The sequence below is a fragment of the Emticicia fontis genome, from assembly GCF_054779675.1.
The window spans coordinates 1-115343 of the sequence record NZ_BAAGXU010000018.1 but is presented as its reverse complement, the minus strand read 5'-3'; the positions used below and the strand labels follow the sequence as shown (position 1 = coordinate 115343).

98 protein-coding genes (1 of these 98 running past the window's edge) are annotated in these 115343 nt (G+C 37.9%); 58 read left to right on the top strand and 40 right to left on the bottom strand.

Annotation, left to right across the window (positions count from 1 at the left end; translation table 11 throughout):
- From ACYVFA_RS10910 to ACYVFA_RS10890, 5 genes are all read left to right on the top strand, one after another.
- On the top strand, nt 1–139 hold the 3' end of the coding sequence (locus ACYVFA_RS10910; protein WP_460471848.1) for an alpha/beta hydrolase family protein. Its footprint begins 1052 nt before the window's first position; only the last 139 of its 1191 coding nucleotides appear in the window; the start codon falls outside the window, past its left edge; its stop codon occupies nt 137–139.
- Between the two features lie 35 nt (nt 140–174).
- A complete protein-coding gene (locus tag ACYVFA_RS10905; protein ID WP_460471847.1) occupies nt 175–492 on the top strand; it encodes a Dabb family protein in 318 nt (105 codons plus the stop codon).
- Nucleotides 493–553: 61 nt separating this feature from the next.
- The gene (locus tag ACYVFA_RS10900) at nt 554–1822 is read left to right on the top strand and encodes a YncE family protein (RefSeq protein WP_460471846.1); all 1269 of its coding nucleotides are present in this window, start codon (nt 554–556) and stop codon (nt 1820–1822) included.
- A gap of 143 nt (nt 1823–1965) precedes the next feature.
- The gene (locus ACYVFA_RS10895; protein WP_460471845.1) at nt 1966–2895 is read left to right on the top strand and encodes a hydroxypyruvate isomerase family protein; all 930 of its coding nucleotides are present in this window, start codon (nt 1966–1968) and stop codon (nt 2893–2895) included.
- A gap of 413 nt (nt 2896–3308) precedes the next feature.
- Nucleotides 3309–3662 carry a phytanoyl-CoA dioxygenase family protein gene (locus ACYVFA_RS10890; RefSeq protein ID WP_460471844.1) on the top strand — a complete coding sequence of 118 codons (354 nt, stop codon included), beginning with the start codon at nt 3309–3311 and terminating at the stop codon, nt 3660–3662.
- Between the two features lie 6 nt (nt 3663–3668).
- Here ACYVFA_RS10890 and ACYVFA_RS10885 read toward each other — a convergent pair whose 3' ends face one another.
- Nucleotides 3669–4457 carry an HAD family hydrolase gene (locus tag ACYVFA_RS10885; protein WP_460471843.1) on the bottom strand — a complete coding sequence of 263 codons (789 nt, stop codon included), beginning with the start codon at nt 4455–4457 and terminating at the stop codon, nt 3669–3671.
- Between the two features lie 232 nt (nt 4458–4689).
- Here ACYVFA_RS10885 and ACYVFA_RS10880 point away from each other — a divergent pair, with 232 nt between their 5' ends.
- Genes ACYVFA_RS10880 through ACYVFA_RS10870 form a run of 3 tightly spaced genes read left to right on the top strand, consistent with a single transcriptional unit; the run spans nt 4690 to nt 6040 of the window.
- Nucleotides 4690–5115 (top strand): DUF1801 domain-containing protein, encoded by a 426-nt coding sequence (locus ACYVFA_RS10880; RefSeq protein WP_460471842.1) that lies wholly within the window; start codon nt 4690–4692, stop codon nt 5113–5115.
- 5 nt (nt 5116–5120) lie between these two features.
- A complete protein-coding gene (locus ACYVFA_RS10875; protein WP_460471841.1) occupies nt 5121–5585 on the top strand; it encodes a GNAT family N-acetyltransferase in 465 nt (154 codons plus the stop codon).
- A complete protein-coding gene (locus ACYVFA_RS10870; RefSeq protein WP_460471840.1) occupies nt 5582–6040 on the top strand; it encodes a GNAT family protein in 459 nt (152 codons plus the stop codon). Before ACYVFA_RS10875 ends, ACYVFA_RS10870 begins: the two co-directional genes overlap by 4 nt.
- Before the next feature lie 116 nt (nt 6041–6156).
- On the opposite strand, the gene ACYVFA_RS10865 is transcribed toward ACYVFA_RS10870, so the two are convergent.
- On the bottom strand, nt 6157–8712 hold the full coding sequence (locus ACYVFA_RS10865) for a zinc-dependent metalloprotease (protein WP_460471839.1): 2556 nt from the start codon (nt 8710–8712) through the stop codon (nt 6157–6159).
- A gap of 1086 nt (nt 8713–9798) precedes the next feature.
- Here ACYVFA_RS10865 and ACYVFA_RS10860 point away from each other — a divergent pair.
- The 5 genes from ACYVFA_RS10860 to ACYVFA_RS10840 all read left to right on the top strand — a co-directional run bounded on the left by ACYVFA_RS10860 (nt 9799) and on the right by ACYVFA_RS10840 (nt 15728).
- On the top strand, nt 9799–10314 hold the full coding sequence (locus ACYVFA_RS10860) for an RNA polymerase sigma factor (RefSeq protein ID WP_460471838.1): 516 nt from the start codon (nt 9799–9801) through the stop codon (nt 10312–10314).
- Nucleotides 10315–10412: 98 nt separating this feature from the next.
- On the top strand, nt 10413–11198 hold the full coding sequence (locus ACYVFA_RS10855; RefSeq protein ID WP_460471837.1) for a HEAT repeat domain-containing protein: 786 nt from the start codon (nt 10413–10415) through the stop codon (nt 11196–11198).
- 218 nt (nt 11199–11416) lie between these two features.
- Nucleotides 11417–13813 carry a TonB-dependent receptor gene (locus ACYVFA_RS10850; RefSeq protein WP_460471836.1) on the top strand — a complete coding sequence of 799 codons (2397 nt, stop codon included), beginning with the start codon at nt 11417–11419 and terminating at the stop codon, nt 13811–13813.
- A 134-nt stretch (nt 13814–13947) separates the two neighbouring features.
- Nucleotides 13948–14883: a DUF4097 family beta strand repeat-containing protein gene (locus tag ACYVFA_RS10845; RefSeq protein ID WP_460471835.1), complete on the top strand. Its 936-nt coding sequence runs from the start codon at nt 13948–13950 to the stop codon at nt 14881–14883.
- 92 nt (nt 14884–14975) lie between these two features.
- Nucleotides 14976–15728: a DUF4097 family beta strand repeat-containing protein gene (locus tag ACYVFA_RS10840; RefSeq protein WP_460471834.1), complete on the top strand. Its 753-nt coding sequence runs from the start codon at nt 14976–14978 to the stop codon at nt 15726–15728.
- Between the two features lie 101 nt (nt 15729–15829).
- On the opposite strand, the gene ACYVFA_RS10835 is transcribed toward ACYVFA_RS10840, so the two are convergent.
- The 6 genes from ACYVFA_RS10835 to ACYVFA_RS10810 form a co-directional block, all read right to left on the bottom strand.
- Nucleotides 15830–16399: a MarC family protein gene (locus ACYVFA_RS10835; RefSeq protein WP_460471833.1), complete on the bottom strand. Its 570-nt coding sequence runs from the start codon at nt 16397–16399 to the stop codon at nt 15830–15832.
- Between the two features lie 109 nt (nt 16400–16508).
- Nucleotides 16509–17543 carry an aminotransferase class V-fold PLP-dependent enzyme gene (locus ACYVFA_RS10830; RefSeq protein WP_460471832.1) on the bottom strand — a complete coding sequence of 345 codons (1035 nt, stop codon included), beginning with the start codon at nt 17541–17543 and terminating at the stop codon, nt 16509–16511.
- A 118-nt stretch (nt 17544–17661) separates the two neighbouring features.
- Nucleotides 17662–18450: a diadenylate cyclase gene (cdaA, locus tag ACYVFA_RS10825; RefSeq protein WP_460471831.1), complete on the bottom strand. Its 789-nt coding sequence runs from the start codon at nt 18448–18450 to the stop codon at nt 17662–17664.
- Between the two features lie 141 nt (nt 18451–18591).
- The gene (locus ACYVFA_RS10820) at nt 18592–19779 is read right to left on the bottom strand and encodes a sialidase family protein (protein ID WP_460471830.1); all 1188 of its coding nucleotides are present in this window, start codon (nt 19777–19779) and stop codon (nt 18592–18594) included.
- 136 nt (nt 19780–19915) lie between these two features.
- Nucleotides 19916–22558 (bottom strand): TonB-dependent receptor, encoded by a 2643-nt coding sequence (locus tag ACYVFA_RS10815; RefSeq protein WP_460471829.1) that lies wholly within the window; start codon nt 22556–22558, stop codon nt 19916–19918.
- Between the two features lie 229 nt (nt 22559–22787).
- Nucleotides 22788–22961: a hypothetical protein gene (locus ACYVFA_RS10810; protein WP_460471828.1), complete on the bottom strand. Its 174-nt coding sequence runs from the start codon at nt 22959–22961 to the stop codon at nt 22788–22790.
- A 175-nt stretch (nt 22962–23136) separates the two neighbouring features.
- Here ACYVFA_RS10810 and ACYVFA_RS10805 point away from each other — a divergent pair, with 175 nt between their 5' ends.
- Nucleotides 23137–23847, top strand: a complete 711-nt coding sequence (locus ACYVFA_RS10805; protein WP_460471827.1) for a cytochrome b/b6 domain-containing protein — start codon at nt 23137–23139, stop codon at nt 23845–23847.
- An 11-nt stretch (nt 23848–23858) separates the two neighbouring features.
- Nucleotides 23859–24629 carry a molybdopterin-dependent oxidoreductase gene (locus ACYVFA_RS10800; RefSeq protein ID WP_460471826.1) on the top strand — a complete coding sequence of 257 codons (771 nt, stop codon included), beginning with the start codon at nt 23859–23861 and terminating at the stop codon, nt 24627–24629.
- Here ACYVFA_RS10800 and ACYVFA_RS10795 read toward each other — a convergent pair.
- A complete protein-coding gene (locus tag ACYVFA_RS10795) occupies nt 24626–25228 on the bottom strand; it encodes a 2OG-Fe(II) oxygenase (protein WP_460471825.1) in 603 nt (200 codons plus the stop codon). The genes ACYVFA_RS10800 and ACYVFA_RS10795 overlap by 4 nt on opposite strands.
- 160 nt (nt 25229–25388) lie before the next feature.
- Here ACYVFA_RS10795 and ACYVFA_RS10790 point away from each other — a divergent pair, with 160 nt between their 5' ends.
- The gene (locus ACYVFA_RS10790; protein WP_460471824.1) at nt 25389–26984 is read left to right on the top strand and encodes a peptide chain release factor 3; all 1596 of its coding nucleotides are present in this window, start codon (nt 25389–25391) and stop codon (nt 26982–26984) included.
- A gap of 47 nt (nt 26985–27031) precedes the next feature.
- Here ACYVFA_RS10790 and ACYVFA_RS10785 read toward each other — a convergent pair whose 3' ends face one another.
- On the bottom strand, nt 27032–27535 hold the full coding sequence (locus ACYVFA_RS10785) for an NADH-quinone oxidoreductase subunit C (RefSeq protein ID WP_460471823.1): 504 nt from the start codon (nt 27533–27535) through the stop codon (nt 27032–27034).
- A 256-nt stretch (nt 27536–27791) separates the two neighbouring features.
- Here ACYVFA_RS10785 and ACYVFA_RS10780 point away from each other — a divergent pair, with 256 nt between their 5' ends.
- The gene (locus tag ACYVFA_RS10780; protein ID WP_460471822.1) at nt 27792–28193 is read left to right on the top strand and encodes a hypothetical protein; all 402 of its coding nucleotides are present in this window, start codon (nt 27792–27794) and stop codon (nt 28191–28193) included.
- Nucleotides 28194–28251: 58 nt separating this feature from the next.
- On the opposite strand, the gene ACYVFA_RS10775 is transcribed toward ACYVFA_RS10780, so the two are convergent.
- The 3 genes from ACYVFA_RS10775 to ACYVFA_RS10765 all read right to left on the bottom strand — a co-directional run bounded on the left by ACYVFA_RS10775 (nt 28252) and on the right by ACYVFA_RS10765 (nt 34189).
- Nucleotides 28252–31695: an ELWxxDGT repeat protein gene (locus tag ACYVFA_RS10775; protein ID WP_460471821.1), complete on the bottom strand. Its 3444-nt coding sequence runs from the start codon at nt 31693–31695 to the stop codon at nt 28252–28254.
- A 253-nt stretch (nt 31696–31948) separates the two neighbouring features.
- Entirely contained in the window at nt 31949–32872 is a 924-nt protein-coding gene (locus ACYVFA_RS10770; RefSeq protein WP_460471820.1) for an aspartate carbamoyltransferase catalytic subunit, read from the bottom strand.
- Nucleotides 32873–32944: 72 nt separating this feature from the next.
- Nucleotides 32945–34189: a 3-phosphoshikimate 1-carboxyvinyltransferase gene (locus ACYVFA_RS10765; protein ID WP_460471819.1), complete on the bottom strand. Its 1245-nt coding sequence runs from the start codon at nt 34187–34189 to the stop codon at nt 32945–32947.
- Nucleotides 34190–34446: 257 nt separating this feature from the next.
- Between ACYVFA_RS10765 and ACYVFA_RS10760 the strand changes: the two genes are divergently transcribed.
- Entirely contained in the window at nt 34447–35415 is a 969-nt protein-coding gene (locus tag ACYVFA_RS10760; RefSeq protein WP_460471818.1) for an alpha/beta hydrolase fold domain-containing protein, read from the top strand.
- A 131-nt stretch (nt 35416–35546) separates the two neighbouring features.
- Here ACYVFA_RS10760 and thrA read toward each other — a convergent pair whose 3' ends face one another.
- Entirely contained in the window at nt 35547–38006 is a 2460-nt protein-coding gene (gene thrA, locus ACYVFA_RS10755) for a bifunctional aspartate kinase/homoserine dehydrogenase I (RefSeq protein ID WP_460471817.1), read from the bottom strand.
- 465 nt (nt 38007–38471) lie between these two features.
- Here thrA and ACYVFA_RS10750 point away from each other — a divergent pair, with 465 nt between their 5' ends.
- On the top strand, nt 38472–38783 hold the full coding sequence (locus ACYVFA_RS10750; RefSeq protein WP_460471816.1) for an autorepressor SdpR family transcription factor: 312 nt from the start codon (nt 38472–38474) through the stop codon (nt 38781–38783).
- Nucleotides 38784–38824: 41 nt separating this feature from the next.
- On the top strand, nt 38825–39442 hold the full coding sequence (locus ACYVFA_RS10745; RefSeq protein ID WP_460471815.1) for a hypothetical protein: 618 nt from the start codon (nt 38825–38827) through the stop codon (nt 39440–39442).
- On the opposite strand, the gene folP is transcribed toward ACYVFA_RS10745, so the two are convergent.
- Nucleotides 39417–40289, bottom strand: a complete 873-nt coding sequence (gene folP, locus ACYVFA_RS10740; RefSeq protein ID WP_460471814.1) for a dihydropteroate synthase — start codon at nt 40287–40289, stop codon at nt 39417–39419. The genes ACYVFA_RS10745 and folP overlap by 26 nt on opposite strands.
- Nucleotides 40290–40378: 89 nt before the next feature.
- Between folP and ACYVFA_RS10735 the strand changes: the two genes are divergently transcribed.
- The 3 genes from ACYVFA_RS10735 to ACYVFA_RS10725 all read left to right on the top strand — a co-directional run bounded on the left by ACYVFA_RS10735 (nt 40379) and on the right by ACYVFA_RS10725 (nt 42700).
- On the top strand, nt 40379–40930 hold the full coding sequence (locus ACYVFA_RS10735) for a DUF1599 domain-containing protein (RefSeq protein ID WP_460471813.1): 552 nt from the start codon (nt 40379–40381) through the stop codon (nt 40928–40930).
- 98 nt (nt 40931–41028) lie between these two features.
- Nucleotides 41029–42138, top strand: a complete 1110-nt coding sequence (locus ACYVFA_RS10730) for a DoxX family protein (RefSeq protein ID WP_460471812.1) — start codon at nt 41029–41031, stop codon at nt 42136–42138.
- Nucleotides 42139–42175: 37 nt separating this feature from the next.
- Nucleotides 42176–42700 (top strand): shikimate kinase, encoded by a 525-nt coding sequence (locus tag ACYVFA_RS10725; RefSeq protein WP_460471811.1) that lies wholly within the window; start codon nt 42176–42178, stop codon nt 42698–42700.
- Between the two features lie 89 nt (nt 42701–42789).
- On the opposite strand, the gene ACYVFA_RS10720 is transcribed toward ACYVFA_RS10725, so the two are convergent.
- Both ACYVFA_RS10720 and ACYVFA_RS10715 read right to left on the bottom strand, forming a co-directional pair.
- Entirely contained in the window at nt 42790–44322 is a 1533-nt protein-coding gene (locus tag ACYVFA_RS10720) for an OmpP1/FadL family transporter (RefSeq protein ID WP_460471810.1), read from the bottom strand.
- A gap of 231 nt (nt 44323–44553) precedes the next feature.
- A complete protein-coding gene (locus ACYVFA_RS10715) occupies nt 44554–45843 on the bottom strand; it encodes a hypothetical protein (RefSeq protein ID WP_460471809.1) in 1290 nt (429 codons plus the stop codon).
- 337 nt (nt 45844–46180) lie between these two features.
- On the opposite strand from ACYVFA_RS10715, the gene proS reads away from it, so the two are divergent.
- A complete protein-coding gene (proS, locus tag ACYVFA_RS10710; protein WP_460471808.1) occupies nt 46181–47656 on the top strand; it encodes a proline--tRNA ligase in 1476 nt (491 codons plus the stop codon).
- A gap of 115 nt (nt 47657–47771) precedes the next feature.
- On the opposite strand, the gene ACYVFA_RS10705 is transcribed toward proS, so the two are convergent.
- The 4 genes from ACYVFA_RS10705 to ACYVFA_RS10690 all read right to left on the bottom strand — a co-directional run bounded on the left by ACYVFA_RS10705 (nt 47772) and on the right by ACYVFA_RS10690 (nt 54061).
- Complete coding sequence (locus ACYVFA_RS10705; protein ID WP_460471807.1) at nt 47772–48176, bottom strand: DUF1003 domain-containing protein; 405 nt, start codon at nt 48174–48176, stop codon at nt 47772–47774.
- 127 nt (nt 48177–48303) lie between these two features.
- The gene (locus tag ACYVFA_RS10700) at nt 48304–51411 is read right to left on the bottom strand and encodes an efflux RND transporter permease subunit (RefSeq protein WP_460471806.1); all 3108 of its coding nucleotides are present in this window, start codon (nt 51409–51411) and stop codon (nt 48304–48306) included.
- A gap of 117 nt (nt 51412–51528) precedes the next feature.
- Complete coding sequence (locus tag ACYVFA_RS10695) at nt 51529–52647, bottom strand: efflux RND transporter periplasmic adaptor subunit (RefSeq protein ID WP_460471805.1); 1119 nt, start codon at nt 52645–52647, stop codon at nt 51529–51531.
- A gap of 160 nt (nt 52648–52807) precedes the next feature.
- The gene (locus tag ACYVFA_RS10690; protein ID WP_460471804.1) at nt 52808–54061 is read right to left on the bottom strand and encodes a TolC family protein; all 1254 of its coding nucleotides are present in this window, start codon (nt 54059–54061) and stop codon (nt 52808–52810) included.
- Between the two features lie 263 nt (nt 54062–54324).
- Between ACYVFA_RS10690 and ACYVFA_RS10685 the strand changes: the two genes are divergently transcribed.
- The 9 genes from ACYVFA_RS10685 to ACYVFA_RS10645 all read left to right on the top strand — a co-directional run bounded on the left by ACYVFA_RS10685 (nt 54325) and on the right by ACYVFA_RS10645 (nt 62454).
- A complete protein-coding gene (locus ACYVFA_RS10685; RefSeq protein WP_460471803.1) occupies nt 54325–54744 on the top strand; it encodes an FKBP-type peptidyl-prolyl cis-trans isomerase in 420 nt (139 codons plus the stop codon).
- Nucleotides 54745–54817: 73 nt separating this feature from the next.
- Nucleotides 54818–55444, top strand: coding sequence for an HD domain-containing protein (locus ACYVFA_RS10680; RefSeq protein WP_460471802.1), 627 nt, complete (start codon nt 54818–54820; stop codon nt 55442–55444).
- A 341-nt stretch (nt 55445–55785) separates the two neighbouring features.
- On the top strand, nt 55786–56334 hold the full coding sequence (locus tag ACYVFA_RS10675; protein WP_460471801.1) for a hypothetical protein: 549 nt from the start codon (nt 55786–55788) through the stop codon (nt 56332–56334).
- A gap of 13 nt (nt 56335–56347) precedes the next feature.
- Nucleotides 56348–57295, top strand: coding sequence for a hypothetical protein (locus ACYVFA_RS10670; RefSeq protein WP_460471800.1), 948 nt, complete (start codon nt 56348–56350; stop codon nt 57293–57295).
- A gap of 526 nt (nt 57296–57821) precedes the next feature.
- On the top strand, nt 57822–59903 hold the full coding sequence (locus tag ACYVFA_RS10665) for a CehA/McbA family metallohydrolase domain-containing protein (protein WP_460471799.1): 2082 nt from the start codon (nt 57822–57824) through the stop codon (nt 59901–59903).
- Between the two features lie 209 nt (nt 59904–60112).
- On the top strand, nt 60113–60886 hold the full coding sequence (locus ACYVFA_RS10660; protein ID WP_460471798.1) for a MerR family transcriptional regulator: 774 nt from the start codon (nt 60113–60115) through the stop codon (nt 60884–60886).
- A 276-nt stretch (nt 60887–61162) separates the two neighbouring features.
- Nucleotides 61163–61582, top strand: a complete 420-nt coding sequence (locus ACYVFA_RS10655) for a VOC family protein (RefSeq protein WP_460471797.1) — start codon at nt 61163–61165, stop codon at nt 61580–61582.
- A gap of 88 nt (nt 61583–61670) precedes the next feature.
- Nucleotides 61671–62063, top strand: a complete 393-nt coding sequence (locus ACYVFA_RS10650; protein ID WP_460471796.1) for a DoxX family protein — start codon at nt 61671–61673, stop codon at nt 62061–62063.
- Nucleotides 62041–62454: a transcriptional regulator gene (locus tag ACYVFA_RS10645; protein ID WP_460471795.1), complete on the top strand. Its 414-nt coding sequence runs from the start codon at nt 62041–62043 to the stop codon at nt 62452–62454. Before ACYVFA_RS10650 ends, ACYVFA_RS10645 begins: the two co-directional genes overlap by 23 nt.
- Nucleotides 62455–62539: 85 nt before the next feature.
- On the opposite strand, the gene alaS is transcribed toward ACYVFA_RS10645, so the two are convergent.
- From alaS to ACYVFA_RS10630, 3 genes are all read right to left on the bottom strand, one after another.
- Complete coding sequence (gene alaS, locus ACYVFA_RS10640) at nt 62540–65185, bottom strand: alanine--tRNA ligase (RefSeq protein ID WP_460471794.1); 2646 nt, start codon at nt 65183–65185, stop codon at nt 62540–62542.
- 247 nt (nt 65186–65432) lie between these two features.
- Complete coding sequence (locus tag ACYVFA_RS10635) at nt 65433–66356, bottom strand: alpha/beta fold hydrolase (RefSeq protein ID WP_460471793.1); 924 nt, start codon at nt 66354–66356, stop codon at nt 65433–65435.
- A gap of 64 nt (nt 66357–66420) precedes the next feature.
- Nucleotides 66421–67179 carry an enoyl-CoA hydratase/isomerase family protein gene (locus ACYVFA_RS10630; RefSeq protein ID WP_460471792.1) on the bottom strand — a complete coding sequence of 253 codons (759 nt, stop codon included), beginning with the start codon at nt 67177–67179 and terminating at the stop codon, nt 66421–66423.
- A gap of 158 nt (nt 67180–67337) precedes the next feature.
- On the opposite strand from ACYVFA_RS10630, the gene ACYVFA_RS10625 reads away from it, so the two are divergent.
- Both ACYVFA_RS10625 and ACYVFA_RS10620 read left to right on the top strand, forming a co-directional pair.
- Nucleotides 67338–68792, top strand: coding sequence for a leucine-rich repeat domain-containing protein (locus tag ACYVFA_RS10625; protein WP_460471791.1), 1455 nt, complete (start codon nt 67338–67340; stop codon nt 68790–68792).
- Nucleotides 68792–69097: a helix-turn-helix domain-containing protein gene (locus tag ACYVFA_RS10620; RefSeq protein ID WP_460471790.1), complete on the top strand. Its 306-nt coding sequence runs from the start codon at nt 68792–68794 to the stop codon at nt 69095–69097. Before ACYVFA_RS10625 ends, ACYVFA_RS10620 begins: the two co-directional genes overlap by 1 nt.
- A 3-nt stretch (nt 69098–69100) precedes the next feature.
- Here the strand turns inward: ACYVFA_RS10620 and ACYVFA_RS10615 are convergent, their stop codons facing one another.
- From ACYVFA_RS10615 to ACYVFA_RS10600, 4 genes are all read right to left on the bottom strand, one after another.
- Nucleotides 69101–70894, bottom strand: a complete 1794-nt coding sequence (locus ACYVFA_RS10615; RefSeq protein ID WP_460471789.1) for a 3-coathanger stack domain-containing protein — start codon at nt 70892–70894, stop codon at nt 69101–69103.
- 130 nt (nt 70895–71024) lie between these two features.
- Complete coding sequence (gene rlmB, locus ACYVFA_RS10610; RefSeq protein ID WP_460471788.1) at nt 71025–71879, bottom strand: TrmH family RNA methyltransferase; 855 nt, start codon at nt 71877–71879, stop codon at nt 71025–71027.
- Nucleotides 71852–73129 carry a GWxTD domain-containing protein gene (locus tag ACYVFA_RS10605; protein WP_460471787.1) on the bottom strand — a complete coding sequence of 426 codons (1278 nt, stop codon included), beginning with the start codon at nt 73127–73129 and terminating at the stop codon, nt 71852–71854. Before ACYVFA_RS10605 ends, rlmB begins: the two co-directional genes overlap by 28 nt.
- 126 nt (nt 73130–73255) lie before the next feature.
- On the bottom strand, nt 73256–73885 hold the full coding sequence (locus tag ACYVFA_RS10600; protein WP_460471786.1) for a response regulator transcription factor: 630 nt from the start codon (nt 73883–73885) through the stop codon (nt 73256–73258).
- A 383-nt stretch (nt 73886–74268) separates the two neighbouring features.
- Between ACYVFA_RS10600 and ACYVFA_RS10595 the strand changes: the two genes are divergently transcribed.
- Complete coding sequence (locus tag ACYVFA_RS10595; RefSeq protein ID WP_460471785.1) at nt 74269–75801, top strand: ELWxxDGT repeat protein; 1533 nt, start codon at nt 74269–74271, stop codon at nt 75799–75801.
- 103 nt (nt 75802–75904) lie between these two features.
- On the top strand, nt 75905–76198 hold the full coding sequence (locus ACYVFA_RS10590) for a LytR/AlgR family response regulator transcription factor (RefSeq protein WP_460471784.1): 294 nt from the start codon (nt 75905–75907) through the stop codon (nt 76196–76198).
- 15 nt (nt 76199–76213) lie between these two features.
- On the opposite strand, the gene ACYVFA_RS10585 is transcribed toward ACYVFA_RS10590, so the two are convergent.
- Nucleotides 76214–77791: an ATP-binding protein gene (locus ACYVFA_RS10585; protein ID WP_460471783.1), complete on the bottom strand. Its 1578-nt coding sequence runs from the start codon at nt 77789–77791 to the stop codon at nt 76214–76216.
- Nucleotides 77792–78491: 700 nt separating this feature from the next.
- Between ACYVFA_RS10585 and ACYVFA_RS10580 the strand changes: the two genes are divergently transcribed.
- Both ACYVFA_RS10580 and ACYVFA_RS10575 read left to right on the top strand, forming a co-directional pair.
- A complete protein-coding gene (locus ACYVFA_RS10580; RefSeq protein ID WP_460471782.1) occupies nt 78492–78908 on the top strand; it encodes a GNAT family N-acetyltransferase in 417 nt (138 codons plus the stop codon).
- Nucleotides 78909–79037: 129 nt separating this feature from the next.
- Nucleotides 79038–80324, top strand: a complete 1287-nt coding sequence (locus tag ACYVFA_RS10575; RefSeq protein WP_460471781.1) for a Gfo/Idh/MocA family protein — start codon at nt 79038–79040, stop codon at nt 80322–80324.
- A 45-nt stretch (nt 80325–80369) separates the two neighbouring features.
- On the opposite strand, the gene ACYVFA_RS10570 is transcribed toward ACYVFA_RS10575, so the two are convergent.
- Nucleotides 80370–81929, bottom strand: a complete 1560-nt coding sequence (locus ACYVFA_RS10570) for a DUF5723 family protein (RefSeq protein WP_460471780.1) — start codon at nt 81927–81929, stop codon at nt 80370–80372.
- A gap of 188 nt (nt 81930–82117) precedes the next feature.
- On the opposite strand from ACYVFA_RS10570, the gene ACYVFA_RS10565 reads away from it, so the two are divergent.
- Nucleotides 82118–83548 (top strand): circularly permuted type 2 ATP-grasp protein, encoded by a 1431-nt coding sequence (locus ACYVFA_RS10565; RefSeq protein ID WP_460471779.1) that lies wholly within the window; start codon nt 82118–82120, stop codon nt 83546–83548.
- A 136-nt stretch (nt 83549–83684) separates the two neighbouring features.
- Complete coding sequence (locus ACYVFA_RS10560; protein WP_460471778.1) at nt 83685–84239, top strand: DUF6580 family putative transport protein; 555 nt, start codon at nt 83685–83687, stop codon at nt 84237–84239.
- A gap of 52 nt (nt 84240–84291) precedes the next feature.
- On the opposite strand, the gene ACYVFA_RS10555 is transcribed toward ACYVFA_RS10560, so the two are convergent.
- Both ACYVFA_RS10555 and metH read right to left on the bottom strand, forming a co-directional pair.
- Nucleotides 84292–85140: an SEC-C metal-binding domain-containing protein gene (locus ACYVFA_RS10555; RefSeq protein WP_460471777.1), complete on the bottom strand. Its 849-nt coding sequence runs from the start codon at nt 85138–85140 to the stop codon at nt 84292–84294.
- A gap of 99 nt (nt 85141–85239) precedes the next feature.
- Complete coding sequence (gene metH / locus ACYVFA_RS10550) at nt 85240–89028, bottom strand: methionine synthase (RefSeq protein ID WP_460471865.1); 3789 nt, start codon at nt 89026–89028, stop codon at nt 85240–85242.
- A 257-nt stretch (nt 89029–89285) separates the two neighbouring features.
- Between metH and ACYVFA_RS10545 the strand changes: the two genes are divergently transcribed.
- Nucleotides 89286–89747, top strand: coding sequence for an Lrp/AsnC family transcriptional regulator (locus ACYVFA_RS10545; RefSeq protein WP_460471776.1), 462 nt, complete (start codon nt 89286–89288; stop codon nt 89745–89747).
- 159 nt (nt 89748–89906) lie between these two features.
- Here ACYVFA_RS10545 and ACYVFA_RS10540 read toward each other — a convergent pair whose 3' ends face one another.
- The 6 genes from ACYVFA_RS10540 to ACYVFA_RS10515 all read right to left on the bottom strand — a co-directional run bounded on the left by ACYVFA_RS10540 (nt 89907) and on the right by ACYVFA_RS10515 (nt 96278).
- Entirely contained in the window at nt 89907–91337 is a 1431-nt protein-coding gene (locus tag ACYVFA_RS10540; RefSeq protein WP_460471775.1) for an amidohydrolase, read from the bottom strand.
- A gap of 129 nt (nt 91338–91466) precedes the next feature.
- On the bottom strand, nt 91467–92375 hold the full coding sequence (locus tag ACYVFA_RS10535) for an alpha/beta fold hydrolase (RefSeq protein ID WP_460471774.1): 909 nt from the start codon (nt 92373–92375) through the stop codon (nt 91467–91469).
- Between the two features lie 94 nt (nt 92376–92469).
- Nucleotides 92470–93579, bottom strand: a complete 1110-nt coding sequence (gene dprA / locus ACYVFA_RS10530; protein ID WP_460471773.1) for a DNA-processing protein DprA — start codon at nt 93577–93579, stop codon at nt 92470–92472.
- 238 nt (nt 93580–93817) lie between these two features.
- Nucleotides 93818–94870, bottom strand: a complete 1053-nt coding sequence (locus ACYVFA_RS10525) for an endonuclease/exonuclease/phosphatase family protein (protein WP_460471772.1) — start codon at nt 94868–94870, stop codon at nt 93818–93820.
- Nucleotides 94871–95542: 672 nt separating this feature from the next.
- Nucleotides 95543–95743, bottom strand: coding sequence for a helix-turn-helix transcriptional regulator (locus tag ACYVFA_RS10520; RefSeq protein WP_460471771.1), 201 nt, complete (start codon nt 95741–95743; stop codon nt 95543–95545).
- Between the two features lie 22 nt (nt 95744–95765).
- The gene (locus ACYVFA_RS10515; RefSeq protein ID WP_460471770.1) at nt 95766–96278 is read right to left on the bottom strand and encodes a hypothetical protein; all 513 of its coding nucleotides are present in this window, start codon (nt 96276–96278) and stop codon (nt 95766–95768) included.
- A 154-nt stretch (nt 96279–96432) separates the two neighbouring features.
- Here ACYVFA_RS10515 and ACYVFA_RS10510 point away from each other — a divergent pair, with 154 nt between their 5' ends.
- Nucleotides 96433–96825, top strand: coding sequence for a group III truncated hemoglobin (locus ACYVFA_RS10510; protein WP_460471769.1), 393 nt, complete (start codon nt 96433–96435; stop codon nt 96823–96825).
- A gap of 291 nt (nt 96826–97116) precedes the next feature.
- Here the strand turns inward: ACYVFA_RS10510 and dacB are convergent, their stop codons facing one another.
- Nucleotides 97117–98556 (bottom strand): D-alanyl-D-alanine carboxypeptidase/D-alanyl-D-alanine-endopeptidase, encoded by a 1440-nt coding sequence (gene dacB, locus ACYVFA_RS10505; protein WP_460471768.1) that lies wholly within the window; start codon nt 98554–98556, stop codon nt 97117–97119.
- 153 nt (nt 98557–98709) lie between these two features.
- Here dacB and ACYVFA_RS10500 point away from each other — a divergent pair, with 153 nt between their 5' ends.
- The 12 genes from ACYVFA_RS10500 to rny all read left to right on the top strand — a co-directional run bounded on the left by ACYVFA_RS10500 (nt 98710) and on the right by rny (nt 110621).
- Nucleotides 98710–100131 carry an MBL fold metallo-hydrolase RNA specificity domain-containing protein gene (locus ACYVFA_RS10500; RefSeq protein ID WP_460471767.1) on the top strand — a complete coding sequence of 474 codons (1422 nt, stop codon included), beginning with the start codon at nt 98710–98712 and terminating at the stop codon, nt 100129–100131.
- A gap of 26 nt (nt 100132–100157) precedes the next feature.
- On the top strand, nt 100158–101114 hold the full coding sequence (locus ACYVFA_RS10495) for an acetyl-CoA carboxylase carboxyltransferase subunit alpha (protein WP_460471766.1): 957 nt from the start codon (nt 100158–100160) through the stop codon (nt 101112–101114).
- 149 nt (nt 101115–101263) lie between these two features.
- Entirely contained in the window at nt 101264–101851 is a 588-nt protein-coding gene (locus tag ACYVFA_RS10490; protein ID WP_460471765.1) for a hypothetical protein, read from the top strand.
- Between the two features lie 165 nt (nt 101852–102016).
- A complete protein-coding gene (locus ACYVFA_RS10485) occupies nt 102017–103891 on the top strand; it encodes a TlpA family protein disulfide reductase (RefSeq protein WP_460471764.1) in 1875 nt (624 codons plus the stop codon).
- An 89-nt stretch (nt 103892–103980) separates the two neighbouring features.
- Nucleotides 103981–104448: a hypothetical protein gene (locus ACYVFA_RS10480; RefSeq protein WP_460471763.1), complete on the top strand. Its 468-nt coding sequence runs from the start codon at nt 103981–103983 to the stop codon at nt 104446–104448.
- A 184-nt stretch (nt 104449–104632) separates the two neighbouring features.
- Nucleotides 104633–105253: an HAD family hydrolase gene (locus ACYVFA_RS10475; protein ID WP_460471762.1), complete on the top strand. Its 621-nt coding sequence runs from the start codon at nt 104633–104635 to the stop codon at nt 105251–105253.
- A gap of 33 nt (nt 105254–105286) precedes the next feature.
- The gene (locus ACYVFA_RS10470) at nt 105287–106423 is read left to right on the top strand and encodes a site-2 protease family protein (protein ID WP_460471761.1); all 1137 of its coding nucleotides are present in this window, start codon (nt 105287–105289) and stop codon (nt 106421–106423) included.
- Entirely contained in the window at nt 106416–106982 is a 567-nt protein-coding gene (locus ACYVFA_RS10465; protein WP_460471760.1) for a lysophospholipid acyltransferase family protein, read from the top strand. The genes ACYVFA_RS10470 and ACYVFA_RS10465 overlap by 8 nt, the downstream gene beginning before the upstream one ends.
- Before the next feature lie 37 nt (nt 106983–107019).
- Entirely contained in the window at nt 107020–108189 is a 1170-nt protein-coding gene (locus ACYVFA_RS10460) for a trans-sulfuration enzyme family protein (RefSeq protein WP_460471759.1), read from the top strand.
- Between the two features lie 9 nt (nt 108190–108198).
- On the top strand, nt 108199–108570 hold the full coding sequence (locus ACYVFA_RS10455) for a hypothetical protein (RefSeq protein WP_460471758.1): 372 nt from the start codon (nt 108199–108201) through the stop codon (nt 108568–108570).
- A gap of 35 nt (nt 108571–108605) precedes the next feature.
- Nucleotides 108606–108902, top strand: a complete 297-nt coding sequence (gene zapA, locus ACYVFA_RS10450; RefSeq protein WP_460471757.1) for a cell division protein ZapA — start codon at nt 108606–108608, stop codon at nt 108900–108902.
- 153 nt (nt 108903–109055) lie between these two features.
- Nucleotides 109056–110621, top strand: a complete 1566-nt coding sequence (rny, locus tag ACYVFA_RS10445; RefSeq protein WP_460471756.1) for a ribonuclease Y — start codon at nt 109056–109058, stop codon at nt 110619–110621.
- A gap of 80 nt (nt 110622–110701) precedes the next feature.
- Here rny and ACYVFA_RS10440 read toward each other — a convergent pair whose 3' ends face one another.
- Complete coding sequence (locus tag ACYVFA_RS10440) at nt 110702–112573, bottom strand: hypothetical protein (protein ID WP_460471755.1); 1872 nt, start codon at nt 112571–112573, stop codon at nt 110702–110704.
- A 268-nt stretch (nt 112574–112841) separates the two neighbouring features.
- Between ACYVFA_RS10440 and map the strand changes: the two genes are divergently transcribed.
- The 3 genes from map to ACYVFA_RS10425 all read left to right on the top strand — a co-directional run bounded on the left by map (nt 112842) and on the right by ACYVFA_RS10425 (nt 115269).
- Nucleotides 112842–113606 carry a type I methionyl aminopeptidase gene (map, locus tag ACYVFA_RS10435; protein WP_460471754.1) on the top strand — a complete coding sequence of 255 codons (765 nt, stop codon included), beginning with the start codon at nt 112842–112844 and terminating at the stop codon, nt 113604–113606.
- Nucleotides 113607–113758: 152 nt separating this feature from the next.
- Entirely contained in the window at nt 113759–114796 is a 1038-nt protein-coding gene (locus ACYVFA_RS10430) for an aldo/keto reductase (protein WP_460471753.1), read from the top strand.
- Nucleotides 114797–114876: 80 nt separating this feature from the next.
- Nucleotides 114877–115269, top strand: a complete 393-nt coding sequence (locus ACYVFA_RS10425; RefSeq protein WP_460471752.1) for a DUF1398 domain-containing protein — start codon at nt 114877–114879, stop codon at nt 115267–115269.
- Nucleotides 115270–115343 lie beyond the last annotated feature (74 nt).

Below are 115343 nucleotides of genomic sequence, written 5' to 3'. Positions count from 1 at the left end.
TACACAGACTGCTTACGATGCCATGACCAAAAGAGGAGCCACTAATGTCAAGCTGAATCTGGTAGCTAATGGGACGCATGGTTCATCAATAAACCGATATTTATTAGATACACTCACATTTTTTGCAACTAATCAATAATTATATTTCGAACATTAATTAAACCGTATTCTGACATGGCTAACTTAAAAAAAGGACTTGTTCACACTGTATTCTTCTGGTTGAAAGATCAAAACAATCAAGCCGACCACCAGGCATTGCACGAAGGCTTATTAGAATTATCTAAAATCGATTTAATCCAGACAGCTTATGTGGGCACACCAGCCAATACCAATCGTGCTGTAATTGATTTTACCTACCAGTTTTCAATTACATGGATATTTGATACTCCAGAGCAACAAGCTGCCTACCAGACTCATCCGGATCACTTAGCTTTTGTAGCCAAATGTTCTCATCTTTGGGAAAAAGTGCAGGTTTATGATGCAGAAAGCTAAGAGCAGATTTTAACAAACTGCTTTTAAGACATTCGCATTATAAACCAAAGTCATACTATACATGAGAAATTTCTTCGTCCCACTATTTTTATCCGTTAGTATTACTTCTTTTTCACAGAATCTATCCTTTGATGCCAAGGGTATCATCGCTATTTCTGATGCAGATATGGCAGCCTCTGCCTTTGCTGATGGAAAATTGTATAAAGAAAAAGGAGCGAAAGATGCTTTTTCAACCATCAAATTTCCTTTAGAAAAATCCTACGATGAGGTAAAGAGTGTTATCGTATCCAATTCTGCAGCCAATCATACCAAGTCAATGGTGATTTCAAATACACATCACTTGGCTTATGTAGTTGACACCAGAGGCATGGTGGCAGATAATGTCTCTGAATTAAGAAACATCAATCAGGATTTACCCGCTGGCGGATTTATTACCGTAGTTGATATAGCCGATGTGGCTAATCCTAAAGTATTGTACAAATTCCCGACTGGTAAGAATCCTATTGGAATAGATATAAGCCCGAAAGGAGAATACTTAGTGCTGTGTACTGAAGAAGAAGGAAAAGAGTTACAGGTACTGGAATTAGACCCTGCCGGCAAGCCCATTCGTATTATCCATAGACCTCAGAATTTACCTGCCGGAAAAATATCTGCTGTCAGCTGGCATCCGAATGATAATTACATAGCTTTTACATTTGAAGAAACAAAAGAAGTAGGTTTGCTAAAAACCAGTCGTGATGGGCCTACTAATAAAATCATCCGTCTGGAATTACAAGGTAAACCTGTAAAAATCGGAACATCTCCCGGAGCAGGTCAGTTTACACCAGATGGCAAATTCTATATTGTGTCAGATTTGAAACGCAACGAAAATGGAGCAGATGGCGAAATCTTTGTTATCAAGTTCAATCTGGATGGTTCTTCCGAGCATTTTCCATTGAGCAAAATCAAAGTTGGTCAAAATCCCGAAGGTTTTGCGATTAGTCCTGATGGTAGCCTGATTGCCGTAGCTAATATTAAAAAAACCTACCTACCCTGGGAAAGCGCTGATTTAGGGCGTAAGGCTTCTTTAAGCTTACTTAAACTGACACCTGATGGCAGTTTGGTTAACCAGGGCGAATATGAATTTGAAGGTATCCTTCCTAAAAGTTTAACATTCGACCAAAGCGGTAAAAACCTTGCAGTAACCGTCTACGACTATTTTAATTATGGCAAACACTTTGGCGGTGTAGAATTCTGGAAAGTAAACAATGGCGATAAGCCTAGTTTACAGAAACAGGATTTCAAGCTATTTCTACCACGAGGCTGTCATTCTATCAGAATCGTTAAATAAAATTGCTAATGATCTTATACAAAGATTGATTGTAACCCAATCAATCTTTGCTTTTTTAAAGCAGTCTGTATTTTCAACAAGAATTTATTAATTTTATCCAGATTATTCAACCTATCTAACTATCACAATTCAACACAAGTACTATGAAACGTAGGAATTTTATTAAAAACTCTTTTTCTATGGCCGGAATGGCTGGCGTCGCTGCTGTTCCTTTTACCAAACAACTAAATGATTTTGCGGGTCAGAACAATTTCAAAATCAAATATGCCCCACACTTTGGTATGTTCAAAAATTCGGCTGGGGAAGATTTGATCGACCAGTTGAAATTCATGGCAGATGTAGGCTTTACTGCCCTTGAAGACAATGGCATGATGGGTAGGACACCTGAAATGCAAACCAAAATCGGCGAAACGATGGCCAAATTGGGCATGGCTATGGGTGTATTTGTAGTGGATAAAGGTGGTAATGGTGCCAATACCTTAGCTGCTGGCAAAAAAGACTATATTGATATATTTCTAAATGGCTGTCGCAAAGCTGTAGATGTTGCCAAACGTTGCAATGCGAAATTTGTCACAGTAGTACCGGGTGATTTCGAACGTAATTTACCAATTGGGGTGCAAACCGGAAATGTAATTGATGCATTAAGACGTGGAGCGGAAATATTAGAACCTCATGGAATTGTAATGGTATTAGAGCCATTAAGTGATTCGCCAAATCTTTTCTTAAGAACATCTGACCAGACTTATGAAATATGCCGTGGTGTAAATAGCCCGTCATGTAAAATCTTGTTTGATATTTACCATATGCAGAAAAATGAAGGTCATATTATTCCTCACATTGACTGGACATGGAGTGAAATCGGGTATTTCCAGATTGGAGACAATCCAGGCAGAAAAGAACCAACGACCGGTGAGATTAACTATAAGAACATTTTCAAGCATGTGTATAACAAGAGTAAGGCTGAAAACAAAACCTTTATTTTTGGTATGGAACACGGCAACTCAAAACCTGGTAAAGAAGGGGAACAGGCTTTGATTAAAGCTTATCTTGAGTCTGATAGTTTTGAGATATAGTCCACAAATATCTTGAACTATGATTTAACTGATTTACTGATTAATCTGACTTTAAATTGTTCAAAATTATATGAATAAATTAGTTGAAAAGTCAGTAAAATCTGATTAATCAGTTAAATCGCAGTTCAAGATACACACTCACACGTATGAATCCCTCCGATTGCTTCTACCATAAACCTCCGTTTTCTTTTCTGAATTATGCCCTGACGGACATATATTTAGACTAGTATGAAACCATGCCTTAGGTGGATTTGGAATAATCTAGTAAATATTGAACTGCTGATGCAATGATTAAGTTTGTAAAAAGATGAACCAAGAAATTAAGAATAAAGTAGAAACCAATGGTTTTGCTGTAGTAAATGAAGTATTTAACAGTAATGAGGTGGCTGTTTTATTACAAACTATTAGAAATATTGAGACTTCAATTTGCTGTCCAACCACCTTTAGCAATTCTGAAAGATAATTTCACAATCCGGATACATTTGGATGATACTGACGAAGGGAATGGTGCTTTAAGAGTAATCCCCCAATCTCATCTGAAAGGTATCTATCGACCTGAGACCATTGACAGGAATGTTGAATCTGAGACTAGCTGTTCCGTACAAAAAGGTGGAATCATGTTTATAAAACCCCTATTGCTACACGCCTCTAACCGTACCATTAATCAACGCAAGAGGCGTGTTATACATATCGAATTCAGCAGGAGTCAGTTACCTGCCAATCTGCATTGGTCAGAATCATTATTGACTGAAACTACGCAAAACTGACGATTGCTAAACTAAATTAAACTCCTTAATAGTCTCCAACACACCATTCTCATTATTAGAGAGTTTAGTAATATAATTGGCTGCTTCTATGATTTTGGGGTGAGCGTTTTTCATCGCATAACTATATTTACCTGCACTCATCATTTCCATATCATTCAGGTAATCACCAAAAACCATCGTTTCTTCATACGAGATACCAAATTGCTCTTGTATTTTCTTGATAGCCGTTCCTTTGTTTGCACCCCAATCGCTGATATCTAACCAGATTTTTCCGGCTACTGCTACTTTATATTCTTTTTCAAACTCTTTGTAATGCAGATAACTATTGGTTTCTGAATTATTAAAATCGCAGATAGTCACTTTCAGAACTGTATCTTCTACTTTGGTTAAATCCGCTACAATCTCCATTCGCTTGAAATATTTCTGGGCTTCTTTTAGAAATCTTTCGTCCGTACTCTCTACATAAGCCGAATTCTTAGCACTTACAATTACATAAGCGTCTTCTATTTTGCGACCGATTTCAATAAATTTGTTAGCCGATTCTTTATCTAATGAATCAATATGTACTTGCTCATTCTGATAAACCACGTAAGAACCATTATCGGCCAGAAAAATAAGTTTATCCTTCACACGGTCAAACTCATCGACTAGATTATAGTATTGCCTTCCACTGGCAATGGCAAATTTTATTCCCTTTGCTGCCAGTTTCGGCTCTAAATCCCAGAACTCCTGATTCAATTGCTTCTGATCGTCCAGAAGCGTACCATCCATATCACATACAATCAATTTTACCATTATGCTTGGTTGTGTTTTTTGAAAGAGCAAAGATAAGAGAATTGAGTGAATGAGTGATTGGTGATTTAGTGATTAAATTGTTACCTTCACAAACTTTGCAGGCAAGGCATTTCTTTAATCTTATCTCATGACGATTACCAAATCATTAAAAAAATAATCCTCATTCACTCAATCACCAAATCACTCAATTTTTAATTATCTTTGTCTGAATCACTATTATCTTCAAACTCTTATGGCAAAGACCAAAACGCATGAAACTACTGTAAAAGTCAGCGATTTTCTAGATTTGATAGCTGACGAGAAAAAAAGACAAGACGGCTACGCGCTACTCGAAATTATGCAAAGCCAAACCGGAATGGAACCCAAAATGTGGGGACCAAGTATCATTGGCTTCGGGATTTATCATTATAAATATGAAAGCGGACATTCGGGCGATGCGCCTCTGGTCGCCTTTTCACCACGTAAGGAAGCCCTGGTTCTATATGCCGGAATGGACCCTGATAAAAGAGATGATATACTCGAAAGATTGGGTAAATATAAGTCTAACCAAGGCTGTATTTATATTAAAAAGTTAACCGATGTAAATCTTAATGTAGTAAGAGAAATGATTGACGAGTCGGTAAGGACGAGTCGTTTAAAAGATATTTCTGCCAGTTAAATATAATGGATAATCTGATTGTTACACCTTTATCGGAAAATGAGCCGATACCTTATGAATTATTAGTATCGGCCGACCCTTCTTTAGAGGCTATTAATATTTACCTACCCTATTCTACCATTTATGTCTCACATTTACATGATGAGATTATAGCTGTATACGTGCTCTTCCCGCTGAATGCAGAAGAAATTGAAATCAAAAATATCGCTGTTCATGAAACTTACCAGGGGCTTGGTATTGGCAAAGCACTTTTGGCAGATGCAACTCAAAGAGCAACTAATGAAGGCTATAAAAACCTCTCGATTGGCACATCCAATGCCAGTATAGCCCAACTAGCGCTTTATCAGCGACAAGGCTTTGAACTTTCAGGACTCAAAATGAATTTCTTTATTGATAATTATACAGAACCTTTGTTTGAAAACGGGATTCAATGTAAACATATGCTTATGTTGACCAAGACACTACAATGAACTCTACTAAAACTCACTACACGATCGCTGAAGTAAAACCAGAAGAACACGACGTACTCTTAGATATATGGGAATCATCCGTAAGGGCTACACACCATTTCCTGAAAGAAGAAAACATCTTATTCTTTAAACAAACCATCCATGAACATAAGTACTTTGAAATGGTAGAACTGGCTTGCATAAGAGACGACACTGGCCAAATCCTAGGTTTCCTGGGTACCAACGAAGATAACCTTGAAATGCTTTTTGTACATGCCGATGCCATCGGTAAAGGTATTGGCAAAGCCTTATTAAATCACGCCATAGACGAAGTAAAGGTAACCAAAGTAGACGTAAACGAACAAAACTTACAGGCTGTCGGGTTCTATTTATATCATGGATTCAAGACAGTCAACCGCTCTGAATTAGATGGAACTGGCAAGCCTTTTCCTATTTTGCATATGGTTCATGTTTAAGTAAGTATGCATTGAAAAGTTGAAACAACAAATGTTAAACAGAAATAACCAAACCAATAATTAAGAAAGCGGAGAATCAATCTCCGCTTTTCTCTTTATACAATACTCCCAAATTATCACTTAGGATCTAACGCCTTATCAATACGGTTTAATACGTCTTGCAAGTGGTATTTGCTCATTTTATCAGTAGTTAAAGGCAAAGCTGCTTTAATTTCTGATTTCAATGATTCCAGATTCGCTCTCACGATAGATGGTAAGTCTGTTTTCTTCAAATCAACTACCCGTGTAGTATAACCATAAGTTACCCCCGGAGGGATTGATAATACGGTTGTAGGTGTTGGTGTCAACAAAGTAATTAATTTCTCTGTATATACCTTCTGAAGGTTACGACGATACACATCAATTGCTTTATGTGTTTTCAACTCACCCCAGATACCACTGCGTACATCAGTCATCAAATCGTCAAGATTGTAGTTAGCAGGGTTGTTTGCACTGGTTTCCATTAATCTTACGGCACGGTCACCGGCTAATAAGTTATTCAAAGTAGCTTCCTGAATAGATTTAACAGCCTCAACACCCGTTTCGATATTGATTTTATTCAATACGTTCTGGTCAAGAATCCAGCTTGGCGTAGCAAATACCTGACGGTTCAGGAATGCAATAGCTTCTTTTTGCGTGGCTTTCGGAACTGCTGAAAATACGCTACCTTCCATATCATAAGTTTTAGGATCGTCATAAACACCACCTACGTTTTTGGTTACGTGGTTCACATAACGACGATACTGGAAAACTACGTTATTATAAAGCTCAGCTAATTCTTTATAGAATTCACCATCTTCTTTCGTCCACTCTGTCAGATTCGGTAAAATTTTCTGCAAATTCTTGATACCATAATCAGAAGCTTTCATAGCATTATCGCTTAGGTCTTCTGTCTGATAACGAGGATCATAAGGGCTGATTTCAGTACCGAAACGTTTACGAGGGTCTTTATACGCTTCTTTCGTCCAGGTATTCAAAGCTTTCTTTTCTTCTTTGGCATCTTTTGCATCAGGGAAGTATGAATACCCCCATTTAATTGCCCACATGTCATAATCACCAATACGAGGGAAGAAATCAGTGATACCGTCTTCCGGTTGAGCTACATAGTTGAAACGAGCATAGTCCATAATAGATGAAGTATGTCCATTCTGAGCTACCCAGTTTTTATCACGTAGTTTCTCTACCGGAGTAGCTGAACTTGCACCCATGTTATGGCGAAGACCCAAGGTATGACCCACTTCGTGTGATGATACGAAACGAATCAGCTCACCCATTAAATCATCACTGAAGTTTTTCGTTCTGGCACGTGGGTCAGCAGCAGCAGTCTGAATCAGATACCAGTTGCGTAGCAAGCTCATCACATTGTGATACCAGCCAATATGGCTTTCCAAAATCTCACCACTACGAGGGTCAGATACGTTCGGGCCATAGGCATTCTGAATATCAGCCGCAAAGTAACGGATTGCTGAGAAACGAGCGTCTTCCAGGCTAAGGCTGTCAGCTTCGTTCATATACTCGCCACGGATGGCATTTTTCCAGCCAGCTTTTTCGAAAGCCGCCTGCCAATCGTCAATACCTAATTTCAGGTATTTCTGCCATTTTTTAGGCGTTGCAGGGTCAATATAGTAAACAATCGGTTTTTTAGGTTCAATGGCTTCACCACGTTTCTGGCGTTCAGCATCTTCTTTACTTTTTGGCTCTAGTCTCCATCTTACAGCAAATACTTCCTCGTCAGATTTCTGAGATTCTTCACCAAACACAGCATACTGGTTAGCAAAGTATCCTACGCGTTGGTCGAAGAAACGTTTACGCATCGGCACTTTTGGCAATAAAATCATAGATGTGTTAAACTCCATCGTTACAACACCTGCATCGCGCGAAGCGGGTAAGTATTGTCCAATCTGTGGAATTGGAATTAACGAAATGGTTGGAGGAATCACCCCATAAGTCTTAACTGTACGAATTTCAGTATTGATCGGATAGGTGCGCATATGTTGAATATACGAACGGTCTGCCTGAAGTGCAGTTATCTTAAACAATTGTTTAGAGATAGGATCCAGTGAGAATACCTGATTATCACCTTTGAAGAAGTCAGTTACATCAATTACTGAAAGAGTATCTTTTTTCAAGGCTTTAATATCAAACGCTCCAATGATGGGGTCAGCACTTGAATTTCTGACAGCCTGGAAAATCGGCTTTGTACTATCGGCCGAAGTCATCACGATAGAGATTGAACGTAAGAAGATTTTGTTATCTGGTCCCTTCTCCCATCTAACCATCTGGCGATTCACTTCTTCACCACCAAAAATGCCACCACCGGCAGCAGTTTTAGAGAAACGTGTCACAGTCATGATGTCACGCCCTAATAAACTATCAGCGATTTCGAAGAAATACTTTTCATCAATTTTATGAACGGTGATTAATCCTTTGCTGGTTTTTGCTTTGTCGGTAATTACTTCTTTGTAAGGTTTCGGCCCTGTTTTAGGCGCTTCTGCAGGTTTTGCCGGAGTTGTCGGAGGAGTAGTTTTTGCAGGTTCTTCAGGTTTTTTCTTGTCGTCTTTCTTTTGAGCAACCCCCGTAAGAGTCATTCCCAAAAGAACACAGGGAACAAGTGCTAGGCGTAATAATTTCATAATTAAAATTTAATAGTTTGATGAAAAAAACTTCGTAAAAGTAAGGTAAACAGTAGAATAATTGTTAGTTAATTGATGAATATATTTGTAATTGAGACCAATCTACAAATTTCTTCTTTTTATCAATCAGGCGCATCCCCTAATTTGGGTGATTATGTATCAATAGAGAACCGAAAAGAGAGCTTTGTCAAAAAGGTAGTCACCGTAGCGTCTACCTTTTCTGATGTTGTTTTTGTAGCTGGTAGGCTGACACTCTCCGCAACTACGGCTACCTTTAATTGTCTGTCTTATCTGCATTGCGCTTGCGACTTTTTTTCTTTTTAATAATGGCAATAATTGTTATCCAAAACCAGGCTTCTCTTAAATTTCCGGCTTTAAATTATGTTTTCAAAGTGTTTTGAGAGTTTTCTGGTAAAATCATACTGGGAAATGTAAAATGCTTTTTTGATTTGGGTAGATTTGGGTAGTTCTCTAAAAAGTTTGGCTAAAGCCAATATGGATTATCTTTTCTTATTACTTTTGAATCAATCGCCGCCAGCTTTAGCTGCCGACGCTGCCTGGAATAATTATTATGTAAGCCGGACTTAAGTCCGGCGATGTAATAAAAGACATTTGTTATTTTAGACACCGACCGCCACGGCGGACCGTTTCAGTCGGTGAACCCAATAGAAGACGGAACTTCTTGAATTAATTTATCTAAATGCACTAAGGGTTTTAATAGTTTATTATATTTTATATTTATATATACCAACAGTGCTCTGCCTAGTGCTCTAACAGTGCCCTGCATGGTGCTTTCACAGTGCCTCATATAGTGCCCTCACTAGTGCCCTATTGAATTTCGATAGGGCACTTGGTATAAAAAAATGTTTTGTAGCCTAATATTTTTCATCAATTCATCAACTATCGGACCCAATCTTAATCTCCCTATGCAACATTTCTTATACATAATCGTCTATGCTATAAGACAAAAAAAACGGGTACAAAATGGCTTATCAAAAATTTAAATAATTTTTTTTTAAATATTTTGTAACCTTTTATTGGTCTTCAAGTAATCATTATCAGAAACCTAAAACGAAAAAGCTCTCTATGACTGACGAAGCAGCTATGCAACTGGTAGCCAGTGGCGACTTAGATAAGGCTGCGATTTTGTACGAACGCTACAAACGCCCATTATACAATTTTTATTTAAGATTCGGAGTAGAGCGTGATTCAAGTCAGGACTTGACGCAGCAGGTTTTCTATCGTATCATTCATTACAGGAGCAGTTTCAGAGATGGATACGAATTCAGAACCTGGATTTACCGGATAGCCCGGAATATCTATCACGATTTTCTGAAAGAACATTCGCACAACCATAAAGATTTACATGAAAACATTGACATAGCAGAAGAAGAAAATTATGACGATGAGCAATACCTTTTAATTCAGAAAGCCCTAAAAAAACTACCTCAGGAGTACCAGGAAGTATTGACTATGAGTAGATACGATGAACTTAAATACGACGAAATAGCCGATATACTGAACATTTCAGTGGCATTAGTGAAAGTGAGGGTGCATCGTGGTCTGAAACAATTAAAAGAAGAATATTTAAAACTCAATTAAGTAAAACGGAGTGATAAGGGAACGCCCAGTCGCCGTTACTTTTCGGAGTAAAAATTAAATAAATAAAACTCAATTAATAAAACAGGGAGATAGAGGTTATGGAACAATTATTTGCAGATTATTTAGAGGATAAACTAAACACCAGACAAAGACAAGAGTTGGAAACTTTGCTGGCTAACGACGAAGCTTTAAGAGATGAGTTTGAAGATCTGAAAGCATTTTATGCTGATATGCACAAGCCGACAGAACTTGACCCAACGGCAACTTTAGACTTAGGCTTCTATATGATGCTCGAAAAAGAAAAAGGTGCTGAACAAAAAAAGAAAGAAAAAGCGCAAAAGGGGGCCATGAGGGTTAGCTGGATTAACTCTCCGATTCTGAAATATGCGGCTGGTATTGTCTTGTTATTAGGCATTTTCTGGGTTGGTAGAAGAACAGCTGATAAGGACTTAAACGATATCGGTGATATTGCCTCACTAAAACAGGATGTGCAGGAAACCAAGCGAATGCTGGAAATGCTCAAAAACGAATCGGCCTCAGAAAGAATCCAGGCTGTGAATTATAGCTATGATTTGAGCAAGCCTGATAGTGAAGTCTTAAAGGCATTAATCAAAACATTGAATACCGATACGAACGTCAATGTAAGAACGGCGGCCGCAGAAGCGCTCTCGCATTTCGGAAATGAAAAAATAGCAAGAGATGCCCTGATTCAGACACTTCTGACGCAAAAAGAGCCAACCTTACAGATAACAGTTATTGATATTCTGGCAGGCTTGGGCGATAAACGAGCCGTAAAACCAATGCAGAAGCTATTACAAAATACAGATACAGAAGAGTTTGTTAAACGCAAAGCGATGGAGAGTGTAAAGGTCTTGAGTTTATAATCCGTAGCCGGAACGAGCCTTAAATTATCATCATTTGGAAACATTTTTCCATCGACTCATCACAAATGAGTTCTCCACCAACGAGAATAAACATAGTTTTGATTAAGAGTTTCTGACGGTCATGTTTTAGTGAATAATAATTTTTTTACTGAAACCTGCAACGTTTAAGAACCGACCGGAGACTCTTAAAATAGGCTATAACACTTTAAACAAATATTATGAAAAAGCTATTACTACTAACATTGCTCCTTGGAGTAAACGGAATCTTATTGGCTCAAAAAAGCAAAATCACCGGATTCGTACTCGATTCAACAGCCAACAAGCCTGTAGAATTTGCAACGGTCTCACTCTTGAAAGACAGCAAACCAGTGGAGGGAACTACCGCTGACGAAAGAGGAAAATTCACTTTAACAAAAGCAGGTCAGGGTATTTATCAAATCAAAATTACGTTTGTCGGCTTCAGAGATAAGCTCATCGATAATGTGAAGGTAACTGAGGGAGACCTGGATTTAGGAGTTATCAAAATTTCTCAATCAGTTCAGCAATTGCAAGAGGTAACGGTAGTAGAACAAAAAGCTTTGTTTGAAGAAAAACCTGACCGATTGGTGTATAATGCCGAAAAAGACATTACCATCAAAGGCGGAAATGCAGGTGATGTATTGAGAAAAATCCCATCCATCGCCGTTGACCTTGACGGCAATGTTGAATTGAGAGGAAGTGCAAACATCAAAGTGTTGATTAACAATAAGCCTTCGAACCTTATGGCACGTAGCATTGCCGATGTATTGAAGCAGATTCCTGCCGATGATATTAAACAGATTGAGGTAATCACATCACCATCAGCCAAATATGATGCAGAAGGCACCGCTGGCATCATCAATATCATTACCAAAAAGAATAGCATACAAGGTATAAATGGTAATGCAGACTTATCGCTAGGCAGATGGAATGACCGCCTGAATGGGTCTTTAAACTATCGCAAAAAAGCAATTGGTATATCGGCCAGAGGGGGTTTTAACCGCTGGCGCAACCAGGGAGGCAACGAAACCAATCGTATTACTAATGTAGAGGGAGTTTCAAGTGCTTTATTACAAACAACCTCATTCAGAGGAAACGGGGAAAACGGATACGGCACTATCTCAGCCGATTGGGATATTGACTCTTTAAACCGCATGAGCGCCAGCCTGAACCTGTATGATGGCAAAAACGGAATGTATTTCGATTACCTGAATGATTATTCAACACAAGGCATTACGAATCAGTTTTTTACCAGAAACCTATACCGCATTTATGATTGGAGCGGAAATACTTTAAACCTTGACTATACCAAAACATTCAAGAAACCCAGAAGAGAATTTAACGTGCTGACGATGTTCTCGAAAGAAGGTGAAGACAGTTTCTATACACTCGATCAGGCGAATGAAAACAAGGCAATTAATTATAGAGAAAAAAGCACCAATTACAGCGCAAATTACGAAGGAACCGTACAGGTAGATTTCACGAATCCACTAGATAGTATAAGTACGATGGAAGTAGGTGTAAAGTCTATCTTCCGCAATGTACAAAGTGATTATAAGGTGTCTAATGCAGTCGACGGCTCTACCAATTTCGAAGATGTTCCTGCACTAGCCAATGTATTTGATTATGCCCAGCAAGTGGCCAGCACTTACCTGACTTATTCACGCACCTCGAAAAATAAATGGGGTATCAACGCCGGACTCAGATATGAGCATACATTTATTCAGGCCGAGTTTCTTGCAGGTAAAGTTCCTTTCTCAAGCAACTATGGTAATCTGATTCCAAATATTAGTATATCAAGAAGCTTGCCTAAAAACCAGAAATTAAAACTGAGCTATACCCAACGTATTCAACGCCCGATGTTATGGTACCTGAATCCATATGTAAACGCCAGCGAGCCTTTGATGACTTATACAGGTAACCCATATCTGAAACCGGAATTAACGCATAGTGCTGAGATTAATTACAATGTGTATATCAAGGAATCGTCGATTAATACCTCACTTTTCATGCGTCAGACAAACAATGCCATTGAACGCATCAGAACATTTGATTCGGAAGGAGTAGCCACCATTAATTTTCAGAATATCGCGCAGAATATCTCTTATGGTTTAACCCTGAGTGGCAATACAAAAATCAAGAAGTTTACGGCCAATGGAGCAGTCAATGTATACTATAATATCCTGAATAGTCCTGCCCTACAGGCTACTAACGAAAACCTGATGTATCGCCTGAATCTGAATTCGAGCTATGATTTTGGCAAAGGTTTTAAAGCACAATTCTTTGGATTCTTTAACTCACCACGTGTGATGCTGCAAGGAAAAATAAGTGGATTTGCCTATTACAATATAGCTTTCCAGAAAGAAGTAATGAAGAAAAAAGCGACAATCGGCTTAGGATTCGACAACTTCCTGGCACCATATTTCACACAAAAAATTGATTTCTCAGGGCCAACTTTTACACAGACGGGTAAATCAAGATATTATAACCAAGGGTGGAGAGTGAGTTTCTCTTACCAGTTCGGAAAAATGACAAGCCAACCTCAACGTTCGAAGAAAAGCATCAGCAACGACGACAAAAAAGGTGGAGATAACTAAGGGATAACATTTCCCGGAAAGGATTTCCCAGAAAGGATTTCCCTGATAGTTTCTGCGACCAGGCTTCATTTTCCCTGAACAACAACATAAACCAGTAAAACACTTAATTTAAAAATATAAACCAATAAAAAAACATGAAAAAAGTATTTGTTGTCGTTTTAGCATGCATGGTCTATGCAACGTCATTCGGGCAAACTAAACCATATAAAGTAGCGTTCAGCGGACAAGGTAAAAAAGTACAAATAGCTGTTCAGCAAGCCTCTGTAACAATTCAGGGAGTAGATGGAAACGAAGTTTCGATTGAGCAAACCGGAGAAAACCGCAAAGAATTGCCTAAAGAAGCAGAAGGCTTACGACTGGTAACTGGTGGTATCGTAGATAATACAGGCGTAGGGGCAAGTGCAGAGATTGAAGGTAATGTACTAAAAATCATTATTCCTAAAAATCGTTACACAGGCGTATTAACCATCAAGATACCAAAGTCATTAGATTTGAGCGTGATGGAAAGCCAGAACTGGGGTGAACAAAAAATCGTAATCAGCGATATCGCAGGCGAAATTGAGTTGAAAACCAACAATTCAAAAGCATATCTGAACGACATCACCGGCCCTTTAGTAGCTAATACAGGACATGGAAAAATCTTTGTAACGTATTCAAAACTAGCACAAAGTTCGCCAAGTTCAATCAGTGCTTCTGGTGCCATTGACATCACACTTCCAACTGATGCCAAAGCAAATCTGAAAATCCGTAGTTACTATGGCGATTTGTTTACTGACTGGGATATAGCCGCTACCAAAAAAGAAAATAAAAGCGTAGCAAGCTCGGGAGCAAAAACCATTAATGGTCAGGGCGACAAAAGCAGTGATGATAATGTATCTGTTAAAGTAAAAGGTTATGCCAGAAATGATGACGATGATAATGAAAGAGACATCTTTAAAAGAGACCAGTTTGTGTATGTGGCTAGCAGTGGTAGCAAAACCGATTCGTTTGAAGGTACCATCAATGGTGGTGGTGTAGTGATTGACCTGAAATCGAGCAACGGAAATATTTATATCAGAAAGAAGAAATAGAAGTAGGTTTGAACTCCCTCTCCTACTCGTTTAGGAGAGGGTTCTTATTCCTTCAACTACTTCTTTCAAGCCACATCTATTAATACCCGATTATGAAAAAACTATTTACATTACTACTCTTGTGCCTGGGGTGGCAAACAAGCTTTAGTCAGATAAGGTTTGCTGCTCCACTCAAGAGTACCTCCAGACAAGCCATCATCTTAATCGAGCGCAACAATATCAATTTTCAAGGTTATGAAGGCAACGAAATAAGAATTGAAATTGATGAGCCCATTAATCCTCCCAAACAAGCAGACGGTCTTAAACGCGTAATTATTAAAGGTTTAGAAGATAATACGCAATTAGGTCTTAATGTCACGCAGGAAGATACGACACTGGTTATTCGTGAAGTTTGCAATTGCTACAATGGTACTTATACGATTTACCTGCCCAATAAACTCAACTTGATGGTCTATGAAAGCTTTCCTCAACACGGCCAGCGCTGGGCGGTAAAAGATATGCTCGGCAACTTTGAAGCCAGTACTGAATTTGGCAATATTTATCTGCAAAACCTTACAGGCAATATCAAAGCCTATACACGTCACGGTTCGCTGAATGCTTACTTAAATCAATCGAATAGTATTTATCTTTCCAGCCTTTTTGGCAAAGTAATACTAGAAGTGCCAGCTACTATCAAAGCCGATTTAAAAATCAGAGTATCAGAATGGAACGATGTATTTACAGATTTCCAATTGCCCGTATATGAAAACAAACAGAATATTCTGACAGCTTCTTTAAATGGCGGAGGCAATTCAATAGAACTGAAATCAGAGCATGGGAATATTTACCTGAGAAAGAAGAAATAAAATACAAAAAGATATTATTAAGGTTTACGCAACGATTTTAATCATACAATTTAGTTTAGGGAGCATAGGGCGAGACTTTGTCTTGCCCTTATCTTTTATGCCTACACCAGATTGGTCTTGATTAATTTAATAGAAATAGCCAGCAGAATCATACCGAATACTTTTCTAAGAATATCCGCTCCGGTTTGCCCGAGTTTATTCTCTATCCAGACAGACGTTTTTAAGACTAAATAAACAATCAACAAATTCAGTAAAATACCGACAATAATATTCTCTTGTTGATAAGCTGCCTTTAAAGATATAATAGTAGTCATGGTACCGGCTCCGGCAATAATCGGAAAGGCCAAGGGTACTATAGAAGTTGCTTTACTTGAAGAGGTATCATGTTTAAATATATTTCTACCTAAAATCATTTCCATGCCTATCAGGAAGATTATAATGGCCCCAGCTACGGCAAATGATTTTACATCTACCCCGAATAAATTCAGGATACTGATACCTAAAAACAGATAAACAATCATCAGTGTACCAGCCACTAGCGTAGCCTGCTCAGCATGAATATCCCCTGCCTTTTTCCGCAAATCAATAATGACCGGAATTGAGCCAAGTATATCAATAACTGAGAAAAGAATAATGGTAACGGAAATAATTTCCTTAAAACTAAAGTTCATTTTCGAATAAATATATTGAGTGATTTTTTAATGGCGAATGGTGGATTGCGAATTAGCGAATTTTAAATTATTATTCACTAATTCGCTATTCGCTAATTCACGATTGTTCTCAGAGCAAACATTCCCTCAGCCTTCCAAACTCCCAATCTTCAATGGCTGGAAAATTGGCTATGCGGAAAGTAGTATCTTTCCAGTTGCCATAACCATTGCCAAGGGTAATTCCGGCTTCTTTGGTCTTTTGCTTGATTTGCCTGATAGCATCAGATACCCCTTCCACGGCAATTACAGTATCAGACCTGACTGATGCCTCATCAATTAATAATCTCCAGCTAGTTTCCTGCTCTATAAACCGGCAGAACTCCTGATTTCTGGCTTTAATCTTGTTGCTGATTACATCTATATGCTCCACCTGCTCCATTACACGTTTGAGCAAATAGATACCTAATACATTAGGCGTATAGTGCGTCTGATATTTCTCAAAGTTTTCGTGGATAAACAGAAAGCTATTATAATACTTCCTCTCTCCTATTATCTCCGCCTGTCTGATAGCTTTTGGAGAGCAAATCATCACTCCCAAGCCTGCCGGTAAGCCCAGACATTTTTGTACTGATGCCAGCCATATATCACCCCTCGTCCAATCTAACTCAATGCCTCCAATTGACGACGTTACATCAAAAGCAATGAGGGGTTCGGTGGCTGGAATCTGACTCACATCAACCTGTGTGGCATTAGAAGTTTCGTTTTGTGTGATACACAATACATCGTATTTGGATGTATCCGTCTCTAAAATCGGGATATTTTCTTCAAAAACAAAAGGAATATCAAAGGTGTTTTCTCCAATAATCTTTCGGCTATATTCAAACCATTTCTGCCCAAAAGCACCATTATAGATATGCAGGCTACCTTTAGCTGTGAAAGATTGTGCAACGATTTCCCAACATTCAGTCGCTGACGAGGTAAAATAAACGTGATAATCGCCAGGGATATTCAGTTTTTGCTTGAACAGACTGATACACTCCTTAAGCATATCCATAAAAGCCTGACTCCTATGGTTCTGGCTAAGAATCCCCTCATTGACTGCATCTTGCAGATATTGAGCTATCTGAGGGTAAATTTTCGATGGCCCTGGATAAAACGTAATCATGCGATTAGTTAATTGAGTGATTGAACGGTCCGCCGTAGCGCTGAATGTGTGATTGAGTGATTAGTAGTTTTAAGTGCCAATCACTCAATCGCTCATTTACTAAATCAATCAATTCTCACTATTGAATCTCATTCAGAAAATATCTTCTTAATTCTCTTTCTAATTCAACAGCCGATACAATTTTAATGTTCCCGTCGATGGCTAAAGAAATCTTGCCGTTTTCTTCCGAAATACAAATGGCTACTGCATCGGTAGCTTCCGAAATACCAAGGGCGGCACGGTGGCGAAAGCCATAATTAGAAGGTAAGTCATCGCCACTGGCAATAGGTAATATACAGTGAGCTGCTTTGATACGTCCTTTACTGATAATTACTGCGCCATCGTTCAATAAACTATATTGGCTAAAAATGGTAATCAGCATTTTCTTAGATAAAACCGCATCTATAATATCGCCAGACTCTATAAACTTGCTCAAATCATCATCTTTCTGCAATACGATAATTCCGCCCGTAAACTCACTGGACATCGTTTTAGAGGCTTCTGCCACTACTTTCAATGGGGTAAAACCTTCCTTTTCTAACTGATTCCCCAAAAGCTTCGCAAAAAACTGATTGTTAGCCAAAGAGGTGGATTTGCCCACCAACAATAAAAACCGTCTGATTTCCTGTTGAAAAAGTACGATGAGTGCTATCGCCCCTACACTCATAAAGTATTCAAGTATGCGCGTAAGCAACTCTAAACCAATAGCTTTTACGATTAGGTAAAACAGATAGATGAGTAAATAGCCCATGAAAACCCGGCTTGCTACGCTCCCCTTAACCAACTTATATATATAATAAAAGAGAAAGGTTACTAATACAACATCTAAAACATCTGTCCACTTTATCTCTAAAAAACTAATTTGCATCGTTGGGATTTTTAATGTGTGATTTGCGAAAGTACAAAAAAAACGAAAAAGCCACACCTTTCGATATGGCTTTTCATGATAAAATCTTTATTAAATTATCTATTTCTTCTTTTATTCTGCGCTTTCTAGAGCAAAGATTTACTATTTGGCCTTACTCGCATAATTTCTAAAATTTTCAATCCGATGAAATGTCATGAAATTGGCATCATGAAAATTATTTGCTCCGCCATTTGCATCATCATAGGCCGTTCTTGAAACAAAAATGATTGCATTTTGCTCAAATTGCCAATCAATATACTGAAACCCATGCTTCGAAATATCCGGGTGAAACAATAATTGCTCATGAATCTGCCAGTTTTTAAGGTCTTCTGAGCTACACAATACCAGTTGATTTCTTATGCTGGCAGGTGTTTTAGATTTATAAGTGGTATCCACCGCATTTATCAAAGCCCAGTATCTATCCGATTGTTTATCATATCTGATACTGAATTTCTTACTGGCACCCGGCATTTTTACAAATCCTGTTTCTCTGTCAAAAGAAGCCTTCTTCCCATCTTTGCTGATATTGATGATGGCTGCATACTCATCATGCCCTGCCGGTACATCTACTCTTAAAATATCCAGCATCTCTCCTTTTTTGTCAACCACGGCATTCCCCTCAAGCCATGCATTGAACTTACCATTAAGGTAGGTGGAATCATAAGGCATAAAATTTGTTTTCCGCCAGTTATCTACTTTCAATAAATCTGCATTTATTGGGGCAGAAAGCATCATGGCACTATATCTTTTTCCCCATTTAGTTGTGGGTGCAGTGGCATACTCCACTGCTCGCCAGATTCTGTTATGATGAACAATAATAGGCACAGGAGCAGTATGATATTCCCCCTCCAGTATCAATCCTGTTGTTTTGCTGGAAGGGGTTGTCCAGGTATATCCGTTGTCGGTAGACTTACGGATAATAAAATTACCATGGTGTTTATTAGTACCCATGATATACAAAGCGCCGTTATGATAAAACAGATTAGACCAGAATTGCCCGTTAATACTTGAAATCTGTTGCCAGGTTTTTCCTTTATCTTTTGAAGAGAAAATTCTACTTTGGGCCGAGGCAAACTCATTTGACTTAGGACCGAATTCATCATGAGAGGCAATATAAGTCCCGTCTGGTAGAATACAGATAGATGGCGAACCGATGTATTTTCCTGTTTCTTTTGAAATATAATCTATCACTATGCCCGGAGGTGGCGGTGGAGTCTGGCTAAACGCTACACCATTTATAAGAACTGTAAAAACAAAATAAAGGATAATGGAGCTTAGGTTTTTAATCATCGAGGTTATGGGGTTTTGTTAATTAAAATAACAAAGAAATTATCAATTTGCCCAATGAGTAATCTGAAAATAAAAAACGGACAACCTGTTTCCAGATTGCCCGCTTACCATTGTTAAATAGAGATTTTGAGAATCATTAACGAGGACGGCCACCGCCGCCGCCACCAGCTGGCGCTTGTTGTTGTTGGCCTTGGCCGGCACCATCTCCTTCGCCTGCTTTTACATCATCATTATTCACTTTTTTCTTGTTACGGAACATTCCGCCACCACCATTGAAATCCATTTTACCAAATGAATAGTTGATAGAAACACGGAACCCTCTGTTATATACATGACGAACCGAATTAGACGTAAACGTAGGATCTTGTGCAAAGCTCTTAATAGTCATTGCTTTAGTAAATGGATTATCTAAACCAAAATTGATGCTACCTTTCTTGTTATTAAAATCTTTCTTCACACCAATATTGTAGTTTCTCCATGCTCCCTGATACCCTTGCAACTGAATCTGGCGACTACCGAAAAATCCGAATGCCTGTGCGCCCCATCCTTTAGTGAATGTATACGAGGCATTGAAGTTAAAGTTTGAATTCCAACCTTTGTTTTCGATACCCACCACTGTATTTTTATAAGAGTTATCATTTTGCAATACCGGAACCACAATAGAGCCCGCCAACATATTATAGGTAAAGTTAGCTCCACCACCCAATCTGAAACTCTTCGTTGGTTGAATATTCAAGAATATGTTTGCACCATAGTAGTTGGTTTTTCCGATATTATCAAAAGTAGTAGTAATAACGCCTTGCTCGCTAACTGACCTTACAGAAGTGATATTGTTATTGGTAAGTCTTCTGAATATTGCCACATTGATTGAATTGGCCTTAAAGTAGGTGTTATAATTCAATTCAAAATTATGGCTCAGTTCAGGCTTCAATAATGGATTACCGTAAGAAATGTTCAGTGGGTCAGCATAGTTCACAAACGGATTCAGGAAGTCCATGTTCGGGCGTTGAATACGTTGTCCGTAACTGAATCTGACTTTATGGTTCTTCGGAAAATCTTTTGATATGGCAACCGTTGGCACGATGTTATCATACGGTGCGATGGTTGTAGGGCCATCTGAACTCTGGAATTTGGCAGTGATATGCGTATTCTCGTAACGAACACCCATTTTTAAACCCCATTTTTTAGGCAATGCCAAAGTAAGTGAAGTATAAGCCGAGGCTACACTTTGTTGATAATTAAAGTTATTGGTACGGCTTGGTACAATTACATAATCATTGGCTTGTTCATTATATTGAAAGAAATCATAAGCACTCGTTACATCACGAATCACATACTTGGCACCTGTTTCAAAAATATTCTTTTTAAATGGCAGATTATAATCGGCCTGAAAAGTAGTTTCAGCGTTTTTACCATCATTATTACTTTTATTGAAAGGCAGATTGTTCTGATCGGTAGTAAAGTCTGTATTACGCAGATTTCTTCCGTGTTGAATCAAAAACTGGAAATCGTGTCCTTGCTCTTTAAAAGTTCTGGTATAGTTAAAATCAAAGTCGATGCTGTTATTATTACGTAATTGTTTGATATAGCGCGTATATTCCTGCAAAACCGCATTATCTGCACCTGTCAGCAATGAAGTTTGCGGCCCTTTGGTATTGAAATTTCCTACGCCCAAACGACCTGTCAGACTCAAAGAGTTTTTTGAATTGATGTCATAATCAACGCTTAGTTGCGTATTACCAAACAAACGTCTTACTCTGTTGGCATCTGTTTGTGCAAGTGTAGTGCTCGAACCGCGTACCGAACTCATACGTGTGCTTGAGCCATCGCTTGGTGTATTATAACCAGAGTTTCCACCAAAGTTCAGAGAAGTACCCACTTTTTTCTTACGTAAGTTCAGATTTCCAAAAGCATTGGCACCACGCAATCCCGCTCCGGCATTAACAAAACCTGTCAGCCCTTGTAAAGTATTCTTTTTTGTAATGATATTAATGATACCAGCTGTACCCTCTGCATCATATTTAGCTGACGGAGAAGTAATTACTTCTACCGATTTAATCATATCAGAAGGAATCTGTTTGATAGCATCTGCAATATTTGAAGCCAGAATACTCGATGGTTTGTTATTTATCAAAACCTTGATATTGCTACTTCCGCGCATCTGTACGTTGCCGTCCATATCAACTGTTAGCATCGGCACTTTTCTCAGCACATCTTCGGCAGTACCACCTCTGCTTGTAATGTCTTTTTCTGCATTATAAACCAGCCGGTCAACTTTATCTTCCACCAGAGCGGCTTGTCCTGTTACGGTGACTTCATTTAAAATCTTGGTATCAGTCGCCATCAATAAGTTTCCGACGTTCACATCGGCTTTATTGGTAGTTATTTCAACTTTGGCAATAGTAGCGTTTTTATAACCAATAAATGAAGCAACTACTTTATAAGTACCTTTAGCCAGGTTTTTAATGGTAAAAGCCCCATTCATGTCGGTCATTGAGCCTTCAACAACTTTATTGTTTTTGTCATATACGGCAACAGAGGCAAATTCTACTGGTTTATTAGTAGTTGAGTCGATTAGCTTACCACTGATTTTGGCGTTGCCTCTCGGAATTTCGTCTTGTGGGATTTGTTGTTGTTGTTGCTGATTCATTCCAGGGAAACCACCACCTGAGCGTCCGCCTCCTCCAAAACCACCGCCTCCACCTCCACCAGGAAACTGTGCAAACGTAGCTGTAACTAATCCCATAGAAAGGAATGCAAGTAAAATTCTTTTTTTCATTAGCGTAAATAAATGTTAAACTGTATAGCGGTGTGATAGCTAAAAAATCTTGTTTTAATACAAAATTACAGCGCAAACCTGCATTAAATACTGGAGTTCACATTAAAAGATTTATAAAAATTACCAGAACCGTAAAATAGTAGATGAAAGGTTCAGATAAATAGATGAGCCCGAAATTCAGAAATGGCATAAATCAATACGCTATGATATATACGCAAGGCAGAGAAGTTTATAAATGATACTTACGTCGGATGGGATTGATGAAGAATTTCTTGTGCATCGTAAAACTTTCAGGGTGCATCTGGTCGAACAAGACTTTCCACTCTTCAAATCTTTCCGGTTCGGCTTTGGCGAACTTTTCCCTGTCTATTTTTTTGCTGATCAGATACTCTTCAAAAGTCATTGTTTCACGTTTTTGTACAAATTTAAAAGTTATTTTCTGAATAGCTAAGACTTGTTTGAAATATTGCCTTTGCGCAAAGTATTTGCATAAAATCATGATATAAATACAATCCTGAATTTGCAGTTATACGTAAATATGCTAAATTGTTGTCTATTCCATTTTTACCTCGTAGACCATGAAAGAAATCGAAAAAAAGCATCCCTTGGCAATCAGGTGGTTTCATTGGATAAACTTTCCGATACTCTTGATTATGATCTGGAGTGGGATGCTCATTTATTGGGCTAATGGTGTATATAAAATCCAGATAGGCGACCTTGTACTGCTAAAATTCTTCCCCGACTGGTTTTATAAATCTTTAAAAATACCTTACCGGTTAGCCGAGGGCATGGCTACTCACTTTGTTTTCATGTGGATTTTCTTTCTGAATGGTCTGCTTTATGTTTCTTATACTTTGATTTCAGGAGAATGGCGTTATTTAATACCCAACAAACGTTCTTTTAAAGAAGCCTGGCAGGTACTTCTGCACGATTTATACATCCGCAAATATCATCCGCCTCAAAGTAAATACAACGGTGCCCAGAAGGTAGCGTATTCAGCCATTATAGTAATGGGATTCGGCTCATTAATTACTGGCTTAGCCATCTACAAGCCTGTGCAGGCTTATTGGTTAACATGGCTGCTGGGTGGATATTCTTTTGCCCGTTTTTTACATTTTGCCTTAACTATTGGCTACGTTTTGTTCTTTCTGATTCATATTATACAGGTTATCAGAGCAGGTTGGAAGAATTTCCAGTCAATGATCACCGGTTTTGAAGTAAAGAAAGAGATTGCACCACCCAAAGAGGAGGAGCCAGAAGAAGAACCTAACCCTATTATTGAAGCCTGATAAACACTGTTATGAAAAATAATACAGAACAATGGTCTGAAAAAAAAATACAGAGAAGAACTTTCTTCTCCTTCGCTGGTTTTATTCTCGCCAGTTTAAGTGGCTGGTTTTCATGGAAATGGTATAGCCATTTGCCTAAAACAAATAATAGATTAGATGAGACTACCAGAGATGTACTAGGCTTTAATGAAAAGGTAAAAGACCAGTTTTTCAGCAATAATAATCTGGCTAAAACTTACTCAAAAGCAAGAGCAGCCAAACGTCCGCGTTTAAATGGCTTTATAGGGATTCAAGAAAACATTGATGTAGAAAAATGGCAACTGGAAGTGGTTAATGCAACGGGTAAGCCCTCTGTCTTTTTCCAGATGAATCAGATTAAGGCTTTACCAAAGCAGGAAATTATTTATGATTTCAAATGCATTGAAGGCTGGGACCAGATTGTACATTATGGAGGCATCAGATTTTCTGATTTTCTAAAAAAATATAATTTAGGTAAAAAGGAAGGCAGCAACGAATGGTATAAATATGTAGGCTTAGAAACCCCAGACGCCAAATATTATGTAGGATTAGATATAGAAAGTGTTCTACATCCACAAACATTATTGTGTTTTGAAGTAAACAACCAACCTTTGCCCAAATTTCATGGTGCTCCATTGCGCCTGATTATCCCGGTAAAATATGGAATAAAAAACCTGAAACGAATAGGTAAAATGTATTTTTCGGATACCCCACCACGCGATTACTGGCATGAGCTGGGCTACGACTATGACGTTACGCTTTAATCAATGTTCCGCAACCAGCCTGTCAGGCTTCTGCGTTCACGGTTAGCCGGCAGTACTTCATGTTCAATCTTGTCACTTTCAAAAACCACCAATCGGCCACCCATAGGCAATACAATTTCTTCTTTATCTGGTAAATATAAAACTAATTCACCGCCATTATCGGGCTGCCAGTTCTGATTAAGATAGCAGATAAAGGATAATTTACGGCCTGAATCGTTTCTGAATTTATCCAGATGCCTTTTATAGAATGTGCCAACCGGATAAGAAGCATAGTGAATTTCATACGAACGGAGCCCAAGGAAGCAGGTATAGTTTACATAATTCATAAACTCTTCTAATCGCTCCAGAAACCTGGCTTCACTCGAATTAGCCTTGTCTTTTTCTAACCACAAGATTTCGTCTCCACGAATATTCTTAACCACTTCATGGCCTTTGCTTATACCAGCCTGCTTAAATTCAAGTGCCTGATAGTGAGCCATAAAACTATTATTGAGTTCAGCTATTTCTTCCTCAGACAGAAAACTATCCAAAATGCCATATCCTCTTTCAACTATTTGAGAAATTATTGATTCAAATGAAACTAACCATGTTTCTTCCATATTTTATGCGTATTTTTGCACCCGTTTTATGCGCTGTTGGGAAATTTAGTGATTGAGTGATTTAGTGAATGAGTGATTATAAATCATAATAAATATCCCCAAGCCTTATATTTTAAAATTGTATTCAGTTGAACCTACGTGTTCACAAAATTAGATAAAAATGTCATTTCTTCAAGAATTACACAAACGTCGTACTTTCGCTATCATTGCTCACCCCGATGCCGGTAAAACCACTCTGACTGAAAAACTACTCCTTTTCGGAGGGGCGATTCAGACTGCCGGGGCGGTGAAGTCAAATAAAATTAAAAAATCAACCACTTCCGATTTCATGGAAATTGAGAAGCAAAGAGGTATCTCGGTAGCCACTTCAGTAATGACGTTTGAATACAGAGACCTTAAAATTAATATCCTAGATACGCCCGGTCACAAAGACTTTGCAGAAGATACTTATAGAACCCTTACGGCTGTCGATAGCGTAATTCTGGTAATTGACTGCGTGAAAGGTGTGGAGGAACAAACAGAGCGATTAATGGAAGTTTGCCGCATGCGCAATACTCCCGTGATTATCTTTGTTAACAAACTTGACCGCGAGGGCCAGAATCCATTCGATTTATTAGATGAATTAGAGCAAAAGCTAAGCATCAGTGTTCGCCCGATTACCTGGCCGGTGAATGGTGGCTCTAATTTCAAAGGTGTATATCACCTGCTTGAAAAGAAGATGAACCACTTTGCTATCAATAAAACCCGTTTGGAAGATGATATTGAAGTAATAGCTTTAGATTCAGATGTATTAGACAAAAAGGTTGGAGAAAAAGATGCCAACCAATTGCGTGAAGATGTAGAGCTGATTGAAGGTGTATACACTGAATTCAATCAAAAAGATTATTTAGAAGGAAATCTCGCCCCTGTATTTTTTGGTAGTGCCGTAAGTAATTTCGGGGTAATGGAATTACTAAACACTTTCTGCGATGTATCACCGATTCCGGTGCACCGCATGACAGATAAGCGATTAGTTGAGCCGGAAGAAAAGAAATTCAGTGGTTTTGTATTTAAAATCCATGCCAATATTGACCCTCGCCACCGTGATAGAATTGCGTTTTTGAGAATTTGCAGTGGGCAGTTTGAACGTGGTAAATTTTACAAACACGTGCGTCTAAGCAAAGAAATGCGTTTCTCCAGTCCATTTGCATTCCTGGCTGATAGAAAAGACGTAGTTGAAGATGCTTATCCGGGAGACGTAATCGGTTTATATGATACCGGAACTTTTAAAATTGGTGATACTTTGACTGAGGGCGAAGAATTACAATTCACAGGTATTCCTAGTTTCTCTCCTGAGATATTCAAAGAGGTAATTAATAATGACCCAATGAAATCAAAGCAATTGGAGAAAGGTGTTCAACAATTAACGGATGAGGGTGTCGCCCAATTGTTTACCATTCAGCCGGGTAACAGAAAAGTTATCGGAACTGTAGGAGAACTACAATTTGAGGTAATTCAATACAGATTATTAAATGAGTACGGCGCCAGTTGTCGATTTGAGGCCCGCCCCTACTCTAAGGCTTGCTGGATAACGGCAGAAGATAAAAACAAGCTAGCTGAGTTCGTTCGTCTGAAAAGCAATTTCATTGCCTATGATAAAGACCAGAATCCGGTATTCCTGGCTGAAACAGACTGGATTTTAAGAATGAATATTCAGAATAATCCGGATATCAAGTTTCATATGACCTCCGAATTCAAGACTGCATTGGCATATTAATCTTAATAAAACAAATCCCCTTCTCACTCAGAAAAGGGGATTTGTTTTTAATACTTCACTTTTATTCCGTGATATTGCTCTTGCTCTTTATAGTCTTTCCTTAGCGGATGTCCTTCCCAGTCAGCAGGTAGCAGAATTCTTCTTAAGTCAGGATGCCCTACAAAATCAATTCCTACCAAATCATACGCTTCACGTTCATGCCAATCGGCTGTACGCCAGATAGGTGTCACTGATGGTATTTTAGGCAAAGTTTCTCCCTCTCCATTTCTGGGCACTTCCACTTTCAGCACAAAATTATGTCCGTAAGGAATGGACGTCAGATGATAAATTACCTCAACTGTTCCTACCTCAGCCCCATTATCAATAGCGGTAATGCAGGCCAGATAATCAAAATACAATTTGGGTTGCACGTGCAGAAACTGACAGATTTCCAATATCTTATCTGCCGGAACTGTCAGGCTTGGTTGTGGTGAGGTTTTGTCTTCTTTCAAAACAACCTCATCGCCAAACATACTTATAATTAATAATCTTATCAGGTCAAAATCTAGCATTATCTATTGAGTGAATGAGAGAAGATAAAAAAGCTATTAATAAACATCAAAGCTCTATTGTTTTAATCATTTTACTCCCAAAAAATCTAAAATTTATTCAAAAAAAATTTATCAACAGTAAAGGTAAAACATATTCTGTTATCTTTGAAAACAAATAAGTTTATTTAAGGTATTAAACCTTTTCTGTGCAATTCATTCTAAGAATCACAACGTTGTAGAAATATTCACAATTAGTACAATCAATCTTATTAAAACAATGAAAAAAATCCTTTTAGTGTGTACGCTTGTAGGTGGGTTGATTTCTGGTGCTTTTGCGCAGAATGATAAAGCAACTCGTGGAGAGAGGGTAGAAAGAACACCTGAACAACGCGCAGAAATGAGAACCAAACACATGCAGGAATCCCTTGCATTAAGCAATGACCAGTATCAGAAAGTATTAGCCATCAATCTTGAGCAAGAGAAAAAGAGAGAGGCGTTCATGAAAGAACAAAAAGAAAAGATGGCTGCAAACCGCGATCAAATAAAAGCCAATCGTGAGGCCGTTTTGAAAAGCTATGAAAGTGTGCTTACTCCTGAGCAAATGACAAAATTCAAAGATGACGCCAAGAAAAGAAAAGAAGAAATGCGTGATAGAATGAAAGGCAGAAGAAGAAGATAATTTTCGGGCTTCAATAAAGCAAAAGGCACAGTAATCTGTGCCTTTTGCAGTTTTAGAACTAATATCTGATAGAAGACAGATAGGTTTTGCCTCCAGCATAAATCGTCAGATCATAGCCTGTTTTTTCTCCTCGTTCATTTCGTACCGGACCAATAAAATAGCTAAATTGGTCTAGCTCTTGTTTATTTATTTCAAAAGCCCTCTCTTTTTCCAGCTTAGTGGTATAATAGTTGTTCAGTGCTTGTTGATTACTAGTGGTTTGCGCTTCAGTTTTTTGTTTTTCCAAAGATTTTAATTCAAACGTTAATTTTCTTTGGCTATCAATAAAAGGCTGTTTACTTTCTTCAAACTTTGCCAGAATCATTTTTAAATCCTTGTTATTACCTTGTTGAATAAAATCTTCAAGGCTTGGCATCTCTTTAATATCCTGCAAATATTCCTCGGTCTTTTTGTCTGAAGTTTGGGAAGTAACAGCATTTTCGTTGCTATTACCCCTTAAATTGTTACTACATCCGCCTATACTAGATTGAAAAACAGCGCCTTGCAAAGTGCTGAATCCCGGGTTTAAAAGTATATATTTACCCGCATCGTAAGTAATATTCGCTTCGGCAGAAATAGTATTGGCTATTTCACCTACTATTACTTTACTAACCTGATAAGTATTTTTACCAGTTAAAGCAGAATTAAAATTAAGACTATCGGCACATGGTTTCATTATCCATAATTCATTACCTGTTATACCATCATTGGCCATAAAATATAAAGAATTATTATATACAAAAAGTCTGGAAGGACTCGAATAGTTTGGACCCGGATAAATATCTTTTACAAGAGTAGTGCCGGCTGTTGTACCATTACTCTTCCATAATTCGCTACCTATGTAATTCGTAAAAGAGTAGCCACTAAAAAAAAGCTCGTCATTAAATTTTATTATTTGCGAGGCATTTAAACCGTCTTTAACCAAATTTACGGAATTACCGTCAGTGGAATATAATTCTGAGCCATAATTGCTTCTACTTGCGCTAAAATACACTTTACTATTATAAATTGCGAATTCACTCTGTCCATAGTTTGATGGATACGAACCGTAATAACCACTATAAATGTCGGAAATCATTACGGTTCCGTCATAGGTTCCGTCACTTTTCCAGATTTCTCTACCATTTGTATCGTTAATTGCCGAGAAAATCAATAGATTATCATTATAATTCGTCAGGTTATCTGGAGATGAGGAATTAGTTCCAGGATAAATATCTTTTACCTGATACGTTCCCCATTCAGTTCCATCAGTTATCCAAAGTTCATATCCATTTCCGTTATTACAAACAAAGAACATTTTATTGCCTACTCTTCGAAAATCAAACAAAAATCCACTGGCGTTGGGGCCAGGGGTAATATCTTTAACCATAACTGTACCCGCTTCAGTACCATCAGTTTTCCATAATTCGAAGCCAGACTGATAGGTAGAAAAAACAAAATAGGATGTTCCATTAACATCATACATCGGTGCACCGGAATAACCGTAATAATTCCAGTCGTCAAGAGTTTTAACTAAATTAATATTAGTGCCATCTGTTTCATAAAGTTTGTTACTAGTAAGAATTCTGATTTTATTACCTGATACTCCTATGGCACTAATAGAAGAAGAGAATGATTGCCAAAGACTTAAGGCTTCTCCATTGGTTCGCCATAAACCATTACTTCTAACTATATATACGTAACCATTTAAGCTGACAAAATTATTATAGAATGTAGAAGATGCCGAATAGTAATCTTGGGTATAAATCCCTCCTTGCGGATAAGGAACAAAATCCATAAAAAGATTAGTGTTATATCCATTTGTTTTCCATAATTCTAAACCATGCTCATTGTCATCATAGGTAAAAATCAGGTTATTGTTTATTCCGGCTTTATAACTAAAATTGTTGTATCCGTAATGAATACCGGTTTCTATGTCTTTTACAAGGCTTACCGAATTGCCATCGGTTTTAAATAATTCGTATCCAACTACATTATTATAAGCAACGAAATAAAATTGATTCATAGACGAAACCATTAAAGGATATTCGTTTTTAAAAGTCAGCGAAGGATTCGCATTTCGTAAGTTAACCGTTCCGGCATTGGTTCCATCCGTTTTAAGAAATAAAGACTCTCCGCCACTGGTAGCCACTGTAAATATTAAATTCGAACCTATAGCCATAAAATTGCCGTAAGTAGCACTTACAGTTCCTGGAGAAAAGTCATTCACCAATGTTGTCCCGGCCTCTGTTCCATCGCTTTTCCAGAGTTCAAAGCCTTCTAATCCGCTATTGGCCAGGAAAAACAATTTACCATTCACAGCAATAAATTTTTTTCTGGCGCTACTTGAAGAAAAAGTGTAATCGTCACTTTCGATACTCGTCGAATTGATATCCTTTACTAATTGCGTTCCTGCCATTGTACCATTTGTTTTCCATAATTCTCTTCCATTTATTCCATCATTGGCAGTAAAAAATACAGTATTCCCGACTTTTATAAAATCTCTTGGGTAAGAAGAAGTATTGGCAGCTATATTTTTTAAAAGATAGGTTCCGGCCGATGTGCCATCACTTATCCAGAGTTCGGTATCATAATTTGTATCTTGTGAAGCGAATAAAAGCTTACCATTATACTCAAAAAAATCACCCATTGATGTACTGTTTGAACCTGGGTTCATATCTTTTACCAGATTGGTACCGGCATTAGTACCATCACTAGACCAAAGTTCCCTACCCGATATACCATCATTTGCTATGAAAAATAACTTATTGCCAACGGCAGTCAAATAAGATGCACCAGAAGAATTATTACCAGGATAAATATCTCTTACTATGTAAGTCCCTGCCGGCGAGCCATCAGTGACCCATAGTTCACTACCCTCATTTTGAGTAGTTATAGTGAAAAAAAGTTTATTATTTACTAAAACAGGCGTGGTATAAAAATAGGAACCTAAGCTTCCGGGATTTAAGTCTCCTAGCATATATGTACCATCAGCAGTGCCGTCTGTCACCCAAAGTTCTGTACCGTTTACTCCGTCATTAGCCATAAATACCATTTTATTACCTAGCTTATAAACTGAACCAGGATTGCTGCTCCCTTGTCCCGGGTTGATATCCTTAACCATATGAGTTCCAACAGTTGTTCCGTCGGTAACCCAGAGTTCAGTTCCGGTATAATTAGGATTATAACTATAACCAGTAAAAAATACCATTTGGTTTAATACATATAAGTTGTAGCCATCAATATATAAGCCATTGTTCTGGGAATAATTTGCGACTACATTTGTTCCATTAGGCGTACCATCACTTACCCATATTTCTTTATTTGAGTTGCCGCCTTTTGCCACAAAATATTGTTTACCGTTGGCCTCAACCATTACCCTTGGATGAGAGCTAGCATTACTGGTTATAATGTCTTTGAGCAATTCCTGAGCAGAGGAAATAAAAGAAATAAAAGTAAACAGAATTACATAGAGTTGCTTCATAAAATAGCAGTTAAAAATTAGATAAAAGTGATACAGCACCGGATGATGAATACATTCGGCTAATTTTTCTAATGTTGTTAAAAGTATTTTTGATAGACAGAAGAATTTTAGTAACAGCAATTAGTCTGCATCAAAAAAGTTTTATGGCTATGAATGGAGAGAGAAGACAAAAATAAATGCCGTCACAGCAAACTTATTATTGATTCTACTTTTTTAAATTACTTTGTAAAAGTATATAAAAAACATGATAATTCTATATTTGTTGAGATAAAAGATAAAGCACGGCCATACGAACTGCCACTCCGTTTTCAACCTGGTCAAGAATGATCGAATGATGCGAATCTGCTGCATCGCTTGATAATTCTACGCCTCTGTTGATAGGCCCCGGGTGCATCAATACAATTTCTTTGTCCAGTTCATCCAACATTTGTTTGTTGATACCAAAATACAAAGAATACTCTCTCAAAGATGGAAAATATTTGATTTGCTGGCGCTCCAGCTGGATTCTTAATACATTGGCAACATCACACCATTTCAGGGTATCTTTTACACTATGCGAAATCTTTACACCAATCTCACTGATATATTTTGGCAAAAGCGTATTAGGCCCACAGATAGTGATTTCGGCACCTAATTTTTGTAAACAGAATATATTAGAAAGCGCAACTCTTGAATGAAGAATATCTCCGATAATAGCTATTTTCTTTCCTGTCAGATCTCCGATTTTCTCTTGCATAGAAAAAGAATCTAACAAGGCTTGCGTTGGGTGTTCGTGTGTCCCATCTCCGGCATTAACAATATTAGCTTTAATTTTCTTCGATAAATAATGTGGTGCTCCCGGACTGGCATGGCGCATCACAATCATATCTACTTTCATGGCCAATATATTATTGACCGTATCAAGCAGGGTCTCTCCTTTTTTTACCGAGCTTCCTGAGGCAGAAAAATTGACAACATCAGCCGAAAGTCTTTTTTCGGCTAATTCGAATGAAAGGCGTGTACGGGTCGAATTTTCAAAAAATACATTGGCAATCGTTACATCTCTCAGCGAAGGAACCTTTTTAATCGGGCGATTAATCACCTCTTTAAATTCTTTAGCTGTTTCTAAAATAAGTTGAATATCGTTTGTTGTAAGGTCTTTTATACCGAGTAGATGTTTTGTACTCAATGATTGCATTTGAATAAGAGAAGTATGTTTGGCAAAATTAAAAAAAAAGCCCCAATGCACAAAAGGGGCTTATAAAAATCGTCAGTTTGATTGTTCGATGGTAACAATCTTTTGTATATCATCCCAGAAACTCGGGTAAGATTTTACAACTACATGAGGTTCTTCAATCGTTACATCGGCCAGCATAGCCAATGGTGCAAATGCCATCGCCATGCGGTGGTCGTCGTAGGTGGCAATAGTAATCTCCTTGCTACCAAAATCAAACCCCGAACCTGCTACTTTATATTCAGTGTTTGAAACGACCTCTGTCAGGCTTCCACCAAATTTGCTTAACTCATTCTGCAAAGCCAAAATACGGTCTGTTTCTTTTATTTTCAAGCTTTCAATACCAGTAAAAGTAGCGTCAATACCTTTTGCTACACAGGTAACAGCTACTGTCTGCGCCAAATCCGGGCAATTGGTAAAATCCCATGTCAATGATTCTTGTGCAGGTATTTTAGTTAAAAGTACACCATCTTGAGTAAATGTACTTTTCACACCTAGCTGAGTCATGATCTCAACAATGGCACTATCTCCCTGTAAAGAGTTTTCTTTCAGTCCTAATAATTCCACTTGTGTATCTTCAAACGTCGACAAAGCCACTATACTATACCAATAGCTAGCACCCGACCAGTCAGATTCTATTTTATAGCTTGTTGGCATATAGCTCTGCGGAGCAACGCTGATTACTTTTTTATCCCAATCTGCCACTACTTCCACCCCAAAAGCTTTCATTTGGGCAAGTGTCATTTTTATGTAAGGAATTGACCCTAGCTCACCTGTCAGATTAATGGTTAAACCATGGGGTAATGATGGACCAATCATGATTAAGGCTGAAATATACTGGCTACTTACATCTCCTCTGATAGTTACCTCATTGCTTTTCTGTTCGCTCAATCCATGAATCTGCAAAGGTGGATACCCTTCTTTTTGCAGATAATCAATTTCTGCACCGATGGTTTTTAAGGCTTCCACCAGAATTCCGATAGGTCGCTCACACATACGGGGCGTACCTGTCATATTCTTGCTTTGGTTAGTTGCAGTAAAGTAAGCTGTAAGAAAACGCATGGTTGTACCGGCATCTATTACATCAGCCACTGGCTCTTCCGATTGAAGCAGACGAATCATGGTCTGGGTATCACGTGCAGAAGAGAGGTTTTGCAAATCTCCTTTAAAACCTGATAAAGCATTGATAATCAAAGCTCTGTTACTTTCTGATTTCGAAGAAGCTAATTGAATTTTTGTGTTAAATACCTGAGAGTTCTTGAAGAGAATTACTTTTTCCAAAATATAAGTAGTGGTTTGTCGTCCAATCTGATTTCAATTGCAAAATTAGGGTTTTATACCAAACCACAGAAGCATTATTCTGAAATTTCTCTTTTTTTTTGCAAAAGGCTAGTTTTAAAGGAATTATTGAAATTTCGGGGAAAATTTTCCCCCAAACAAACAGAATTTTCTAATTTTTCGTTTAATTCTATATTTGGAATAAATTTTTTATCACAACTAACAGAATCGTCAATACACACAACAAATTCTTTAAAGTCATGAAAAACATCCTATATGCAGTAATCGTATTTTTTTCTTTAGTCTCCTTGAGTTCTTGTGAAGTAATAGAAGACTTGAAGCCATCTAATGATGATAAAACTCAAACAGATACCACCTCAACCGGAACAACAAATCCGACTAATCCAACTAATCCGACAAATCCAACTAACCCTACTGATCCTACTGGTTCAGATTATATAGAAGCTTCGCCTCAGGATATTATGAATCAGACGTATGGGCCTGATGATTTACAGAAATTTGATATTCATATTCCGGCTAAGCGCTCTCTTACTAAAACCAAGGTAGTGATCATTCTACATGGTGGTTCATGGAAAGAATTAGATAAAGGATTTATGAATAATTATGTCAGTCAGATTAAGTCAAAAGGAGATAATTGGGTAATTGTAAATGCCAATTACCGCCTGACTTTCCAGAATGGCATCAAGTATGATCAACAGATTCAGGACATTAGTACCCTTATAACCAAAGTACTTTCATTACGCCAGCAGTATAATTTCTCAGATAAAATTTACTTTATTGGTGCCAGTGCCGGCGGACATTTAGCTTTAGCTTATTCTTACACGGTTGATAAATCTAAAAATGTAAAGGGGATTTCAGTGATAGCAGCACCAGTTGATTTAACTTCTGACAAAATACGTGTAGGCGAGTTCGGGGGAGATATTGAGAATTTAATCGGCCAATCATATAGTGCTAATCCTGATGCTTTCAAAAGAGCCAGTCCACGTTATCAGGTTTCTAAAGTTGCCCCTCCTACCATTATGTTCTATGGCGGAAAAGATGATTTTATCCCGTCAGACCAGGGAGAATTCTTAAAACAACAATTACAAGCGAATGCCGTGATTAATTCATACAATTTCTATCCTGAACAAGGACACGAATGGATGCTCCTAAGCGAAACCATCGATAAAACCTTAGTTTTCTTCGGCGACGATAATTCAAGAAAATAAGATTAATATATACAAATGCAAAAGCCTCTCAGATTGATTTCAGAGAGGCTTTTGTTTATTGAGTGATTGAGTGATTGAGTGATTAATCTTAGATGATGAGTTAATAAGTAAATCAGCCTTTAATCACTCAATTATACAAGATAACTACTAATACTCATAATATCAGCAAAAACACCTGAGGCCGTTACTTCTGCACCTGCGCCCGGGCCTTTGATTACCAATGGATTATGTTTATAGCGTTCGGTGGTAAACGAAACAATATTTTCAGAACCCGCCAGATTGAAGAATGGATGACTTCTGCCAACAGTCTTCAACTCAATCGTTACTTTTTCATCATCTAAGGTAGCAATGTATCTGAGCACTTCATTTTTTGCTTCTGCCTCTGCTAATAGTTTCTCAAATCTCTCGTTATCTTTTTCTAACTCCACAAAAAATTCATCTACCGTTTTGGCTTGAAGACAGGCATCATTCAAAAGATTGATAATTTTTACATCTTCCGGCTCCAGTTTTAAACCACACTCTCTTGAAAGAATCAATATCTTACGCGCCACATCTTGCCCACTCAAATCATCTCTAGGATCAGGCTCGGTATATCCTTTGGCTTTCGCTTCACGCACTACATCTACAAATCTATCTCCAGCTTTGAAATTATTGAAGATATAGGCCAAAGTACCCGATAATACTGCCTCTATCTTATGAATTTTATCGCCACTGGTTATTAAACCTTGTAATGTATTGATAATTGGTAAACCCGCGCCAACATTGGTTTCGTACAAAAATTTAACCCCATGTTTCTGAGCTGCTTTCTGTAACATGAAATATTGCTCAAATTTCCCTGAATTGGCAACTTTATTAGGTGTAACAATAGAAACACTGGCGCTCAATAAAGAATAATAATATTGTACGATATTCTTATCAGCCGTTGAGTCTACAAATACACTATAAGGTAAGTTCAAATCCTGTACATCTGAAATAAACGAACCTATATTGGCTATCTCGCCATTTTCCAGTAAATCCTCTTTCCATGTTTCCAAACTGATTCCACCTTCCTCAATCAACATTTTTCTGGTATTAGTGATACCCACTAATCTGATATTCAGATTTTTGCGTGCCTTCAAATAGTCTTTTTGTTCACGAATCTGGCGTATCAGAGTACTACCGATTAATCCGGTTGCTCCTACTAAAAACAGATTCAAAGTCAAGCCATCAACCTGAAAGAATGTTTCATGAATCGCATTCAGGGCTTTGCCTATATCTTTTTTATAGATAACCACTGAAATATTCAACTCAGAAGAACCCTGCGCAGTAGCTACTACATTAATCCCGTTTTTACCAAGAACAGAGAATAATTTACCAGAAGTACCAGAGCTTGATTTCATGCCTTCTCCTACTACAGCCAATACCGACAGGTTCTGCTCAATAGAAATATTATCCAGCAATCCTTGTGCTATTTCGGTAGCAAAACCTTCTTCCAGAATCTCTTTAACCCCATAGGCAGATTTAGGATCAACCGCAAAACAGATTGAATGCTCTGATGATGCCTGAGAAATAAGGATAACACTAATCTTATTTTTTGCCAGAATAGAGAATAATTTGGCCGAAATACCTGCCACACCAATCATTCCACCACCTTGAAGATTGACTAAAGCAATATCATCAATCGACGAAATACCGGTAATTGAATACTCTTTGGTTTCAGCGGTTTTGCTGATAAGCGTACCTGGGTGTTTATGATTGAATGTATTTAATATCTTGATAGGTATACTCTTATAAAAAGCAGGGGTCAGACTCGGCGGATAAATCACCTTTGCCCCAAAGTGCGACAATTCCATCGCTTCGGCATAAGTGATGGTAGGAATCGTAAAAGCATTTTTTACTTTTCGAGGGTCGGCCGTCATCATCCCGTTTACATCCGTCCAGATTTCAATGACTGCCGCATTGAGTGCTGCGCCAAAGATGGAACCTGAATAATCAGAACCACCACGACCAAGGGTTGTAGTTACCCCATCAATGGTAGAGCCTATGAAACCCGTAATACATTGTAGTTTATTCGTTTGAGCAAAATGCTTGCGAATCAGTTCATTGGTCAATTCAAAATTCACATCAGCATAGCCAAATACATCGTTGGTTTTAATGACCTTCCGGGCATCTAAAAACTCGGCTTCAATACTACGGTTTTTTAAAGTTTCGGTAATAATAGTCGTTGATAGTCTTTCGCCAAAACTGACAATCAGGTCAAGGGTACGCATCGAGAGTTCTTTAATCAATGAAACGCCTTTCAACAAATCCTCCAATTCATTGAATAATCCTTTAACCTTGGCAATAGCCCCACTTTGATTTTTTACATCAATTAGCCCTCTTACTGCATTGAAATGGCGTTCTTCAACCGAGCGTAATTGTTCTAAGTACTCAGGGTCCGACTGAGTTGCCATTTTACCTATTTCAATCAGGCGATTAGTAACTCCACCCATTGCCGAATAAACCACCGCAATTTTACGACCTTCATCAAGGTTTTCTTTAATAATCTGAATAACCTGATTTATACTTTCTACTGTTCCAACAGAAGTACCCCCGAATTTTAAAACTTTCATTATTCTTAAATCATTGAGTGATTAATCGTGAATAGCGAATTAGTGATTGGTGAATTAGCGAATGCAGTTAAATGATAAAATAATCCATGAATTTTTGCTTTAATATACTTTTCAGCAATTTACTTTGAGATTTAACGAACCTTGTTTCAGGTATTCGCTAATTCACAATTCACTCATTCGCCATTATTCCAAATCCAACATAATTTACTATTTATAAAAAAATACCCCACTTCTGCTAAGAATGGGGTTAGATATTGATGAAGCGTGTGCAAATATAATGATTTATATACGAATCCAAGATAACTATCGATAAAATTGTGTTTTTCAAAGAATAGGCAATTTTACAGACCTATTATTTAGAAGATTACCTAAATATTTAAGCGACAATATTTGAATAATTCAATTATTTTCCGGTAATTCGTACTTACAACACTTGTTCAAAAAACTTATTTATCTTTTCTAGCAATGAATAATTTATTTAAAGCCTTAAACGACTCTACGCGCCGCGAGATATTAGAGATGCTGAAGGATGGCGATATGACTGCAGGCGATATTGCCGAACGCTTCGATATGACCAAACCAAGTATTTCGCATCACCTTGATTTATTGAAACAAGCCGATTTGGTGGCTTCTGTAAAGAAAGGGCAGTTTATCTATTATTCGCTGAATATGACTGTGATGGACGAAATTTTTGCCTGGTTTATCCAATTTAAACCCGCTCCTGCCGAAAAACCAAGAATCCGTCTGCAATTAAATCCACGAACAATCACTGATTAAAGTGCTCTACCTAGAGCGCAGCTAATTAATTGTTGACTCTCATGAAACGCAAATTGTTATTCGAATTGCTAATTATTGGCGTTGCATTAGCTCCGTTTACTTACTTGCTTGTTAGCTGGAATCCTGAAATACTGTCCGGGCAAACCCGTGTAATTCTGCTATATAGTGTTGCATCGCTCCTGTTCTATGTCCTGCCTCTATTAATGCAATATCTGGATACCCAGAAACCCAATGCAGACTTTTTGATTCGAAGTGATAAACGCATCCGCCTTATCTGGTCTTCTTACTTATCGGCTCTGGGCTTTATTCTGTTTTATTATCTGCTTCATTATACTGAGGGTGAGAGTATCCCACCACGCTATCTCGGTGTTGCCCTTTCTTTATTCCTGTTTGCCAGTGGTAATTTTCAATCGAACCTGCATCCAAGCAGTGCATTTGCCAGTAATAACTGGTTCTCTAAAGGTTTTCAGGAGAAAAGCTACCGGCAGTTACAACGTTTTACAGCCCGTTTGTTCTTTTGGGTAGGTATTGCCGGAACTGTTTTCTTTCTGGCCTTTACAGAAAGCCGATTGGTTTCGTGGGGTTTAATCTTTATCGGGGCAGTTATTTTCTATGGTATCGTTATCCGCCTTATCAGGAATATTGTGGCAAGTAGGTAGCCTCAAATAGCTTGACAGTTTCAACGGCTTCTTTTACATCATGTACTCTCAGAATACTGGCTCCATTCATTAAAGCAATCATATTAAGCGCAGTTGTACCATTCAACGATTCATCGGCAGTAATACCCAACGTTTTATAAATCATAGATTTACGCGAAATACCAACCAATAATGGTAAATCTAAAACCTGAAAGGCTGATAAATTCCTCATCATTTCAAAACCCTGTTTTGGACCTTTAGCAAAGCCAAAACCCGGATCAATGATGATATCTTTTACCCCCAATTGCCGCAATGAGAATACCTTTGCCTGTAATTCGCCAATAACGTCAACCGTTAAATTAGTATATTGATTCAGGCTAGTCATGGTTTCAGGATTCCCTCTGCTATGCATTAATATATAAGGTACGCCCAAATCAGCCACGGTCTGAAACATTTCAGCATCAAGATTACCTCCTGCAATATCATTGATTATAGTCGCACCAGCTTTAACAGCTTCTTTTGCCACTTGGCTCCGGAATGTATCAATTGAAATAATAGTATCAGGAAAATGCTTGATTATGGCCTCAATGACTGGCAAAACTCTATCGTTTTCTTCAGCAGTACTTATTTCAGCAGCATTTGGTCTGGTTGAGTAGCCTCCAATATCAATAAAAGTGGCTCCGTCGTTCAGCATTTTTCCGGTTGTATCAACAATTGCTTGTGTATTGGGTTCGTAGCGGCTTCGGGCAAAGAATGAATCGGGGGTAATATTCAGGATTCCCATGACCTTCGGCCTTGATAAATCCAGTAATTTTCCGGTAGAGATTTTTATTTGATGGTGTTTTGTATGGCTAAACTGAAATGACATTTGCTTATAGTGCCGAAGTTTTATAGTTTTGCAATAATAGACTATTATATTGAAAATTCCTTAAAATTATCCTTTTTTGGATAGCGTGCATGAACCAAACCGAAATCGAATACCGCAACATCATAAAAATTTGTCAGGACCTTTTCGAGAAAAAAAACAAAGATTATGGTACTTCCTGGCGAATACTCCGACTACCCAGTATTACCGACCAGATTTTCATTAAAGCCCAGCGTATCAGAACTATTCAGGATAATGGATTCAGCAAAGTAGATGAAGGAGAAGTGCCTGAGTTTATCGGTATCATCAATTATTGCGTAATGGCGCTGATACAACAAAAACTGATTGATGAGACTAAAATCGAGATTCCGTTTGACGAATTGCACGAATTATATAATGCCGAAATCGGAGAAGTAATGGAATTGCTTTTCAACAAAAATCACGATTACGGCGAAGCATGGCGTGATATGCGTGTAAGTTCAATGACAGATATTATTCTGATGAAATTATTCAGAATCAAGCAGATAGAAGACAATCAAGGCAAGACCATCGTCTCAGAAGGAATCAAAGCCGGATACCAGGATATTATCAATTATGCTGTTTTTTGTTTAATCAAACTTGGCCAGGCACAAGGTCAGCAATAAATTTCCTTACATTTAACAAGTGGTTAACAATTGGCTCTCCGGCTTCGAATTATATTTGCCAGATTGTTACTCATGCTGAAACTATACCTTATTCATTTATGAAACTCATTGCACAAATCGCACGCATCATTGTAGGTGTTATATTCATTTTTTCAGGTTTTGTTAAAGTAGTTGACCCTGTAGGTACGGGCATCAAACTGGAAGAATATTTCGAGGTTTTCTCGCAGGATATTCCTGCCCTGGAAAGCTTCTTTATGTTTTTCGCGCATAATTCGCTTACCTTATCCCTTATTTTCTGTGCTTTAGAGGTTATTCTCGGGGTAGCTACCCTGCTGTCCTATCGCATGAAAATCACTTCATGGTTGCTACTGGGCATCATCGTCTTCTTTACATTCCTTACCTTCTATTCGGCTTATTTTAATAAGGTAACTGATTGTGGCTGTTTCGGAGATTTCTTAAAACTAAAACCGTGGACATCATTCTATAAAGATATATTCCTGACCGTGCTTATCGTTGTTATATTCGTGTACAGAAACAAGTATAAAGATTCGAATCTGCACGCATTAATGGCTATTGTAAGTGTGATTTCGTTTGGCATTGGTATCTATGCCATTCGTTATTTACCGCCTATCGATTTCTTACCTTATGCCATTGGTAAAAGTATCCCTGATCAGATGAAACCAACGGGTATAAAACCTATTTTTGAATATACTTTCCTGAATAAGAAAACGGGTAGCGAAGAGAAATCAAGTGAGTTTCTGATGGATACCACTACGTATAAATATGTATCGTCAATAACTTTGAATGATGATAAGGTAAAACCTAAAATTACCGATTACTTTGTAAACGACGCACAAGGGAATGTCTATACCGACTCTACTTTTATGGGCAATAAACTGCTTTTAATCTTTAAAAATATTAAAGATATAGATAGCGACCAGATTGCCGAAATCAAGGCTTTAGCCAAAAGTGTACAGGGCAGTAATATTCAGCCTATCATATTGACCTCTGCCATTCAAAGCGAGTTTGAGCAGTTCCGCCAGACAAATGCCTTGACAACGCCATATTTTACGGCTGATGCGACGGTTTTAAAGACCATGGCACGAACAAATCCATGTGTGATTTTGTTACAAAATGGAGTAGTAAAAGGAAAGTGGGGAAATCATAGCATACCAGATAAAGCAACACTCGTTGCTGAATTAAAATAGACACATATACTAATTATATTACGCCCAAACAGACAGAATGACTACAAATATTTTTTTAGTTGGCATGCCCTCATCTGGTAAAAGTACTTTGGGGAGGCAATTGGCCAAGAGTTTAGGATACGAGTTTGTTGACTTAGATGCCCGGATTGAAATAGCAGAGGGAAAGAAGATTGCAGAGATATTTGCACTAAACGGTGAAGAATATTTTCGGAAAGTTGAGAATCAACAATTAAAAAAATTACTGAAAGACACGCGTTTGGTGGTAGCTACCGGTGGTGGTGTACCCTGTTTTCTGGACGGACTTGAATACATTAAAGCCAATGGTATCAGTATTTTTCTGGATGTAAAACCTGCCCGATTGCTGGAAAGAATGCACCTCTCAAAGAAAAATGAAAGACCGTTGTATGACCTTGAGAACAATGATTTACTAACAACACTCACCGATAAATACAACGAGCGTCTGCCTTTTTATACACAAGCCGATATTACGATTGAAGGAGATACCGATCCAAGCGCCATTTTATGGATTCTGGAAGCGGAATTCGCCAAGAAGATTCAATAAAAACAGAAAAGCCAAACAATTGTTTGGCTTTTCTGTTTCAATCTATTTGTATTTCATTAGTTATTGCAAATCTTTGCATAAGCCTTTTATCAGAAGAAAGTACCGATTGATACCACAAAGCTGGTTCCTTTAGTGGTCAGATTAGCTGAACCGTAGTTCTGAGGATTGCTCAACTGATAAGGTGTATAAGCTCCTTTAAACTGGTTAAATACGCCTGCTAAATCAATAAAGAACTTTGCTGAACGATAACCCAATCCACCTGTAAATAGCATTTGTGAGCGATCGATATTATCAACTTTATCTTTATAAGGATCGGGCATATATTTAGCACCTGCTCTTAAACGAATGCTCTGAATACGGTACTCTGCCCCTACTTTTAAGTTTACTACATTGTTATAAGTACTCTTAATATCTCTTTTCTGACTTTCACTCCAACCACTGCTTTCAGGGTCTTTTATACCCATACCGCTATAGCCTACGTATTCAGCGTCAGCAGTAATAAATCCCATTTTGCTTGGGAAGAAGAAAGTAGCTCCACCACTTGCCTTTAAAGGCGTGGTCAAGGAGTAAGAAAATACATTTTCGTCAGTAGCAATATTGGTTGTTGCTCCTGTTGGGATGATAGGGTTTCCACTTACCGGATCAATGATGATGTGAGAATTAAAAATTTCGCTCACACTTATCCACGAAGGTGTAGTTACACTGGCACCTAAGCTGATACTTTCAGTAGCCTTATAGATAGCTCCTAACGAGAAATTCACTCCGCTTCCTCTTACATACAAGTCTTCACCATATTCAAATCCTTTAAGAATTTGTCCACCAGCAAAAGTCTCATTATGCGTAGTGACATTCTCATAACTTAATCGAACAAACCCAATACCTAAACCGATATAAGTTTTATCGTCGAAATTGATACCATACCCTAAATTCCATTGGCTGGTTGAACCAGTCGATGAGATGTCACCCGTTTGTTTCACAGGTAGCGCTTCTTCAACTACCCGATAAGGAGCTCCTTTGCCAGAAACCGGATCTATCAGATAAGACTGATAGTATAATGCCTGAGACGACGCGGCAGTTCCGGTATTGGGATTATATTCATTATCAAGCACACCAGAGTCATCGCCTCTTTGAGTAGCACTTTCAGCAAAGAAATCTGCCATAGAGCTACGCTGATTGGTACCTGTATAACGGAAATCAGATAAGAAGCTGTTTTGTCTTGAATAAGTGATGGCAAAAGCTGAACGTTTTTTACGTGTACCTACTCCACCATTACTAAAAATTAAGCCTAGCTGTCCGATATTAGGGCTAGTGGTACTTCTGCCAAATTGTGAACCTGCGTATACTGAAGAAGTATTGACAGAGTTGAGAACCGGGGTAATACTTAATTCAGAACGATTATAAAAACCTAAACCAGCAGGGTTTGTATAGTTGTTAGTAGCATCGGCACCTAAAGAAACATATCCACCACCTAAACCTTGCATACGGGCCGAGCCCATAATTTTAGATTCAGAGAATCTAAAGGCATCTTCACCATAAAAGTGACCGTTTAAGTTCAATTGCGCCTTTGCTCCGATTCCTCCCAACAACAGAGAGGTTGTAATCAGAATGCGTGAGATTTTCATTTTTTTATAATTATGATTGAAGAATTAAAACCGGGATAAAATCCGAGTAGTTGTTTAATCATTCTTCTGTATTAAGGGTACAATTAGCAAAGCTATTTTTCTTAATAGAAAACCTCGCCAAACAATGATGATTCAGCGAGGTTTCTGAATATTTTTCAATAAATAACGATTATACGTTTACTCTAATGAGCTTAACAAGCGATCTATACTAATTGTTCAGATGCGTGGTTATTATCTTGGTCCACGGCTACCGCCGCCACCTCCACCACCGCCTCCGCGAGAACCACCACCTGAGCTACCGCTGCTGCTTGATGAGCTACGGCTCGGGCTGCTCCAAGTTGAGTTAGAGTTAGATGATGAACCTCTTGACCAACTGTCAGAGCTTCTTGAATTACCACTACCATTCGACCAGCTATTACCGCTTGAAGAACGGGTAGAGCCTGATGGACGGCTATAATCGTAAGTTCTGGTTGAGTTACCACTACCGCTTTCGTAACCACCATTTCTACGTGGACGAGCATAGTAAGTATCGTTACCTGACGAACTTGCACGAGAGCTATTTGGTGTATTGTTGAATGATGAGTTATCTACACCGCTTCTTCTTGGTGTTGCATAATATCCATCATTACCCGAATAAGTTCTGCCTGTGCTGTTTGCACCATTGTAAGTTCTTGCACCGGCATCACCACGCGCACCGTTTGTATTTCTTACGGCTGTGTTATTGAAACGGTCGTTGTAGTAAGATGAACCGCTACCACCGCCACGTGGGCCATAAGTACGGGTTTTACCTAAACCATCAACACCCGAAGTAACATTGTAAGCATAGCCTGGGTATCCGTAGTAGCCATAACCGCCGTATCCACCATAACCATAATAGTCATAAGGGCTATAGAATGGGCTATAGAACGAATTATAGTACGAATATGGGCTATAGAACGCGCTATAAGGGCTATACATACCGCCACCCCAGAATGGATCGTAGAAACGGCTTCCGAAACCACCGTAACCAAAACCACTGCCATAGCCTAGACCATAACCTAAACTTAAGCCAAGGCCAAAACCGCTGCCGTATCCGCCATATCCGCCAAATGAGTTATAACCGAATGGAGAATAATAGCCAAAGCGGCTGAATGGACTTGCCCAACCCATTGGTTGGCTCCATGCGTAATCGTTCCAGCCTGATTGGTAACCATCTGAGAATCCAGAAGAATAACCAGGTGTAGCAGAATAACTGCGTTGTACTTTACGAGAGTTTACATAGTTCTCATCATAGTACTCGTCAGTTCCTTCAGCCTGTACAGGTGTTTCTTCTCTTTGATAACGAAGGTTATCTGTATAGTCAGGATTTTGATATGTTGTTGAAGGTTGTGAAGATGTTTTGTAAGTTACCTGTGGGGCATCTTTCGACGACCCGTAAAGGTCATCGTAATCACCTTTCGTAGCAACTTGTTTTTGACTACAACCCCAAGTACCTAAAAGCACCGCGACCGACAGATACCTGAAAGATTTGAAAGTGTTCATTTTATCTTTATGAATTAATTGTGAACTAAAATTAAACTTCATCTATGTGAATGATGCATGAGACGTGAAAAAGGTTGTACGGCAGATGAAAAAAAACAACAAATTTTTTACAAAATCTTTCTCGCCCCTGCTCATTCGTTTGTTCAGACTTCCCGCACCTGAAAAGTAACGGAATTATCTATTACAAACTTAATATAAAAACTTATCTTTGCAAGCCAATCTAAATGAAAGTTTGATTAAAATCAGGATAGATTGTGCTTTTCTTAGATATGGTATTAACGAAATTCATATCTATTAGATTCATTACAGGTAATAAAGTTTAATTTTAACAATAATTATGAGTAAAGGGCTTCCAAAACGTAGTGAGAACTATTCTGAGTGGTACAACGAATTAGTTAAGCGAGCAGATTTGGCTGAAAATTCAGCGGTAAGAGGGTGTATGGTTATCAAACCATACGGGTTTTCAATCTGGGAAAAAATGCAACGTGCTTTAGACGATATGTTTAAAGAAACCGGGCATACCAATGCATATTTCCCGCTTTTTGTACCCAAAAGCCTGTTTGAAGCAGAAGAAAAGAATGCCGAAGGATTTGCCAAAGAATGTGCAGTAGTAACACATTATCGCTTGAAAACTAATCCTGAAAAGCCCGGTACACTCATGGTTGATCCGGAAGCTAAACTGGAAGAAGAACTGGTAGTAAGACCAACAAGTGAGGCCATCATCTGGAGTACTTATAAAAACTGGATACAATCTTACAGAGATTTACCTATACTAATTAACCAATGGGCCAATGTGGTTCGTTGGGAAATGCGTACGCGTATGTTTTTACGTACGGCAGAATTCTTATGGCAGGAAGGCCACACAGCCCACGCCACCAGCGACGAAGCCATAGCTGAAACCAAACAAATGCTGGATGTATATGCCACATTTGCAGAAGAATTTATGGCTGTGCCGGTAGTAAAAGGATATAAATCGGCTAACGAGCGTTTTGCAGGGGCAGAAGAAACGATGTGTATCGAAGCCATAATGCAGGATGGCAAGGCTTTACAGGCAGGTACTTCACATTTCTTAGGTCAGAACTTTGCTAAAGCATTTGATGTAAAGTTCCAGTCAAAAGAAGGTAAACTGGATCATGTCTGGGGCACTTCATGGGGTGTTAGTACCCGTTTGATGGGGGCTTTAATTATGGCACACTCTGATGATAACGGTCTGGTATTGCCTCCAAAATTAGCACCAATCCACGTAGTGATTGTGCCTATTTATAAAGGAGATGAAGATCTGGCTACTATCAAAGAGACCATTAATCCAATCATCAAAGAATTAAAATCTTTCGGCATCACCGTAAAGTTTGATGATAGCGATGCACAACGTCCGGGCTGGAAATTTGCTGAATACGAATTGAAAGGTGTACCTGTGCGTATGGCAATCGGTATGAGAGATTTACAGAATGGTGTGATTGAGGTAGCTCGCAGAGATAATTTAAGCAAAGAAACCCGTTCATTAGAAGGAGTTGCAACTTATGTAAAAGATTTGCTGAATGAAATTCAGGAAAATATCTACCAGAAAGCCTTGAATTTCAGAAAAGAAAATTCATTTGAAGTAAATACCTGGGAAGAATTCCAGGAGCAAATTGAAAAAGGTGGTTTCTTGCATTGCCACTGGGATGGCACTTCTGAAACAGAGGAAAAAATCAAAGAATTAACCAAAGCAACCATTCGTTGTATTCCTCTGGATGCAAAAGAAGAAGAAGGAACCTGTATCTTAACAGGCAAACCTTCAAGCAAACGTGTGATATTTGCGAGAGCTTATTGATCTTATTGATATTTGTGGGGCGAGCATCCTGCTCGCCTTGCTTTTTACAGGGTTTCTATCGCGATAAACCTCCAAGTTCTACGACACCGCGAACCTCCCGGTTCGCGCCACAAATTTATTTTGTCTTAAGCATTTCTCTGCGAAACTCCTCATGTTGTTTAATCAACAAGTCCAGTTTATTATGCAGGCTTCTGATTTCTTCTTCGGCTTTCTGGTTAATCTTTAAATCTTCTTTAGCTCGCTCTCTGTCTTTTTCCTCCTGCCGGTTCTGACTCATCATGATTACGGGTGCTTGCAAAGCAGCGATACAAGAAAGAATCAGATTTAGCAGAATAAAAGGATATGGATCGAATCCTTTATTGCTCAGCCAGAAGATATTAAAAGAAATCCAGATTACCAGGAAGCCCATAAATGATAAAATGAATGTCCAGCTACCGCCGAAATCGGCAATTTTATCGGCCATTCTATCGCCAAAGCTCAGGGGTTTATCTTCAGTTGTATTGAAAGGTTCGTTTGTCATAGTGATTGTTAATTTTAAGCCCGAAATTAGGAGTTTTTAATAAAATTTAAAACACAATAACAGAGGGCAAAACCCTCTGCTATTAGTCTAATCATGAAATTTAAAACTATGTCTATTAAAAAATAAATTATTCTTCAAGTGCCTGCGCAAATTTCTTGCGATAGAACACAAAAAATATCAACGGGAAAACAAAAAGCGTTAATAAGGTAGCTGTAACCAATCCACCAATTACTACTATTGCCAGCGGTTTAGAGGTTTCAGAACCAATACCTGTTGAAATAGCCGCAGGAATCAAGCCTATCATCGCCATCATGGCTGTCATAATTACCGGACGAACCCTTGAACGAACTCCCTCAAAAATGGCATCGTTCAATGTCATTTTATCATGCAGGTTTTTCTTGAAAACGGAAATCAGAATCACCCCATTCTGGATACATATACCAAACAAGGCAATAAAACCAATACCTGCCGAAATACTGAAATTGGTGTGAGAAATCAGCAATGAGGCTATTCCACCAATAATCGCAAAAGGCACATTAGTTAAAACCAGCGCGGCATCCTTGATATTACCAAACAGCACAAACAATATCAGGAATATGAGCAATAAGCTGATTGGTACAACCTGTGCCAGCCGGGAGGTGGCACGTTGTTGGTTTTCAAAATCTCCGGCCCACTTCATTTTATAGCCTTTGTCCAGTTTCACAACAGCATTTACTTTTTGCTGTGCTTCTGCAATTGCTGAACCCATGTCTCGGCCACGAATCGAGAACTTAACTCCAATAAAGCGTTGATTAGCCTCTCTGAAAATCAAGACCGGGCCAGTTTGTGAATAAATACGAGCCACACTTTTCAAAGGAATCTGGCTACCAACAGAAGTTGGAATCATCAGATTACCAATGGCATCTTCGTTGCTTCTGAACTGAGGTGCATAACGGATACGTAAATCAAAATGGCGTTCGTCTTCATAGATCTGCGTAGCAGCTTTACCACCAATAGCCATTTCAATTACAGCCTGTGCGTCAGCTTTATTAACACCATATAAGGCCAGTTTTTGCTCCTCTAACTCTATTCTTAGTTCAGGTTGTCCAATGTTTTTGATAACGCCTAAATCTTCAATCCCTTTTACTGTTTTCAGTTGGTCATATACCTGATCTGCTTTTTCCTCCAACGTTGGCAAATCCTGACCGTATATTTTCACAGCAATACTTCCTTTTACCCCAGATACTGCTTCTTCTACGTTATCCATGATGGGTTGAGAAAAATTAAACAATACACCCGGAAAGATTGCCAGTTTTTTATTCATCTGGTCTATCAATTCTTCTTTAGATATTTTACTTTTCCATTCTTCCTTTGGGTAGATATCTACCAGAAATTCAATATTATAGAATCCGGTCGGGTCAGTGCCGTCATTAGGGCGTCCGGTTTGAGAAATCACCTGTTTTACTTCAGGAAAAGTCTGGAAGATTGCTCTCATTTCCTGCGTTTGTTTCACAGACTCTTCCAAAGAAATATTCATCGGCATACTGGCTCTCACATAAATCGAACCTTCATTGAGTTCAGGCAAGAACTCAGTCCCTAAGAATTTGAAATTGAAAAAGCCAACTACTACTAATAATAAGGCCACTATCAGGCTTATTTTTTTGTGTTTATAAGTACGACTGAAAAATTTCAACGATTGTTTTTCAAGAAACTCGACGAATATATTATGCTTTTCTTTCACGTTTTTCTTCAACAGGATACTTGCCATCACTGGTACTAATGTCAGTGTAAAGATTAGCGCACCTAATAAGGCAAAACCTAATGTCCATGCCAATGGACTAAACATCTTGCCCTCTACTTTCTGGAAACTGAAAATCGGAATCAGACAGGTAATGATAATCGCTTTAGAAAAGAAGATGGCTTTACCTAATTCAGCGCCCGTTTTCTTTAATAAGCCTAATTTTGATAGTTTATTAAAGCGCTCCATACCGATTCTATGGGAGAGTTGGTCGAGCGTTACGAAAATCCCCTCTACCATTACCACCGCACCGTCAACAATAATCCCGAAATCAATCGCTCCCATAGAGAGCAGGTTGGCTGACATTCCTTTCAAACGCAAACAGATAAAAGCAAACAACAAGGCTAAAGGAATGATAATTGAAACCGTAATGGTAGTCCGCCAATCAGCCATGAACAAGAACACAATACAGGTTACAAAAATGATACCCTCCAATAAATTGTGAGTTACTGTATGTGTGGCAAAATGAATCAGATTTTCACGATTATAGAAAGTGTTAATCTTCACATCTTTAGGCAGAATGGTCGTATTGATTTCATCAATCTTCGCTTTTACCTTTTCAATTACCTCACTAGGGTTCTCCCCTTTTCTCATTACAATAATACATTCCAGCACATCGCTTCTTTTATCTCTACCAGCCTGTCCTAATCTTGGTAATGCCGACTCAGATACATTTGCAACGTTTCTTACATAGATAGGTACGCCATTATAGTTTTTTATCACAATATTCTCTATGTCTTTTACGCCTTTCAACAAACCTATCCCTCTCACCACATACGCTTCTGAATTTTTTACGATTACATCACCACCTACATTGATATTGGCATTAGAAACTGCCTGATACAATTGGATTGGCGTAATATCATAATCCAATAATCGACGGGGATCTGCTGAAATCTCATAGGTTTTCACCTCTCCACCAAAGCTCACCACATCAGCCACACCCGGTACACTTTTCAGGTTACGTTCTACTACCCAATCCTGCAAGGTTTTTAATTCTCTCACACTTTTGGTCGGACTATCAAGCGTATATCTGAAAATCTCTCCTGTAGGGCCATAAGGAGGTTCTACTTCAGGATTAGCCCCATCCGGTAAATCTATTTCGCGCAAGAGGTTATTTACCTGTTGGCGTGCAAAGGGGTCATCTACTTCATCTTCAAACATTACTTTTACCACCGACAAACCAAAAACAGTGGTTGAACGGATGTCAGTTTTTTTCTGAACCGGATTTAAGCCAATTTCCAGAGGGATAGTTACAAATTTCTCCACCTCTTCGGCACTTCTTCCGGGCCATTGGGTAATGATGGTTATCTGTGTATTGGTTACATCGGGGAATGCTTCAACGGGTGTGTTCTGGTAGCTGATAAAGCCTGCTACGACAGCCAGCAATGTCATGAAAAATATGAAGTATTTATTTTTCAACGAAAACGCCAGGATATTTTTTATGAATTTGTTCATGGTATCAGCGATTTAGCGGGGTCTTTAGGTATAGTAAGCTTATAGTCCTGCTATTAACAAAAGGCCTCATTTGTTCTGAATTTGGAATAAAATACTGATTGTGATTCTGATTGCGCTTTAGTTAGTTAAAGCCTGATAAATCAGGAGTTGATTATCAGTTATCACCTTTTCATTCGGCGATAAACCACTATTCAGATAAACCGTGTCACCAGTTGTTTTATACACATCCACAGGTTTTACCACTAAATCCTTCTCATTCTGCAATACCACAACAAAATTCTGGCTCTTATCAAAAATAATTGCCTTGGCAGGAATTGCCACTTTCTGGTCGGTTCCGGCATATTCCAGATGTACATTCGCAAACATCTCCGGTTTCAGGAAGAAATTCTTATCGTTGTTGGTAAGTACTATTCTCACTTGCTCGGTTTTAGAATCCGGATCCAGTACATTGAATATCTTATCAATTTTGCCTTTAAAAACCTTATTCGGATAAGCCAAAGTAGATATATCAGCATTATAGCCCAGTTTTACATTTGCCAGATCAGTTTCGTAAACATTGGCTAAAACCCAGACCTGATCCAGGTTACTGATAGTAAAGAGATTTTCAGGATTATCAGAACGTAATTCCATACCGGGAGCGGCTTTTTTCTCTACCACATAGCCTCCAACCGGAGCTTTTATAATATATACAGAGCCATTACCACCTAAGATGTTCTGACGCTCAGTTACACGGGTCAATTCCCCCTTAGCCGCTTCTAATTGTTCTTGCGCAGCCACTAAATCTTTCTGAGAGGCTAAGCCCGATTTAGACATATCTTCGGCCACTTGTGCGTTCTTGTGTGCTACCGATAATTGCGAACGGGCAGTAATCGCTTGTTGTTGTAAATCAGCCAAATCGCCACTTCTGATTACAGCCAGTATTTGTCCTTTTTGCACATAATCACCCAATTCCACTTTTACATCTTCTATGTTTCCACCCACCAATGGGAATACCTTTACTACTTTATCTTCGTTGAATTGAATCTTTCCTGTCAGGCTCAAATCGTTGGCAACTGTTTTAATTTCCGCTGTTTCAGTTACCAGCCGTTTCATTTGTTCAGGTGTCAGCCCTGATGCATTTTCAACGCTATCCTTTTTATCCTCAGCTTCCGACTTAGTACAAGAAGAGAATCCTAATGCTGATATAAAGGTTAGACCAGCAATGATACCTATATTGAATATTTTAAGCGTTTTCATTGTCCTGCTGTTTTAAATTTCATTGTTATTTTATAAATAATAGACTTTTGGAATTGAGTGAATGAGTGATTTAGTGATTATTTTTAATCCTGATATGAAAGAGCAAGACCCAGAAGTACTCCTAATGGCTAAATCACTCATTCACTAAATCACTAAATCACTAAATTATCACTTTCCCAACTGCATAATTCAAATCCTCAAAGGCTTTCATGCGGTTGCTTTGTAGTTGGTTGAACTGGATAACAGTATTCTTATACGAATCAAAGAAATCTATAAACTCAACTACATCTATGTTTCGTTTTTTATAGTTTAATATTACCCCATCAATCAGGTTCGAGAAATCTGTAGCAAAACGGCTATCAAAGGTCTGATACATTTTATCTGCCTGTATCGCTTTGTTATACGAAGTAATTACACTCTGTTGTACTTGCAGTTGATATGCCTGCAAAGTTTTCTGTACACTTTGTGTTCTGATTCTGGCAGCTTCTATATTGCCCTGGTTTTTATTAAAGAAAGGCAGATTAATAGAGGCCCCCAGACCCAAATAGTTTGTTATATAGCCTCCGTTGCGGTCGTAGGTTAACTGTAAAGTAACATCCGGTTTTGCCAGTGCCTTTTGCAAGAGCAGGTTTTGGTTTTCCAGTTTTACACCAGTTTTTATTACATTCAGATCACTGCGGTTTTCTTCGGCCTGTGTAATTAAATCACCAATTTTGAGTTGATTCAGGTTTACACCAGTTACATTGGCATCAGCTACAAAGTACCTTCCCAGATTATTGGTAAGCACATTCAAATCTGACTGGTCATCGGCGATTGTTGCTAAAATCTCTTGTTTTTCAGCATTGAGGTTAAAAAGGTATGCTTTCAGACGAGCCAGATCTTTTAAGGGCACATTCCCTTTATCAAACTGTTGCTGATAGAGACTAACTGTTTCCTGAAGCGTTTCAATTTCTTCGCCATATACTTTTAATTTCTCTTGTTGGTAGTAAAGATCATAAAAAGTAGTACGAAGCGCATATTGCAAATCTCTCAGCAAAGCCAACAATTGATTCTGAACCTGCTCTGTGGTTAAACGAGCTAATTCAGTTCTTTTGGTTCTTTTGCCGGCCACTTCCAACAATTGTTGGTACTGTACAACTTGCTGTGCATTGTTTTTTCCAAATCCCCCCACCTCCTTTCTCTGTGTATTGTAAGGCATGGTTTCTACATACAGATTCGGGTTTGGTTTCAGGCTTGCCTGCAATTCATAAGCTTTGCTCTCGCTGATGCCCATTTTTGCTGCAACTACCTGGAGGTTTTTTTGAGTAAATTCTTGTTCTGCCTGCGGTAATGTCAACCGGAGTGTGTCTTGCGATAATGCAAGGCGGGGTGCTAGAAGGCAAAGCCATAAAAGGGTGTAGTGAATGCGTTTCATTGTCTTCATTTTGATGCAGCAAAGTTGATTTATAATAATTATACTGATATTAAACAAGTATTAAAAGAAGATTAAAGCAAAACCTACATCAATAAAACATTGAATATCAATACCTTATAATTTAATAACGAGATTAAAATTGCATTTTTCCAACATACACCCTCAAAAATAAAAACAATTGCAGAACTTTGCGGATTATATATTTGTCACAATTATAAAAATAGTCAGTTTATTAATTTAGATATAGACAAAAAAATACAATTATGGTAAAATCAGGCGATACAGTACAGGTACATTATAAAGGTTCATTAAGCGACGGAACGGTTTTTGATAGTTCAGAAGGTCGTCAGCCATTACAGTTTACAGTCGGCAGTGGCATGGTTATTCCGGGTTTTGATTCAGGCGTAACAGGCATGGAAATCGGAGATAAGAAAACTGTTTTTATTCCGGCAGCAGAAGCTTATGGCCCGGTACAAGAAGAAATGATTTTCACTTTCAACCGTCTGGAGATTCCGGATAATATTCCTTTGGAGATCGGCGGAACTTTGAATATGCACAACGGACAACAGGCGATTCCGGTAATTATTAGAGAAATCACAGCTACCAAGGTTAAATTAGATGCTAACCATGAACTGGCTGGAAAAGATTTGATTTTTGAGATTGAACTGGTGAGTGTAAGATAATATATTCCTCAGGTTTCCACTTCACAAAAAGGAGGAAACCTGAATTTAAAAAGAATCATTCAGTAAAATGGGAATGGGATTAGGTCTTTTGAAAGAGACATTCATTGCTTTGCTCCATGAATATACCTCCGATAATCAGGTAGTGAACACTTATTGGAGTGAAATAGAAAAAGCCTATATGAGTAAAGATCGCCATTATCATACATTGGCGCATTTGGAAAATATGCTCAAAGAACTGATTGAGGTACGCAATGAAATCAATGATTGGAACACCGTTTTATTTTCCTTGTATTATCATGATATCGTCTATAATGTTCTGAAAAATAATAATGAAGAACTAAGTGCCGCAATAGCGCAAAAAAGAATGGAATCCATTCAAATCCCCGGCTTGATTATCGAAAATTGTTACCAACATATTATTGCCACCCAAAAGCATATCTTATCTGAAAATAGGGATACCAATTATTTCCTTGATGCAGACCTTTCTATTCTGGGCAAAGATTGGGTTTCGTATCAGGAATATACACAAAGAGTCAGAAAAGAATATAGTATCTACCCTGATTTAGTGTATAAACCTGGCAGAAAAAAAGTATTAAATCATTTTCTGGATATGCAAAGAATATTCAAAACTGATTATTTTTACAATAAATATGAATCAAAGGCCAAACAAAATTTATCTCGCGAAATAACGCTTCTTTAAGGATAAATTGCTCATTTCCTTATTATTGGCTTCATTTCTCTTTTCTTAATTTCCTATTGAGTCTTTCTTATCAAAGGTGCAACCCTCTGGTCGTTTTCGAACGTCTTTCAAACAAAACACAGATAGATTGCTAGTGAATTTAGCATCTAGTTCATATCTTATTCGAATGCTTAAAAGGTAGATTGTTTTTTATATAATCGTTAGTTTGAAAGGCTGTTCAGTTTGAGCAGCTTTTTTTGTATAAATTGATTACCCTCCTTTTTCTACTCAGGATTGTTTTTTTGATAATTGCCTGATTTTGAAGATATTTGCTTAAGATTAATCTAACTCATAGCTATTTTGTGAAAAACATCTACCTCAAAACAATACCTCTGCTATTGTTGAGCATGGGCCTTTATGCGCAGGATAAAACTGCTTTTGGTCTTTCAGCCATTTACAATTTCCCGTTGCAAACAGTTGGAGCAGGGTTTAGGATCCAGATGCCTGTAGCCAATAGATTAGCCCTGGTTCCACAAATCAAATACATGCCGGCATTCAATAATATTCATGAGGCTTATGGGGGCATTAATCTGCATTATTTTATTTTAAACAATACCTTTTCGCTCGGCACCCGAAAGTACGTAAACCCCAGGCGCCCAGTTTTATATCTGGCTGCCGGAGTAGAATATAATAAATGGCTCAATTACGAGAAAACACTAAATAAAAAAGCAAAGTCGGATAATATATTGCCAGAGGCAGGATTAGGTTTATCAATCGGCGGGAATTTTATAAGAATATTCGCAGAAGGTAAATACAACATTTTCTGGAAAGAAAGCTATGGAGAAATAGGGGTATTATTTTTCCCCTTTAATGACCGATTAGCACATAGAAACGACTGTCCCAAACCTTAAATGTTTTTTATTAATGAAACATATCAACATTCTAATACTATCAGTTTTTTTATTAGCAATTGCCTGTTCTAAAGACAGAACAATTTTGCTTGAAGAGGAAACAAGCCCTACTCTGGTAGAACAAAAAGATAAATTTGTATCACCTACCAACTCCAGTTTTGATAAGCTGGGAACACAACCCGAGAAAAAGACGATAAAAAGTGATAATGATTTACCATTTATAGGTAAACAAGGCACCAGAGTATGGCTTTATACGAGAGATTTGAAATTCCCTGATGGTGGTGCTATCACCTATCCATTTGATATTGAATTGCTTGAATTGTTTAGCCCAAAAGATATGATTCTGCACCAGATGCCAACGGTATCTAACGGACGCTTATTAACTACGGCCGGCGAGGTTTTGATTAAGGCTTATAAGAATGGACAGGAATTAACCGTGAGTAGAATCAATAGTACTCAGATAAATGTGCCGGCAAAAAGTGGAAGAATAGATGGGTTTATGGATTTATTCTATGGTGAAGAAACAAAAGCCGGATTTATCAACTGGGTTCAGGCAGATACCTCAAGGGTTCCGGGAGTAGGAAATGGAGGCACTATTTTTGGCCAGAATGAGAGGTATACAATTTTCCCAAGCCGCATTGGCTGGATCAACTGCGATAAGTTCTATTATTTCACAGAAGCTAAAACAGCTATAACATTTACTTCAGCCAACCCTTCAATAGATAAAATTCTTATATTTTTATATTTCCCCGATTTACAGTCGGTCATGCAGGTATACGGCGGCATTTCAGGACAAGTTCCGGTGGGTAGAAATGTAAAAATGATAGCTTTTGCTATCACAGAAGATGAACAATACTATTCTTTTCTACAAGAGACAGTAGTACAGGATAAGCAAAAAACAGAGATAAAACTTACCCCCACTACCAAAGAAGATTTAATGAAATATCTGGATGGGTTATAAGAGGAACTTGTTTAAAATTAATTTTATCAATAAGATTGCTTGTAGAGTTGGTCGAAAATGTCACTCGCGACCTGTAAAGAATAATTTTTATGTTCGTGCAGACTTATTAGGATTCCTAGGAAATAATTGTTCTCCGAAAAGTTTGGCTAAAGCCAAATTGGATTCTGGTAATTTAGTAACCACCAGCTAAAGCAGGTAGCAATTGATTCAATAGCCCCCAGCTTTAGCTGGGGTAAATGCGGAAAATTATCCTGATTGGCTTTAGCCAAATTTAGTATTTATGGGAACGGTTATTTCTTGAAACCTAATTAGTCTGCACTTGAAAGATGACATTTCCATTGTTATTTTAGACGGCGACCGCACGGCGGACCATTTCAGTCGCTGGCACTTTGGAATAATGTTAAACAAGTTCGAGATATAAAAAGCTGAATTTTATACCCAATATAATTTTAAAACATATTCATAAAGAAAGTTCCACAGCATTATGGAATTATGCTTTAAATTTACCATTTCAACTATTGATAAGATGCCAAAATATTTAGTGCTTTTTTTGCTATTTTTAAGCTCATTGGCTTATGCGCAAACTAAAATTAATTTATCTGATTTTAGGCAATCGAAAGATGTAAAGGCTAAAATTGAACAAGAGCTATTGTCTGTGTCGTGGGCTTCGGGCAAGGATGAAAAAGCAAAAATTGTGATTAATCTTGCAAAGGATAAACCGCTTATCAAAAGCCTTCAACTCATCAAATCGAATGTGGTTAAGGAACTCATGGCAGACCTTGACCCAGCTTTTCTTTTGACCGTTGGCAAAAGAGATTTAATATCACAAAATGGATGGAACATTTTTTTTGATAAAACAAATAAAAAGCCATTTCAGAGATTTGCAGTAGAAATGATTAAAAATGAAGCAACTGTTATTTCAGATGGTAACAGGACTATTGTAAAAATCGGAAAATTAAGTGCCGGCAATTTTACGGGAAACCTTGAAATAACGCTTTATAACAATAGCCCATTGATGAACTTTGCGGCTGTAATGTCTACCGAAATAGATTCTACTGCTATTTTATATGATGCAGGATTATTGAATAAAGGAAAACTTTGGAAAAATATTTCGTGGCGAAACACTGCCGACCAGTTACAAGCCACATCACCTGCACGCAAAGACACCGTTACACCTTTGGCGGTCAAATACAGAACAATTGTTGGCAATAATGAAGCTGGCAGTGTGGCTGTATTCCCGGCACCACATCAATATTTTTATCCCCTGGACGAAGCATTCAATCTAAGCTTTACATGGTTTGGTCAGAATTATGCTAATTTATTTGCAGATTATGGTTTAGGGATTCGCCAAGATTTGAATGGGGATAACCGTTATGTACCCTGGTTTAATGCACCGCCACAAACACAACAGAGACTTAATTTTTACTGCTTATTGAGTACCGAAACCGCAGAAAAGGCAATTGAAGAAGTTAAAAAATTCACGCACAGCGATAGGTACAAACCTCTGGCACATTATAAAACGATGTCGAGCCACTTCCATAATGAATATGTGATGAACAATATCATTCCCAAAAAGGAAGAAAAAGGAACGCCCGTTTTTGTAGATGTGTTCAAAAATACGGGGATAAACATTGTGCATCTGGGAGAGTTTCACTATACAGCACACCCAAAAGGACCTGACAGCTTACGTTTGAAAGAATTAAAAGCTTTGCATGATATGTGCAGTAGGTTTTCTGACAAAAAATTCCTTTTGCTGCCAGGTGAAGAGCCAAATGAGTTTTATGGAGGGCATTGGTTGAGTTTTTTTCCAAAACCAGTCAATTGGATTATGGCTAGAAGCCCGGAAAAACCCTTTTTTACACAAGACGCTGTTTATGGAAAAGTATATCGTATTGCTAACAAGGCTGAAATGCTAAAACTCCTCGAATTGGAGAATGGCCTGGCCTGGACAGCCCATGCCCGTACAAAAGGTTCAACGGGCTATCCTGATAAATACAAAGAAGAAGATTTTTATAAATCAGACCGCTTTATGGGAGCAGCCTGGAAAAACATTCCTGCCGATTTATCCACTCCAAAAATTGGTAAACGAGTATTAGACTTAATGGATGATATGGCTAATTGGGGCTTACGGAAGCACGTAATTGCCGAATCTGATATTTTTACCATTCGTCCAGAAAATGAAATGTATGCGCATTTAAACGTGAATTACCTACAAATGGAAACGCCACCGCAGTATAAAGATGGTTGGCAACCCGTTTTAGATGCCATGCAAAACGGAAAATTCTTTGTTTCAACAGGAGAAGTATTGTTGCCCGAATTTACTGTAAATGGAAAACGTAGTGGCGAAACAATTACCCTGAATGATAAAAATGCAAATGCAGAAATTATTGTAAAAGGAGATTGGACTTTCCCTTTAAATTTTTTAGAAATCGTAACGGGAGACGGGAAAAGCGTGTTCAGAGAAAAAATAAATTTGAATTATACCTCAGCCTTCGGCAGCGAAACCTTTAAAGTAAAAACAAACTTAAAAGGAAAAAAATGGATAAGGGCTGAGCTTTGGGATGTAGCTACCAACGGGGCTTTTACGCAGCAGATTTGGATTGAGTAAGCCAATTTTCTAATGATATTCAGGCGGTGAAGCAGTGAGGGAATAATTTTACCTAATAGAATTTATATCGAATAAACTAAGAGTATCTTTAAAAATTATACTCCCTAAATACCTACTCAGAAATATTTTCAAAAAATATTTCAAAAAACGCTTGACTCTTACCTTACGTCATAGCCTATGTTTGCATAGTCAATCAAAAATGACAGCAAATGTTAAATTATTCTGTACAAAAAATGGCAAAACTGGCGGGTGTAAGTGTACGTACCTTACATCTCTATGACCAGATGGGTTTACTGAAACCATCTATCCGTACCGAGGCCGGGTACAGATTATATGGCGAAAAGGAACTATTAAGATTACAGCAGATTCTTTTTTACAAAGAATTGGATTTCCCTTTGAAAGAAATCCATAGTATTCTAGATAACCCTGATTTCGATCTGGTTGAAGCCCTACTCAACCATAAGGAATCCTTACAAAGCCGAAAAGACAGAATAAACACGCTACTGGAAACGATTGACAAAACAGTTAATCATTTAAAAACAGGAACGATTATGTTAAAACCAGAAGAATTATATGAAGGCTTAAGCAAAGAAACTGCCGATGCCTATAGAACAGAAGCCTCAAAGAAATATGGCTTGGAAGCGGTAGAGCATTCAGAGAAAGCCTTAGGCAAAATGACCAAAGAGCAGTTTGAAGCATTGAAAGGCGAATTGAAAAACAATGCTAATGCCTTATTCGCTTTAAAAGATGAAGATGCAACCCATGCACAAGTACAAAATCTGATTGCACGCCATTATGAAATTATCAGAATTTTCTGGGGTACCGCAGGGGCAGGCGATAAGCAGGCAGAGGCTTACAAGGGGCTCGGGCAATTATATGTGAGCGATGAACGATTCACCACAATAGATGGTGTTTCTCACCCTGAATATGCATTATTTTTAAGTAAAGCCATGGCACATTTTGCCGATACGCAACTGAAATAATAGCCTGATTTAAAGAGAATATCTGCCATAGATATTCTCTTTATTATACAAAAGTCTTTATTTTTCTGGCAAAATCAACCACTTTCTTACCCCATTATCTCACTTCTGATAAGGTCATTAATAGCCTCAAAAATCTTGTCGCAAATAGCCCTTTTATTGGCGTATTTACCCTCTGCCTGTCTAATTTCTTTGCCGTAAATTTGTATAGTAATCAGGAAGTAAAAATAAGCCAGATGATTACCCAATCCATTTAACAACACATAAACAATCAACACAATGGCAACGAAAATTTTTGTAAACCTACCAGTAAAAGACCTTCAAAAATCAATCGAGTTTTTCACAAAACTAGGTTACTCGTTCAATCCGCAATTTACCGACGAAAACGCTACCTGCATGATTATTGAAGAGGGTAGCATTTATGCCATGCTTCTGACGCATAAGCATTTTAAATCATTTATCGACAAAGACATTACTGATGCAACTCAATCGACTGAAGTAATTCTTTCTTTGGAAATGCCAGGTAAAGAGAGTGTAGATGAAATCGTTAAAAAAGCGATTGAAGCTGGTGGAACTAAATACAGAGACCTGACAGACATGGGCTGGATGTATCAGGATAGTTTTGCTGACCTTGACGGACATAAATGGGAAGTTTTCTGGATGGATCCAAACGGCTATCCACAAGAAACACAAGAATAATTTTCAAGTATCTACACACCTTTAGTGCTAAGCACTACCACAACACTTTTTTAAAACATATACTTTTAATTTTTTAAATACGACAAACATGAAAAAAAATAAAATCATTTTCTGGGTAGCTACAACCATTATTTTCTTATGGGAAGGTGTAATGCCTGCCTTAACGTCTCAGACTGAACTGGCAAAAGAGGGCATCAACCATTTGGGTTATCCTGCCTATTTTGGAGTAATGTTGACAGTTTATAAAGTCTTGGGTTCGTTAGCCATTATACTACCAATGGTTCCGGCAAAAATCAAAGAATGGGCTTATGCAGGGCTTAGCTTTACTTTGCTTTCGGCATTCATCAGCCATTGGGCCATAGATGGCTTTAATGCACAGACCCCGTTTCCGCTTTTTATTTTAGCCATCCTGATCGTTTCTTATGTGTATTACAATAAACTTAAAGAGCCTGTAACACATGGAAAAGTATCATTTGCCTGACGATATTTCAGCGATGTATATAACCGCCAGTTCGTTTCCTGATGGAGTGCTGGCGGCACATCAAAAATTGCATAGCCTAGTACCAAGAGAAGATTCAGCTGAAAGAAAATACTTCGGCATTTCTTTCCCGATTGATGGCACAATTATCTATAAGGCTTGTGCAGAAGAACTGACCCTTGGTGAAGCTGAGGCTTTAGGTTTAGAGACCTACCTTATCAGAAAAGGAGAATACACAAGCATTGATATTCATGATTATATGAAGGACGTGTCGGGGATTGGAGATGCCTTCAATACCTTACTAGAAAACCCAAGTATAGACCCTCACGGTGCTTGTATAGAATGGTATAGGAATGATGAGGTGGTGAAATGCATGGTCAGGCTAGCAGATTAAGAAAAGCATATTTAAGCGCACACACCCATACAAAATCATGAAATAAGAAAGGCGAACATCGTGTTCGCCTTTCATTTTATACTTCTTATACTAAAGTTTTCCCTTTCTCAATCGCTTTGTCCAGGCCACTTAGGTCACTTCCACCGGCGGTTGCAAAGTAAGGTTGTCCACCACCACCACCTTTCATTTCTTTGGCCAGTTCTTTTACGATATTTCCTGCATGAAGGTTTTTGTCTTTCATAACGCCTTCATCAATGATTACAGCTAATTGCGGCTTCCCTCCTATTTCTGCACCAAGTACGCCATAGAAATTATTTACCTGATTTCTCAACTCAAAAGCCAGTTGTTTCAAAGCATCAGCAGATGGTACGGTAACTTTGGCAGTTAATACATTTATACCATTGATAGCTTCTATTTTTTCAAGCAATTGTTTTTTCAAATCCTGTAATTTCTCGTTTTCCAGCATTTCTACTTTTTTCTGTAAAGCGGCTTTATCAGCAAGTAGGTTTTCGATAGCTTTTACCAGATCAGCCGGGTTTTTCAATAAAGAAGCGATTTCATCTCTTACTTTCAAATCTTCTTTAATTTTCTCAATGGCTTTTTCACCTGTCAAAGCTTCTACTCTTCGTACACCAGCAGCTACCGAACCTTCTGAAACAAATTTGAAAATACCAATCTGACCAGTTGATGGCACGTGCGTACCACCGCATAATTCAACCGAGAATTGTGGGTCAAAAATAACTACGCGAACGAAGTCTCCATATTTCTCACCAAATGTTGCCGTAGCACCCAAAGCAATGGCCTCATTAATTGGCATATTTACCTTAGTGTCTAAGGCAATATTCTGACGGATTTTCTCATTTACAATGTCTTCAATCTTTGCTAGCTCTTCGTCAGTAACCTTAGCAAAGTGCGAGAAGTCAAAACGCGTTACGCTATCATCCTGATAAGAGCCCTTCTGTACGATATGCCCACCTAATACCTGACGCATAGCCGCCAACATTAAGTGCGTAGCCGTATGGTTAGCCATGATTTTACCATGACGAGCAGCATCTACATGCGCTAATACCGTTTTGGCATCATTGAGCAATTCTTCTAAATTTTTATCTCTTGAAATATGGATAAACAAATCGTTTTCTTTTTTGGTATCCGCGATATTAATCGCATGATTACCAATCACGATTGTTCCGGTATCACCAACCTGACCACCCATTTCAGCATAGAAAGGTGTGCGATCTAATACAATATGATATTCTTCGCCTGCTTTGGTTTTTACCTTGCGGTATTTTACAATCTGTGCCTCAGCCGATAATTGCTCATATCCTACAAACTCAAATTCATCACCTTCATTGAGTTCTACCCAATCAGTAGCCTCTTTAGCAGAGTCTTTCTTCGAAAGGTCTTTTTGTACTTGTAAGGCTTTGTTATATCCTTCTACATCAACCGTAAGCCCATTTTCCTTAGCGATAAGCGCAGTTAAATCTTGCGGAAAACCATAGGTGTCACTCAATTCAAAAACTTGCTCACCAGCTATCACTTTTCCATTGGTACTACTCATAATCACATCCAAGCGTTTCAAACCTGTTTCCAGCGTACGTAAGAAAGTTTTTTCCTCTTCTTCAATTACTTTACCTACAAACTCTTGTTGTGATTTCAATTCAGGAAAAACATCAGCAAACTGTTCAGCTAATACGGGCACCAGTTTATTCATGAATGGCTCTTTAAACCCTAAATATGAATAACCATAACGGACCGCACGACGAAGAATACGGCGGATAACGTATCCGGCTTTATTGTTTGAAGGCAATTGTCCATCAGCGATAGTAAATGCCACAGCACGTATGTGGTCAGCGATTACACGCATGGCTACATCTACATAAGAATCAGATGAAAGTGTACCATTCTCGCCATATTTCTTGCCAGACATTTCTTCCAATACAGTAATTGTATTCTGGAAAATATCTGTGTCATAATTCGACTGTTTACCTTGAATAGCCATACATAGGCGCTCAAAGCCCATACCTGTATCTACGTGTTTGGCAGGCAATAAAACCAACGATTTGTCAGCTTTGCGTTCAAACTGCATAAATACATTATTCCAGATTTCAATTACCTGAGGATGGTCATTATTCACCAATTCCTTTCCACTTTTCTGGTCTACTTCTTCCTGGCTACGTAAATCTATATGTATTTCGGAACAAGGGCCACATGGGCCTGTGTCACCCATTTCCCAGAAATTATCTTTTTTGTTTCCTAAAATAATGCGGTTTTCATCGCCTATCAATTCTTTCCATATATCAAAAGCTTCCTGATCGAAAGGTACATTATCTTCTTTGCTACCTTCAAAAACCGATACATAGATTCTGTCTTTAGGTAATTTATATACCTCAGTCAATAATTCCCATGACCATGCCAGCGCTTCTTTTTTGAAATAATCACCAAAAGACCAGTTGCCCAGCATCTCGAACATGGTATGGTGATAGGTATCAAAACCTACATCTTCCAGGTCATTATGTTTACCACTAACCCGAAGACATTTTTGAGTATCCGCAATACGTTTGGCGGGCGGTGTACCATTACCTAAGAAAAAATCTTTAAACTGCGCCATACCCGAGTTATTGAACATGAGGGTTGGGTCGTTTTTTGCCACCAATGGAGCCGAAGGTACTATCAAGTGCCCTTTACTACGGAAAAAGTCTAAAAAAGCCTTACGAATTTCGTGAGAAGTCATATCTGCGTTTGATAAATTAGTGAATGTGCGAATGAGTGAATTAGTGATTAAGTGGCTATCGCCACGACACAGGAATCCATCCATTCTATTGTCGAAATCAAGAAAGATAAATCTTACTTGATTTCCCTCCTCGATAAATATTTTGCTTTATTTATTGAGGGTGCAAATTTAGTCTAAATTATAGACTATTTGAAGTGTTCTTTTAATAAAACGCAATAGTTATACTGAAAAGGAGATATAAAAGAACTTAAGTCGCTGAATCCGCAGCTTTATGAAAAGAAGTAGTATTCAAATGCGCAATAATAACCGGCATAATCTTCTCTAAAACTGGCTTGGGCATTTGATGCCCCATGCCTTCTACCCAAAGCATTTTTGCCTCTGGTATTTTAGGCGCATAAATTGTCGCATGAATCGGTGGAATCAATGGGTCTTCTGTGCCATGAATCACAAGTGTTGGTGCTTTGATTCTGGATAGTTCATGCAAACGAGAGCCCGAAGCAGCAATGCCACAAAACTGCTGGAATCTGGCTCTGGGATTCTGCCCTTTTCGATTCTCTATACCTTCCGTAAAAATCGTTCTTAAGTGATTATGATTGAACGGAAAAGTTTTGCCGTTGAGCCTCCGATATGTTTTCACATAATTCTCAACCGTAATGGCAGGAAACACCAATTTGCTTTTGATACTAAAATTTCTGAGAAAAAAAGGAATCATGCGTACAAATGGTTTTCCTCTGAAGAATGGCACAGTCTGAGGGTCAAGAATAAAACCGGAAGACATAATAGAAACAAGACATAATACTCTATCAGCATAAGAAATAGCGATACGCTGGGCAATCATCCCACCCATCGAAACACCTATAATATGTGCTTTGGCAATAGAAAGATAGTCGAGTAATTCTATGCTATCTTTTGCCATATCCTCTAAGGTATAAGGTTTTTTCCGGTGCCAGGTATCATTCATCCAGGTTGATAAGCCAATATCTCTGTTATCAAACCGGACGACGTAATAGCCTGCTTCAACCAAAGGCTCAATAAAGTCATTGGTAAACATGATACTCTGGGCATCCAGGCCCATTATCAGCAGAATGGCAGGATTTTTCTGATGACCAAAAGTTTCAAAATAAATTTCAATTGTATTACAGGGGGCTTTGCCTGTTAAAGTTGGTTTCATAGGAATTTATAACAGCTAACGAGTAATTTAAATTATTCAGGTAGAAAAATATAGAATCATGTCTTTACTTATTCTTCTCAAAATTCTTCAAAAATTCAGCTCTATCCGTAATATTGGTTAAGAATGCCTGTTCTATGGCAAGACCTTGTTCTAATGTTTTTGCAAAACCTTCATTGTAAAGATGCTTCATAGCAGCTATTGTCTGAGCTGAGTTTTGTAAAATCTCATTCGCTAATTCAAAAGCGGTTTCTTCCAGTTTTTCTAGAGGGAGTGCCCTGTTAACTAAGCCGATGCGTTCAGCTTCTTTACCTGTGATTGGTTTAGCCGTAAATGATAGTTCTTTGGCTTTCAATATGCCTACCAATTTGGGTAGCCTTTGTGTCATACCCCATTTAGGTAATATTCCCCATTTCGTATGTGTATCTCCTAATTTAGCATCTTCGGCGGCCAGAATCAAATCAAAAAACATCATCAGTTCTGTCGCTCCTGTATAGCAATGTCCGTGTATCAAAACAATACCGGGTTGAGGCATAGTTTGCAGTAGATGCGCTATGTCATTGCCATCTTGCAGAATATCCGATGCTTTGAATTGCCCATCCTGTATACCTTCATTCAGGGCTTTTAAATCAACACCAGCTGAAAATGCTCTGCCAGCCCCTTTAACAATCACTACTTTTATATCTGTTCTTTTTGATATATCTGTCAGCGCCTGCTTTAATTCTTTCACCATTAATGGTGTCAGCGCATTTAAAGCTGCGGGTCTGTTTAAAGTAATAATAGCAATTGCTTCTTTCTCTTCTACGATTATATCCTGATACTCCATATTTGTTAGTTTATATACAAATGTAGGTGATTTTAATAGGCTTGCATACGGCTTTGGATGAAAATATGGTTTACAAAATACCGTTAGAAAATTTTCTTCCTATAAATAAAATATACAACTAAGAATTTAGTTATATTTGTAGACTAAATAAAAAATCTATGAAAAACCTATTTTGCCTATTATTATTTATCTCCTTTTTCTCCCTGGGGCAACAAAAAGTGTTGAAAGCTAAAGATTTCGAAAGAGATGTATTTCCATCAAAAATTACCAAAGATGGCAAGAGTACTATAATCGAATCTACAAATCCATATAAATCTCTAAATAACCCTATACTCGATGATGAGAAGAATTATACAGTTATTTTAGAAGTAGAAAATAAGCGGCTGCAGTATGATTTTTACAAATTTGCACGCGAACGCCAGGTAAGATTTAATGAATTAAACGAAACTAAGAGTGTGCCTGTTGAATTTATGGTTCAACCTAATGGGGTTATTGACTATTTTGTTTACGGGTGGCAAGGTCCAATAAGAATTAACAATAAAGCTATTAGTGATAGCTTAAACCCTGAGTTTGAGCAAAAATTAGTTGCTATAGCAGATGATTTTTGTAAAAACTACAAATTCCCTGGTCACTATAGTAAAGAAAAGTTTAGAATTGGTTTTTTACTCAATTTTGACCTTACACCCAAAAAGCCAAGCAAAATGTTTATCTATAATCTGGCAATTGCCGAGGCTTGTGATAAACCCGACACCGTAAAAACATTGATGCTGAATGGCTTAAGATTAGAGTCATTTCCGATGGTAGCATTTAAATTTAAAAATCTTGAGAAATTAGATTTGTCTGGCAACTACATTGAAAAAATCCCTAAATCTGTCTCTAAAATCAAGAACCTGAAATTTTTGAGTATCAGTAATAATCCTATCAACAACAACAAGCTCAGGTTTAAGAAGAACACTCACATTAAAGACCTGAATCTGCAATACACTGGTATTCCTTATGTACCGCGAAGTCTATCAAAGAATCGAAAGCTTGAAGTACTATTCTTAGGCAACAATCGTTTTATAAGCTTTAGAAAGCGCGACTTTAAAAAGATGGATAACCTGAAAGCACTAAATCTCTATAATGCAAGATTATCAGAACTGCCAATGAATGTAACTAAGTTACCGAATCTGGAAGAACTGGATTTATATTATAACGACATCAAGCAATTGCCAAATGAAATATGTGATATGCCCAAACTAAAAACTCTGGCAGTGTCAAATAATGAGCTTTGGAATTTGCCCGCGCATATCGCAAAAATCAAGACATTAGAGACTCTTTATGCTCATCATAATAGGCTGAATGAGCTGCCTACCCTACCTGATTTAAAGTTGCTACATATAGGGCATAATATGTTTAAGACAGTACCAGAAAAGGTATATGCCTTAGATAATCTGGTTGAGATTGATATAAGCAGGAATCAGATTATGGAAGTGCCGGTTCAGCTAAGAAAGTTTGAAAAATTACAAAGAGTCTTTTTTGGCGGAAATGATTTTGACAGAATTGCGGAGAAGAAAGAAGAATTAGCTAAATTGGTGACAGATTTAGAGAAAAAAGATATTCTAGTACGTTAATGAAGCTTTTCTATACAACCAACGAAGTTGCAGATATTCTGGGTGTTACGGCCTCAAAGATTCGGTTTTATGAAAAAAAATTCAAGTTGAGATTTGAACGTAATGGCCGCGACCGGAAGATTACTCAAAAAGATATTGAAAAACTTCGGGAGATTATAGAGGTAAAAAGCAAAGGTACCCTGACCCTGAAGGGTACCGAACGGAAGATTAATAAAAAGACAGACCTCAATAAAAGCAAAAGCGCTCTGAAAACCAGATTGCTGACTATCAGAGCGTTTTTACACGATACCTTGAAAGAACTTTAGTTTTTATTCAAAACAACTTTTAATCGTTGCACTAAAGATACTACCGCTATCTGCCTTGAAACCCGGATTCAACTGAATACTATTGCCGGCTATGTATTTTACGTCAACCGGAGCAATAATCAGGTTATTGGCTTCAATCGTCGTCATGGCATTAAATGTTTTATTATCATTCTGAATTGTTTCAGTAATATAATGCTGATATAAAGCCACATTGACCCTAAAACTCGAAGCTGCCGAGGTATTTGCATTTTCGGTACAGGTTGCTGAAGCAATTATAGGCTCATCTATTGCTTTTGCTACCAGTGCAGGGCCGGTGCTACCATCAAACCAGTTGATAGTGCCATTGCAGCCATTAGCTACAAACGCAAGTTCCCGGTTTGGTTGAGTACATAGCGGGTTCACAAAATCATTCACGCCTGTTTTTACTACCCATATATCGCTGGCTAAAGAATTTTCCGTTTTATCTCCGCTGATAGCGGCATTTGATGTACCGGCAAAAACAAAACCTAAATCTGGCGTTGGTTTAAGTATACTTCGTCCCCAGGTATATAAATCATTGCAACCTATTCTTTTATCCCAATACTTATTTCCGTCATCATCAATTTTTAAAACCCAGAGATCGTTAGAACTATGTGGGTAATCTGTAATGTCGTACCCTAACTGCGAATAAGTCTGCCCTGCCAGTAAATATTTTTTATCAAAAGTTTTATAGATACTTGGCATGTTTTCACTGTTGTAACCACCATAACGCTTATCCCATATTTTGTTACCATTATAATCAATTTTTATTAACCAGAAATCATCGAAACCAATTGGCTCGGAAGATACATCTCCATTTTGAGGGCCATTAATTCCTGCAGTAAAAAAAACATTTCCATCATTTGTCAGCACCATTGATGGATACCTTTCTTCGCCAGTACTTCCATATCTTTTGTTCCATATAATACTTCCTCCTTCACTTAGTTTCACCAGCCAGATGTCAGATCCTCCTTTTATGGGGGCACTCATATCTCCACCAGTACCTTCTCCAAAAGAATTACAAGCCACTAATATCGATTTATCTGGTAATTCGAGTAAATCTTCGGCACTTTCGTAGCCGCTTCCACCCAGGGTTTTATCCCATTGTTTATTACCATTGGCATCAATTTTTATTACCCATGCATCTCTGCCATATCTGAGATTTTCTGTTTTTTCTCCACCATCATTTGAATCTGATGTCCCTCCCAGAAGATACCCCCCATCACTTGTCTGGATTATATGCCATAGATAATCAAATCCATTGCCGCCAAATCTTTTATCCCACTGTTTATTACCATTCGCATCAATCTTCACTACCCAATAATCATTAGAAGGAATACCGTTTGGATAAGGATGCGCAGGCTCAGACTTATCACCATCTTGTGGAGACGAAGAATCGCCACCGATTAAAAAACCACCGTCTTTGCATTTAGCTATGGTTCTCACATAATCGTATAAACTTCCACCATAAGTTTTATCCCAGACTCTCTCACCGTTCTGATTAATCTTTATTATCCAGAAATCATCACCACCCCTGCTGGCCGATTGTTTATCTCCACCAATACTAGATTGCGTCGTGGCTGCCATGACATAACCTCCGTCGTCTGCCAATTCTACACAAAAACCAATTTCTCCTTCATTTCCGCCTAAAGACTTATCCCATCTTTGCAGGGGCATATCCACGATGCTGTAGGCTTTAATTACAGGTGGGTATTGACCAAAAGTTAGGTAATGATGAATAAACAACAAAAATGCAATCAGTGTAAAAGTTCTTTTCATAAGTTCACAGGTGTTTTTTTGTACTGACAGGGATTCATATGAAATAGTTGGACAGCTATGTCAGAAAATAAAATGCTCTGGCAATCATTGCTGATTATCAGAGCATTTTATCAAAAACTTTTATATAGAATTAAATCCTTTGTCTTACCACTTCATATAATATTACACCAGTAGCTACCGAAACATTTAACGAACCAATTTTACCAAGCATCGGGATTTTAGTCGAATGATCTGCTTGTTCCAACAAGTTTTCAGAAATACCATCTTCTTCTGAGCCCATCAGAATGGCTGTTGGAACAGTAAAATCTATCCCATACAATTCGTCAGTAGCTTTTTCGGTACAGGCTACTATCTGAATACCTGATTGCTGTAATTCATCCAGCACTTGCGATAAACTATTTTCACGGCATACAGGCATAAAATTCAATGCCCCTGAAGAAGTCTTCATGGCATCGGCATTAATCTGTGCTGCGCCTCTTGATGCTACAATGATTGCATGCACACCCGAACATTCGGCTGTACGGGCTATTGCTCCAAAATTACGTACATCGGTGATTCTATCTAAAACCAATAGCAGAGGTACTTCTCCTTTCTCGAAAATATCAGCTACCACATTTGAAGTTTTGGCGTAGTTAACAGCAGATACAAAGGCGATAACCCCCTGGTGGTTTTTCATCGTGATCCGGTTCAGCTTTTCGAGCGGTACTCGTTGTACTGGTAAATCACGTTCTTTGGCAAGTTTTTCTACTTCGGCATGACCGAACTCGCGCTGAATTAATATTTTTTCTATCTCCTTGGTGCCTTTCAGGGTTTCCAATACTGATTGTACACCAAAAACTATATCTGGTTTAGATGTTTTTTCAAAATTAGGTTTTGCAAAAAACTTTTGCTTTTTCTTAAAATCCGGGCGAGAGCCGTCTCCACGAGGGCCATCTTTACGGTCACCTGACTCGGAATTTACTCCATAACGTTTCCTGTTCTCCATGCTTCTACGAACGGATACCAATATGCCTGGTATTCGGGATACCGAACCAGTTCATAATAGTTATCTGTAAACTGATTTGGTTTTTTATTAAATGTAAAAATTATTTCTGAAAAATTCTGGCTTTGGGCATACATCCACACCTCTCTGTCACGGCTTCTCTGCACTTTGTTTGGTGGCCCTAAAATAATATATACCATCCCTTTATCTGTCTTCCAGCCATCTTTAAAACTGGTAAATAAACGGTTAGCTTCTTCGATTCTATGATAATAAGTCTTGATAATCTTCTTTGCTAGCATCTGATTCCCTCCTGTAACGGCCAGAAAATAACGATCCAACGCCTGTTTTGCATCAGGATTCTCGTTTACTGTGCGTGTTTCCTGACTTGTACTCATATAAATGAGGGGTTTTACCAGTTTTTCAGGCATGGTAAATTTCGGAAAACGATTATCTACAATCATGAATCCAAAGCCATTTCTGGTATTCATTGTATCTTCAACAGCAAAATACAAACCTTCGTTCTGTAATTGCAGTGGTGTGCCTGATTGAACCTTTACTATTTCTTCTACTTTCAATGATTTAATCGTAGGCTTCAGAGTAGTTGCCATTGGCGATTGCGCCGGGTCGAAATCGTTGGTATAACGAATCAGGAATAGATCCCGAACGTGGTTATCAATACTACGGATCTGAAACGTGTCTTTCTTGTTTACATAATTTCTGAAAAGCGGACGAGATAAATCACTGACATAAAGCCCGAATCTATCGCTTAAGCGGGTCGCTCCAAAATCTATCACTAAATCGTTATTCGATTTCTTATTGGTGGACAATTCAAAAATCTCCATCAACAATAAAGCCTTGCCAACGTTCTTGGGTCTTTGTACGTCAAATACAATTTCTATTTTACCGTCGCGCAACAGAAAATTCTGCTCTGTAAAGTCGATTTTGTTAAAGGCCAATCTATCTCTCACACCATAGTCCGACTGCAATAACCAGCTCAACCGAAAAGCATCCTTCATTTGTTGCATGGCATTGGCTCTACTCAGATTCTCCACATCCAGTTCCATAAAAATCTTTGCCATAGAAGAATCTTTTACAATGTATCGACTCTTGATTGCCACAACCATTGGTTTTGTTACCACTTCGGGCGTAATTACAGCAGTCTTTGTCTCGCGTGGAGCTTTGGTATTTGTTTTTTTATTGGTGGCACATCCTGTGAGACCCAATATTAAAGCATATAAAAGTATTTTTCTCATTATACCCGATTCTTGTTCCAAATGTAGAAATTTTCTCTTTAATAAAAATATTTAATGAAGAAAAACAAATTCAGAACGCGCCACAAAGAAATTTTATTGCAGCCACCAGAAAGTATTGTTCAAGAATCATATATCATTTTGATTGGCAAATTGAATGAGTTCTGCCAGATTATTAATGCTTAGCTTATAGTAGATATTCTTACGATGAGTTTTAATAGTAAAAACACTCAGATGAAGTTGGTTGGCGATCTCTTCATTGGTTAGTCCAGATTTCAATAACCTTATCAACTCTAACTCCCTGAAAGTCAGGTTAAGTTTTATGGCAAAATCATCATTAAATGCGTTAGTTGGCTGAAAGTTGGTGATTTTGGTATCAAAAAAATTTTTACCCTTCAATACTTCCTGAATCCCAACAATTATTTCCTCTTTGGTAGAATCTTTTAGTAAATACCCATGAAAGCCCGATTTTTGAACTTCTTGTAATAACTTAGGTTGATTGTACATCGTAAGAATAATAATTTTCACAGGCCAGTGTTGCAAAATACGACTACCAATTTCTATCCCATTTTCGCCATGAATATTTACATCAAGCAAAAGTAAGTCAGGTTGAAGTGTATGAATTGCACTATCAATATCTTTTGCCTTAAATACCTGTCCACAAACCTCATATTCTGGTAATTCTGAAAGCAATGCTTTTACACCTTCACTAAACAGATGGTGGTCATCAATGATTAATACTTTTATTGGATCCGACATATAGAATTTTATTTAGAAAAGCTCGTAAACAAAGCATTCAAACTTTAATACCATAAGCTCATCAATATATTGAAGCGTCAAAATAGCTATTCTAAGCCGTTTTACACTTAGTATTTTTATTATTTTTTTTCTACGCTCCCCCTTTTTTATATCGTTTAGAATCCATGTTTTTATTAATATACCCCTATCGGGGTATTGTCAAAGAACTGTTTTGCCAGATAAATTTGGAGGTAAAATTATCAATAACCCATAAGTTTAAAAATCTGATTTTAAATCACTCAAAAGGCTCAATAGTTCACAGTGTGATAACCAAAATTATTATCGATTCGAACTGCGAGGATAATATTGGAAAATTAAAAGAATATCAAAAAAAATAGTATCTCATGAAAAAATTAGTTTATATTTTATTGATGGTCTTTCTAGCATCAGAAGGATTCTCTCAAATCTCGTTAATCGGGCAAGGATGCTCCAATTCTCCTAATTTTCCATTGAATTTTATAAGCTACAAAGGAAGTCTTTACTATAATAATGTGGGTTGCAACGACAGTCCTGATGGAATTTATAAAACTAATGGTGACACATTAGGCACATTACTTCCTGGAACTGCCTGGATGGGTTTCAATTCTTATCCTGAAAGATATGGCGTAGTTGGTAAATACATCTTTTTTGGCCAACCAAACAGTTTATGGGTAATAGATGGTGAAACAAAACAGGCTCAAATGGTTAAAGATAATCTTGGGTCAATACCGCATTTTATCACAGATTTGAATGGGATTGCACTTTTTTCTGAGAACGGTTCAAACCTTTGGCGAAGCGATGGTACAGAAGCAGGTACATATAAAATAAAAGATATGTCTGTCTGGAATATTGTTTCAGATGGTACTTATGCTTATGTTTCAGACCAATTTGATATCTGGAGAACCAACGGGACTGCAAGTGGAACTGTAAAAATGAATTTTAGGTCTCCAATAGAAAATACAGATAATACAGATGATTCGACTTATATTTATTCAACTAGCCTGATAAATTGGCATGGGAAGACCTTTCTAATAAACAATGGAGAATTTTCAATTCCTTTACAGAAAATAGAAGGAAATACACTTGTTACTCTGGGAGTCACTGGTTGCCATCTTGACTGCGGAGGTAGTTGTACCGTTTGCGATGGATTCATGAAATCAGCAAATTCCTTTAATGGAATTTATCCTACCTCTTCAAATATTTATTTTCTGGGCGAAGCCAATGCAAATGGTTCTGGAACTTATGAACTATGGAAAAGTGATGGTACAATTGGTGGAACAACTAAGGTAATAACTTTTCCTGCCGGAACAACTCCCTATATGCCAATACGTGCCAATAATTACAATAGCTACCCAAAGCAAAGCTATGACGATATTTTTTATTTTACGGCAATTGACCCAACATATGGTGCTGAACTATGGCGAAGCGATGGGACAGCTGTAGGCACATATATGGTAAAGGATATTAATCCAGGCACAGCCGACTCAAGACCGCAGGACTTGGGTGTAATTGACGGAATTTGCTATTTCAGTGCCAGAACTGCCGAAAATGGACGCGAGATATGGAAGAGTGATGGAACTGAAGCAGGAACAATAATTGTACAGGATTTAAACCCGGGTACAGCCGATGGCGTTATATCTCCCGAGCCACCCAACGAAAATCTGAATAACCGTTGGGCAGCCATATACAATGGTCGTTATTATTTCAAGGGTATCTCGCCAGAAGCAGGTGGAAATTTATTCGCAGTAGATGGTTTAAAACACTATATCTATCGCCAGTCAGGTCTTAATTTCAGCACCTTAGATATAGCAAAAAAAGCTATTTTTTTAGAAACTGGCACTTATATTTTGCCAGATATTAATAAACCTTATGAAGGGAAAATACAAAATGGTAATTGATTTTTTGCTTTATGCCCACTTTTCTATAACTAAACTGGTTACTTAGGGTAGCCAGTTTTATATCAGTGTCCTAGCAAATTCAGTTCTTAAAACAGCCATTATTATGAACATTCTTAAGAATCAACCACCGGTGGATATCATTTATCTTGAAGCAGATACCAATTACAGCATTTTTCATTTCGAAGACGGAAAGAAATGGACTTCGTCATTTACACTCAAATACTACCAGAGTAAAAACGAAATTAATCATTTTTTACGCATTCATCGTTCATATCTGCTTAATCCCGCATATATAGCCTGCATCAACAAACAGGGAAGAAACTCGTATATTAAAATGACAAACGGAAAAGAAATAAAAGTTGCCAGACGAAAACTAAATTTACTGGCAAATTTGTAAAGCCTACAAGTCTGATTATTTAAAGCCTATCTCCAGAATATAAGTACTCCCTTGGGGTCCTGAATCAACCTTTAAAGTTGCTCCGATATATTTGGCACGTAGGAAGATACTCTTTAACCCAATCCCTTTCTGCGGTTCTTTTACTATTTGATGCCCAGTACCGTTATCTTCTACTATAACCGATAAATACTTCTCATAATAAATCATCTGTACCGTAGCCAATGTTGCTCGAGAGTGCTTTAATAAATTGTTAATGAGTTCAGAAACTATCCGGTAAATATTAATAGATACTTCTGCCTCCAATAGGTGTACATTGCCAAACGTAAGGAATTGAATCTGAACCTTTGGCGTAGAAGAACGGTTTACTAAATACTGGATTGAATTTTGCAGACCCAGCCTTTCAAATTCTGGAGGCATTAGATTATGAGAAATTCGTCTGATATCTTCGCTGGTTTGGTGAATTATCGGTTCAATGTTATCGACTATCTTTTTCAATTCATTTTGCTTATTTTTTTCTTTAATTTCTGCCATATACCTTTTTACAGTAGCGATACTCCCCCCTAAATCGTCATGTAGATCACTGGCAATTCTTTGTCTTTCGGTTTCTTGCGTCTGTAGTATTTTTTCAGTAATTTCTTTCTGGACCAAAGACAGATTTAATTGTAACGCATTATTTTTTCTTCTCGAACTATTATAACTTACTAGAATAATAATTAAGCCAAACCCTAATATACTTGTCAGAATCAGAAAATTTCGGATAGTCTGCTGTTTTTCATTCTCTTTTAAAAGGGTAGTGTTCTGCAATATCTTAATTTCTAATTCTTTTCTTTGGACATTATACTGTGTCTCAATTTTTCTGAACTCCTTGCTCAATTCTTCTGCTTTAAGCGAGTCTTTGGCACTTACCCATTTTTCATGATATTCCAATGCTTTACCATTCAATTTAAGGGCACGATATATTTTAAACATGGCAAAATAGTGGTTGGCCACATCAAACAAAGGTCTTTCATGAAGTATATTCTCATATAATAATCTATATTTGAGAGCTTTTTTTTCATTTTTTTTTGTATTAAGCTCATAGTTACTTATTTCACTTAATACCGTATGGTATAAATAATTGGCATAAGCACCATCTTCGGGATTATTGACTTTCAAAAATTTATCTAAATACTCTCTTGCCTTTACATCATTATTGAGTTGCCTGTAACAAATGGCCAGATAAGCATAATTGGTTCGTCTTCCTTCTAGATAAACTAATTCTTTGCCAGCACCATACTTATCAAAATAGGGTATTTCTTTTTCATAGAAGACTAATGCTTTATCATATAGGTGTCTGATAATATGAAAATCTCCCATGTAATTATAGGCTTGATGTATAATTTCCAAATCATTCGTTTTAATACCTATCGCTAAAGCCTGATTAATCAGTTCTGTTGCTTTATGCCATTCATTTTCGGTTCTGTTGTGTCGGTATACCAAAGTTGTTGCTTTTTGAATTATACTCCAGGCCTCTTTATTTGAGAGCGAAAGCTGATGATACAGGAGCTGCGCTTTTGAAAAGTAATTAAAGGCTTTGGATTCATTATTCTCCACGTTTCTTAATCCAAATGCTTTCCAAAATAAAACATCAGCCTTTCCTTCAAGCCAGTTTATTCTATTCGAAATTTTGCTAAGTGAATCAAAAATGATTGAATATGTTCTATGGTTTTTTACAAGATTAGGATTGAGCTGACCGGATTGAACAAAAATAAGTTGAAAGCTACGGAATAGCGCTGTATCTCTTGTGAAACTCTGAGGTTGTTTTGATAGAGACTTAATTCTTAGCTCTAGAGAATCTATCAGATGTATTCTTTGGCTTTTGGCAAGAAAAATTGACTGAGATTTTCCTTCGTAACTAAACAATATCAGGCAAACAAGTATAACAATTTTATTCACGACTGAACCATTTTTTGGATTTTCCTCCAAATGTACAAAAACAGAATTCAGGTAAAAATACCCCAATAGTAGTATTTTATTTAATATTTAAAGAATGTTTTCTACTCCTTAATTCTTAAAATATAAAACATTTCAAATACCTTAATTTACCCAAAAATACCCAATCCTGTTCATATCAGAAACATATCCTGAACTGGCTATTCAAATGAGTAATGGAAAAGAAATACAAGTAATCAGAAGCAAACAAATACTTTTCGAAAACCCATAGGCTGTTAAACTCTCTGATTCAATCCTGATTTATTTTGATTTATCGACTGCATTTCGATACATTTGTCTGCATTACAACAAGACAAATTTTATGGATATATCAGTACAATACGCACAGGAAAAAGACCTTGACTGGCAGGAATTCAATAATACACTCATTGCCTCAACATTAGGAGAAAGGCGTCCGGTAGATGATTTTGAAAGAATAAAGGCAATGGTTGAAAATGCCAACCTGATTATTACAGCAAGAATTGATAATAAATTAGTAGGTGTGGCAAGATCCGTAACTGATTGGGTATTCTGTACGTATTTGTCTGACTTGTTTGTTGATGGAAATTATCAGAAGCTCGGTATTGGCCGCGAATTGATACGACATACTAAAATCGCTAGTCCGCAAGCAAAACTCATACTTCTCTCTGCGCCTAAAGCTATTAATTATTATCCTCGCATAGGCATGGTACACCACACTCATGCCTATACATTAGATGATCCGAATGAGCTGGTCTGAGGATGAATAAATAATTCCTTTTATTGATGGAAACCAATAGGTTTGACACCTATCTTTGAATTCGATTTATTATTGATTGTATCATCACTCTGGATACAGTTCATCTAACATAACTCAACCTTAAATACTATGACAACCCGCAGAAGTTTCTTAAAAACTACCGGAACTCTGGCAGCTTTCTCAATTGTCCCGAGAAACGTACTAGGCAGAGGTTTTTTAGCTCCCAGTGATGTACTTAACGTAGGTTTCATTGGTTTAGGCCGACAAGCCCGCGGTCTGCAAGGGCGTTTCCTTGAAACCAAAGAAATAAACCTTCTAGCCGTTTCTGATGTTGACAAAACCAAATCAGAAAGCTTTACCAAAGATTTGTTTGTAAAAAATGCCAAGCAGTTTCTGGGTGAAGAAAAAACACAACCACAGATTTACGAAAACTATCTAGAGCTTTTAGACAGAAAAGATATTGATGCCGTGGTAATTGCTACACCCGATCATTGGCATGCCTCTATTGCCATCAGAGCCGCTGAAAAAGGGAAAGATATTTATCTGGAAAAACCGCTTACATTCACCGTAGCAGAGGGTAGAGCTTTGGTAAATGCTGTGCGAAAAAATAACAGAGTTTTGCAAACGGGAAGTATGCAACGCTCTGCCGATGGTTTCAGAAGAGCCTGTGAATTGGTGAGAAATGGGTATATAGGCGAAATCACGGAGGTAAGAGTGACTATAGGCGGGCCTCCGAAACCAGTTGACTTTAAACCTGAGGTTATTCCAACAACCATGAACTGGGATATGTGGTTAGGGCCCAATCAGCCTCATCCATACCATCACTTTTTAGCGCCACGCCTGGAAGATAATTTCTGGGGTAAATGGCGTTATTATAAAGGCTTTGGTGGTGGTGATGTGACCGACTGGGGAGCGCATATGTTTGATATTGCTCAATGGGGATTAGGTATGGACGAAAGTGGCCCGGTTGAATTGTATCCGCCAAGTTTTCCTGATGCCGAACAAGGTATGGTTTTCAGATATGCCAATGGTGTTGAAATGATTCATCACGACTTCGGCAAAGGCAATGGGGTCCAATTCAGAGGCAAGGATGGGGTTATTGAAGTAAGTCGGTCATTTCTGAATGTACCAGACAAACTAAAAGATGTGCAATTGAAAGATAGTGATATTAAATTAACATCTCCGGTTGGCGGAAATCACTATAAGGATTTCTTGAACTCGATGCGCACCAGACAAAAACCACTCTGCGATGTGGAAATCGGGCATCGTACTTGTACAGTTTGTAATATTGCCAACATTGGTTATGAACTTCGTCGTCCATTGAAATGGAATCCTGTAACAGAGAAATTTGACGACGCTGAAGCAAATAAAAAACTGAGCAGAAAAATGCGGAAACCTTATGGGGTGAAAATATAGCATATACTTATACGAAAATGCCTGTTCCCAAAACAGGCATTTTCTTTATCTGACTCTATTCCACTGTCTACGTTGTTTTCTTTTCTTTAGCATATCCCGGATACCTTGCCCCCACCCTGCTTTGGTTTCTGAATAGCAAGCATTTGGCGAATCAGGGAGTTTCCTGTGAATTGGCATAAAAAGTCCAAAATAAGCGTTTAAGCCTCTGGGATTTCCAATATTTAAGAGACCAGGCAGATTATCAGTTCCCAAAAACAAGGGGCCCGCCCTGCCTGCCAAGCCCATCGACGGATTCCTATAGCCATTCTGTAAAGATAAAGGTACAGAAACCTCCAGCCATTTTGACTCCCAGCGCGGAATAATTGCTATCAGAGAAGGCTGATTCATACCTATTGATTTAGTATCTCTGATACTCTGAATCCAGGTAGCATTTACATATAGTTTCTCTGAAAACGAATAATCAAAACTGGTAGAAATTACTGTAGGCAAAGGTGCATTAAACTGATGGCGATAATTAATATCAGACCAGCCAAATGCATTATTCATCTGATTATAAAGTTTATCAGCAGAATTAATTTTATTAAATGTTCCAGGAGAAATCAGAACATTTGATTCTGCTACATCTGTCTGGAATACAAATGGATCGCTCTTATAACGAATCTGTCCAAAATCTACTAAAGCCAGGCTGAACTTATAGAGATACTTGTTTTTAGTACCGTCCATTGTCCATCGATCTTTTAGTCTTATATCATATTTATTATAATCAGGTCTATATTCATAAACAAAACCTAAGTCTAAGCCATAACCAATTCCTGCAGGCGCATCTCCAAACAACCAATTTGGGCTGAATCCTGCAATCTGCATCGCACCACTTTTTGTCATACCAAAAGTACCGACAGCATTTTCAAAGAAAAGATTCTGTTTTCTAGGTCGATTTGGCACCTGATCTATCGTAAAATCAATATCCTCACCAATATAGTGCACATTCATAATTGCATTCACACGCTTCACGGTTAGCCCCACTTTCAGAAAATGCTCATCCTGCTCTCTGATAACTTTTCCGATAGTAAACCCCATTTCAGCATAGGCGTTCAGGTTTGCAGCAAAATGATTATCATTCTGAGGTATTCCAAAAATATCCGGAATCACCGTACCATTCACAAAAGTACGAGCCACAGGGGTAGTTGTATTATTAAGATTGGTAATCAATCTTAATCTTGAAGTAAGCCCGATAGCCATTTTGGCTTTTTCGAGTGTAAACATCAACGAAGGCCCACGTACATCTGTCCCCAAAAAAGCGGTTGAGTTTTTATTACCCAGTGCCTCTTTAGTGTAAGTATTTCTGTATAAAATACTGCCGTTTGGAGCCCGATTTTCGCTTGAAACAGTATTAGTTACTAAACCTAAGATTGAATAAGGAGCACCCCAGGAGGCATAATTATTCATAATATCAACATTAGCTCCGGCAAGGTTGAGAAAAATCTTATAGCGAGAATCGGCTACATTGGCGGGATTAGTATAGATACCATAGGTACCTGCATAGTTACTTGGTGAAATACCAAGCCATTGCTGTGAAAAGGTTTGTAAATGTATTAGTATTAGCAAAAAACAAAAGGATACCCTCATCTAAAAGTAGGATTATATATTCCTTAAAATGGATTCAATCAATAGTACTCCAATCAAAAGAACGACAAAATTAACTATTTCTATACAAAATCGATAGAAGATTTTGAATTAAAGATTGCTTATGATATTTTAGTACATCAGTTTATTCTAAAACCAAAGAAACTTATATGACCTACGACTTCAAAAACTACCAAACTGAAAACTTTTTCGACGAAATGCTAACTGCTGAAACAGCTGCACGCGTAGGTAATCACTTTTTAAAAGAACGGATTGAGAAACTTTCAATTCCTGAATTATTGAACAAACAACGAGCCGCAGAACGTGCCATGATTTCGGCTGGTATTACTTTCAACGTATATTCGGAAGAAGGTGGAACTGAGCGAATTATTCCAGTCGACATCATTCCCCGGGTGATTGATTCTTCTGAGTGGAACCGGTTGGAAAAAGGCTTAATTCAGCGTATTACGGCTCTAAACTTATTCCTGCAAGACATTTACAACCAACAGAAAATATTAAAAGACAAAATCATTCCTCGCGAAATCATTGAATCAAGTAAAGGCTTTTTGAAAGAATGTATGGGATTGACTCCGCCAAAAAAGATATGGATACATATAACCGGCACCGATTTGATTCGGGGCAATGATGGAGTTTTCAGAGTTCTGGAGGATAATCTTCGGTGCCCGTCTGGTGTATCGTATATGCTCGAAAACCGTGAGCTATCAAAACAGACTTTCCCCGATGTATTGTCTCAATCAAGCGTACGCTCAATTTCCGAATACCCGGCTAAATTGTTAGAAGTACTCAGATATATATCAGGACGCCCGGATCCTACTGTGGTAGTATTGACCCCTGGTATTTACAATTCTGCCTATTTTGAACATTCTTATCTGGCACAACAAATGGGTGTTGAATTAGTAGATTACAGAGACTTAGTAGTATCAGGCGATTATGTAAAAATGCGTACAACCAAGGGCTTCAAAACGGTTGATGTGATTTACAGAAGAATCGATGATACTTTTATGGATCCCCTCACATTCAATCCTCATTCACTGATTGGTATTCCGGGATTGTTTGATGTATATAGAAAAGGAAATATCGCATTAGCTAATTCGCCGGGTACAGGTGTCGCCGATGATAAAGTAGTTTATGCCTATGTACCTCGCATTATCAAATACTATTTAGGAGAAGATGCCATTATTCCGAACGTAGATACTTATATCTGTGGTGAAGAGGATGCAAAGAAATATGTATTAGAAAACATCGCCGACTTGGTAGTAAAAGAGGCCAATGAAGCAGGAGGTTATGGGATGTTAATCGGGCCGAAAGCCACAAAAAAAGAGCATGATTTATTCAAGAAACGAATCAAGGCAAACCCAAGAAACTATATAGCACAACCAACTATATCCTTATCACGTAGCCCTTGTGTATTAGAAGAAGGCTTAGAAGGCCGCCATGTTGATTTAAGACCTTATATTTTATATGGCAATGGCATTCATGTAACTCCCGGAGGACTAACCCGTGTGGCTTTGCGCAAAGGCTCATTGGTAGTTAATTCATCGCAGGGTGGTGGTAGTAAAGATACCTGGGTACTCTATTAAAATGTATAGAAACTGCCCTACTCAAACGGAAAGACGTTATTTATTTTTGATTGTGCGATAAGGTTCGTATTTTTGTCGTGATTTCGGCTGATAATCCAAATGGCTTATCAGCCAATTACCGACTTATCGATTTTTTATGAATATAACTCGTTATTCTACAATTGCCGCTATCATCGTATTGGCTGCCTTGTCAAGATTTTTCCCTCATCCTTTTAATTTTACGCCAATGGCTGCCATAGCACTATTCGGCGGAGCCTATTTCAGTAATCGCTGGCTGGCCTTTCTGGTGCCTTTTTCGGCTATGCTGATTAGTGATATTATGCTGGAATTATTAACAGGCTGGGGATTCCATTCCGGTATACCCGTTGTATACGGATCATTTGCATTGATTTCGTTATTAGGTATTTTTGCTTTACAAAAAGTAACAATTTTAAGAGTGGCGGGTGCTGCTCTGGCTAGCTCCCTGCTTTTCTTTTTAATTACAAATTTTGCTTTTTTATACCCTGAAGCGCCAGCGCCAGATCCAATGCTAGGACATTATCCGCATAACTGGACAGGGATAATAGCTTCGTACAGGGCAGGTTTAGAGTTCTTAAGAAATCAAATTGTAGGCGACCAATTCTATTCTGGTGTCGTATTTGGTGGCTTCTACTTATTACAGCGCCGTTTTGAAGCATTGAGAGTAGCTTAATTTCTAATAATATTATAACAAAAGAGCGAGTAGTGATACCCGCTCTTTTGTTTTATGCACCGTGGCATTGCTTATATTTTTTACCACTCCCACAAGGACATGGCTCATTTCTTCCCACAGTATTCCCTCCGATAATGGGTGTTTGCATGGTCGGAGTGATTTTATTCCTCTTCAAAAAATTCTTAAAGAGTATAGTCATTCTTCTATGCCGGCTGCTTAATGTCTGTCTGAATTTATCAGCCTGTGTATATCTGATTTCTCTGATGATTTTGGTAACCGGCATTTTCTTATCATCCAGTTGCCCCATTGAAACCTCATGCGTTTTATAATCATACCAAAGCTCTAAGGAAGGTTCTTCATCATAGCTGAATGAGAATAACAATAAAACGCTCGTACAACTACATGAAGGTTGCACACAATAAAAATCACTAATCCAGTAAGTAGTATCGTCAATTACTAAATTAAAATCAAATGACCACGGGAGTACCTCAAAGTATGAAACCATCTGAGACTCCTTCAATACTTTCTGATAATTGGCAAAATTGGCTTCAATTTTATCTGCATCAGCCACTTCTGACGCCATGCCTTTCAGATCTTTAAAAAAGGTATTCAGTTCACTCCATTGCTCGTTTGATATTTCACCTTCAAGCGCCTTCAGGTAGTCATCTTTACTGCTATCAATAGCTTCTGTCTCAGTATATTTCAGAATCTGATTATTCGATACATCCAGCGCATATACCTGCTCGGCATCATCAGCAAAATAGATATTTCCGCAATTACAGGTTAACTCCATACAAGGTTGTAACTCATTCGACTTCAATATCTTTCCGGCAAACTCCCCTTCTCCTACTTCAATATTGAGAAACGCCTCTTTTGGATTTTTGATTTGGTATGTAAACATGATTGGTTATTTTCTTCGACTACAAAATTATGGCAAAAATGGATAAGAAAAAAGACAACCCATAAGGATTGCCTTTCTATACCATTCTTTAATCAATGCTCAATCATAATTCAAAACCGGGCTCAACCACTTCTCAACCTCGTCTACAGGCATATTCTTACGCTCAGCATAATCAATTACCTGATCTTTACTGATTTTACCTATGGTGAAGTATTTACTTTCAGGATGAGAGAAATACCAGCCGCTTACTGAACTTGCCGGATACATCGCAAAACTTTCAGTGAGTTCAATACCAATTTTCTCTGCCTGCAATAAATCAAATAAAGTACGCTTTTCAGTATGGTCTGGGCAGGCAGGGTAACCTGGTGCCGGACGAATACCTGCATATCTTTCTGAAATCAATTCTTCGTTGCTAAGATTTTCGTCTGAATCATAACCCCAGTATTCTTTACGCACTTTTTCATGCATCAATTCTGTGAATGCCTCAGCCAGACGGTCAGCAATAGCTTTGAGCATGATTGAATTATAATCATCATGATCTTTTTCATATTGTTCCAGAAGCGCTTCAATGCCTAATCCGGCTGTTACGGCAAAAGCACCAATGTAATCTTCTTTATGCGAATTAACAGGAGCTATAAAATCTGACAAACATAGATTTGGCAGGTTTTGTGCCTTCAGGTTTTGCTGACGCAAATTATGCAAAGTGGCTAAAGAGGTAGTATTTTCAATCAAATCACCATTTTCAGCAACAGCAGTATTACTCAATACTCTATAGCCCGTGCCTTTTAAGCTACCCTGTCCGGCTAAATCATAGTGGTATTCTTCAAAATTATGTAAGGTAATATCGTCACCCTCTGAATTGGCCGGATAGAAACCTATCACTGCTCTGGCTTGCAAAGATTTATCAGCAATTACTCTCTTCAACATCTTCTGGGCATCATCATACAATTTCTTCGCCTCTGCTCCTACCACTTCATCATTGAAGATTTTCGGATATTTGCCATGCAATTGCCAGGTCTGGAAGAATGGAGTCCAGTCAATATACTTGGCAATTTCTGCCAGATCATAGTTATCAAAAATTTTCGTTCCTAAAAATTTAGGCTTCGTTGGCTGGAAGTTTGCCCAATCAATCGGCACATGATTTTCACGCGCCTTTTCAATCGTGATAAAGTTTTTATCTTTCTGACGGCTGGCGTGCTCAACCCTCAGATTGGCATATTGGTTCTTGATTTCATCATAAATCTCCTGATGAGTCTGGTCATTCTGCATCAAACGACCTGCCACCGGAACACTTTTTGAAGCATCAAGTACGTGAATCACAGGCCCTGAATAATGCGGGTCGATTTTCACAGCCGTATGAATACGAGAGGTTGTGGCACCACCAATCAACAAAGGCATTTTAAAGCCCTGACGCTCCATTTCTTTTGCTACACCCACCATTTCATCCAGACTTGGCGTAATCAAACCAGACAGACCTATGATATCGACATTGTGCTTCTTAGCCTCTGCTAAAATCTTGTCAGTTGGCACCATCACACCTAAATCTATGATTTCGTAGTTATTACAACCTAGCACTACGCCTACAATATTTTTACCAATGTCGTGTACGTCTCCTTTTACAGTTGCCATCAATATTTTTCCTGCACTAGAGCTTTCTCCACCTTGTTTTTCTTCTTCAATATAGGGTAATAAATAAGCTACGGCTTTTTTCATCACACGGGCAGATTTTACCACCTGAGGCAAGAACATTTTACCTGCACCAAACAAATCACCCACCACGTTCATTCCATCCATTAATGGGCCTTCAATCACATGCAATGGTTTTGCGGCCTGCTGGCGAGCTTCTTCCACATCAATATCAATATACTCAGTTAATCCTTTTACAAGGGCGTGTTCCAGACGTTTGTTTACTGGCAAATCTCTCCATGCATTGTCAACTACCTGCTCTTTTCCTTTCGATTTTACAGTTTCTGCAAATGTCACCAATCGTTCAGTCGCATCCGGACGACGGTTTAAAAGTACATCTTCGCATAACTCCAACATATCCTTTGGAATATCGTCATAAACGCCTAATTGGCCCGCATTTACAATACCCATGTCCATACCCGCCTTGATAGCATAATATAAGAAAACCGTATGCATGGCCTCACGTACGGGCTCGTTCCCTCTGAAACTGAATGAGATATTGGAAACCCCACCAGATACTTTTGCATAAGGCAGATTTTCTTTTATCCAGCGGGTAGCATTAATAAAATCAACGGCGTAGTTGTTATGTTCTTCAATACCTGTCGCAACAGTCAGGATATTTGGATCGAAAATGATGTCCTGTGGAGGGAAATGTACTTCATTTACAAGAATATCATAGGCTCTTTTACAGATTTCAATGCGTCGTTCGTAACTATCTGCCTGTCCTGTTTCGTCAAATGCCATCACAACAGCCGAGGCACCATAACGTTTTACTTTCTCAGCAGACTCCTTAAACTTCTCTACGCCTTCTTTTAAAGAAATAGAGTTTACGATTGATTTTCCTTGCACACATTTCAGACCTGCTTCAATTACTTCCCATTTCGATGAGTCAATCATAATTGGCAAACGGGCAATATCTGGTTCAGCCATCAGCAGATTCAGGAATGTTTTCATGGCTTCTACCCCATCAATCATTCCTTCATCAAGGTTCACATCTATCACCTGTGCCCCGCCTTCCACTTGCTCACGCGCTACCGAAATAGCTTCATCGTATTTACTTTCACGAATCAACCGGGCAAATTTCTTTGAACCTGTCACATTACAACGCTCCCCGATATTTACATAATTGGTTTCTTTTGTAATCTTCAACGGCTCTAAGCCCGATAATTTCTGGATTGGTTCAAAATCAGGAATTTCTCTTGGCTTGTATTTCTTCGCGACCTCTGCAATGGCATGAATATGCGCCGGAGTTGTTCCACAACAACCGCCGATAATATTCATGAAGCCATTTTGTAAGAAATCTTCTACGATCACTGCCATTTCTTCCGGCGACTGGTCGTATTCACCCATTTCATTAGGCAAACCTGCATTTGGGTGAGCAGACACTAAAAATGGAGCTTCATTGGCTAAAGTCTGTACATAAGGGCGCATCAAATCAGCTCCCAAGGCACAGTTTAGGCCAATAGATAATAAATCAATATGTGAAACCGAGGTTAAAAAAGCTTCGGTGGTCTGTCCGGACAATGTTCTGCCAGATGCATCGGTAATTGTACCTGAAACCATTACAGGTATTTTTACATCTTTTCCTGCAAGAGGAGCATTTTCGTTATTCTGTTTCGGAATTGAATGGCTTCTCAACGGCCGTATTTTGCCTTTCCTTTTATCCGATTCATATAAATCTATGGCAAAAAGAGCCGCTTTCGCGTTCAGCGTATCAAAAATCGTTTCTACTAGAAGAACATCCGCTCCTCCATCTACCAAACCTTGAATTTGCTCGTAGTAAGCGTCCACCAGTTCGTCAAAGGTTATAGCACGAAAACCCGGGTCATTAACATCTGGTGAAAGCGATAAAGTACGGTTGGTTGGCCCAATAGAACCAGCCACAAAACGTGGTTTATCCGGATTTTCAGCGGTAAACTTATCGGCTTCCTCACGGGCAATCTTGGCAGATTCATAATTGAGCTCATACACATAATCTTCCATGTGATAGTCTGCCATAGCAATAGATGTACCCGAAAAGGTATTAGTTTCAGCTATATCAGCCCCTGCTTCAAAATATTTGGCGTGGATTTCCTTGATAACGTCCGGGCGTGTAATTGACAGCATATCATTATTACCCTTTACTTCATGTGGGAAATCACGGAATTTTTCTCCACGATAATCAGCATCGGTCAATTTATATTGCTGAATCAACGAACCCATAGCTCCATCAAGAACCAGAATTTTATCTTTTAATATTTCACGAATGTCGCTCACTGTAATCTATCTTTTAGGTTTTGTAGCACGATTTCGCCAATCGTGTATAAGAACAACAAAATTTATCTCACAAAAATACTATTTAAAGATTGATTTTTTGAAAAAATTTAATAAAATAGATAAAATATCTAAACAAGATAGAATAGTTACGAGTTTTATTTTTAAATTTGGCAGAAATATTTGCTTAAAACGACATTTTATCTATGCAAAAACTGGATAATACAGATAGAGAAATTTTAAAGTACTTACAGGAGAATGCGCACCTGACAACCAAAGAGTTAGCCTCTCGCCTGAATCTATCCCCAACTCCTGTTTACGAGCGTGTGCGCCGACTGGAAAATGATGGGGTGATAAAAAAATATGTGGCTGTAATTGACCGCGAAAAGATTGGGAAGGATTTGATGGTATTCTGCAATATCCGGTTAAAAGAGCACGCACAAGAGGCAGGTAAAAAGTTTGTAGAAGAGATTGTTAAACTCAATGAAGTAATAGAGTGCCATAATATTTCTGGTGAGTATGATTTTATGATAAAAGTGGTAGTTGACGATATGCGCGAATATCAGAGCTTCCTGATGAACAAGTTAGCTTCCCTTGAAAATATTGGTAGCACTCATAGCATTTTTGTGATGAGTGAGATAAAAAATGAGACCAAGTTTGAGGTTTGATATTTGGAGAAAGGAGCAAGGAAAAAGGAAAATGAAAAATTTAGAGAATAAATGAGCCAAGCCTTAATTTCGATAAACATAAGGCTTGGCTCGTTTATTTATAAATCTCTCTTCACTTTTTTTGTTCCCCTTTAGGGGCTAGGGGTTTTCCATTTTCCTCTATTTTCTATAATCTAATGCCGGCTTCCTATCCCCTACTAATGATATATATTTAAAATCTCCACCTCTGGCTTTCAGGAACTCTTCTTTGGCTTTTTTGACTGTTTCCGGGCTTTCAAATAATTGTGTGGCGGTAAGGGCTAAGGTTTTGGCTGCTATAATCATTCCTTTACGGCCAATGCTCATACCACCTGCAGCTACTGCCTGCCAACTATGGGCTGGCGTACCCGGCACCCAGGTTGCTACACTTAAACCAACCGTTGGCACAGCCCAGCTTACATCACCTACATCTGTTGAACCACCAGCACCAGTTTTTTCAACATCTAATGGCTTGATACCCGTGGCATCTTCATATCTTAAATGGTCTAAGCCTAAGTTTTTAGATAATTTTTCAGCATACACTTTCTCTTCTGGCGTGTAGTTTAATCCTCCCACTTTAACCAGATTATCCTGCATGACATGTGTGAGGGTCTCATTGGCTAATAATTCATAAGTACCGCCAGTTAATTCCCATTCTACTCTGGTATCTGTACCCATTGCTGCGCCTTTGGCTGCTTTTTCAATACGCGACCATACATCAATTACCACATCACGGCGAGGATTACGGGCATAATAATAAACCTCAGCAAAATCAGGAACTACGTTTGGCGCTTTTCCACCGTTAGTAATCACATAGTGAATACGCGAATCAGAAGGAACGTGTTCGCGTAACATATTGACCATATTATTCATGGCTTCTACCCCATCCAATGCCGAACGTCCTTTTTCAGGTGAAGCTGAGGCATGTGCGGAAACTCCATAAAATCTGAATTTCCCTGATTTATTGGCCAATGATGTACCAAAACTTGCTGTGTTAAAAGAACTAGGATGCCAGTGCAAAACGGCATCAACATCATTAAATAATCCGGCACGAACCATATATACTTTGCCTGAGCCACCTTCTTCGGCAGGGCAACCATAAAAACGGATAGTACCTTTGATATTGTTGGCCTTCATGTATTCTTTCACGGCAATGGCTGCGGCAGCAGAGGCTGTTCCAAATAAATGATGCCCACAGGCATGGCCTGCCGTACCTCCAATTGATTTCTGGTCGGCTGTTGAATCCTGTGAAAGACCCGGTAAGGCATCGTACTCTCCTAAAATTCCAATCACTGGTTTGCCTTCTCCAAAAGAGGCAACAAAAGCCGTTGGAATTTCGGCCACTCCTTTCTGAATAGTAAAACCTTCTTTAGCTAATGTTTCCTGTAGAAGCGCCGAACTTTTTGTTTCCTGATACCCTACTTCGGCATAATTCCAGATTTGTTTGGCTATGCCACCGTAATACATTTCTTTTTTAGAAATGCTTTGGAGCATCTGATTTTTTTTATCCTGTGCTGATAAGTATAGACTTAGAAATAGAAAAGAAAAAAGAAGTAAAAATCGGTGTTTCATGTTTATTGATAGTGATTTATTGAGTATTCAGTTCGGTGTGTGTTTAAATATAGACCTAAAAAAATAAAGATTCAAACAATTGTAGAACATTGCCTGAATCTTTATAGAAAATAATTTAAATATACTACCTTAATTAGCGGATGCCTGTTGCTGAATAGTTTCCTTTAAATCAGCAATTCCGCAAATTTCTTTCTTTACTAAATCAGGTCGTGATGAAGAAATCAAGTGTCCTGACTCAGGAATAAAAATGAATCTGGCGCTTTTATTCCCTTGAAGCATTTTCTTGGCAAAAGAGAAATTCGTGGTATCCACAATCCAGTCTTGTCCTCCACACATCACTGTTACATCTGTTTGTATTTTAGGCCACTCGCTTTTCAGTTTTCTCAATTCTGCTACGTGTGCATATTTTTCGTCTGTGGCGGTATTCATGCGTTCAGGTAAAAACCATCTTACCAGAAATACCTTTCCAAATTTAGAAAACCACCAGAACTTTTCAGTATCAGGGTCAATGGCGGGTGATAATAGAATTACTTTTTTTACTAATTCAGGATACATCGCTGCGATTTCAGCTGCTACCGGAGCACCGTAAGAACGGCCAACAATAATAGCTTTTTTACCCGAATGGTTACTTTTCAAAGCCATTACAATCGCCTGTGCCTGCTCAACAAGGCTATAGACCTTCTTTTTAGGCTTTTTCTGCGATTTGCCGTATCCCGGTCTATCAACAGAAATCAAATGGAACTGATGCTGTAAGGAGCTATCATCCAACATATTCATATAACCATCCCAGGCACCTGGAGCACCATGAATAAAAAGTACGGGTTGAGCCGTATCTGCTCCGAAAGTTACATAGTGCAACTTTAAAGAGTCGTTTTCAACCATGTGATATAAAGGCTTGGCTAATCGGTCGCGGTAATGCTCTTTAATTTCAGACTCGGTCATTATCCATCTGCTGAAACAAGAGCCAAGAAGAATACTTAAGGTAACAAAAGCGATGAATCTTTTAGTCCGACCATTCAGTTGTTTAATTCTGTTCACTACAATTTATTTTAATTATATTTTCAAAGGCTTATGAGTATAACGAATTTCACCCCCTAATCGTTTGACATAATCTTTTAAAAATTATTAAAATTTAAAATTTCAAACCAAATTTTTTCCCTGCCATTGCTTTCACAATTCCCTGAAATTCAAGATTTAAGAGCAATGATGCTAAACGATTGACAGGTATTTGAGTCTGCCAGCTCAGATTATCAATCTGTGTCTCGCCATGCGTACGTAAATAGGCAATTACCTGGCCTTCTTCCTGTGTAAATTGTGTCAGATCAATTTCAGGCTCTTTAGGTTTTGTTTTGGTAATTCCGTTACTCTCTGCCCCCCAGTTCATGGCTTCAATCACATCGTTGACCTCTGTAAAAATATTAGCCTTATTCTCTTTAATTAATTTATGACAACCCGCCGAATATTTATTGGCAAGACTACCCGGCACCGCAAAAACTTCATGATGGTAATTATTGGCAAAATCAGCCGTTACTAATGCCCCTCCTTTATCAGCAGATTCCACTACGATATTTACATCGCTTAGGCCCGCAATGATTCTGTTTCTGGCAATAAATAGGTTACGGATTGGTTTCATACCAAACGGATTTTCAGATAGAAGTCCTCCTTTCTCGAGCATTTGCTCTGCATATTTCTTATGAGCCGCCGGATAAATAATATCTATCCCACTAGCCATTACACCAATGGTTGCCATTTCATTGTCAATAGCTGCTTTATGAGCGATAATATCAATGCCATATGCCAAACCGCTGATAATACTTACCTGATAGGGTTTTAGCTGCTCTATTATCTCTTCTGTTATTTTTCTGCCATAGTCAGTAGCTTGTCTGGTTCCTATAATACCAACTGTACGCAAAGCACTTAAATCCCCATTGCCTTTGAAATACAAAATAGCCGGAGCATCATATAAACCTTTCAGGCGTGAAGGATAATCCTTGTCAATGGAAAAATAGAGTTTAACTTGTTGCTTCTCAGATTCTTTCAGAATATTTTCAGCCTTTGTCAATAGCGACTTCTCTCTGAGACCTTCAATAATTTGTTTACCAACACCGGGAGTTTTCAACAATTTATCAGTCTTTGCTTTAAAAACATTTTCGGCCGATCCCAGATTACTTACTAACTGTCGGAACATAATACTACCCACACCCTCTACCAAAGTCAAAGCAAGCTGATATATTTTTTCCATGTATATGATTCGGCGTTTTAATTTATAAGTCTATTGGAAAGATTTGTGTTGGTTGTGTATCCGTACACTAAAGCTATGGTCCATAATAGCATCTGATAGGTAAATAAGGAGATTAAAACTATTATAGTCACACACAATTTTTCCAGGCCAATTTCAGGTTTTCAAAATTAGGAAGGACATACCGAATTTAAAAACAACCTTTAAACTATTGCTGAAAAGTTAAAAATTCTTTCTGAAATTATTTCTTCAGAATATAATTACCCCAGATAGGATAATGGTCTGAATAAGGCACCTCCGAGTAAGTTTTGAAACTCTTCAGTTCAAAGTATTTATCGTCATAGAATTGATTATCAATTCTTAAAAATCCTGGGGAGCGATGGTAGGTAAACCCAAATCCTTTACCCTTTTCCTCAAATGCATTTTTCAGGTATTTCCGGGTTCTGCCGTAGGTATATCCATAAGGTACTTCATTAAAATCACCTGCGAGAATAATTGGATATGGGCTATTTTTTATCCACAGCTCCAGCTCTATCATCTGAATAATCCTATCGGTAAAGCCTTCTTTTAGCTGATTGTATATAGTTTTGGCTTCTTTTTTGGCTTTTTCTTTATCATCACCAGCATCCAGAACCTTGTTGACACGAACACCCATTGAGCGCAACTGGATATTTATTACTCTGATTGTATCTTTTTCAACCACAATATCTGCCGACAAAAGCCCATTATGATTAATTGACCAATGTTTTTCTTCTTTTCTGATAATGGGATATTTTGAGAAAATAGCCAGCCCAATTGAACCCTGCCCTTTATCATTGCCCGGTGTTGAATGAACATAGGTATAATAAGGATGCGTGTTTCTGAACTTCTGAATCATCCGGAACTCAGGAATATAGTCTACATTAAACAATTCCTGTACACATTTTATATCTGCATTTATATTTAAAGCATTCCGGATTAATTTAGTAGAATTAATTGAGTCTCCCCTCATAGTAAAACTTTCAATATCGCACCACATCATATTATAACTCATCACAGAAATACCTTTCCGTTTATCTTCCTCATTATCTAAATGCCAGGTAAAAGTGCGAAGAAGTAATGGAAAGCCAATCAACAAAATACCAATAGAAATAAAGACCCTACGAGATTTTCTGAAAGCCCAGAGAATAATAAAAAAGACGTTGCCAGCAAAAGCAAGGGGTAATGAGAGCATCAGAAAGCCCCCAAGCCAATGTTTTACACTTACCGAATAGCTCAATTGGTACACTAATAATGTATATAGTGCCAAAATCATATTCATAAAGAATAAGAATCGCTTCAAGAAAAGTCTGATAAATTCTATCATTCCAATATACAATAAAATCAGGATATTGATCCTGCACCTGTTCGAAAAGATGGGTTTTGCTTTTTCATTTTAGGGTTAGCTTTTCAAACAGGTTCCTAAAAATAGTTGCTTCTTATGAAAACGAAAAACGATAGATTGAATTAAATATTGAATTGTGCAAAATAACATCACTTTGCTCCAATTAATATAACTATTCAAAGCCAAACTAAGACTATTTCAATTTAAACTATTTCGATATATTACTTTTCTAATTAAGGACTATAAACCAAACAATGCGATTTTTATGAGTATTCCTAAAATAATCTTATTTCCTAGGATTATCATTCCCAAATATCTATAAAAAATCCAAATTCATTAAATACCTGTAATCAAGTCAAAATTGCACTTGATTACTGTAATTAAATCCATTAGGTATATACGACAGAACGTCAAAATAGTACCATGCTATTAGAATTTAGTTAGAAAAAAATCTTTTCGGCACAGGCATTAACCAGATAAAACAAAAACCCTTATCGAATCAATAAGGGCTTTGCGATAGCTTGTTCATAATGTATTGTATGTAGACAACTGTTAACAAAGCAGCCGTAAAATTGTAGTGGATTTCAGGGAAAAGGCTTTTAATTAATCATTCTCATCTAATTCAAATATTTCTTCAACTGTTTTTCCAAAGATTTTGGCAATTTTCATTGCCAGTACTGCCGATGGGACGTATTTATTGCTCTCAATGGCATTGATGGTCTGGCGGCTTACGTTGATTCGCTCAGCTAAATCGGCTTGCGTAATATCAAGGATAGCCCGTTCGATTCTGATCCTGTTTCTCATAATCTAAATATTTAATTGGCTATCAATTGTTTTGGAATTTGCCATTGGCATCGAATGAAGGTTTTATAACCAGTATATAATGAAACCGGATGATAAAAAGCAGCAACGGTGTAAACATATTGTAGACAATGACACTAAAGAAAGCCATGCCATGAATGAAAATAATAGCCAGAATCAATAAAGCAAAGTTGAGATAAATCGCCCATTGTAGAGATTCTAAGCGGATTTTAGATACATATTCATCTTCAATCTTCACTTTTGAAAAAGCAACAAACAGTAAACCTATAATTGAACCGATGGCAGCTATTTCATCGGTAAAGTTTAAAACAGACATACTGTCATTTACAGTAGTTTTATCTGCTCCGCTTGAGGAGGTAAATGTATCTGTAAAAATATACTCAAATGGTAACTTTACCGTAAGGAAATCAAAGTAAAAATCACCAATTAAAACACATAAGCCTAAAATTAAAGATGGGATAGCAAGTAACCAACCGATTAGTTTGTAGCGATGGGGAAATAAGAATCTTGGTTTCATAATTTTGTATTATTTCGTTTATGTAAAATATAACGCACCAAAAGTAAAATAAACTTTACATTTTGACAAATTTATTTGATATTTTTTTTCAAAAAACTTATATGAATGCTAATATGATTTTTATCAGCTTTTCATAAGGGCTTCTTCTGTATCTTTGCAAAAAATTTCAGCAGTGATGAATGATATTCAGAATAGAGCAGATATAGAACTTCTGGTGAATAGTTTTTACGAGAAAGTACATAAAGATTTTGACCTTGCCCCTGTGTTTGTCATGCCACAAGACCAGTGGGAAACCCATTTAATAAGAGTAGTGAATTTTTGGGAAAACTGGCTTTTTCAGACAGGTAGTTATAATGGAGGCATGATGTGGGTACATATGCAGGCGCATCAGCATCATGGACTAACCACCGAACGTTTTGAGCGTTGGCTCGCCTTATGGTTTATGACAGCCGACACACTTTTCAGTGGCCCAAGAGCCGAATTCGTAAAAAGCAAAGCCTTAGAAATCGGCCAGATTATGAACGCGAAAATGAATAGTGGTTCTTAAAGAAGTCTCTATGATTAACTTTAGAAAAAAATAACAACTAAAATTGTAACCTTATAACGTCATTCCTGTTTGAGCGCGATTAAAAATCGTAGAGATAATTCAGATTTAAGCGAAGGTATTTCAGATTTTTAATCGCGTGAGTTTGAATGATGGGCTGCTTTTTTGGTTACTTTTTTGCAGCAACAAAAAAGTAACAGCCCGAGACTAAGAGAATAGGAGAAATATTTCTATAAAAAAGCAATCTATCATAAATAGAAGTTTCAGTCAACGATTTAAAAAATCGGGATACAATTATAACTCTACCATCAATTTAATCATTTCTTCCAAATACCTTCTTACTTTACGGTCGGCGCCATCAGCGTAACGATTAATAATGAAGGCAAAGGACATCAGTTCTCCGTTGGCAGCGGTAAAATAGCCTGAAAAGGCTCTTGTATTGGCAATTGAGCCACTTTTGGCTCTTACATTTCCTACGGCTTTTGAGCCTTTGGCTAAGTTTTGTACTGTTCCAGTAATACCAACCACAGGAATAGAAGCATAGAAATCATTAAAGGCGCTATCCCGACGCATAGTGAATAAGATATCTACTAAATTGTTGGCAGTTAATACACCCGATGGTGAGAGTCCACTCCCATCACGAATCATAAAGCCCTGTAAATCAACGCCTTTTTGCGACCAGAGAAACTTTTCTGCTTTTACCCCAGCTTCAAAACTTCCATCTTTAGAAAGTGTATAGCCTACCGTTTTCAGAAAAGCATCAGCATAGAGATTGATGCTTTGAAAATTACAATGTTGAGCTAAGGTAGAAATAGTGGGTGAATCGTAGCTGAGAATCAGATTTCGTGACTTTTTATCTTGAACCTTTGCTTTATAATTCTGATAGCTGATTACTTCATTTGTTATTTGACCTTGCAATTCCTGAAATTTTCTTTGCACATGATAGGCGAGAAAATAGGCAGGATCAGGCAATGAGCCTTTCACAGCAAAATCTGACGGGCCAATTGGCACTGTACCTTCGGAAATAATCGTATTACTGAATGGTGTATTATAAACAGTGACATTATCACCTGAACCTCGTTCGGCCGTTGTTACCTTATTAATAAAATTTATAGCAGGAACCGTCGGAGAAAGCCTTAATACTGGCGCATCCTCTCCCAATGATTTAGCAGGTTTGAAATGGATTTCATACAAATTTTCATTGGCATTCAAACCACTCACACCCGCTCCATAGTAATTACCTATATCTCCCCATACCCACGAATTAGCCAGAGTATTATCAGGGAAAATACTACCATCACCTAAAATAAATCCTTCTATCCTTTTAATACCAGCTTCCCGTATTTTCTGAGCAAACAAATTAACCACTTGTTGAAAATCTAAACCCACTCTTGATGAACCTAAAGATGGGTCTCCAGTTCCTCTGATATAAATATTCCCCTTTAATACGCTGTCTGCTATTACGCCATCATACTCAACAAAAGTCTGGTAACGATAATTGGGGCCTAAAACAGATAGAGCCGAAGCCGTCGATATTAGTTTAAGAGTTGAAGCTGAGTTGACAGATTTTCTGGCATTGAATTGAATTTTATAATCACCTGTTTGAGTTGATTTGATAGAAGCTGCCACCACACCAGTCTGGATTTCGCTATCATTCTGAATGCTATCTAAGAGCTGTTGAAACTTTTCAAGTGGTGAACTTAGTTGTAGAAGAATGAATAAAAATAGCTTCATAGAAATGATTCAGGTTTAAGGCAAGGGCTTTGATAAAAACGAATTTAGAGGAAATGGCTAGCAAAAAAAAGATTTCTTTCCTTAATTTGTGGCTGAATATGGAGCAAAATCTATTCTGCGTTCATATTTTTAATATTTTGATAGCATTTTCGTATGAAAATAACTTTTTGGGGAGCGGCAAGGCAAGTATCAGGTAGCATGACCCTACTTGAGTTTGATGATGAATATAAAGTTTTGATTGATTGTGGTACTGATTTAGAAAGAGAAAATAACCCCGAAAAACCTAAGTTTGAATATGGCATTTTTCCATTCGACCCTTCTTTAATCAATCTGGTTATACTTACTCATGCACATATTGACCACTCTGGTCAGATTCCTAATTTATATAGAGAAGGTTTTGAAGGGCAGGTTTTATGCACAAAACCTACAATGGATTTAAGTGAACTGCTTCTATTAGATGCGGCTTCGCTCAATCAAAGGAAATTCAAGCTGATTCATGACAGCAAAAAAAGGTCGAAGAAAAGAAAAGATATAGATTCAAGAGAACTATATCTGGAGAGGCAAGTGAAAGAAGCAATGGATAATTTTGTGCCGATTGCTTTCGACCAGCGCTTTAAATTCAAAGACGACGGATTTTTGACTTTTATTCCGGCAGGCCATTTATTAGGTGCTGCTCATGTATATATTGAGTTCTGGGAGGATGGAAAGAAAAAAACATTGGGTTTCTCAGGTGATATTGGTCGCAAGAATTATCCTTTATTGATAGATCCCCAACCTCTCCCACCAGTAGATTATCTCATAACAGAAAGCACCTATGGCGACCGCCACCATATAGATGAAGGCGAGGCTGAAGCTATTCTGGCCGGAATCATTCAGAAAGCCTGTATTGATATGCCAGGGCGCTTGATTATTCCTTCTTTCAGCGTTGGCCGCACACAAGCCATGCTTTATACCTTGAATAGATTATATACTGAAAAGGGCTTTACGCCTATTAAAGTATTTACTGATAGCCCCTTGGCAAAGGCTAGCTCCAGGGTGTATGAAAAGAGTGTAAAGCTGCTTAATAAGCACGCCCGTACTTTTCACGAAGAAAATGAGTCTTTGTTTGATTTCGAGAATCTGATATATTTGGAGTCGAATCAGGCGAGTAAGGCTGTTTCAAATCATGCTGAGCCATGTATTATTATCTCAGCCTCGGGTATGATTCAGGGAGGTAGAGTGGAGCATCATATAGAAGCCAATATCAGTAATCCTTATGCTACTATCCTGATGGTTGGTTATGCGAGCGAAGGGACTTTAGGCTGGAAATTGCTGAACGGTGAGCGCAAGGAACTAAGCATAAGGGGACAAAAACACCCGGTTAATGCAACCATCTTAAGAATTGATGTATTCAGCGGCCATGGAGATTTCAAAGATTTGACTAATTTCGTGGCCTCGCAAGGGATAGATAAAGTAAAAAAGGTATTTCTGGTACATGGAGAGTATCCAACCATGCAGAATTTTAAAATTGCACTCGAACAAAAGGGGTATCAACAGATTGAGATACCAGATAAAGGACAAACTTACGAAATTTAACAAACGCCCATAGCGCTAAATCGTTTATGAGAACTCTTCTTGATTTTGAAAAACCCATTGCAGAGCTTGAAGCAAAGCTTGACGATATGCAACGCCTTGCCGACGAGAACAACGTGGATGTAAGAGAAGCTGTCAGAAGTCTTACTGAAAACATTCTTAATCTGAAAAAAGAAACTTTTTCAAATCTTACCCGCTGGCAAAGAGTACAATTGTCTCGCCACCCTGATCGCCCATATACTTTAGATTATATCGAAAAATTATGTCAGGAATTTCATGAACTACATGGTGACCGCACAGTGAGAGACGATCCGGCTATTGTAGGTGGATTTGCTGATATAGATGGAAAAACCGTAATGCTGATTGGTCAGCAGAAAGGACGCAAAACCAAAGAAAGACAATACCGTAACTTTGGTATGCCAAATCCGGAAGGATATAGAAAGGCTTTGAGATTGATGAAACTGGCCGAAAAATTCAATAAGCCGATTGTTACATTAATTGATACCCCGGGTGCATTCCCGGGTCTTGAAGCCGAAGAACGCGGACAAGCAGAAGCCATAGCACGCAACCTACGTGAAATGTGTGTACTGAAAGTACCGGTTATCTGTATCATCATCGGTGAAGGTGCATCAGGCGGGGCTTTGGGTATTGCGATTGGTGACAGAGTATTGATGTTAGAAAACGCATGGTATTCGGTAATTTCTCCCGAAAACTGCTCAACAATCTTATGGCGCAGCTGGGATTATAAAGAACAAGCCGCAGAAGCCTTGAAACCAACTGCCACTGATATGCTGAACAATAAGCTAATTGATGGTATCATAGAAGAACCACTGGGCGGTGCGCACCTAGATTGGGATGATATGGCTCTTCGTCTGAAAACAAGAATTCTTTCTGAAATTGAAGACTTGGAAAAACAAACGCCTGAAGAAAGAATTGACTCCCGTATCGAAAAATTCTGCTCGATGGGATTCTTTGAAGAAGCATAAGTTTTAACAACTGAAATATAAATGGCGAGTAATGGCTGAGGCTGTTGCTCGCTTTTTTTGTTAAAGCGTATTTTAATTAAGCAAAATATTCTCTACTTTAGCATTATAACATCCATTTTGTTTTGCTTGACTTTTGAACTATTCATTTTATGGAAGCCCTGATTATAGTTTTGGTGGTGCGCATGATAATTTATTTTCTTGAAGACGCGCAAAAAAAGAATTCTGCCAAACCCAGTTCCAAATCTTCTGAAATAATTAAAGAGCCAATATTTGAATCTTACTCGGAATCTTCGGCATTAATTGAAAAGCTACGAGTCAAGGACCCAGTAAATAAATGGTTTGGTGCTAATTTATATTCTATTATTAACTATAATCAAAAGCATTATATCCATCCTGATGATTGGCATATCTTGGAAAACTACCCGTATATCAATAGTATGCATCAGTGCATTGGAAAAGAAGATAATTATTTAATGTTAAACTTTGGGGATAAAATTTTTCGTATTCTAGAAAAATATATACATACTGTACCTTATAAGGAACCTAAATTCAAACCTTTGGAAGACGTGAAATTTTATAGTTCAAAAGGAAAATTAGAATTTGGAATCATCAAAGGAATCAGCTGGCATAATAATGACGGCAAACATATTTACTCTATTGAAGTAAATGAAAAAATGAAAACCCGAAGGTACTTTGAAGAGGATTTGGATAGAGTTATAGCTACTGATACTATTTAAAAGCTTGTCTTCCTTAGTATAAGTCTGGAATAAAATTTTCAGGATTAGTGTTTGTACAAAAGCATATTTATTATAGGGTATTTTTTCATAGCTAAATATTGTTTAATTTAGCCTTGAACTTGATGCTGAATTATTTTTTTGCTTGACCTTTCAATTACTAATTCTATGAAACACCTACTTTGCTTGCTGTGGTTTATCTTTTCATTTACTGGTTTTTCTCAAAATCTTTCAACTCAGGTAAAGCTTATACCCGCTGAACCAAAAGCGGGACAAAAAGTCCAACTTATTTACCGACCTGATCTGCCTTCAACAACAGCCAAACTTTCTTGTTACCTCTATCAAAACACTGACCAGACACGAGTGACTGTTCTTCCTTTGCAAAACAAAAATCAGCAATACGAGGCTGAATTTATACTTGGTGCTGAGACAAAGAGTTTTCTAATGGTATTTCATGACTCATCAGGGGTAATCGATAGTAATCATGAGGGGGGGTATTGGAGTCCTGTATATGCTAATGGGAAATTGGTTGCTGGCGCACGCTCAACAATGGCTGATATGTATAGCTGTTGGCATCATAATGCATTTTCTCTAGCCCAAAGGTTTGATCTTTCACTAGACTTATACCAAAAAGAATTTGTCCAAAATCCCTATCTGAAAAGAAATCATTTAATATTTTATTTAATGTCCATGAAGGGCGATAATAATTTCAATAAAAATCAATTTAAAAGAGAGTTACAAGGATTTGTTTTATATGACGACCTCACTGAGGTCGAAATGCGTTTTCTGGCAAAATTTTATGCTGAGATAAATGAAAATACCACTGCCAGAGAACTGAATAAAAAAAGGCACGAGAAATATCCGAAGGATCGTAGTGTAATTGAAGAAGCGAACCGAGACTTTCACATGGAGTTTGCACGAGAAAAAAGTTTTTCTAAAAAGAAAGAGATGTATGACGCTTTTTGTGCCAGGTATAATGATCTGGAAGATTCTATTACTGTAAAACTGAATCAATTCAAAAGAGGAACAATGCTCGCCAGATTAGCGGTATACTATTTAAAGGAAAATAGGTTTGATGAATGGGAAATAGAATTGTCAAAATTAAATGCAGTAGGGCAACGTACTAGTTTATATTTAGGGTCTTCTGATTTAGTTAATAAAGACTCTTATTTAGAAAATGCAGAAATTCTTGCTAAAAGAGCCTGTGTTTTTGAACTTAAAAATCTTAAAGAACCAAGATATTGGAATGAACCTCTTTATATGACCGATGAAGAAGTTAACCATTACAGGCGTAAATATGCCGCTTGGGTTATTAAGAATTATGGAGTAATATTAATGAAAAATAATAAGCTAGCATTGGCTGACTCAGTTTTAAAAGAAGCTGCATATACTTATGCATTTGGAGAACATACAGAAATAAATGAGACATACATAGATTGTTTAATCAAAAGAGGTAAAACTGAACAAGCTGAAGAAGAAGCCCGGCGTTTTGTAAGTACACAAAAAAGTAGCCCACATATAGATGCCTTTTTGAATCAGTTGAAGAAATCTACAAACCTAAATTCTACTGTTAGTATAAATAATTTTAAAAATCGTGTGCCAGTTAGCCTTATCAATCAACCGCTCTCTGATTTTTATTTTGTTGATACGCTTGGCAAACAGGTAACTAAAGAATCGCTAAAAGGGAAAGTCGTTGTGGTTGATTGCTGGGCAACTTGGTGTAACAGTTGTATTATAGGCTTCGAGGGCATGTATAACCTCACAAAAAAATATGGAAAGGCTGATGTAGTTTTTCTTTTCTTGAACACGTTGGAATTTGGAGGCAATGTTGAAGAAAAAGCTAAAAAACTGATAAAAAGTAAAGGATATGATTTTACGATAGTGTTCGATCAAGACAATGTAGCAGTGGACAAACTCAAAGTAAATAGCTTGCCGACAAAATTTATCATTGATAAAGATGGTAATATCCGATTCAGGCAGGAAGGTGAGGCAGAGGGGTTTCTTGAAAAACTGGATACCGTTATTGAGCAATTGATTAAATAAAACTTAGGCTTTGCTTAAAAATTCACAACCTTGTCCGGAGTTTTAGTGTCAATAATTAAAACAGGTTTTTCAATTTTACATCCTCAAACATGAAAAATTTACTTCTTGCTCTGGCTATTAACTTTATCATTATTAGTTGCAAAGATAATAATATCTGCTGCGTGATTATTGATACCTCAGCTACCATTTCAGTTATTGAAAAGAACACGGGTGCTGATTTATTCAACCCCAACTCGAAAAATTATATTGATGCCAAAAGTCTTGCATTAGAATTTTCTACCAATCCGGGCAAGAAATTTATCGTTAAGGGTATCGATAGAAGTCAGCCTGTTTTTTATCAAAGTGATGGCATATATTATCTTCGTATTTTCCCGACAACCTATGAAGCCCTAACCAATGAGCATACAGTGACTATTCATTGGAACGATAAAGATTCAGACAAAGTCAAATTTCAGATAGTACAACATAAAAACGGCGCTTATACGGATAAACTTTTTTTAAATGATAGTTTAATCTGGACTCATCCAAACGAGAAGATAGTAACTATCTATAAATGAAGAGCTAGCATACCTATTGGTTTTTCCTTTAAGTCATCAGTACAAGCAATTTTCACCCAAAACTTAGCTAAAAGTTTATACTTTTTTAATTCAGAAGCCGCATACTACAAAATATTTCGAAAGTGTCAGACGTTTAACAACAGTTTGACACTTTTTTATTGCTCCATCTCTACCTCAAATTTGTATGAAAGTAAAAGCCGTTATTTTTGACTTCGGAAACGTAATCATCAACATCGACATCCCTCGTACCTTCCAGGCATTCGCCAGTCTTACTGGCAAAAGACAAGCAGTTATCGAAAAACTCGTATCAGAAAATCAGCTATTCAGACGTTATGAAACCGGGCAATTTACTGACATTGAGTTCAGAGAAATTGTCAGACAAACCGTTGGTTTTCCTTTAAGTGATCATGAAGTAGACAGAGCATGGAATTCCCTTTTACTGGACATTCCGCAGGAAAGAATTGATTTTTTAATAGAACTTCGCAAAAAGTACCCAATTTATCTCCTGAGTAATACCAACAACATTCACATTGAAGCTTCTAATTCTTATTTAAAGAAAACTTTTGGTTACAGACATCTCGACGAATTATTCGACCAGTTATTCCTCTCCTATGAAATCGGGATGTGGAAGCCAGATGCCGAAATTTATGAATATGTATTAGAAAAGATCAAGCTAAAACCGCATGAGGCATTGTTTTTAGATGATAATCCGCATAATATTCAATCGGCCAGTGCATTAGGTATGCAAACTATACTGGTTGAACCTCATACTTCTATCGTTGAATATTGTAAAACGATTTTTTAAATCGTTTCTTTGTACCACAATTATACTTAGCTAATGAAGCAAAACCGAACATTACTTATACAAATTGCCCTCTTTATAGTTACACTTATCACCACAACAATTACAGGAGCAGAATGGATTTTCGGCAATTCTTTCTTTTTTGGATCGAATCCGATGGGCTGGCACGAACTGGTCCAGGGTCTTCAATACTCAATTCCATTTTTAGGGGTGCTGACTATCCATGAATTCGGGCATTATTTTGTAGCAAAAAAACATAAAACCGACGTAACACTCCCATTTTATATTCCCCTTTGGTTAGGCGGACTTAGTTCAACCTTTGGTACTTTAGGAGCTTTTATTCGTATCAAAGAACGAATCCAATCAAGAGTGAAGTATTTCGATATAGGCATTGCAGGCCCTTTAGCGGGCTTTGTAGCTGCATTAGGCGTACTTTGGTATGGCTTTACGCATTTGCCAAGTCTAGATTATGTTTTTAATCTATTTCCACAACTAAACCAATATGGGATGGAGTATGGAAAGTTCCTGGAAACTACACCAGACTATGTTTCTATCAAACTTGGGGATAGTTTACTATTCAAATTCTTTCAGGATTACATTGCCGTTGGCGAACTACCCCACCCTTATCTATTCACCAATTATCCAATCATTTTTGCAGGATATTTGTCTTTATTCTTTACAGCGCTAAACCTCTTCCCTATTGGCCAGCTAGACGGTGGGCACATTCTTTATGGTTTGATTGGTGACAGAGCTTTTAATATCGTTTCTCCTATCCTATTTACAGGTTTTGTATTTTATGCAGGTCTGGGCTTATTTAAAGTTGATGAGTTTTTTATGCCCAATACCGATATAATCTGGAAATTTGCGCTTTATATTGGCTTTATCTATCTGTGTTTCTCCAAAGTTTCAGAAAATCTTATGACAAATTTGCTGATAACCCTGAGTGTTATTGCGATTCAGTTAATAATCACTTATTTTTACCCCACAGTTGAGGGGTATTCAGGATTTTTAGCTTTTGGCTTAATGATTGGCCGTTTCTTAGGAATCTACCACCCTCCAACCTACGACAAGCAACCACTTACCTTAGAAAGGCAAATTTTAGGTTGGCTTGCCCTGTTGATTTTTATTTTGTGCTTTACACCGAAGCCTTTTACTATTATACAAAATGTTTAGTTGGTTAGCAAAATCCATTTTCAGATTAGCGGGATGGAAAACAATTGACAATCTTCCGCCTGACCTGAAAAAAGCGATTTTTGCAGTGGCGCCTCATGCAACCTGGTACGACTTCCTGGTTGGTGTGGGTACACGTTCTGATTTAGGAAAATCAATCAAGTACTTAGGCAAAGCCGAACTGTTTCGCCCGCCTTTTGGTTGGTTATTCAAGGCTTTAGGTGGCACTCCTGTGGTTCGCTCACATAGTACAAACTTTGTTCAACAGGTAGCTGAAACTTTCAATAGACACGAAAAGCTCCTGGTAGCTATTGCTCCTGAAGGCACCCGAAAGAATGTAGCAAGGCTGAAAACAGGCTTTTATTATATGGCTCACGCAGCCAAAGTACCTATTATAATGGTAGGGTTCGATTATCCCCGAAGAACGGTTTTTGTTGAAAAGCCTTTTTATACCAGCGGAGACTTTGAAGCAGATATGAAAAAATATTTTATTCCTTTTTTTGAGCAGATTCAAGGCGTGAAAAAAGATTGGTTAGCCAATTATGAAAAAGGGGAGTTTTAATAAGTAGTATAGATTAATCAGTAGGAAGAACAGTGCAATGAAAAAACAGACGCAATCAATAAGAATTCAGACCAAACGTTCACAATATAGAGAACATTCAACACCATTATTTTTAACTAGTAGTTTCTGTTTTGAAGATGCCGCCCAAGGCAAAGCCATTTTTGACGAAACGCTGGAAGGGAATCTTTATTCACGTTTTTCAAACCCATCTGTACAAGAGTTTATTGATAAGGTTTGTATGCTTGAAAACTGTGAGGAAGGCTTGGCAACTGCTACCGGTATGGCAGCAGTATTTGCAGGCTTTGCTGCACACTTAAAATCAGGCGACCACGTAGTTTCTTCAAGAGCTTTATTTGGATCAGCACACCAGATTCTGACACAGATATTGTCTAAATGGGGTATCACCCATACCTATTTGGATGCAACTGCACCTGAAAGCGAGTGGGAAGCGGCGGTTCAGCCAAATACCAAAATGATTTATCTGGAAACACCATCGAATCCGGGTCTTGAACTGGTTGATATGGCGATGGTTGGACGCATGGCTAAAAAACATAATCTGATTTATTATGTAGATAATTGTTTCGCTACGCCAATTATTCATACGCCTACCGACTATGGTGCTAATTTGATTGTGCATTCAGCTACGAAGTTTATGGATGGACAAGGCCGTGTATTAGGCGGAATTATCACCGGAACAAAAGAATTAATAGCCCCTGTTCGTTTCTTTTGCAGACATACTGGTCCGTCAATGTCTCCATTTAATGCATGGGTACTATCAAAGAGTTTGGAAACCCTTGAACTCAGAATGGAAAGACATTGTGAGAATGCGATGAAACTAGCCAAAGCATTAGAAAAAATGGAGGGTATTGTGAATGTAAAATATCCGCATTTACCATCCCACCCGCAATATGAATTGGCAAAGAAACAAATGAAAGCCGGTGGTGCTATGGTAACTTTTGAGCTAGAAGGTGGCTTTGAGCGTGTAAACCGTTTTACACAAAAACTGAAAATAGTTTCTATCTCATCAAATCTGGGAGATTCGCGTACTATTATTACTAATCCGAATACCACTACACATAGCAAATTGCCGAAAGAAGATAAAGCTAAGTTAGGAATCACTGAAGGTTTGATTCGTGTGTCTGTTGGTTTAGAAGATATAAGCGATTTAATTGCAGACTTTAAACAAGCAGTCAAAAAGAGTATGTAATAAAGCCCTATGACTGTTGAACAAAAATATATTGCAGAGATAGTTAAAGCTGAAAACATCAGAACTTTTACAGCTTTTAATAAGCTGACCAATACTCTTTTCTTTGAGCGGGCACAGGCGCAAGAAGAAATCTTATTGCTGAAAACTCAGTTAAATACACTTAATAAAATCATAAAAGATAAGGACGAGGAGATAAAAAAACTGAAAATAAAGCAAAGAAATCAAGATTTTATTGAAAAAAACAAAGAAATTAAAAAAGAAAGTGTTAAAATTGTAGCTAGTAAAGTACAACAGTCTGAAGAAAAGGCTCAATTGAAGAAAATAATAGAAGATTTAATACAAGAGATTGATGTGTGCGTTGAGTTGCTGAACGAAGAATAGTTTAACCTAAAACAGCCCTTGGAGGTGAATCAACAATGGCCGATAGCGAAAAAATAGAAATCAACTTAAGAGTGCTGCAAAGAGTAGTTACCCTTAAGATTCAGCCGGAGTTAGAGCCATATTTCCGTAATGCGGCTACCTTTGTTAATCAACGCCTTAATTTTTATATGAAAAAAAATGGGGAGGGTGACATGGATTTTTTAGACTTTCTGATCATTGTCGCCATTGAGGGGGTAGTTGAAAATCAAAAAAACCAGGATAAATATCTTTTGCTGCAACAAGACCTTGATAAAAGGTTAGAAGACCTCAGCAACCGCCTTACGCTCAATTAATATTCTACATTTCTTCATCAAAGCTGTTCTGCTTTCTGTCAATCAAATCATTTTTGGTAGGGTTTTGTTTGGGCTGTTGTCCCATCATAGCCGAACTCTATACAACAAAAATGGTTTTTATTTCATTCTTAATTATTTAAAACATATAATTTGATGTCACAAATCATCACGATGCTCTTCACAGACCTGTTAGCTTTGGTAATAGGGTTCTTTGTGGGCAGAGCATTTATTAAGAAAACTTTCCAAAGCAAAGAGGCAGAAGCCGAAGTACGTGTAAATGAATTACTAAAAAACGCCCAACAAACAGCCGAAAACATTAAAAAAGACAAAATTCTAGAAGCAAAAGAACACTTTTTAAAGTTAAAAGCTGAGTTTGATGAAGATGCCAACAAGCGTAAAAACTTCATTATTCAGAATGAGCAGAAGGTAAAACAAATGCAGCAACAGGCTGCCCAGATGTTAGAGCAAAACAAGCGTAGAGAAACCGAATTAGATACTTTACAACATAAGCTCAACGAACAGATTGAGGTTGCAAACAAGCGTAAGGAAGAAGCTGAGCGTATGCTTGGCCAACAGGTAGAACAATTAGAAAAAATTGCCAACCTGACCGCCGACCAGGCCAAACAACAATTGATTGATGCCCTGAAAGGTGAGGCAGAAACAAAAGCCTCTTCTTATATCAAGCAGACCATTGAAGAAGCCAAATTATCGGCCACGAAAGAGTCTAAAAAGATTATTATCGAAACTATTCAACGTACTGCTTCTGAGCAAGCCATTGAAAACTGCGTATCGGTATTTAATATTGAAAGTGACGAGGTAAAAGGTAAAATTATTGGTCGTGAAGGTCGTAATATCCGTGCCCTCGAGGCGGCAACCGGAGTTGAAGTAATTGTAGATGATACTCCTGAAGCAATCGTAATTTCAAGTTTTGACCCTGTCCGCCGTGAAATTGCCCGTCTGTCTTTGCACCGTTTAGTACAGGATGGTCGTATTCACCCTGCCCGTATCGAAGAGGTAGTAGGAAAAACCAAAAAAGATATTGAAAACGAAATCGTTGAAATAGGCGAGCGTACCGTTATCGATTTAGGTATTCATGGCCTGCATCCTGAACTAATCAGAATGATTGGTAGAATGCGTTTCCGTTCATCATATGGACAAAACCTTTTGCAACACTCACGCGAGGTTGCCAAAATGTGTGCCACCATGGCAGCTGAGTTGGGTCTGAATGCTAAATTAGCCAAACGTGCCGGTCTATTGCACGATATTGGTAAAGTATGGCACGAAGAACAAGAATTACCTCACGCCTTGCTAGGCATGGAATTGGCGAAGAAATACAAAGAACATCCGGAAGTTATCAATGCGATTGGTGCTCACCATGATGAGATTGAAATGACCTCGATGATATCGCCTATCGTACAGGTTTGTGACGCGATTTCAGGCTCTCGTCCGGGTGCACGCCGTGAAATGATGGAGTCTTATGTACAACGTCTACGCGATTTAGAAGATTTAGCATTGTCGTTCAACGGTGTTGAAAAATGCTATGCCATACAAGCCGGACGCGAATTACGTGTAATCGTAGACTCTGAAAATGTAAACGATGAAATTGCCAGCAAAATGTCTTTCGACATTTCACAACGTATAGAAAAAGAAATGCAGTATCCGGGACAAATCAAGGTAACTGTCATTCGCGAAATGCGTAGCGTGGCTTATGCGAAATAAGAATTAAAAAATAGATTACAAAAATGAGTTATTCCGGATAAAAAGGAATAACTCATTTTTTGTATAATTTCAGTTAATAACTACAATTTACTTCCAATTTCTCTGAGTGTTTCAATCAGTTTTAATTGGATTTTTTTTTGTATGTTCTCATTTAATTCTTTTGCTAAACTATTCATATCTGATGTAAAGACATCGAATAATGGGTTCCATGGTGGTATAGGCTTAAAACCTTTTTTAGTTAATATCCATCCACCTCCATCCACATCAATGCTACCTATCACTTGCCTGTCAACCAACAATTCCAAATTACCATTATTGTTTCTTAAACCATTGGTAGGAGTTTCAGAATCAGAGGTAAAATCTTCAATTTTGCCAAATGGAAACCAGTTTATTGCTCCATTTTTTTCTGCCATTATCCAACCGGCATATCCTCCAACCGTTGGGCTATTATTAAACTTTATATCTCCCCTAAGATTAAAACCCTGAGAGAGTTCTGGCCTGGCACTAGAACCACTTTCTATTCTTACAGGTTGATTATATGAACCAAGTAGTAAACCTCCTACACCTGCATAACCACCTTGACGAACGTGTCCGTTGGTAGTAAAATATAGTCCCGAATCTTTACTTTTACCTATATTCCAGATTTTTGATTCCGCCCAATATTTAAGCCACCAAAAAGTAGTACCATTATCTTCATTTTCAGATTTCCAACCTAAGGCAGAATTTTCATGTTCTGATTGGTCGTTTTGCAAGTAGAGGGTTATATCTTTTAAAATATTTTTTATTTGAAAAGGTGTGGACACTTTGTACATATTGCGTTGGCCACGGTTAAAAAGCCCAATATGTCCATCTATAATTATATCGTTTAGAGTATCCGTAGAATGAAACATTGATTCATCAATAAACGGACTACTTCCACTATCATTTCCACCAATGACCATAGCAGGCATTCTGACCCAGTTAGGGCTTGAATGTTCTAACATGCAACTGTAAAAAACTGTTGAATAACCATTTTGCGCATCTGCCCGTATTCCGTGCCCCAGTGAGTAATAGATATAACAAGAATAGTATGAATTACCAAAAAAAGATGACTCATAAATACCGTTGCCCATAATATTAACAGTTCTTAAACCCTTACACATTCCAGCCTGTGAATCTCTCCCAAAAGTATGAATTCCGTGTCCACCGCAACCGGTAATAATACATGATTCGGCAAGCCATGAATCTGCATTGTTAATTCGTTTAATTTCTTTTATGCCTATAGACTTAGTCTCGGAATCTATTTCTAAACCTGTTCCTGCAAACTGAGATATTTGGACTCTAAATAATAAAGCCGCACTTATTAATTTTATCCCCGCATTATCCGGGCTTTGTGTATACATAAGTATACGCCTTGGATGAGTAGGATCAAGATTAATCGACAACTCATTGGGGTCATTCCAATTAACATGAGGTTGAAATATGCCCCAAATCTGAATATCTCGAATGATACTGAAACCACCATTACAACTATTTCCCATATAATTTTCAGGATAACCCTCTATGGCATTTGTGTCATGCGTTACACTGGTATCATCCGGGAACATTTCAAGCCAATTGGCTATAGGTAGAGAGGATTTTCGCTCGTTGATATAGCCGCCTCCATTGAAACAGTACTCTCCATGAACGATAAATGAGCAATCAATTTCTGTAAATTGAATAATTGATTGGAAGCTACCACCCCCAAATTGTGTTTTCCCTGTACCAAAAAGCTCAATTTTTTGAAAAATGTGAATTGACTTATCAAAGTAATAAATCCCTGGCGGTAAAAATATGGAGTAATTGATGTTATCATTATCCATGATTTTCTTCTGCGCTTTATGGATAGCAAAGAAATTAGCATCTTTAGCTATTTGAGTGTTCTCATTCGGAATTGCACCGAACTCAATGCTTGTAATGTCAATTATTTCCATTATTTGTGAGGTTATAGAAGTTAATAATGACAATATAAATATCCGATATAACTCCAATGTTAATTCAGATAAATACATATGCAAAAATTTATTTTACGGCATTTTATATTAAAATAATCTGTAAATCTTTGCATCAATACTATTTTTCTAAGGATGAGTTATTAATTTTATGAATTGAGTACCTCCATGTAAAATTTTCAACTTATGGCTGATGATTGAATCATAAAGCTTATACGTTTGTTCCCAATAAAAGCATAAACTAAAAACTATGTCTATTACTAAAGAATCCGAATTAGAGGGTATGAAAAAAGTAAGTGAAGCGGTAGCGCTCACTTTAAAAGAAATGCGGAATCATGCCAGACCGGGCATGACAACCAAAGAATTAGACGATTTCGGCGCTAAAATATTGGCTGATTTAGGAGCGAAACCTGCTCCCTCACTCACATATGGTTTCCCTGGAGCAACTTGTATTAGTGTGAATAACGAAGTAGCACATGGTATTCCATCAGAAAAAACTATTCTACAAGCAGGTGATTTAATCAATATTGATGTATCGGCAGAATTAGATGGCTATTGGTCAGATAATGGTGGTTCGTTTGTATTAGGTGAAGATACTAACGAGCATCAGGCATTAGTTGATGCCTCTAAACGTATTCTTAAGAAAGCTATCAGCCAGATTAAAGGGGGTATAAAAATAGCCGATATAGGCAAACTCATTGAAACTGAAGCCAAGAAATCAGGCTATAAGGTTATCAGAAACCTGACCGGGCATGGCGTTGGCAGAAGTTTACACGAAGAACCGCATGAAATTGCCAATTATTATGATAGATACAACACAACCAGATTCAGAAAAAACTCTGTTATAGCCGTAGAAACCTTTATATCTACCCATTCTACTATGGCTGATACCCAAAGTGACGGATGGACGCTATTAGGCAACAAAGGCGGCTATGTAGCGCAGCATGAGCATACGATTGTAGTAACATCTGACAAACCCATCATTCTGACTGAAATGAACGAAATATGGGAATAAAATTATTGAGTGATTGTGTGAATTAGTGATTAAATCACTAGACATTTTAATTCAAAAATCATTCTATTAACATAAAAATTAAGCAAATCATTACAATTTGTACTATTTATTCACTCAATCACTAAATCACTCATTCACTAATTTTTCAAAATATGGAATACAGACAATTAGGGGCATCTGGTTTAAATGTTTCAGTATTAAGTTTCGGCACAGCTACCTTTGGTGGCAGTGGTGAATTTTTCAAAGCCTGGGGAAGCACACAGGTTGAAGAAGCTACCCGTCTGGTGGATTTATGTCTTGAAGCAGGAATTAACCTATTTGACACGGCTGATGTGTATTCACAAGGACTATCAGAAGAAATATTAGGGAAAGCAATTGCCGGCAAAAGAGACCAGCTATTGATTTCAACTAAAGCTACTTTTACTTTCGGACAAGGGCCGAACAATCAGGGTTCTTCACGTTTTCATTTGTTAAAGCAAGTAGAAGGTAGTTTGAAGCGACTAAATACAGATTATATTGATATTTACCATATGCATGGTTTTGATGGCGTAACGCCCATAGAAGAAACCCTACGCACATTGGATGATTTAGTACAGAGTGGAAAGATCAGATATTTAGCAGCTTCAAACTTCTCAGGCTGGCACTTAATGAAATCATTGGCTATTTCAGAAAAATATGGTTGGAACCGGTACGTAGCACATCAGGTATATTATGCCTTGGCTAATCGTGATTATGAATGGGAATTAATGCCGCTGGGAATCGACCAGAAAGTTGGCGCGATTGTATGGTCTCCGTTGGCTGCGGGCTTGTTAGGAGGTAAATACAAACGAAATCAGCCTAAACCAACTGATACGCGTACAGCACAAGGCGGTAGTCCAATTCCGGCAGCGGTGGTTGATGATGAGATCTTATATAATGTGGTGGATGTATTAGAAGAAATTGCCAATGAAACCGGAAAAACTATTGCACAAGTAGCTATCAACTGGGTTCTACAAAGACCCACGGTATCAAGTATTATCGTAGGAGCTCGTAATGAACAACAGTTGAAAGAAAATTTTGCAGCCATAGGCTGGAACCTGACAACTGACCAGGTGAAAAGATTAGATAAAGCCAGCGAAGTCCCTCCTATTTATCCCTACTGGCACCAACGTCAGAATCTGACTTTAAATCCGCCGCCAAAATTTTATTAAGCCGATTGAGTAAACGTTTTTTTACAATTTCAACATAGGCGCAATATCGACCTTTGTTAAAATTTAAAACCATTAAAAAAATGTTTACACTCAATCAAATTAAAGAAGCACACGCGAAAGTAAAAAGTGGAGCCGATTTTCCTAAATACATTCAAGACCTGCTGCAATTAGGTATTTTAAGGTATAGTACTTATGTAATTGATGGGCATACAGAATTCATTGGAGTAGATAATTATGCACTTATATCCGGGGATAAATATGATTCCTTACTGATAGCGAATGAAAGTGATACAAATGAGTTTAAAAACTACCTGAAATTACATCAGCAAGGGCAATCAGATTTTCTTACTTTCTGTAAACAAGCGGCTCAGACCGGAATAGAAAAATGGGTAACTGATATAACTTATATGACTTGTACTTATTATGATACAAAAGGCAATGAAGTATTAGTGGAGACAATTCCAAGTGCTTAAATGCTTAATAACATAAACATGAGTCATCCCGAATTTTGAGTAATTGCTAGATTGAGTAAGCAATTGGAGATAGC

What these genes read in the sequence shown, in the direction of transcription:
- ACYVFA_RS10865 (WP_460471839.1), bottom strand. Translation starts at nt 8,712, where the DNA reads ATGAAATTATTACGCCTAGCACTTGTTCCCTGTGTTCTTTTGGGAATG.
- ACYVFA_RS10750 (WP_460471816.1), top strand. Translation starts at nt 38,472, where the DNA reads ATGAATAATTTATTTAAAGCCTTAAACGACTCTACGCGCCGCGAGATA.
- ACYVFA_RS10590 (WP_460471784.1), top strand. Translation starts at nt 75,905, where the DNA reads ATGAACATTCTTAAGAATCAACCACCGGTGGATATCATTTATCTTGAA.
- dprA (WP_460471773.1), bottom strand. Translation starts at nt 93,579, where the DNA reads ATGGAAAAAATATATCAGCTTGCTTTGACTTTGGTAGAGGGTGTGGGT.
- ACYVFA_RS10665 (WP_460471799.1), top strand. Translation starts at nt 57,822, where the DNA reads ATGCCAAAATATTTAGTGCTTTTTTTGCTATTTTTAAGCTCATTGGCT.
- ACYVFA_RS10525 (WP_460471772.1), bottom strand. Translation starts at nt 94,870, where the DNA reads ATGATTTTGGCACTATATACATTATTAGTGTACCAATTGAGCTATTCG.
- ACYVFA_RS10845 (WP_460471835.1), top strand. Translation starts at nt 13,948, where the DNA reads ATGAAAAAAGTATTTGTTGTCGTTTTAGCATGCATGGTCTATGCAACG.
- folP (WP_460471814.1), bottom strand. Translation starts at nt 40,289, where the DNA reads ATGTCATTTCAGTTTAGCCATACAAAACACCATCAAATAAAAATCTCT.
- ACYVFA_RS10480 (WP_460471763.1), top strand. Translation starts at nt 103,981, where the DNA reads ATGAAAAATTTACTTCTTGCTCTGGCTATTAACTTTATCATTATTAGT.
- proS (WP_460471808.1), top strand. Translation starts at nt 46,181, where the DNA reads ATGAGTAAAGGGCTTCCAAAACGTAGTGAGAACTATTCTGAGTGGTAC.
- ACYVFA_RS10815 (WP_460471829.1), bottom strand. Translation starts at nt 22,558, where the DNA reads ATGAAAAAAAGAATTTTACTTGCATTCCTTTCTATGGGATTAGTTACA.
- ACYVFA_RS10680 (WP_460471802.1), top strand. Translation starts at nt 54,818, where the DNA reads ATGGGATTAGGTCTTTTGAAAGAGACATTCATTGCTTTGCTCCATGAA.
- ACYVFA_RS10835 (WP_460471833.1), bottom strand. Translation starts at nt 16,399, where the DNA reads ATGAACTTTAGTTTTAAGGAAATTATTTCCGTTACCATTATTCTTTTC.
- ACYVFA_RS10770 (WP_460471820.1), bottom strand. Translation starts at nt 32,872, where the DNA reads ATGCAATCATTGAGTACAAAACATCTACTCGGTATAAAAGACCTTACA.
- ACYVFA_RS10485 (WP_460471764.1), top strand. Translation starts at nt 102,017, where the DNA reads ATGAAACACCTACTTTGCTTGCTGTGGTTTATCTTTTCATTTACTGGT.
- ACYVFA_RS10795 (WP_460471825.1), bottom strand. Translation starts at nt 25,228, where the DNA reads ATGGAAGAAACATGGTTAGTTTCATTTGAATCAATAATTTCTCAAATA.
- ACYVFA_RS10620 (WP_460471790.1), top strand. Translation starts at nt 68,792, where the DNA reads ATGAAGCTTTTCTATACAACCAACGAAGTTGCAGATATTCTGGGTGTT.
- ACYVFA_RS10655 (WP_460471797.1), top strand. Translation starts at nt 61,163, where the DNA reads ATGGCAACGAAAATTTTTGTAAACCTACCAGTAAAAGACCTTCAAAAA.
- ACYVFA_RS10685 (WP_460471803.1), top strand. Translation starts at nt 54,325, where the DNA reads ATGGTAAAATCAGGCGATACAGTACAGGTACATTATAAAGGTTCATTA.
- ACYVFA_RS10565 (WP_460471779.1), top strand. Translation starts at nt 82,118, where the DNA reads ATGACCTACGACTTCAAAAACTACCAAACTGAAAACTTTTTCGACGAA.
- ACYVFA_RS10645 (WP_460471795.1), top strand. Translation starts at nt 62,041, where the DNA reads ATGGAAAAGTATCATTTGCCTGACGATATTTCAGCGATGTATATAACC.
- ACYVFA_RS10870 (WP_460471840.1), top strand. Translation starts at nt 5,582, where the DNA reads ATGAACTCTACTAAAACTCACTACACGATCGCTGAAGTAAAACCAGAA.
- ACYVFA_RS10880 (WP_460471842.1), top strand. Translation starts at nt 4,690, where the DNA reads ATGGCAAAGACCAAAACGCATGAAACTACTGTAAAAGTCAGCGATTTT.
- ACYVFA_RS10560 (WP_460471778.1), top strand. Translation starts at nt 83,685, where the DNA reads ATGAATATAACTCGTTATTCTACAATTGCCGCTATCATCGTATTGGCT.
- ACYVFA_RS10820 (WP_460471830.1), bottom strand. Translation starts at nt 19,779, where the DNA reads ATGATTAAAAACCTAAGCTCCATTATCCTTTATTTTGTTTTTACAGTT.
- ACYVFA_RS10490 (WP_460471765.1), top strand. Translation starts at nt 101,264, where the DNA reads ATGGAAGCCCTGATTATAGTTTTGGTGGTGCGCATGATAATTTATTTT.
- ACYVFA_RS10730 (WP_460471812.1), top strand. Translation starts at nt 41,029, where the DNA reads ATGAAACTCATTGCACAAATCGCACGCATCATTGTAGGTGTTATATTC.
- ACYVFA_RS10735 (WP_460471813.1), top strand. Translation starts at nt 40,379, where the DNA reads ATGAACCAAACCGAAATCGAATACCGCAACATCATAAAAATTTGTCAG.
- ACYVFA_RS10850 (WP_460471836.1), top strand. Translation starts at nt 11,417, where the DNA reads ATGAAAAAGCTATTACTACTAACATTGCTCCTTGGAGTAAACGGAATC.
- ACYVFA_RS10660 (WP_460471798.1), top strand. Translation starts at nt 60,113, where the DNA reads ATGTTAAATTATTCTGTACAAAAAATGGCAAAACTGGCGGGTGTAAGT.
- ACYVFA_RS10575 (WP_460471781.1), top strand. Translation starts at nt 79,038, where the DNA reads ATGACAACCCGCAGAAGTTTCTTAAAAACTACCGGAACTCTGGCAGCT.
- ACYVFA_RS10905 (WP_460471847.1), top strand. Translation starts at nt 175, where the DNA reads ATGGCTAACTTAAAAAAAGGACTTGTTCACACTGTATTCTTCTGGTTG.
- ACYVFA_RS10775 (WP_460471821.1), bottom strand. Translation starts at nt 31,695, where the DNA reads ATGAAGCAACTCTATGTAATTCTGTTTACTTTTATTTCTTTTATTTCC.
- ACYVFA_RS10625 (WP_460471791.1), top strand. Translation starts at nt 67,338, where the DNA reads ATGAAAAACCTATTTTGCCTATTATTATTTATCTCCTTTTTCTCCCTG.
- ACYVFA_RS10595 (WP_460471785.1), top strand. Translation starts at nt 74,269, where the DNA reads ATGAAAAAATTAGTTTATATTTTATTGATGGTCTTTCTAGCATCAGAA.
- ACYVFA_RS10705 (WP_460471807.1), bottom strand. Translation starts at nt 48,176, where the DNA reads ATGACAAACGAACCTTTCAATACAACTGAAGATAAACCCCTGAGCTTT.
- map (WP_460471754.1), top strand. Translation starts at nt 112,842, where the DNA reads ATGTCTATTACTAAAGAATCCGAATTAGAGGGTATGAAAAAAGTAAGT.
- ACYVFA_RS10875 (WP_460471841.1), top strand. Translation starts at nt 5,121, where the DNA reads ATGGATAATCTGATTGTTACACCTTTATCGGAAAATGAGCCGATACCT.
- alaS (WP_460471794.1), bottom strand. Translation starts at nt 65,185, where the DNA reads ATGACTTCTCACGAAATTCGTAAGGCTTTTTTAGACTTTTTCCGTAGT.
- ACYVFA_RS10800 (WP_460471826.1), top strand. Translation starts at nt 23,859, where the DNA reads ATGAAAAATAATACAGAACAATGGTCTGAAAAAAAAATACAGAGAAGA.
- ACYVFA_RS10900 (WP_460471846.1), top strand. Translation starts at nt 554, where the DNA reads ATGAGAAATTTCTTCGTCCCACTATTTTTATCCGTTAGTATTACTTCT.
- ACYVFA_RS10855 (WP_460471837.1), top strand. Translation starts at nt 10,413, where the DNA reads ATGGAACAATTATTTGCAGATTATTTAGAGGATAAACTAAACACCAGA.
- ACYVFA_RS10860 (WP_460471838.1), top strand. Translation starts at nt 9,799, where the DNA reads ATGACTGACGAAGCAGCTATGCAACTGGTAGCCAGTGGCGACTTAGAT.
- ACYVFA_RS10630 (WP_460471792.1), bottom strand. Translation starts at nt 67,179, where the DNA reads ATGGAGTATCAGGATATAATCGTAGAAGAGAAAGAAGCAATTGCTATT.
- ACYVFA_RS10540 (WP_460471775.1), bottom strand. Translation starts at nt 91,337, where the DNA reads ATGAAACACCGATTTTTACTTCTTTTTTCTTTTCTATTTCTAAGTCTA.
- zapA (WP_460471757.1), top strand. Translation starts at nt 108,606, where the DNA reads ATGGCCGATAGCGAAAAAATAGAAATCAACTTAAGAGTGCTGCAAAGA.
- rlmB (WP_460471788.1), bottom strand. Translation starts at nt 71,879, where the DNA reads ATGGAGAACAGGAAACGTTATGGAGTAAATTCCGAGTCAGGTGACCGT.
- rny (WP_460471756.1), top strand. Translation starts at nt 109,056, where the DNA reads ATGTCACAAATCATCACGATGCTCTTCACAGACCTGTTAGCTTTGGTA.
- ACYVFA_RS10840 (WP_460471834.1), top strand. Translation starts at nt 14,976, where the DNA reads ATGAAAAAACTATTTACATTACTACTCTTGTGCCTGGGGTGGCAAACA.
- ACYVFA_RS10495 (WP_460471766.1), top strand. Translation starts at nt 100,158, where the DNA reads ATGAGAACTCTTCTTGATTTTGAAAAACCCATTGCAGAGCTTGAAGCA.
- ACYVFA_RS10605 (WP_460471787.1), bottom strand. Translation starts at nt 73,129, where the DNA reads ATGAGAAAAATACTTTTATATGCTTTAATATTGGGTCTCACAGGATGT.
- cdaA (WP_460471831.1), bottom strand. Translation starts at nt 18,450, where the DNA reads ATGCAAATTAGTTTTTTAGAGATAAAGTGGACAGATGTTTTAGATGTT.
- ACYVFA_RS10470 (WP_460471761.1), top strand. Translation starts at nt 105,287, where the DNA reads ATGAAGCAAAACCGAACATTACTTATACAAATTGCCCTCTTTATAGTT.
- dacB (WP_460471768.1), bottom strand. Translation starts at nt 98,556, where the DNA reads ATGAAGCTATTTTTATTCATTCTTCTACAACTAAGTTCACCACTTGAA.
- ACYVFA_RS10555 (WP_460471777.1), bottom strand. Translation starts at nt 85,140, where the DNA reads ATGTTTACATACCAAATCAAAAATCCAAAAGAGGCGTTTCTCAATATT.
- ACYVFA_RS10725 (WP_460471811.1), top strand. Translation starts at nt 42,176, where the DNA reads ATGACTACAAATATTTTTTTAGTTGGCATGCCCTCATCTGGTAAAAGT.
- ACYVFA_RS10720 (WP_460471810.1), bottom strand. Translation starts at nt 44,322, where the DNA reads ATGAAAATCTCACGCATTCTGATTACAACCTCTCTGTTGTTGGGAGGA.
- metH (WP_460471865.1), bottom strand. Translation starts at nt 89,028, where the DNA reads ATGGGTTCGTTGATTCAGCAATATAAATTGACCGATGCTGATTATCGT.
- ACYVFA_RS10745 (WP_460471815.1), top strand. Translation starts at nt 38,825, where the DNA reads ATGAAACGCAAATTGTTATTCGAATTGCTAATTATTGGCGTTGCATTA.
- ACYVFA_RS10615 (WP_460471789.1), bottom strand. Translation starts at nt 70,894, where the DNA reads ATGAAAAGAACTTTTACACTGATTGCATTTTTGTTGTTTATTCATCAT.
- ACYVFA_RS10895 (WP_460471845.1), top strand. Translation starts at nt 1,966, where the DNA reads ATGAAACGTAGGAATTTTATTAAAAACTCTTTTTCTATGGCCGGAATG.
- ACYVFA_RS10700 (WP_460471806.1), bottom strand. Translation starts at nt 51,411, where the DNA reads ATGAACAAATTCATAAAAAATATCCTGGCGTTTTCGTTGAAAAATAAA.
- ACYVFA_RS10430 (WP_460471753.1), top strand. Translation starts at nt 113,759, where the DNA reads ATGGAATACAGACAATTAGGGGCATCTGGTTTAAATGTTTCAGTATTA.
- ACYVFA_RS10785 (WP_460471823.1), bottom strand. Translation starts at nt 27,535, where the DNA reads ATGCTAGATTTTGACCTGATAAGATTATTAATTATAAGTATGTTTGGC.
- ACYVFA_RS10885 (WP_460471843.1), bottom strand. Translation starts at nt 4,457, where the DNA reads ATGGTAAAATTGATTGTATGTGATATGGATGGTACGCTTCTGGACGAT.
- ACYVFA_RS10515 (WP_460471770.1), bottom strand. Translation starts at nt 96,278, where the DNA reads ATGAAACCAAGATTCTTATTTCCCCATCGCTACAAACTAATCGGTTGG.
- ACYVFA_RS10475 (WP_460471762.1), top strand. Translation starts at nt 104,633, where the DNA reads ATGAAAGTAAAAGCCGTTATTTTTGACTTCGGAAACGTAATCATCAAC.
- ACYVFA_RS10715 (WP_460471809.1), bottom strand. Translation starts at nt 45,843, where the DNA reads ATGAACACTTTCAAATCTTTCAGGTATCTGTCGGTCGCGGTGCTTTTA.
- ACYVFA_RS10440 (WP_460471755.1), bottom strand. Translation starts at nt 112,573, where the DNA reads ATGGAAATAATTGACATTACAAGCATTGAGTTCGGTGCAATTCCGAAT.
- ACYVFA_RS10805 (WP_460471827.1), top strand. Translation starts at nt 23,137, where the DNA reads ATGAAAGAAATCGAAAAAAAGCATCCCTTGGCAATCAGGTGGTTTCAT.
- ACYVFA_RS10650 (WP_460471796.1), top strand. Translation starts at nt 61,671, where the DNA reads ATGAAAAAAAATAAAATCATTTTCTGGGTAGCTACAACCATTATTTTC.
- ACYVFA_RS10455 (WP_460471758.1), top strand. Translation starts at nt 108,199, where the DNA reads ATGACTGTTGAACAAAAATATATTGCAGAGATAGTTAAAGCTGAAAAC.
- ACYVFA_RS10790 (WP_460471824.1), top strand. Translation starts at nt 25,389, where the DNA reads ATGTCATTTCTTCAAGAATTACACAAACGTCGTACTTTCGCTATCATT.
- ACYVFA_RS10460 (WP_460471759.1), top strand. Translation starts at nt 107,020, where the DNA reads ATGAAAAAACAGACGCAATCAATAAGAATTCAGACCAAACGTTCACAA.
- ACYVFA_RS10670 (WP_460471800.1), top strand. Translation starts at nt 56,348, where the DNA reads ATGAAACATATCAACATTCTAATACTATCAGTTTTTTTATTAGCAATT.
- ACYVFA_RS10580 (WP_460471782.1), top strand. Translation starts at nt 78,492, where the DNA reads ATGGATATATCAGTACAATACGCACAGGAAAAAGACCTTGACTGGCAG.
- ACYVFA_RS10810 (WP_460471828.1), bottom strand. Translation starts at nt 22,961, where the DNA reads ATGACTTTTGAAGAGTATCTGATCAGCAAAAAAATAGACAGGGAAAAG.
- ACYVFA_RS10760 (WP_460471818.1), top strand. Translation starts at nt 34,447, where the DNA reads ATGAAAAACATCCTATATGCAGTAATCGTATTTTTTTCTTTAGTCTCC.
- thrA (WP_460471817.1), bottom strand. Translation starts at nt 38,006, where the DNA reads ATGAAAGTTTTAAAATTCGGGGGTACTTCTGTTGGAACAGTAGAAAGT.
- ACYVFA_RS10780 (WP_460471822.1), top strand. Translation starts at nt 27,792, where the DNA reads ATGAAAAAAATCCTTTTAGTGTGTACGCTTGTAGGTGGGTTGATTTCT.
- ACYVFA_RS10600 (WP_460471786.1), bottom strand. Translation starts at nt 73,885, where the DNA reads ATGTCGGATCCAATAAAAGTATTAATCATTGATGACCACCATCTGTTT.
- ACYVFA_RS10500 (WP_460471767.1), top strand. Translation starts at nt 98,710, where the DNA reads ATGAAAATAACTTTTTGGGGAGCGGCAAGGCAAGTATCAGGTAGCATG.
- ACYVFA_RS10635 (WP_460471793.1), bottom strand. Translation starts at nt 66,356, where the DNA reads ATGAAACCAACTTTAACAGGCAAAGCCCCCTGTAATACAATTGAAATT.
- ACYVFA_RS10545 (WP_460471776.1), top strand. Translation starts at nt 89,286, where the DNA reads ATGCAAAAACTGGATAATACAGATAGAGAAATTTTAAAGTACTTACAG.
- ACYVFA_RS10465 (WP_460471760.1), top strand. Translation starts at nt 106,416, where the DNA reads ATGTTTAGTTGGTTAGCAAAATCCATTTTCAGATTAGCGGGATGGAAA.
- ACYVFA_RS10425 (WP_460471752.1), top strand. Translation starts at nt 114,877, where the DNA reads ATGTTTACACTCAATCAAATTAAAGAAGCACACGCGAAAGTAAAAAGT.
- ACYVFA_RS10690 (WP_460471804.1), bottom strand. Translation starts at nt 54,061, where the DNA reads ATGAAACGCATTCACTACACCCTTTTATGGCTTTGCCTTCTAGCACCC.
- ACYVFA_RS10830 (WP_460471832.1), bottom strand. Translation starts at nt 17,543, where the DNA reads ATGATTACGTTTTATCCAGGGCCATCGAAAATTTACCCTCAGATAGCT.
- ACYVFA_RS10695 (WP_460471805.1), bottom strand. Translation starts at nt 52,647, where the DNA reads ATGAAAACGCTTAAAATATTCAATATAGGTATCATTGCTGGTCTAACC.
- ACYVFA_RS10520 (WP_460471771.1), bottom strand. Translation starts at nt 95,743, where the DNA reads ATGAGAAACAGGATCAGAATCGAACGGGCTATCCTTGATATTACGCAA.